Annotated in this window: 110 protein-coding genes and 1 pseudogene (2 of these 111 only partly in view); 56 read left to right on the top strand and 55 right to left on the bottom strand. The window is 63.6% G+C overall.

Going from position 1 to position 112,259, the window contains the following annotated elements; all coding sequences use genetic code 11:
- The 7 genes from ACTG4K_RS04350 to fliR all read left to right on the top strand — a co-directional run.
- Positions 1-31, top strand: the final stretch of a protein-coding gene (locus ACTG4K_RS04350; protein ID WP_439112967.1) for a flagellar basal body-associated FliL family protein. It extends 545 nt beyond the left edge of the window; the window shows 31 of its 576 coding nt (coding positions 546-576); its start codon lies off the left edge, out of view; it ends in the stop codon at positions 29-31.
- Positions 32-48: 17 nt separating this feature from the next.
- Positions 49-1,053 carry a flagellar motor switch protein FliM gene (fliM, locus tag ACTG4K_RS04355; RefSeq protein ID WP_439112968.1) on the top strand — a complete coding sequence of 335 codons (1,005 nt, stop codon included), beginning with the start codon at positions 49-51 and terminating at the stop codon, positions 1,051-1,053.
- Positions 1,043-1,468 (top strand): flagellar motor switch protein FliN, encoded by a 426-nt coding sequence (gene fliN / locus ACTG4K_RS04360; protein ID WP_439112969.1) that lies wholly within the window; start codon positions 1,043-1,045, stop codon positions 1,466-1,468. The genes fliM and fliN overlap by 11 nt, the downstream gene beginning before the upstream one ends.
- Positions 1,469-1,623: 155 nt before the next feature.
- Positions 1,624-1,992, top strand: coding sequence for a flagellar biosynthetic protein FliO (locus ACTG4K_RS04365; RefSeq protein WP_439112970.1), 369 nt, complete (start codon positions 1,624-1,626; stop codon positions 1,990-1,992).
- Entirely contained in the window at positions 1,979-2,785 is an 807-nt protein-coding gene (fliP, locus tag ACTG4K_RS04370; RefSeq protein ID WP_439112971.1) for a flagellar type III secretion system pore protein FliP, read from the top strand. The genes ACTG4K_RS04365 and fliP overlap by 14 nt, the downstream gene beginning before the upstream one ends.
- An 87-nt stretch (positions 2,786-2,872) precedes the next feature.
- Positions 2,873-3,142 (top strand): flagellar biosynthesis protein FliQ, encoded by a 270-nt coding sequence (gene fliQ, locus ACTG4K_RS04375; protein WP_439112972.1) that lies wholly within the window; start codon positions 2,873-2,875, stop codon positions 3,140-3,142.
- A 109-nt stretch (positions 3,143-3,251) separates the two neighbouring features.
- Entirely contained in the window at positions 3,252-4,019 is a 768-nt protein-coding gene (fliR, locus tag ACTG4K_RS04380) for a flagellar biosynthetic protein FliR (RefSeq protein ID WP_439112973.1), read from the top strand.
- Between the two features lie 30 nt (positions 4,020-4,049).
- On the opposite strand, the gene ACTG4K_RS04385 is transcribed toward fliR, so the two are convergent.
- The 3 genes from ACTG4K_RS04385 to ACTG4K_RS04395 form a co-directional block, all read right to left on the bottom strand.
- Positions 4,050-4,439, bottom strand: a complete 390-nt coding sequence (locus tag ACTG4K_RS04385; protein WP_439112974.1) for a c-type cytochrome — start codon at positions 4,437-4,439, stop codon at positions 4,050-4,052.
- A gap of 512 nt (positions 4,440-4,951) precedes the next feature.
- Positions 4,952-5,581 (bottom strand): response regulator, encoded by a 630-nt coding sequence (locus ACTG4K_RS04390; protein WP_439112975.1) that lies wholly within the window; start codon positions 5,579-5,581, stop codon positions 4,952-4,954.
- Positions 5,559-6,707: an ATP-binding protein gene (locus ACTG4K_RS04395; RefSeq protein ID WP_439112976.1), complete on the bottom strand. Its 1,149-nt coding sequence runs from the start codon at positions 6,705-6,707 to the stop codon at positions 5,559-5,561. Before ACTG4K_RS04395 ends, ACTG4K_RS04390 begins: the two co-directional genes overlap by 23 nt.
- Before the next feature lie 167 nt (positions 6,708-6,874).
- Between ACTG4K_RS04395 and ACTG4K_RS04400 the strand changes: the two genes are divergently transcribed.
- The 8 genes from ACTG4K_RS04400 to ACTG4K_RS04435 all read left to right on the top strand — a co-directional run bounded on the left by ACTG4K_RS04400 (position 6,875) and on the right by ACTG4K_RS04435 (position 15,572).
- On the top strand, positions 6,875-7,318 hold the full coding sequence (locus tag ACTG4K_RS04400; RefSeq protein ID WP_439113140.1) for a hypothetical protein: 444 nt from the start codon (positions 6,875-6,877) through the stop codon (positions 7,316-7,318).
- A 66-nt stretch (positions 7,319-7,384) separates the two neighbouring features.
- Entirely contained in the window at positions 7,385-7,747 is a 363-nt protein-coding gene (locus ACTG4K_RS04405; protein WP_439112977.1) for a response regulator, read from the top strand.
- A 41-nt stretch (positions 7,748-7,788) separates the two neighbouring features.
- Complete coding sequence (locus ACTG4K_RS04410) at positions 7,789-9,966, top strand: chemotaxis protein CheA (protein WP_439112978.1); 2,178 nt, start codon at positions 7,789-7,791, stop codon at positions 9,964-9,966.
- 50 nt (positions 9,967-10,016) lie between these two features.
- Entirely contained in the window at positions 10,017-10,904 is an 888-nt protein-coding gene (locus ACTG4K_RS04415; RefSeq protein WP_439112979.1) for a CheR family methyltransferase, read from the top strand.
- On the top strand, positions 10,891-11,607 hold the full coding sequence (cheD, locus tag ACTG4K_RS04420; RefSeq protein ID WP_439112980.1) for a chemoreceptor glutamine deamidase CheD: 717 nt from the start codon (positions 10,891-10,893) through the stop codon (positions 11,605-11,607). The genes ACTG4K_RS04415 and cheD overlap by 14 nt, the downstream gene beginning before the upstream one ends.
- Positions 11,608-11,637: 30 nt before the next feature.
- Entirely contained in the window at positions 11,638-12,729 is a 1,092-nt protein-coding gene (locus ACTG4K_RS04425) for a protein-glutamate methylesterase/protein-glutamine glutaminase (protein WP_439112981.1), read from the top strand.
- A 54-nt stretch (positions 12,730-12,783) separates the two neighbouring features.
- Positions 12,784-13,290 carry a hypothetical protein gene (locus ACTG4K_RS04430; RefSeq protein ID WP_439112982.1) on the top strand — a complete coding sequence of 169 codons (507 nt, stop codon included), beginning with the start codon at positions 12,784-12,786 and terminating at the stop codon, positions 13,288-13,290.
- Positions 13,290-15,572 (top strand): ATP-binding protein, encoded by a 2,283-nt coding sequence (locus ACTG4K_RS04435; protein WP_439112983.1) that lies wholly within the window; start codon positions 13,290-13,292, stop codon positions 15,570-15,572. Before ACTG4K_RS04430 ends, ACTG4K_RS04435 begins: the two co-directional genes overlap by 1 nt.
- Before the next feature lie 193 nt (positions 15,573-15,765).
- On the opposite strand, the gene ACTG4K_RS04440 is transcribed toward ACTG4K_RS04435, so the two are convergent.
- The 9 genes from ACTG4K_RS04440 to ACTG4K_RS04480 form a co-directional block, all read right to left on the bottom strand.
- Positions 15,766-16,500: a hypothetical protein gene (locus tag ACTG4K_RS04440; protein ID WP_439112984.1), complete on the bottom strand. Its 735-nt coding sequence runs from the start codon at positions 16,498-16,500 to the stop codon at positions 15,766-15,768.
- 114 nt (positions 16,501-16,614) lie between these two features.
- Positions 16,615-17,154: a VOC family protein gene (locus ACTG4K_RS04445; protein ID WP_439112985.1), complete on the bottom strand. Its 540-nt coding sequence runs from the start codon at positions 17,152-17,154 to the stop codon at positions 16,615-16,617.
- Between the two features lie 46 nt (positions 17,155-17,200).
- Complete coding sequence (locus tag ACTG4K_RS04450) at positions 17,201-17,425, bottom strand: DUF2783 domain-containing protein (protein WP_439112986.1); 225 nt, start codon at positions 17,423-17,425, stop codon at positions 17,201-17,203.
- Between the two features lie 20 nt (positions 17,426-17,445).
- The gene (locus ACTG4K_RS04455; protein WP_439112987.1) at positions 17,446-19,152 is read right to left on the bottom strand and encodes an FAD-dependent oxidoreductase; all 1,707 of its coding nucleotides are present in this window, start codon (positions 19,150-19,152) and stop codon (positions 17,446-17,448) included.
- A 240-nt stretch (positions 19,153-19,392) separates the two neighbouring features.
- The gene (locus ACTG4K_RS04460) at positions 19,393-19,902 is read right to left on the bottom strand and encodes a universal stress protein (RefSeq protein WP_439112988.1); all 510 of its coding nucleotides are present in this window, start codon (positions 19,900-19,902) and stop codon (positions 19,393-19,395) included.
- Positions 19,903-19,923: 21 nt separating this feature from the next.
- Positions 19,924-20,229, bottom strand: a complete 306-nt coding sequence (locus tag ACTG4K_RS04465) for a hypothetical protein (RefSeq protein WP_439112989.1) — start codon at positions 20,227-20,229, stop codon at positions 19,924-19,926.
- Positions 20,226-22,490, bottom strand: a complete 2,265-nt coding sequence (locus ACTG4K_RS04470) for a PAS domain S-box protein (protein ID WP_439112990.1) — start codon at positions 22,488-22,490, stop codon at positions 20,226-20,228. The genes ACTG4K_RS04465 and ACTG4K_RS04470 overlap by 4 nt, the downstream gene beginning before the upstream one ends.
- Positions 22,487-23,428 carry an ABC transporter substrate-binding protein gene (locus ACTG4K_RS04475; RefSeq protein WP_439112991.1) on the bottom strand — a complete coding sequence of 314 codons (942 nt, stop codon included), beginning with the start codon at positions 23,426-23,428 and terminating at the stop codon, positions 22,487-22,489. Before ACTG4K_RS04475 ends, ACTG4K_RS04470 begins: the two co-directional genes overlap by 4 nt.
- A 294-nt stretch (positions 23,429-23,722) precedes the next feature.
- Positions 23,723-24,397, bottom strand: coding sequence for a cupin domain-containing protein (locus tag ACTG4K_RS04480; protein ID WP_439112992.1), 675 nt, complete (start codon positions 24,395-24,397; stop codon positions 23,723-23,725).
- A gap of 210 nt (positions 24,398-24,607) precedes the next feature.
- On the opposite strand from ACTG4K_RS04480, the gene ACTG4K_RS04485 reads away from it, so the two are divergent.
- The 4 genes from ACTG4K_RS04485 to ACTG4K_RS04500 all read left to right on the top strand — a co-directional run bounded on the left by ACTG4K_RS04485 (position 24,608) and on the right by ACTG4K_RS04500 (position 28,451).
- Positions 24,608-25,357 (top strand): S1 family peptidase, encoded by a 750-nt coding sequence (locus ACTG4K_RS04485; RefSeq protein WP_439113141.1) that lies wholly within the window; start codon positions 24,608-24,610, stop codon positions 25,355-25,357.
- A 173-nt stretch (positions 25,358-25,530) separates the two neighbouring features.
- A complete protein-coding gene (locus tag ACTG4K_RS04490) occupies positions 25,531-25,923 on the top strand; it encodes a response regulator (protein ID WP_439112993.1) in 393 nt (130 codons plus the stop codon).
- Between the two features lie 7 nt (positions 25,924-25,930).
- Positions 25,931-26,827 carry a transporter substrate-binding domain-containing protein gene (locus ACTG4K_RS04495; RefSeq protein ID WP_439112994.1) on the top strand — a complete coding sequence of 299 codons (897 nt, stop codon included), beginning with the start codon at positions 25,931-25,933 and terminating at the stop codon, positions 26,825-26,827.
- Positions 26,820-28,451, top strand: coding sequence for an ATP-binding protein (locus ACTG4K_RS04500; protein WP_439112995.1), 1,632 nt, complete (start codon positions 26,820-26,822; stop codon positions 28,449-28,451). The genes ACTG4K_RS04495 and ACTG4K_RS04500 overlap by 8 nt, the downstream gene beginning before the upstream one ends.
- 28 nt (positions 28,452-28,479) lie before the next feature.
- Here ACTG4K_RS04500 and ACTG4K_RS04505 read toward each other — a convergent pair whose 3' ends face one another.
- Positions 28,480-29,607: a 3'-5' exonuclease gene (locus tag ACTG4K_RS04505; protein WP_439112996.1), complete on the bottom strand. Its 1,128-nt coding sequence runs from the start codon at positions 29,605-29,607 to the stop codon at positions 28,480-28,482.
- A 237-nt stretch (positions 29,608-29,844) separates the two neighbouring features.
- Here ACTG4K_RS04505 and serA point away from each other — a divergent pair, with 237 nt between their 5' ends.
- The 3 genes from serA to selD all read left to right on the top strand — a co-directional run bounded on the left by serA (position 29,845) and on the right by selD (position 33,938).
- Positions 29,845-31,107: a phosphoglycerate dehydrogenase gene (gene serA / locus ACTG4K_RS04510; protein ID WP_439112997.1), complete on the top strand. Its 1,263-nt coding sequence runs from the start codon at positions 29,845-29,847 to the stop codon at positions 31,105-31,107.
- Between the two features lie 93 nt (positions 31,108-31,200).
- Positions 31,201-31,506 (top strand): hypothetical protein, encoded by a 306-nt coding sequence (locus ACTG4K_RS04515; protein WP_439112998.1) that lies wholly within the window; start codon positions 31,201-31,203, stop codon positions 31,504-31,506.
- Between the two features lie 155 nt (positions 31,507-31,661).
- The gene (gene selD, locus ACTG4K_RS04520) at positions 31,662-33,938 is read left to right on the top strand and encodes a selenide, water dikinase SelD (protein WP_439112999.1); all 2,277 of its coding nucleotides are present in this window, start codon (positions 31,662-31,664) and stop codon (positions 33,936-33,938) included.
- 657 nt (positions 33,939-34,595) lie between these two features.
- On the opposite strand, the gene ACTG4K_RS04525 is transcribed toward selD, so the two are convergent.
- Complete coding sequence (locus tag ACTG4K_RS04525; RefSeq protein ID WP_439113000.1) at positions 34,596-35,222, bottom strand: class I SAM-dependent methyltransferase; 627 nt, start codon at positions 35,220-35,222, stop codon at positions 34,596-34,598.
- Between the two features lie 382 nt (positions 35,223-35,604).
- A complete protein-coding gene (gene glmS / locus ACTG4K_RS04530) occupies positions 35,605-37,467 on the bottom strand; it encodes a glutamine--fructose-6-phosphate transaminase (isomerizing) (RefSeq protein WP_439113001.1) in 1,863 nt (620 codons plus the stop codon).
- A 135-nt stretch (positions 37,468-37,602) separates the two neighbouring features.
- Here glmS and ACTG4K_RS04535 point away from each other — a divergent pair, with 135 nt between their 5' ends.
- Both ACTG4K_RS04535 and ACTG4K_RS04540 read left to right on the top strand, forming a co-directional pair.
- Entirely contained in the window at positions 37,603-38,124 is a 522-nt protein-coding gene (locus ACTG4K_RS04535) for an Lrp/AsnC family transcriptional regulator (RefSeq protein ID WP_439113002.1), read from the top strand.
- Between the two features lie 106 nt (positions 38,125-38,230).
- Positions 38,231-38,956, top strand: a complete 726-nt coding sequence (locus ACTG4K_RS04540) for a DUF2726 domain-containing protein (protein ID WP_439113003.1) — start codon at positions 38,231-38,233, stop codon at positions 38,954-38,956.
- A 16-nt stretch (positions 38,957-38,972) separates the two neighbouring features.
- On the opposite strand, the gene glmU is transcribed toward ACTG4K_RS04540, so the two are convergent.
- The gene (glmU, locus tag ACTG4K_RS04545; RefSeq protein WP_439113004.1) at positions 38,973-40,370 is read right to left on the bottom strand and encodes a bifunctional UDP-N-acetylglucosamine diphosphorylase/glucosamine-1-phosphate N-acetyltransferase GlmU; all 1,398 of its coding nucleotides are present in this window, start codon (positions 40,368-40,370) and stop codon (positions 38,973-38,975) included.
- On the opposite strand from glmU, the gene ACTG4K_RS04550 reads away from it, so the two are divergent.
- The 6 genes from ACTG4K_RS04550 (at position 40,369) to ACTG4K_RS04575 (ending at position 45,317) form a co-directional block, all read left to right on the top strand.
- The gene (locus ACTG4K_RS04550) at positions 40,369-41,367 is read left to right on the top strand and encodes a DUF6279 family lipoprotein (protein ID WP_439113005.1); all 999 of its coding nucleotides are present in this window, start codon (positions 40,369-40,371) and stop codon (positions 41,365-41,367) included. The genes glmU and ACTG4K_RS04550 overlap by 2 nt on opposite strands.
- 178 nt (positions 41,368-41,545) lie before the next feature.
- Positions 41,546-42,298, top strand: a complete 753-nt coding sequence (locus ACTG4K_RS04555) for a GntR family transcriptional regulator (RefSeq protein WP_439113142.1) — start codon at positions 41,546-41,548, stop codon at positions 42,296-42,298.
- Positions 42,295-43,086 carry a transporter substrate-binding domain-containing protein gene (locus ACTG4K_RS04560; RefSeq protein WP_439113006.1) on the top strand — a complete coding sequence of 264 codons (792 nt, stop codon included), beginning with the start codon at positions 42,295-42,297 and terminating at the stop codon, positions 43,084-43,086. The genes ACTG4K_RS04555 and ACTG4K_RS04560 overlap by 4 nt, the downstream gene beginning before the upstream one ends.
- 177 nt (positions 43,087-43,263) lie before the next feature.
- The gene (locus ACTG4K_RS04565) at positions 43,264-43,935 is read left to right on the top strand and encodes an amino acid ABC transporter permease (protein ID WP_439113007.1); all 672 of its coding nucleotides are present in this window, start codon (positions 43,264-43,266) and stop codon (positions 43,933-43,935) included.
- Positions 43,928-44,578, top strand: coding sequence for an amino acid ABC transporter permease (locus ACTG4K_RS04570; RefSeq protein WP_439113008.1), 651 nt, complete (start codon positions 43,928-43,930; stop codon positions 44,576-44,578). The genes ACTG4K_RS04565 and ACTG4K_RS04570 overlap by 8 nt, the downstream gene beginning before the upstream one ends.
- Positions 44,565-45,317 (top strand): amino acid ABC transporter ATP-binding protein, encoded by a 753-nt coding sequence (locus ACTG4K_RS04575; protein ID WP_439113009.1) that lies wholly within the window; start codon positions 44,565-44,567, stop codon positions 45,315-45,317. The genes ACTG4K_RS04570 and ACTG4K_RS04575 overlap by 14 nt, the downstream gene beginning before the upstream one ends.
- A 143-nt stretch (positions 45,318-45,460) precedes the next feature.
- Here the strand turns inward: ACTG4K_RS04575 and ACTG4K_RS04580 are convergent, their stop codons facing one another.
- The 4 genes from ACTG4K_RS04580 to ACTG4K_RS04595 form a co-directional block, all read right to left on the bottom strand.
- Positions 45,461-46,726, bottom strand: a complete 1,266-nt coding sequence (locus ACTG4K_RS04580) for an anion transporter (RefSeq protein ID WP_439113010.1) — start codon at positions 46,724-46,726, stop codon at positions 45,461-45,463.
- Positions 46,727-46,820: 94 nt separating this feature from the next.
- Positions 46,821-47,810, bottom strand: coding sequence for an MBL fold metallo-hydrolase (locus ACTG4K_RS04585; RefSeq protein WP_439113011.1), 990 nt, complete (start codon positions 47,808-47,810; stop codon positions 46,821-46,823).
- Between the two features lie 102 nt (positions 47,811-47,912).
- Positions 47,913-48,512, bottom strand: coding sequence for a TetR/AcrR family transcriptional regulator (locus ACTG4K_RS04590; RefSeq protein WP_439113012.1), 600 nt, complete (start codon positions 48,510-48,512; stop codon positions 47,913-47,915).
- A gap of 162 nt (positions 48,513-48,674) precedes the next feature.
- Positions 48,675-49,151: a DUF2917 domain-containing protein gene (locus ACTG4K_RS04595; RefSeq protein WP_439113013.1), complete on the bottom strand. Its 477-nt coding sequence runs from the start codon at positions 49,149-49,151 to the stop codon at positions 48,675-48,677.
- A 116-nt stretch (positions 49,152-49,267) separates the two neighbouring features.
- Between ACTG4K_RS04595 and ACTG4K_RS04600 the strand changes: the two genes are divergently transcribed.
- Positions 49,268-50,299, top strand: a complete 1,032-nt coding sequence (locus ACTG4K_RS04600) for a LysR substrate-binding domain-containing protein (RefSeq protein ID WP_439113014.1) — start codon at positions 49,268-49,270, stop codon at positions 50,297-50,299.
- An 80-nt stretch (positions 50,300-50,379) separates the two neighbouring features.
- Complete coding sequence (locus tag ACTG4K_RS04605; RefSeq protein WP_439113015.1) at positions 50,380-51,297, top strand: DMT family transporter; 918 nt, start codon at positions 50,380-50,382, stop codon at positions 51,295-51,297.
- Positions 51,298-51,552: 255 nt separating this feature from the next.
- Here the strand turns inward: ACTG4K_RS04605 and ACTG4K_RS04610 are convergent, their stop codons facing one another.
- Positions 51,553-52,206 (bottom strand): 5-formyltetrahydrofolate cyclo-ligase, encoded by a 654-nt coding sequence (locus ACTG4K_RS04610; protein ID WP_439113016.1) that lies wholly within the window; start codon positions 52,204-52,206, stop codon positions 51,553-51,555.
- A 42-nt stretch (positions 52,207-52,248) separates the two neighbouring features.
- Between ACTG4K_RS04610 and ACTG4K_RS04615 the strand changes: the two genes are divergently transcribed.
- Complete coding sequence (locus ACTG4K_RS04615; RefSeq protein ID WP_439113017.1) at positions 52,249-54,222, top strand: transglycosylase SLT domain-containing protein; 1,974 nt, start codon at positions 52,249-52,251, stop codon at positions 54,220-54,222.
- Positions 54,223-54,280: 58 nt separating this feature from the next.
- On the top strand, positions 54,281-55,237 hold the full coding sequence (locus tag ACTG4K_RS04620; RefSeq protein WP_439113018.1) for a complex I NDUFA9 subunit family protein: 957 nt from the start codon (positions 54,281-54,283) through the stop codon (positions 55,235-55,237).
- Positions 55,238-55,322: 85 nt separating this feature from the next.
- Here the strand turns inward: ACTG4K_RS04620 and ACTG4K_RS04625 are convergent, their stop codons facing one another.
- A complete protein-coding gene (locus tag ACTG4K_RS04625; protein ID WP_439113019.1) occupies positions 55,323-56,621 on the bottom strand; it encodes an OmpP1/FadL family transporter in 1,299 nt (432 codons plus the stop codon).
- Positions 56,622-56,671: 50 nt separating this feature from the next.
- Complete coding sequence (locus ACTG4K_RS04630) at positions 56,672-57,247, bottom strand: DUF302 domain-containing protein (protein ID WP_439113020.1); 576 nt, start codon at positions 57,245-57,247, stop codon at positions 56,672-56,674.
- A gap of 221 nt (positions 57,248-57,468) precedes the next feature.
- On the opposite strand from ACTG4K_RS04630, the gene ACTG4K_RS04635 reads away from it, so the two are divergent.
- From ACTG4K_RS04635 to ACTG4K_RS04655, 5 genes and pseudogenes are all read left to right on the top strand, one after another.
- Complete coding sequence (locus ACTG4K_RS04635; RefSeq protein WP_439113021.1) at positions 57,469-57,792, top strand: metal-sensitive transcriptional regulator; 324 nt, start codon at positions 57,469-57,471, stop codon at positions 57,790-57,792.
- A gap of 121 nt (positions 57,793-57,913) precedes the next feature.
- Positions 57,914-58,621 carry a glutathione S-transferase family protein gene (locus ACTG4K_RS04640; protein WP_439113022.1) on the top strand — a complete coding sequence of 236 codons (708 nt, stop codon included), beginning with the start codon at positions 57,914-57,916 and terminating at the stop codon, positions 58,619-58,621.
- A 34-nt stretch (positions 58,622-58,655) separates the two neighbouring features.
- A pseudogene (locus ACTG4K_RS04645) lies at positions 58,656-60,049 on the top strand (multifunctional CCA addition/repair protein).
- Positions 60,027-60,734, top strand: coding sequence for a response regulator (locus tag ACTG4K_RS04650; RefSeq protein ID WP_439113023.1), 708 nt, complete (start codon positions 60,027-60,029; stop codon positions 60,732-60,734). The pseudogene ACTG4K_RS04645 and the gene ACTG4K_RS04650 overlap by 23 nt, the downstream one beginning before the upstream one ends.
- A 4-nt stretch (positions 60,735-60,738) precedes the next feature.
- Entirely contained in the window at positions 60,739-62,103 is a 1,365-nt protein-coding gene (locus ACTG4K_RS04655) for a sensor histidine kinase (RefSeq protein ID WP_439113024.1), read from the top strand.
- Between the two features lie 36 nt (positions 62,104-62,139).
- Here ACTG4K_RS04655 and ACTG4K_RS04660 read toward each other — a convergent pair whose 3' ends face one another.
- From ACTG4K_RS04660 to ACTG4K_RS04685, 6 genes are all read right to left on the bottom strand, one after another.
- Positions 62,140-63,216, bottom strand: coding sequence for an ABC transporter ATP-binding protein (locus ACTG4K_RS04660; RefSeq protein WP_439113025.1), 1,077 nt, complete (start codon positions 63,214-63,216; stop codon positions 62,140-62,142).
- A gap of 10 nt (positions 63,217-63,226) precedes the next feature.
- Entirely contained in the window at positions 63,227-64,084 is an 858-nt protein-coding gene (locus ACTG4K_RS04665; protein ID WP_439113026.1) for a carbohydrate ABC transporter permease, read from the bottom strand.
- A complete protein-coding gene (locus ACTG4K_RS04670; protein ID WP_439113027.1) occupies positions 64,074-64,952 on the bottom strand; it encodes a carbohydrate ABC transporter permease in 879 nt (292 codons plus the stop codon). Before ACTG4K_RS04670 ends, ACTG4K_RS04665 begins: the two co-directional genes overlap by 11 nt.
- Before the next feature lie 76 nt (positions 64,953-65,028).
- On the bottom strand, positions 65,029-66,336 hold the full coding sequence (locus ACTG4K_RS04675; protein WP_439113028.1) for an ABC transporter substrate-binding protein: 1,308 nt from the start codon (positions 66,334-66,336) through the stop codon (positions 65,029-65,031).
- A 128-nt stretch (positions 66,337-66,464) separates the two neighbouring features.
- Positions 66,465-67,439: a glucokinase gene (glk, locus tag ACTG4K_RS04680; RefSeq protein ID WP_439113029.1), complete on the bottom strand. Its 975-nt coding sequence runs from the start codon at positions 67,437-67,439 to the stop codon at positions 66,465-66,467.
- Positions 67,440-67,684: 245 nt separating this feature from the next.
- On the bottom strand, positions 67,685-70,486 hold the full coding sequence (locus ACTG4K_RS04685; RefSeq protein ID WP_439113030.1) for a hypothetical protein: 2,802 nt from the start codon (positions 70,484-70,486) through the stop codon (positions 67,685-67,687).
- 37 nt (positions 70,487-70,523) lie between these two features.
- Between ACTG4K_RS04685 and ACTG4K_RS04690 the strand changes: the two genes are divergently transcribed.
- On the top strand, positions 70,524-70,859 hold the full coding sequence (locus ACTG4K_RS04690) for a hypothetical protein (RefSeq protein ID WP_439113031.1): 336 nt from the start codon (positions 70,524-70,526) through the stop codon (positions 70,857-70,859).
- Positions 70,860-71,328: 469 nt separating this feature from the next.
- Here ACTG4K_RS04690 and ACTG4K_RS04695 read toward each other — a convergent pair whose 3' ends face one another.
- Both ACTG4K_RS04695 and ACTG4K_RS04700 read right to left on the bottom strand, forming a co-directional pair.
- Complete coding sequence (locus ACTG4K_RS04695; RefSeq protein WP_439113032.1) at positions 71,329-72,252, bottom strand: glycoside hydrolase family 16 protein; 924 nt, start codon at positions 72,250-72,252, stop codon at positions 71,329-71,331.
- An 11-nt stretch (positions 72,253-72,263) separates the two neighbouring features.
- The gene (locus ACTG4K_RS04700) at positions 72,264-74,537 is read right to left on the bottom strand and encodes a glycosyl hydrolase (RefSeq protein WP_439113033.1); all 2,274 of its coding nucleotides are present in this window, start codon (positions 74,535-74,537) and stop codon (positions 72,264-72,266) included.
- A gap of 451 nt (positions 74,538-74,988) precedes the next feature.
- On the opposite strand from ACTG4K_RS04700, the gene ACTG4K_RS04705 reads away from it, so the two are divergent.
- Positions 74,989-76,125, top strand: a complete 1,137-nt coding sequence (locus ACTG4K_RS04705) for a hypothetical protein (RefSeq protein ID WP_439113034.1) — start codon at positions 74,989-74,991, stop codon at positions 76,123-76,125.
- A 48-nt stretch (positions 76,126-76,173) separates the two neighbouring features.
- A complete protein-coding gene (locus tag ACTG4K_RS04710) occupies positions 76,174-77,919 on the top strand; it encodes a glycosyl hydrolase family 17 protein (protein WP_439113035.1) in 1,746 nt (581 codons plus the stop codon).
- Positions 77,920-78,433: 514 nt separating this feature from the next.
- Here ACTG4K_RS04710 and ACTG4K_RS04715 read toward each other — a convergent pair.
- From ACTG4K_RS04715 to ACTG4K_RS04755, 9 genes are all read right to left on the bottom strand, one after another.
- The gene (locus ACTG4K_RS04715; protein ID WP_439113036.1) at positions 78,434-79,489 is read right to left on the bottom strand and encodes an ABC transporter ATP-binding protein; all 1,056 of its coding nucleotides are present in this window, start codon (positions 79,487-79,489) and stop codon (positions 78,434-78,436) included.
- A gap of 1 nt (position 79,490) precedes the next feature.
- Complete coding sequence (locus ACTG4K_RS04720) at positions 79,491-80,900, bottom strand: GH1 family beta-glucosidase (protein WP_439113037.1); 1,410 nt, start codon at positions 80,898-80,900, stop codon at positions 79,491-79,493.
- A gap of 58 nt (positions 80,901-80,958) precedes the next feature.
- Positions 80,959-81,783: a carbohydrate ABC transporter permease gene (locus tag ACTG4K_RS04725; RefSeq protein ID WP_439113038.1), complete on the bottom strand. Its 825-nt coding sequence runs from the start codon at positions 81,781-81,783 to the stop codon at positions 80,959-80,961.
- A 9-nt stretch (positions 81,784-81,792) separates the two neighbouring features.
- On the bottom strand, positions 81,793-82,728 hold the full coding sequence (locus ACTG4K_RS04730) for a carbohydrate ABC transporter permease (RefSeq protein WP_439113039.1): 936 nt from the start codon (positions 82,726-82,728) through the stop codon (positions 81,793-81,795).
- Between the two features lie 47 nt (positions 82,729-82,775).
- A complete protein-coding gene (locus tag ACTG4K_RS04735) occupies positions 82,776-84,047 on the bottom strand; it encodes an ABC transporter substrate-binding protein (RefSeq protein ID WP_439113040.1) in 1,272 nt (423 codons plus the stop codon).
- Between the two features lie 203 nt (positions 84,048-84,250).
- The gene (locus ACTG4K_RS04740) at positions 84,251-85,306 is read right to left on the bottom strand and encodes a LacI family DNA-binding transcriptional regulator (RefSeq protein ID WP_439113041.1); all 1,056 of its coding nucleotides are present in this window, start codon (positions 85,304-85,306) and stop codon (positions 84,251-84,253) included.
- Positions 85,307-85,478: 172 nt separating this feature from the next.
- Positions 85,479-85,922 (bottom strand): thioredoxin TrxC, encoded by a 444-nt coding sequence (gene trxC, locus ACTG4K_RS04745; protein WP_439113042.1) that lies wholly within the window; start codon positions 85,920-85,922, stop codon positions 85,479-85,481.
- 92 nt (positions 85,923-86,014) lie between these two features.
- The gene (locus tag ACTG4K_RS04750; RefSeq protein ID WP_439113043.1) at positions 86,015-86,209 is read right to left on the bottom strand and encodes a DUF2905 domain-containing protein; all 195 of its coding nucleotides are present in this window, start codon (positions 86,207-86,209) and stop codon (positions 86,015-86,017) included.
- 64 nt (positions 86,210-86,273) lie between these two features.
- Positions 86,274-87,398, bottom strand: a complete 1,125-nt coding sequence (locus ACTG4K_RS04755) for a class I SAM-dependent methyltransferase (RefSeq protein ID WP_439113044.1) — start codon at positions 87,396-87,398, stop codon at positions 86,274-86,276.
- Positions 87,399-87,430: 32 nt separating this feature from the next.
- On the opposite strand from ACTG4K_RS04755, the gene ACTG4K_RS04760 reads away from it, so the two are divergent.
- Genes ACTG4K_RS04760 through ACTG4K_RS04775 form a run of 4 tightly spaced genes read left to right on the top strand, consistent with a single transcriptional unit; the run spans position 87,431 to position 90,416 of the window.
- A complete protein-coding gene (locus ACTG4K_RS04760) occupies positions 87,431-88,243 on the top strand; it encodes an SDR family oxidoreductase (RefSeq protein WP_439113045.1) in 813 nt (270 codons plus the stop codon).
- A gap of 34 nt (positions 88,244-88,277) precedes the next feature.
- Positions 88,278-88,661 carry a dihydroneopterin aldolase gene (locus tag ACTG4K_RS04765; RefSeq protein ID WP_439113046.1) on the top strand — a complete coding sequence of 128 codons (384 nt, stop codon included), beginning with the start codon at positions 88,278-88,280 and terminating at the stop codon, positions 88,659-88,661.
- A 5-nt stretch (positions 88,662-88,666) separates the two neighbouring features.
- Entirely contained in the window at positions 88,667-89,680 is a 1,014-nt protein-coding gene (gene ttcA / locus ACTG4K_RS04770) for a tRNA 2-thiocytidine(32) synthetase TtcA (protein ID WP_439113047.1), read from the top strand.
- Between the two features lie 43 nt (positions 89,681-89,723).
- A complete protein-coding gene (locus tag ACTG4K_RS04775) occupies positions 89,724-90,416 on the top strand; it encodes a DUF4136 domain-containing protein (RefSeq protein ID WP_439113048.1) in 693 nt (230 codons plus the stop codon).
- A gap of 22 nt (positions 90,417-90,438) precedes the next feature.
- Here ACTG4K_RS04775 and ACTG4K_RS04780 read toward each other — a convergent pair whose 3' ends face one another.
- Positions 90,439-92,817, bottom strand: coding sequence for a PAS domain-containing protein (locus ACTG4K_RS04780; protein WP_439113049.1), 2,379 nt, complete (start codon positions 92,815-92,817; stop codon positions 90,439-90,441).
- Between the two features lie 146 nt (positions 92,818-92,963).
- Between ACTG4K_RS04780 and ACTG4K_RS04785 the strand changes: the two genes are divergently transcribed.
- Positions 92,964-93,602, top strand: a complete 639-nt coding sequence (locus tag ACTG4K_RS04785; RefSeq protein WP_439113050.1) for a histidine phosphatase family protein — start codon at positions 92,964-92,966, stop codon at positions 93,600-93,602.
- A gap of 33 nt (positions 93,603-93,635) precedes the next feature.
- Here the strand turns inward: ACTG4K_RS04785 and ruvB are convergent, their stop codons facing one another.
- The gene (ruvB, locus tag ACTG4K_RS04790) at positions 93,636-94,688 is read right to left on the bottom strand and encodes a Holliday junction branch migration DNA helicase RuvB (protein WP_439113051.1); all 1,053 of its coding nucleotides are present in this window, start codon (positions 94,686-94,688) and stop codon (positions 93,636-93,638) included.
- Between the two features lie 18 nt (positions 94,689-94,706).
- Positions 94,707-95,285, bottom strand: a complete 579-nt coding sequence (gene ruvA / locus ACTG4K_RS04795; RefSeq protein ID WP_439113052.1) for a Holliday junction branch migration protein RuvA — start codon at positions 95,283-95,285, stop codon at positions 94,707-94,709.
- A gap of 153 nt (positions 95,286-95,438) precedes the next feature.
- On the opposite strand from ruvA, the gene ACTG4K_RS04800 reads away from it, so the two are divergent.
- Positions 95,439-96,377 carry a PhoH family protein gene (locus ACTG4K_RS04800; RefSeq protein ID WP_439113053.1) on the top strand — a complete coding sequence of 313 codons (939 nt, stop codon included), beginning with the start codon at positions 95,439-95,441 and terminating at the stop codon, positions 96,375-96,377.
- A gap of 13 nt (positions 96,378-96,390) precedes the next feature.
- Positions 96,391-96,846: an rRNA maturation RNase YbeY gene (gene ybeY, locus ACTG4K_RS04805; protein ID WP_439113054.1), complete on the top strand. Its 456-nt coding sequence runs from the start codon at positions 96,391-96,393 to the stop codon at positions 96,844-96,846.
- Positions 96,847-96,856: 10 nt separating this feature from the next.
- Here ybeY and dtd read toward each other — a convergent pair whose 3' ends face one another.
- The 3 genes from dtd to tyrS all read right to left on the bottom strand — a co-directional run bounded on the left by dtd (position 96,857) and on the right by tyrS (position 99,481).
- Entirely contained in the window at positions 96,857-97,297 is a 441-nt protein-coding gene (gene dtd / locus ACTG4K_RS04810; RefSeq protein ID WP_439113055.1) for a D-aminoacyl-tRNA deacylase, read from the bottom strand.
- Positions 97,294-98,223, bottom strand: coding sequence for a cation diffusion facilitator family transporter (locus tag ACTG4K_RS04815; protein ID WP_439113056.1), 930 nt, complete (start codon positions 98,221-98,223; stop codon positions 97,294-97,296). The genes dtd and ACTG4K_RS04815 overlap by 4 nt, the downstream gene beginning before the upstream one ends.
- Positions 98,224-98,302: 79 nt before the next feature.
- Complete coding sequence (gene tyrS / locus ACTG4K_RS04820; RefSeq protein ID WP_439113143.1) at positions 98,303-99,481, bottom strand: tyrosine--tRNA ligase; 1,179 nt, start codon at positions 99,479-99,481, stop codon at positions 98,303-98,305.
- Between the two features lie 283 nt (positions 99,482-99,764).
- Here tyrS and ACTG4K_RS04825 point away from each other — a divergent pair, with 283 nt between their 5' ends.
- Positions 99,765-101,114, top strand: coding sequence for a peptidoglycan DD-metalloendopeptidase family protein (locus ACTG4K_RS04825; RefSeq protein WP_439113057.1), 1,350 nt, complete (start codon positions 99,765-99,767; stop codon positions 101,112-101,114).
- 80 nt (positions 101,115-101,194) lie between these two features.
- Here the strand turns inward: ACTG4K_RS04825 and erpA are convergent, their stop codons facing one another.
- The 5 genes from erpA to rplM form a co-directional block, all read right to left on the bottom strand.
- Positions 101,195-101,560, bottom strand: coding sequence for an iron-sulfur cluster insertion protein ErpA (gene erpA / locus ACTG4K_RS04830; RefSeq protein WP_304840170.1), 366 nt, complete (start codon positions 101,558-101,560; stop codon positions 101,195-101,197).
- 115 nt (positions 101,561-101,675) lie between these two features.
- On the bottom strand, positions 101,676-102,074 hold the full coding sequence (locus ACTG4K_RS04835) for a bactofilin family protein (RefSeq protein ID WP_439113058.1): 399 nt from the start codon (positions 102,072-102,074) through the stop codon (positions 101,676-101,678).
- A 24-nt stretch (positions 102,075-102,098) separates the two neighbouring features.
- Positions 102,099-102,806: a DUF6776 family protein gene (locus ACTG4K_RS04840; RefSeq protein WP_439113059.1), complete on the bottom strand. Its 708-nt coding sequence runs from the start codon at positions 102,804-102,806 to the stop codon at positions 102,099-102,101.
- A 104-nt stretch (positions 102,807-102,910) separates the two neighbouring features.
- Positions 102,911-103,303, bottom strand: a complete 393-nt coding sequence (rpsI, locus tag ACTG4K_RS04845) for a 30S ribosomal protein S9 (RefSeq protein ID WP_304832514.1) — start codon at positions 103,301-103,303, stop codon at positions 102,911-102,913.
- A 12-nt stretch (positions 103,304-103,315) separates the two neighbouring features.
- A complete protein-coding gene (gene rplM / locus ACTG4K_RS04850; protein WP_056267763.1) occupies positions 103,316-103,747 on the bottom strand; it encodes a 50S ribosomal protein L13 in 432 nt (143 codons plus the stop codon).
- Between the two features lie 230 nt (positions 103,748-103,977).
- Here rplM and ACTG4K_RS04855 point away from each other — a divergent pair, with 230 nt between their 5' ends.
- The 6 genes from ACTG4K_RS04855 to ACTG4K_RS04880 all read left to right on the top strand — a co-directional run bounded on the left by ACTG4K_RS04855 (position 103,978) and on the right by ACTG4K_RS04880 (position 108,954).
- Positions 103,978-104,895 carry a 23S rRNA (adenine(2030)-N(6))-methyltransferase RlmJ gene (locus ACTG4K_RS04855; protein WP_439113060.1) on the top strand — a complete coding sequence of 306 codons (918 nt, stop codon included), beginning with the start codon at positions 103,978-103,980 and terminating at the stop codon, positions 104,893-104,895.
- Between the two features lie 120 nt (positions 104,896-105,015).
- Entirely contained in the window at positions 105,016-106,047 is a 1,032-nt protein-coding gene (gene paaA / locus ACTG4K_RS04860) for a 1,2-phenylacetyl-CoA epoxidase subunit PaaA (RefSeq protein ID WP_439113061.1), read from the top strand.
- Positions 106,044-106,346: a 1,2-phenylacetyl-CoA epoxidase subunit PaaB gene (gene paaB, locus ACTG4K_RS04865; protein WP_304840182.1), complete on the top strand. Its 303-nt coding sequence runs from the start codon at positions 106,044-106,046 to the stop codon at positions 106,344-106,346. The genes paaA and paaB overlap by 4 nt, the downstream gene beginning before the upstream one ends.
- Complete coding sequence (paaC, locus tag ACTG4K_RS04870; RefSeq protein WP_439113062.1) at positions 106,346-107,194, top strand: 1,2-phenylacetyl-CoA epoxidase subunit PaaC; 849 nt, start codon at positions 106,346-106,348, stop codon at positions 107,192-107,194. Before paaB ends, paaC begins: the two co-directional genes overlap by 1 nt.
- A gap of 5 nt (positions 107,195-107,199) precedes the next feature.
- Positions 107,200-107,718, top strand: a complete 519-nt coding sequence (gene paaD, locus ACTG4K_RS04875; RefSeq protein ID WP_439113063.1) for a 1,2-phenylacetyl-CoA epoxidase subunit PaaD — start codon at positions 107,200-107,202, stop codon at positions 107,716-107,718.
- A 132-nt stretch (positions 107,719-107,850) separates the two neighbouring features.
- Positions 107,851-108,954, top strand: a complete 1,104-nt coding sequence (locus ACTG4K_RS04880; RefSeq protein WP_439113064.1) for a 2Fe-2S iron-sulfur cluster-binding protein — start codon at positions 107,851-107,853, stop codon at positions 108,952-108,954.
- 67 nt (positions 108,955-109,021) lie between these two features.
- Here the strand turns inward: ACTG4K_RS04880 and ACTG4K_RS04885 are convergent, their stop codons facing one another.
- The 4 genes in view from ACTG4K_RS04885 to ACTG4K_RS04900 are tightly spaced (at most 45 nt apart) and all read right to left on the bottom strand, a layout consistent with a single transcriptional unit that may run on beyond the window.
- A complete protein-coding gene (locus ACTG4K_RS04885; protein ID WP_439113065.1) occupies positions 109,022-110,299 on the bottom strand; it encodes an O-acetylhomoserine aminocarboxypropyltransferase/cysteine synthase family protein in 1,278 nt (425 codons plus the stop codon).
- A 37-nt stretch (positions 110,300-110,336) separates the two neighbouring features.
- Entirely contained in the window at positions 110,337-110,957 is a 621-nt protein-coding gene (locus tag ACTG4K_RS04890) for a septal ring lytic transglycosylase RlpA family protein (RefSeq protein WP_439113066.1), read from the bottom strand.
- 38 nt (positions 110,958-110,995) lie between these two features.
- Positions 110,996-111,826, bottom strand: a complete 831-nt coding sequence (gene metF / locus ACTG4K_RS04895; protein ID WP_439113067.1) for a methylenetetrahydrofolate reductase [NAD(P)H] — start codon at positions 111,824-111,826, stop codon at positions 110,996-110,998.
- A gap of 45 nt (positions 111,827-111,871) precedes the next feature.
- On the bottom strand, positions 111,872-112,259 hold the 3' portion of the coding sequence (locus ACTG4K_RS04900; protein ID WP_439113068.1) for a TlyA family RNA methyltransferase. 374 nt of this gene lie beyond the right edge of the window; 388 of the gene's 762 nt are visible here — the last part of the coding sequence; its start codon lies off the right edge, out of view; its stop codon occupies positions 111,872-111,874.

Here is a 112,259-nt window from a genome sequence, read left to right on the forward strand (position 1 = left end):
GGTGTTGTTCTCCAGTTTCATCGTGCAATAAACCGACAGACCCACACCATGGCCGACTCGTTTCTGTCCCAGGAAGAAGTAGATGCATTGCTCGAAGGCGTCACCGGCGAGAGCCAGAAGTCGGAGCAGAAAGCCGCACCCACCGGCGGTGTGCGCGACTACAACCTGTCCAGCCAGGAACGCATCGTGCGCGGGCGCATGCCCACGATGGAAATCGTCAACGAGCGGTTTTCGCGCAACCTGCGGCTGGGCCTGTTCAACTTCATCCGCCGCAGCCCCGAGATTTCGGTAGGCGCGGTGCAGGTGCAGAAATACAGCGCTTTTCTGCGCGAGCTGGTGGTGCCCACCAACTTCAACATCATGGCGGTGCGCCCCCTGCGCGGCAACGGGCTGGTGGTGTGCGAGCCATCCCTGCTGTTTGGCGTGATCGACAGCCTGTTTGGTGGCAACGGCAAGTTTCACACCCGCATTGAAGGGCGTGACTTTTCACCAACCGAGCACCGCGTGATCACGCGGCTGGTGGAGGTGGTGTCAGAAGAATACAAAAAAGCCTGGCGAGGCCTGTACCCGCTCGAACTGGCCTACCAGCGCTCAGAGATGCAACCCCAGTTTGCAACCATCGCCACCCCCAGCGAAATCGTGGTGTCCACCAGCTTCACGCTGGAAATCGGAGACATCACCGGCTCGCTGCATATTTGCATTCCGTATGCAACGCTGGAACCCATCCGCGATGTGCTGTATTCCAGCGTGCAGGGCGATGCCATGGAGGTGGATCGGCGCTGGGTCAAGCTGCTCAGCCACGAGATTCAGGCGGCCGAAGTCACCTTGGTCGCGGAACTCGCCCAGACCGACGCCACCATCGAGCAACTGCTGGCCATGCAGATCGGCGACTTCATTGAACTGGATCGCCACACCGTGATCAGCGCCCACGTGGATGGCGTCCCGATGTTCGAGTGCCAGTACGGCACACACAAGGGCAAATATGCACTGCGCGTCGAGCGCAGCCTGCGGGGAACCGACATGAACTGGCTGGGAGATACCTATGTCAACTGAAACCAACGACAACACGAACAACGCCATCGCCGACGACTGGGCCCAAGCCCTGGAAGAACAGTCCAGCGCAACGGGAGGTGCCGCCGGCGGCGAAAGCGCGCCAGCGTTCGACGGCGACGCCAAACCCGTGGCGACCAACATCAACCCGCTGCAAGACATCCAGATGGTGCTGGACATTCCGGTGCAGCTGTCGGTGGAACTGGGCCGCACCAAGGTGCCCATCAAATACATCTTGCAACTCGCCCAGGGCTCGGTGGTGGAGCTGGACGCGCTCGCCGGTGAGCCCATGGACGTGCTGATCAACGGCTACCTGATTGCGCAGGGCGAGGTGGTGGTGGTGAATGAAAAGTTCGGCATCCGCCTGACCGACATCGTGACGCCTTCGGAGCGGATGCGCCGGGTGTCCAAAAGCTAACCCTGTATTCGGAACACTCCCCGCGTCGCCTTCGGCGCCCCCCCTCCAGGGGGGCGACACCTGAGGCCCGGCAAAGCCGGTTCCTCGGGGTCTCTGGGTTGAAGACATCTCGCGCCAACTGGTCCATTTTTTCGTCTCCTAACCTTCTTTCTTCCATGTTGCAAAGCGCGCTTCCTGCTCTGGGTCTGCTGCTCGTGATGGTGCTCGTGGCGTTTGCGCTGCAGCGCTGGAGGCGGCACCTGCCGGGCGTTGCCTTGCGGGCCGGGCCGGTGCTGAAGGTGATGGGCTCGGTGTCGCTGGGGCCGCAGCAGCGGCTGGTGACGGTGCAGGTGGGCGAAGGCGCTGAGGCGCTGTGCCTGGTGCTGGGCGTAGCACCCGGCAGCGTGAACACGCTGCACAGCATGCCGCTGCCCGCCGCGCCGCAACTTGCCGATGAACCCGGCAGCGCCGCTGCTTACCCCTTTGCCGCCCGACTGGCGCAGCTCATGACCCCCAACGCCAAAGGCCCCCATGCGCCGCAGTGAACTTGGTTGGCGCAACGGCGCCGTGTTGGCCTTGCTGACCCTGCTGGCCGGAGCCGCGCTGGCGCAGGCCACGCCGCCTCTGCCACTCACGGCGCCCACGCCGGTGCTGCCCGCGGTGGGGGCGTCCTTGCCGCTGATCATTGCTCAGGGTGCCGGTGGCAGCGCCTATTCGGTGCCAATCCAGACGCTGCTTTTTTTCACCGCGCTGTCGTTTCTGCCGGCGGTGCTGCTGCTCATGACGGGCTTCACCCGCATCGTCATCGTGCTGTCGCTACTGCGCCAGGCGCTGGGCACGCAGTCGGCCCCGCCCAACCAGGTGGTGGTGGGTCTGGCGCTGTTTCTCACCCTGTTTGTGATGGGGCCCACGCTCGACAAGGTGTACGAGGAGGCCTACGCCCCCTACACCGCCAACCAGATCGGCTTTGAGCAGGCACTGGAACGCGGCGAAGCGCCCATGCGGGCCTTCATGCTCAAGCAAACGCGCCAGTCCGACTTTGAGCTGTTTGCCAAACTGGCCAAACTGCCCGCCGACGTGTCCGCCGAAAACGCACCGTTTCGCGTCATCGTGCCAGCCTTCGTCACCAGCGAGCTCAAAACGGCGTTCCAGATCGGCTTCATGATCTTCATCCCGTTTCTGGTGATCGACATGGTGGTGGCCAGCGTGCTGATGTCGCTGGGCATGATGATGCTGTCGCCCGTGTTGGTCGCGCTGCCGTTCAAGCTCATGCTGTTTGTGCTGGCCGACGGCTGGAACCTGCTGCTGGGTTCCCTGGCCGCCTCGTTCGCCACATGACACCCCCTTGCGTCACACCGCCGTTTGCGCTGAGCCGGATCGTTTTCCGTTTGTCAACCGCTACTGACTTACTCAAGGACCGCTGACATGGACCCGCAAGCCGCACTGACGATGGCGCAAAACGCGCTCTTTCTGCTGCTCATGATCGCCGCCCCGGTGCTGGCTACGGTGCTGGGTGTGGGCCTGATCGTGAGCCTGTTTCAGGCCATCACCCAGATCCAGGAAGCCACGCTGTCGTTTGTCCCCAAGCTCATTGCCGCGATTGCGGTGTTTGCGATCGCCGGGCCGTGGATGATGACCACGATGGTGGACTTCATCCGCACCACGATTTTGTCGATTCCAAACTATGCCATTTGACCCCGCCTACACCGCCACGCGGCTTCCCACCAATGGGACAGCAAGGGCCGTTCGGCAAAGCCGGCCCGGCGCTGCCCTGGGCTGAACGCCACCGCTGGCCACCGTTCCCATGCCCACCTTCAGCGAAGCGGACATCATGGCGCTCGTGTCGCCGGTGTTCTGGCCATTTCTGCGCATCCTGGCGGTGTTCTCCAGTGCGCCCATTTTCTCGGCCCGCTCGGTGCCCATGCGCACGCGGGTGGCGCTGGCGATGCTGGTGGCCGTCTGTGCCCAAGCTGGCCTGCCCGAGCAGCCGGTGGTGGCGCTCACCGACCCCAACGCGTTCTCTGTGGTGCTGCAACAGGTGGTGGTGGGCATTGCCATTGGGCTGGCGGTGCGCATTGTGTTTGCGTCGGTGGAGCTGGCAGGCGAGGTCATCGGCCTGCAAATGGGTCTGAACTTTGCGGGCTTCTTTGACCCGTCCACCAACTCGCAATCCAGCACCGTGGGCCGTTTTTTTGGCAACACCACCATGCTGCTTTTCGTGGTGATGGGCGGGCACCTCATGCTGCTGCAGGCCGTGGTGGCCAGCTTCGAGACCTTTCCCATTGGCGCCAGCGCTTTTGAGTCGATCAACCGCATGCGCCTGCACGAGCTGGGCGCGGTGGTGTTTCGCTATGGGCTGTGGATCGCGCTGCCCATGATCGGCATGCTGCTGTTCATCAACATCGTGCTGGGTTTCATCTCGCGCATTGCGCCGCAGATGAACGCCTTTGCCATCGGCTTTCCGCTCACGCTCTCCGTCGGCTTGCTGGGTATTGCCTTCACCCTGCCCATGCTGGACGCGCCGGTGTTGGCGCTCATGAAGCTGGCCACCGAGATTTTCATGGGCAGCTGAGCGCGGCCGCTGCGCGGCCTGGATGCGTCTTCAGGGCTGGGGGCGCCCCGGGCCCTGCGAACCCTGGGCGCGGGCTGAAAGGTAGGCGTACAGATCGATGATGTGGGCGCTCACCTGGGGCTCGCCCTGCCAGGCGGGCATGGTGCGTGCGGCGTCTTTGCGCTGCACTATGGTTTGCACCTGCGCGGGTCGGGGCTGGTCGGGCGGCATGTTCCAGTCGTAGCGCGTGAGCACCAGGTCCACAAAACGGCTCGGGCCCATTTCGCGCACGCGGGGCAGCAGGTCGGGTCCGCTTGGTCCGCCACCGCCCGCCGGGCCGTGGCATTGTATGCAGCGGTCCTGAAACACGCGCCACCCGGCGTACACCGAGCCGGGCGGTTGGGCCAGCTCAGCCACTTCGCGGGCGGGCTGGGTGTTCAACAGCTCCACGCTGCAACCCGCTAGGCCCAGCGCCACGGCACACACAGCCAAGAACCTGCGCGGCAGAAGCGCTTCGGCTGCAACGGATGGAGAAAAGTCCCACTTCGCCCCTGTTTTTCCGGCCGTGGCAACGGCCACCGTCCTCAAAAGCTGGGCCACCTTGGGCTTTTTTCCCACCCGTTTCACTCCCATGCCTTCTGCCGCGCAGGCGCCTAGACCCGATGCGCGGCGACAGGCCTTCATCACGGTGTTGAACGGGCGCATGGGCATCACCTTTCTGCGGCCTCTGGGCGCAACTGCCATGGCCTGCAAGACGATTGTGGCGCCACGGCTGCGCAAGCAAACCGCACGGGCGCCAACAAAATGGCCCCAGATTGACCGAACGCAGCAGATGGTGAAGCCGGTTGCCGCTGAGCGCTCGGCCATGCCGTGCGGCATGTACGCGGCTTCACCAGGGCGAGAAAAGCGCGCACCTCGGTTTCAGCAACCTGCAACCTGGCACCCGGGCCACGCTACACCAGGCTGTTTCGAATCGCGTACACCGTCAGCTCGGCGTTGTTGGCCAGGTGCAGCTTTTCCAGCACGCGCGCGCGGTACACGCTCACCGTCTTCGGGCTGAGCATGAGCTCATCAGCGATTTCAGACAGTTTTTTGCCCGACGCAATTTTTTGCAGCGTTTGCAGCTCGCGCTCGGAGAGACTGGCGTGCAGTTCCTGATCTTCCGGCGCATGGAGGTTGTCCACCAGCATCTGAGCCACATCGGCCGTCACATATTTGCGGCCCTGCTGCACGGTGCGAATGGCCGTCACCAGCTCGGCGGGCTCACCCGCCTTGTTCAGGTAGCCGCGCGCACCGGCCCGAAGACAGCGTATGGCGTACTGGTCTTCCGGGTACATCGAGACCACCAGCGTTCTCACCGGCGAGCCCTCCTCGCGCAGCGCAGCCAGCACCTCCAGGCCACCCCGGCCGGGCATATTCAGGTCGAGCACGAGCACGTCGCACGCCACCTTGCGCAATTGCTCGCGCAGCTCGGGATAGTTGCCCGCTTCGCTCACCACCTTGATGTCGACCGCCTCCGTGATGGTGTCGCGTATGCCGCGTCTCACCATCGCATGGTCGTCACACAAAATCACCTTGATCATCCAAGTCCTCCTTGCCCAGCGCTGCATGGTCCAGCTCAACCGATGCCCGCAGCGGCACCGACAAAATCACCGAAGTGCCGCGAGGCGATGAACTGACGTCCAGCCAGCCCCCCACCTTGGCGGCGCGTTCTTTCAGCCCCAACAAGCCGAACGACTTGGCCTTGCGCAAGGCCTCGCTGCTGAGGCCCTGGCCGTTGTCGTTGACTTCCAGCGTCAACACGCCCTCACGGTCGCTCAGGTCGATGTCGACCGCGCTGGCATTGGCGTGCTTGGCCACATTGGTGAGCGCTTCTTGCGCCGTGCGGTACGCCACCAGCTGCACCTCGTGGGGCACTGCAATGGTTTCCGAAGACCAGCGCACCAGCACGCGCGTACCGCTGCGGCGCTCAAAACCCGAGGCCAGCCACTGCACGGCGGCCACCAGGCCTTGGTCCAGGATGGGCGGGCGCAGGTTCATCATGATGCGCTGGCTCGCGCCCAGCGCGTGCTGCAGCATTTCCATGGCGGTGGCCACATGCCCGCGCAGGGCTTCGCCCTCCGCATGGCGGCCCACCCAGGCCAAATCGAGCTTCACGGCGGCCAGCGCGCCGCCAATGTCGTCGTGAATCTCGCGGGCAATGTTGGCGCGTTCTTGCTCAATGCTCACCTGCAGGTGCTCGGCCAGCTCGGCCATGCGTTTGCGGGAACCGGCCAGCTCGGCGTCGGAACGGGCCTTGGCCTTGCGGGTTTCGCTCACCTCCATGGCGCGCCGAATCACATGCGCCAGCCGGTGCATGCTGTCTTTGAGCAAGTAATCGCTCACGCCCCGATGCATCGCGTCCACCGCAGCCGTTTCGCCAATGGCGCCCGAAAGAATCACAAAGGGCAGATCGGGGCGCACCTCCAGAGCCACTTCCCAGGCGTCCATGCCGGTGAAACCGGGCAGGTGGTAGTCGGCCAGCACGACGCCGAAGCGGTCAGACAGCAGCTCACTGCGGAACTCTTCAAGCGTGTCCACCAGCGTGAGCTCGCAGGCCATCTGGCTACGCTGCAGGGCAAACTTCACCAGCGCGTGGTCGACCCGGGAGTCCTCCAGATGCAGGATGCGTACCCCAGGGTTTTTGTCGGTCTCAGGGATTCCGCTCATGGTGTGATGAATTTGGCACGAAACCCGCCGCGCGGCGGGCCCGCTGGACAAGGCAGCGAAATGGCGTTGAATTTGGACTGTTATCTGCCGATACAGCGGTACACAGTCCGTGAAAATTGTACTGCCCACCCAAACATGACCTGCCCAGCACCGCCCACCTGCTCACCCTGGACCCCAAGATGATGCCGCAGAACAACCCATCCGTTTCGCTGCCCTTGAACCTGGTGGCCGACCTGCAGGACTCCTTGCTCATGGCCATGACCGACCTGGAACGCCTCGAAGGCCTTCTGGACCATGCCACAGGCAACCTGCTGGAGCGCTTCAGCACGGCCAACCATGCCCTGGGCAACCTGGCCGGCAAAGACAACGAAGACCTGATCAGCATCCGCCACAGCCTGCACCAGGCGGTGACCGAACTGCAGTTTCACGACATGGCCACCCAGCTCATCGTGCACACCAGCAAGGTGCTGCAGGGTTGTTCCTGGCGGCTGGCCGAAGAGGTCATGGAGCCCGAAGAAGACGAAATTCCGCTCGGTGTGGACCCCATGCCCGACCGGCCAAGCCCGGTGACCCAGAGCGAAATGGACGCTGGCTCCATTGAGCTCTTTTGAGCTGAGCGCGAACGGCTCAAGCTGACCCCTTTTTTGTCGATATCTGTTGGAAACACGGAGTACCCCATGCAATCGATTCTTGCCGTAGACGACTCGGCCTCCATGCGCAAAATGGTGTCTTTCACCCTCACTGGCGCGGGCTTTCACGTGGTGGAGGCGGTGGACGGCCAGGATGCCTATGAAAAAGCCCAGACCCACGCCATTGACCTGGTGCTGACCGACCAGAACATGCCGCGCCTGGACGGCCTGGGCCTCACCCGCAAACTGCGCGAGAACCCCAAGTTCAAGACCACGCCCATCCTGATCCTCACCACCGAGTCGAGCGACCAGATGAAGCAGGCGGGCCGCAGCGCGGGCGCCACCGGTTGGCTGGTCAAACCGTTTGATCCGGGTCGCCTGATTGAAGTCATCCAGAAAGTCATCCGCTGACCGTGCGGCACTGAGCGAGCACCACAGCCAAGGAGTCCCCCATGGGTGAAACGATGAATGACAGCGCGTCTGCCAGCGGCCATTTTGACCTGACGCAGTTCTACCAAATCTTCTTTGAAGAGGCGGGCGAGAACCTGGAGCAGATGGAGCAGATGCTGCTCGCACTCGACCTGGAGCAGGCCGACGACGAAGAGCTCAACGCCATCTTCCGCTGCGCGCACTCCATCAAAGGCGGTGCTGCCACGTTTGGCTTTGCCGACGTGGCCGAGCTGACGCACCAGATGGAGTCGCTGCTGGACAAGCTGCGCCGCCATGAATTGCAGCCCACCTCGGCCATGGTGGACGTGTTGCTGGAATCGTCCGACGCCCTCAAGCTGTTGCTGGCACAACACCAGGGCAAGAGCGTGGAATCCCCGGCCACGGCCGACCTGGTGTGCCGCATCAGCGCACTGGCCCTGGGCGAAGACGCGCCAGCTCCGGTGGTAGCCACCGCAGCTGCGGCCGTTGCCAGCGCCCCAGTAGCCGCCAGCGCCACCGCGTTTGCTTTTGCGCCAGCACGCACCAGCAACACCACGCGCACGCTCGAAATCCACATCGGCCCCATGGACCAACCGGCACAGGCCGACGGCATTGCCGAGCTGTTTCGCGACATTCCCGGCCTGGGCGAACTGGACATACTGACCTGTGACGAGGTCAACAAACGGGTTTTCCGCGTCAAGACCACGTCCAGCGACACCGACCTGATGGACCTGTTCACCTTCCATGTGAACAAAGACATCATCCGCATCAACGACCTGGATGCCGCCGCACAAGCGCAAGCCTCGGCACAGCCCGCCGCAGCGCCGGCGGCGCCCGCCGCCAGCAAGGCGCAGGAGGGCACCGACTTCGGCTTTTTCGACGACGCACCAGGCCTGCCCGCGCCAGCCGCGCAGGCCAACGCCGATGCACCCCAGGCAGCCAAAGCACCGGCACACAGCGCGCCTGTGCTGGCCGAGCCCGTGGCCGCGCCACGCCCGGCCCCGCGCGCTGAGGCACGCAACAACGCACCCGCCGCCGACAACAGCACCCTGCGCGTGTCGGTGAGCAAAGTGGACCAGCTCATCAACCTGGTGGGCGAACTCGTCATCACCCAGGCCATGCTGGCCCAGAAAAGCCGCGAACTCGACACCGCCGCCAACCAGCCGCTGCTGGCCGGCCTGGCCGACCTGGACCGCAACACCCGCGACCTGCAGGAAGCTGTGATGTCGATCCGCATGATCCCGATGTCGGTGGTGTTCAACCGCTTCCCGCGCATGCTGCGCGACCTGGCCAGCAAGCTGGGCAAAAAGGTGGAGCTGATTACCCACGGAGAAGCCACCGAGCTGGACAAAGGCCTGATCGAGAAGATCACCGACCCACTCACCCACCTGATCCGCAACAGCTGCGACCACGGCATTGAACTGCCCGCCGACCGCCAGGCCAAGGGCAAGACCGAGCACGGCACCATCACCTTGTCGGCCACCCACCAGGGTGGCTCAATCCTGATCGAAGTGCGCGACGACGGCAAAGGCCTGTCGCGCGAGAAGCTGCTCAGCAAAGCGCGCGAGAAGGGCATTGACGCACCCGACTCGATGACCGACGGGGAAGTCTGGAGCCTGATCTTTGCGCCCGGCTTCTCCACCGCCGACGAGGTAACCGACGTGTCGGGCCGCGGCGTGGGTATGGACGTGGTGAAGAAGAACATCACCTCGCTGGGCGGCACGGTGGAAATCGACTCGGCCCAAGGCTACGGCATGCGCGTCTCGGTGCGCTTGCCCCTGACGCTGGCCATCATGGACGGCATGACTGTGCGGGTGAGCGACGAGGTGTACATCTTGCCGCTGTCCAGCGTGATCGAGTCGTTCCAGATCAAGCCCGGCGACATCAACACCGTGGCCCAGGGCAGCCAGCTGGTGAAGGTGCGCGAGGAATACATGCCGGTGATTGAACTGGAACGCGTGTTCCAGGTGCCGCGCTTTGAATACAACCCGAGCAGCCCGATCTTGGTGGTGGTGGAAGCCGAAGGCTCCCGCATGGCCCTGATGGTGGACGAGCTGCTGGGCCAACAGCAGGTGGTGATCAAGAACCTCGAATCCAACTACCGCAAGGTGCCCAATATTTCAGGTGCCACGATTCTGGGTGATGGCAAGGTGGCGCTGATTTTGGACACCTCGGGCCTCGTCAGGCGCTCGCGACACTGACCCGGCCGCCGCGCGACAGCGCACCATCCCCTACCGCCCAGGACGCTCCGATGCTGCTTCAAAACCGCACCACGCCACGCACCGCCAGTGCTGCCCAAGCTTTCGCTTCCGACGCGGAAGAAGGCCCGCTGGCCCAAGGCCGCGAGTTTGTCTGGACCGACGGCGACTTCACCCGCATCAAGGCGCTGATTTACAAAAAGGCGGGCATCAGCCTGCACGACGGCAAACACGCCATGGTGTACAGCCGCGTGTCGCGCCGGCTGCGCGACACCGGGCACGAGAGCTTCAAGACCTACCTGGACGCGCTGGAGCAGCACGACGGGCCCGAGTGGCAGGAGTTCATCAACGCCCTGACCACCAACCTGACGGCGTTCTTCCGCGAACAGCACCACTTCACGATTCTGGACGAGCTGCTGCGCAGCCAGCGCACGCAGGCCTGGCGCATCTGGTGCTCGGCCGCCTCTACCGGTGAAGAGCCCTATTCCATTGCCATGACCGCGACCGAAGCCCTGGGCACCAGTGGCTCGTTCCATCTGGTCAACAGCGACATCGACACCAAGGTGCTGGCCACCGCTGCGCGCGGTGTTTACAAGAGCGACGGCGTGAAGGGCCTGAGCACCGAGCGGCTGCAGCGCTTCTTTATGCGGGGCAAGGGCGACAACGCCGGCCTCATGCGCGTGAAGCCCGAGCTGCAAAAGCACATGGAATTTTTGAGCGTCAACCTGATTCACGAGCTGCCGTTTCGGGAGCCCTTTGACGTGGTTTTTTGCCGCAACGTGATGATTTACTTTGACGCCATGACCCAGCGCCAGGTGCTGGAGCGCATCCACCGCGTGATGAAGCCCGGCGGCATGCTGTTCGTAGGCCACGCTGAAAACTTCAGCGACGCGCGCAACCTGTTTGTGCTGCGAGGAAAGACCGTGTATGAACGCATTTGAAGCCAGTTCCATGCCGTCACGGCCAGGCACAGCGCCGGCACCGCTGGCAGCTCGCGCGGGCACCACGTATCGCCCCACGGGCAGTGCAGGCCCCAGCCTCGAAGCGCTCAAGGCACGGGCCCGCAAGCCCGGTGAAGCCTCTTTTTTCTACCACGACCACAACTTCAAGCACGACGCTGTGAAGGTGTTGCCGGGCGAGTATTTCGTGACCGGTGACGACATGCTGATCATGACGGTGCTGGGCTCGTGCATCGCGGCCTGCATCTGGGACCCCAAGGTGCGCGTGGGCGGGATGAACCATTTCATGCTACCCGAAGGCGGTGCCGACACCTCGGGCCGCTACGGCTCGTACGCCATGGAATTGCTCATCAACGAAATGATGAAGCTCGGTGCGCGGCGCGAGTCCATGCAGGCCAAGGTGTTTGGTGGTGGCCAGGTGATGCACACCTTCACCACCATGAACGTGGGCGAGCGCAACACCCAGTTCGTGCTGGACTACCTGCAAACCGAGCGCATCGCCATCGTCTCCAAAGACGTGCTCGACATCCACCCGCGCAAGGTGTGCTACTTCCCGTCTACCGGCAAGGCCATGGTGAAGCGGCTGGCGCATTCGCACCCAGAAACGCTCGAAACACAGGAACGCCGTGGTAGCGCTGCCGTGGTGGCCAAGAGCACCGCGGGCGGCTCGGTGGATTTGTTCTAAACGACGCAATAAGAAGACAAGGAGAGGACCATGGCAAAAATCCGTGTGGTCGTGGTGGACGATTCAGCCCTGGTGCGCAGCCTGCTCACCGAGATCATCAACCGCCAGCCCGACATGAGCTGCGTGGGTGCCGCCAGCGACCCGCTGGTGGCGCGAGAAATGATCCGCGAACTCAACCCGGACGTGCTAACCCTCGACGTGGAAATGCCCCGCATGGACGGGCTGGAATTTTTGTCGCGCCTGATGCGGCTGCGCCCGATGCCGGTGGTGATGGTGTCCACGCTGACCGAGCAAGGCGCAGAGATCACGCTGCGTGCGCTCGAAATGGGCGCTGTGGACTTCGTGGCCAAACCACGCATTGGCATCAGCAGCGGCCTGGCCGAACTCTCGGGCGACATCGTGGACAAGATCCGCGTGGCCGCCAGCGCGCACGTGCGCCGCCAGGCCAGCGCCCTGAGCACCCCCGAAAGCCGCGCACCGCAAAGCGCACCGGACACGCCGCGCGCCCCGCTGCCGCGCCTGTCCACCGAAAAAATCATCTGCATCGGCGCCTCCACCGGGGGGACCGAAGCCATTCGCGAGGTGCTCATGCCCATGCCGGCCGATGCACCGGCGATCGTGATCACGCAGCACATGCCGCCGGGCTTCACCACCAGCTTTGCAGCGCGCCTCAACACGCTGTGCCGCATCCGGGTGGAAGAAGCCCGCGACGGCCAGCGCATCTTGCCCGGCCACGCCTACATTGCCCCGGGTGGCCACCACCTGCGCATTGACCGCAGTGGCTCCAACTACGTGGCGGTGGTGGAAGACACCGAGCCGGTGAACCGCCACCGGCCTTCGGTGGAGGTGCTGTTCCGTTCCGCCGCCCGCGTGCTGGGGCCCAATGCGCTGGGCGTCATGCTCACCGGCATGGGTGCCGACGGCGCCCAGGCCATGCGCGAAATGAAAGATGCGGGCAGCTACAACTATGTGCAGGACGAAGCCAGCTGCGTGGTGTTTGGCATGCCACGCATGGCCATCCAGTGCGGCGCAGCGCATGAAATTTTGCCGCTGAACCAGATTGCAAGCGCGCTGCTGAACAAGCTGGCGGCCAGTCCGTCCAGTGTGCGCCACCGCATCTGAAGCCCAAGAGCAACCCGTCGATTTCTCTCCAACCTTTTACGCAAAGCATTCACCATGACCACACGCCGCACCCTGAACACCGCCCTGCTCCTGGCTGGCCTGGGCTTGTCCGCGCCCGCACTGGCGCTGGACGCGCCCACCACCCGACCCATCCTGACCGTGTCCGGCAAGGTCGCCGCAAAAAATGCAGGCGACACCGCCCGTTTTGACATGAAGATGATCGAAGCCCTGCCACAACACAGCTTCACCACCAGCACGCCATGGTTTGACAAGCCGGTGAAATTCACTGGCCCCTTGCTGTCCGATGTGCTGGCCGCCGTGAAAGCCAGCGGCACCACGATCGGCGCGGTCGCCATCAACGACTACAAGATCAACATCCCCATGACCGATGTCAACAAGTACAAGGTCATCGTGGCCCGCCTGCTGGACGACAAGCCCATGCCTGTGCGCGAAAAGGGTCCCCTGTTTGTGGTGTTCCCTTTTGACAGCGCCGCCGAGCTGCGCACATCCACCTACTACGAGCGCTCGATCTGGCAGCTCAAAGCACTGGACGTTCAGTGATGTTTCAAATGCCGAATCTGGCCATATGGCAAGCCAAGCAATGGACGATGGCCATTGCCAGCCTGCTGCTGGTCACGCTGACGCCGTTGGCCTGGATCCAGTGGCAACAATTCAAGATGCTGGACGATGTGTCGACCAACCAGGTCGACTCGATCATGTGGCAGGCCTACCAGCTGGAGCGTGAGCTCAGCGTGCTGGACACCTTGCTGCACGAGGCTTCGATCAACCCTGGCGGGGTGGACCCTTACGCGCTCACCGAGCGCTACGAGGTGTTTCTGAGCCGCATCGACTTGCTGACGAAAATTCCCCGCCGCGACCTGATTGAAGGCACGCCTGAATACGCGCGGGCCATTGCGTCCATCAACGCGTTTGTGGCCCAGGCCGACCCCATATTCGCCGACCCAGAAGCCTTTGGGCAGGACCCGGTGAAGCTGGTCACACTGGACGCCGCCGTGGACATGCTGCTGCCGCAGGCGGCCGAGCTGACCCGTGAGGCCAACCGCGCCGTGGCGCGCTTTGTGGATGAGCGCAACGACCAGCTGCGGCAACAAAGCATGCTGGTGATCACGCTGGCTGGCGTGCAAAGCGTGGTGATGCTGATTTTCGTGGTGGCCCTGGTGCGCCACATTCGGCGCCAACAGCAGCAATACAGCCGGCTGCAAAAGCTCAGCCGCGAGCTGTCTGACGCCCGCGACCAGGCCGAAGCCGCCAACCATGGCAAGAGCGTTTTCCTGGCCAACATGAGCCACGAAATCAGAACCCCTTTCCAGGGCTTGCTGGGCATGCTCAACCTGCTCGACGAGCCCAACCTGTCGAGCCAGCAGCGCGACTACCTGCAAACCGCGCGCGACTCGGCGCTGCACCTGCTCGGCGTGCTCAACGACATTCTCGATGTGTCCACCATGGAGTCGGGCACGCTGAAACTCTCTGAAGCCCCGATCAACCTGCGCGGCGTGGTGCAAGAAGTGGAAGACCTGATGCAGGTGGCTGCGAGCGACAAAGGACTGGAACTGCATGTGTACGCCGCCAGCGACCTGCCCGAATGGGTGATGGCCGACGCCACACGGGTGCGCCAGATCATGTTCAACCTGATCAACAACGCCATCAAGTTCACCCCAGAGGGCAGCGTGATCGCCGAGATGTCCCGCCCGGCCAACGGCCAGTCGGGGGTGGTGCTGACCGTGCGCGACACCGGCGTGGGCATGGACCGCCAGACGGTGGACAACCTGTTCACCCGCTTCTTCCAGGCCGACAACTCCCTGCGCCGGCGCATTGGTGGCACCGGCCTGGGGCTGGAGATTTCGCGCAACCTCGCCCGCATGATGGGTGGCGACATCCATGTCAGCAGCCAGCCCGGGGTGGGTTCGGTGTTCACTGTCACGCTCAACCTGCCCGAGACGGCTGCGCCCGCACAGGAAACCTTTGCACACGCTTCGCACGGCAGTGGGCGGCGACTGAAGGTACTGGTGGCCGAAGACCACCCGATCAACCTGAAGTACATGAACATCTTGCTGGAAAAGATGGGCCACGATGCGGTGTTTTGCGAGAACGGTGAAGAGGCGCTGCAGCTGCTGGCCCGGCAACCGTTTGACGTGGTTTTGCTGGATTACCACATGCCCGTGCTCGATGGCCTGGCCACCACGGAAGCGATTCGCCAGCTGAACAACCCCTCGGCCGACATCAAGGTGATTCTGGTCACGGCCGACGTGGTGAACGACACCCGCAAGCGTGCACTGGAAGTGGGCGTGAACGAATTTGCCAGCAAACCCCTGCAGGCCAACGACCTGCAACGGGCCCTGCAGCGCTGTGGTTTGCTGGACGAGCCCGACGCCGTGGCCACCACCGGCCATGGCGCGCTTCGGCCCTCCAGCCCGTTTCCACTGTCGGCCTACGAAATGCCCGTGCGTCTGCCCGAGTTCGGCCAGAGCACGGCGCAGGTGATCGACACCGAGGCGTACGCCGAGATTCTGTCGATGATGCCCAAGGAGACCATGGACGAGATGCTCAGCACCTTGTTCGATCCACCCGAAGGCACCTTGCAGGTGCTCATACAGGCGCTTGAAACCGGGGACCGCAGCAAGATTGGCTACAACGCGCACAAACTCAAGGGCACGGCCATGTTGCTGGGCTTCAGAGCCATTTTCAAAACGTCGGCAGAGATTGAGCACCTGGCCATGAAGACCGAAAACAGCTTTTCACCCGACTTGGTTCCCCAGCTCTTGCGCGACCTGGAGCTGACCCAAAAGGCTTTGCAACAGTACGACATGCAACATGCGGCCTGAAGGTGGTGGGCCTACGCCCATCGCTTGGCAGCCCCTTCGCCGTCAGCAAAACCAAAAAAAAGGCGCCCGCAGGCGCCTTTTGTTTTTTGTTTTTTGTTTTTTGTTTTTTGTTGGCCCCTGGAAGCCACTAAGCCAAGCCCGCGCGGCCCATCGTTCGTGCGTGCTTCCTGCCCTGTGCAGCGCGGCCCGAGCTTTACACCCGCTCGCTCACCAGGCTGCCCGCCTCCAGCGGTGCCAGGCTGCTGTTGCCGTTTTCGTCGTAGGCCACCACCTCTTGCAAGGGGCGGGGGTCCACATCGGCCAGCAGTGCCTCGGCCTGGGCGCTGCCCTCGGGCATCACGGGCCAGGGCAAGGTTTCCCGGGGCGCCTGCGCAGCGCGCTCGGTCTCGCGCTCGGGCGCGGCCATCTTGCGCGGCGCCTGCATGGCCGACAACACGCCAAGACTGGGCGAGGTGTCGCTTTGGTTGCCCGGCAGGTCCGCATCCAGGGCCGCCGTGCGGCCCAGCACGTGGTCTACCACCGCCGCGCTGGCCTGCCACACGTTGGTCAACACGGCTTGCAGCTGCAACTTTTTGGACTGTTCTTCGGCTTTCTGGGCCTGCTCCGCTGGCTCGGCCTGTTGCTTCGCGGCGGCCTGTTCCGTTTTCACACTGGCTTCGCTGAGCGCTGGCGCTGCGCTTTGGGCAGCCTCGCGCGGCAAAAGGGGCGCCGCCTCGGGGCTGACACTGACCTCAACACCGGCGCTGCGCCCACCCTCGCGGCGTTGCGCCTGGGCCGAAGCGCCCTCGCGTCCGCCGCCCAGACTGGCCTGCCCCTCCTGCCGGCCTTCTTGCGCGGGTTTCACCGCCGTCACGGCCGACACAGCGGGCACGGCAGGTGACACCGGCTGTGGCCAGGACACGGTGTGGTTGGTTGAAATGTTGATCATGGGGTAGCCCTTTCAGCACACCCGGGGGGAAGACAATCCCGGTGTTCTTGCAAGATATTTCGGCTGGCCAGACCGAAACTTGAGGCCCGCACGCACGGGCCACCCTACCGTCTGTCAGCTCGCGGTGAACTCGCGCTCGTGCATCCAGGCTGCGTGTTTGGGCGCGCGCTTGGTTTGGCTCCACTCTTCCAGCATGTCCCACTTCACGTCGTCGAGCTTTTGCATCATCTCGGGCGTAGCGGTATTGGCGGCCAGCTCCAGGCGGTGGCCGTTGGGGTCAAAGAAGTAAATGGATTTGAAGATGGTGTGGTCGGTGATGCCCACCACAGAAACACCGGCCGCCTCCAGGCGCAACTTGGCGGCTTCGAGCTCGGCCACGGTGTCCACTTCGAGGGCAATGTGCTGCACCCACTCGGGCGTGTTGAGGTCTCGGCCCATTTCGGGTGCATTGGGCAGTTCAAAAAAAGCCAGAATATTGCCGCCACCCGCGTCCATGAACAGGTGCATGTAGGGATCGGGCGCGTGGGTGGACGGCACCTGGTCTTCGGCAATGGCGAGTACGAAGTTCATGCCCAGGTGCTTCTGATACCACAGCACGGTTTCTTTGGCGTCTTTGCAGCGGTACGCCACATGGTGGATCTTGCGGATGTTCATGGTGGTCTCCTTCGGTTGGGTGGGTTCTGCAGCCAGACTGGTGGGCTCAGGCAGCTTCTCGGGCAATGGCCAGGGTTTGTTTCAGCACGGCGATGTCGCCCACCTGGTTGGCCAGCAACAAGATGAGCTTGGCGTTGAGCAGTTGGCTCTGCTCGTCGCTCAGGTCGCGGTGCGCGTCGATCAAGGCTTCGTAGAAATCGTCGCCGGGTGTGAAGTCGCGAAAGTAGCGCTGACCGGGTTCGGCGAGGTTGGGCTGGAGTTGCAAGGGCATGGGGTTCTCCGGTGGGGGGTTCAGGCGGCTGCGGTTGGGGCCGCGCTGGTGACGGGCTGGGCCGCCGGGACTTGGGCGGTGGCGCGGGCCAGCGCAGCGCGCACGGCAGCCACGTCAAAGCGGCGCCAGCGAGCGGCCACGTGCTGGTCGGGGCGCACCAGGTAGCAGGTGCCGGGGCGGGCGTCGAGCCGCTGGGCCAGCAGGCCGTCGCGATCATGCAGCACAGACATGTCGGACGCACCACCCGCATGGGCCGTGATCACCACCACCTGCACGGGAATGGCTGCCTCGGCCAGGGCCGCCGCCTGCGCCTGCACGGTGGGGTCGAGCTGGTCGGCACTGTCCGCAAAGGCCAGCAGCACAAACCGGTTGCCCAGCTGGTCAAGCAGCCAGCCACCCTGGCCAGCCACGCGCACCGGGGCGTCGTCCAGCGGGGCGCCGGGCACCATATCGCCAGCAAAGCTGCCGTCGTCGGGCGTGTTCAGGGCGGAATGCACCAGAAAGGCTGGCACGCTCAGGCGACCCGAGTTCACCAGCTTGCGGGCAAAGGGCTGGCTGCGGGCCAGCTCCAGCGCCGCGTTGCGAAACAGCCTGCTGACCGCGCTCTTGGGCGTGATGAAGTCGGTGGAGCGGGTCGAGTTGCGGATGTTTTCGTCCGCTGCGTACACCCGGTCGGTGTCGTAGGTGTCCAGCAGCGCCTCGGGCGCCTGGCCTTTGATGACCAGGGCCAGTTTCCAGAGCAGGTCGTCGGTGTCTTGCAAGCCCGAGTTGGCGCCGCGTGCGCCAAACGGCGAAACCTGGTGCGCCGCGTCGCCCGCAAACAGCAGGTGGCCATGGCGAAACTTCGTCATGCGCCGGCACTGGAAGGTGTAGATGCTGGCCCATTCCAGCGTGCACTCGCGGTCGTCGCCCAGCATGGCTTTCACGCGCGGCATGATGTTTTCAGGCTTCTTTTCCTCTTCCGGGTCGGCGTCCCAGCCGAGCTGGAAGTCGATGCGCCAGACGTTGTCGCTCTGCTTGTGCAGCAGCACGCTCTGGTTGGGGTGGAACGGCGGGTCAAACCAGAACCAGCGCTCGGCCGGGTAGTCGGCCTTCATCACCACGTCGGCGATCAGGAAGCGGTCTTTGAACACATGGCCTTCAATATCCAGCCCCAACTGGCGGCGCACGTTGGAGCGGGCACCGTCGGCCACGATCAGCCAGTCGGCCTCGATCTCGAAATGCCCGTCGGGCGTCTCGATGCTGACGCGGGCACCGTCTTCGAGGGGTTCAACGCCCACCACCTTGTATTTCCACCGCAGGTCGGCACCCAGTTCGGTGGCGCGCTTCACCAGCGCTTCCTCCAGGTGGTATTGCTGCAGGTTGATCATGCCGGGGCGCTTGTGGCCCGCGTCGGGCACCAGGTTGAAGCGGTACACCTCTTCCTCGCGCAAAAACGTGCGGCCCACGCTCCAGCTCACACCCTTGTCCACCACCCCATCGCCCACACCCAGGCGGTCCAGAATTTCCAGCGTGCGCTTGGCGTAGCAAACCGCGCGCGACCCAAAAGACACGCTGTCGTCCTCGTCAAACAGCAACACCTCCAACCCCTGCAGGCGGGCGTCAATGGCCGCCGCCAGCCCCACCGGGCCGGCGCCAATGATCACCAGCGGTTTGCGCTGCGGCGCGTCTTGCATCAGGTCGTGCGGCGCCTGGTAGGGGAAGGTGGGGTAGGTGTAGGTGGCCATGCCTGCGGTGCTCCTGTGGGTGTCGCCCGCCGATGAACGTACCACGGCGGTGCGGGGCTTGAACTATAGCCAATAATTCACTATTGGTAAATACGTTTCTCTAAACGTAATATTTGACCCATCGATGGACGCCAAAAATCCCCCCATCGCAGCGCAAAAACCACCACCCCACAGCGCGCCAAACAACAAAGCCCACGGGCCGGGGCCGGTGGGCTTGGAGCGGTTGGGCGCAAGCAGGGTTCAGCGGCCTGCTTCGCCGCCTTCGCCGCCTTCGCCGCCCTCGCTGTCCTCATCGGCCTCTTCAATGGCTTCGGCGGCTTCCTGCGCTTTCACCACCGTGACCGGCACAGGTGAGCGCTGCAACAGCTCGTGCGACACCGAGCCCATGACCGAGGCGCGCAAACTGCCCATGCCACGGGCACTCAACATGATGGCGTCACAGCCATGGCGCTCTGAGATGTCGACCAACATCTGCGCCGCATCGCCGGTGGCCACTTCCTGGTCAACCGCCTGGCCTGCCGCTTCCAGCAGCGCCACGGCCGGCGCCATGAGGTCGCGCCCGGCACCTTCGTTCACCGCTTGCAGCACGTTGGGGTCGTGCGCCACCACCATTTCATACAGGGTGGCGGTGTCTTGCACGTTGGCCACCACAAAGCGGGCCTTGAGCCCGTTGTTCACCAGGGCCAGCGCATGGTCCACGGCCAGCAGGGCTTGTTCGGAACCGTCGGTAGGAATCAAAATTTTCAGCATGGTTTTTCCTTGTTGTCGTCGTCAAAAGGGGCGCTCGTTGAACACACACCCGTCAAGCTCAATGTGCTCAACGATCTCGATGAATTGGGTGAAGCTCACCGGTTTTTCAATGTCAGCGTTCACGCCCAGGTCGCAAGGGGCTTTGAGGTCGCGGTCTTCGCGCGACGACGTGCGCACCACCGGGATGCGGCTCGCCGGCCGCCGGTAGCGGGCCATTTCGATCTTGGTGGAAAACTTCTTTTTTCTGAACGCGCGCCCTGTCAGGTCAAGGTCCATTGGGTGGTCGTCAACCAACAGAATGGGCGGCGCAGAGGTGGCGGTGTTCATGCGGGAAACTCCAGATAAAACGTGGCGCCGGCGCCCGGTGCACTTTCGGCCCAGACACGGCCACCCATGCGCTGCGCCGCCTTGGAAACCAACGCAAGACCCACGCCGGTTCCCGGGTAGTCCTCGGCCCGGTGGAGCCGCTGAAAAATGCCAAAAATGCGGTCGTGGTATTGCATGTCAAACCCCACCCCATTGTCGCGCACCCACAGGGTCTGGTGGCCGTTTTCGGTGCGCGATCCCACCTCAAGGGTGGGTTGGGTGCTTTCGCTGCTGAACTTGATGGCGTTACCGATCAGGTTGCGCAGCGCCAGCGACAGGCCATCGCGGTCCACATCGAGCCTCATGGGCGCCAGCCGCCGCACCACGGTGGTGTGGTGGCGCTCCAGATCGGCTGAAAAGCCGTCCAGCAGACGCTCCACGAGGGGCACGAGGTCCACGTGCTCGTGGCCCATGGTGCGGCGCTCCAGGTGCGAATAGTCGAGCAAATCAGAGATCAACTGGCTCATCTGCTCAATACCGGCGCGAATGCGCTGGATGAACATGCGGCCATCGGCGTCCAGGCGCGGGGCGTAGGCTTCCTGCAGCAGCTGGCTGTAACCATCGATGCCCCGCAAGGGGGAGCGCAGGTCGTGCGACACGGTGTATGAAAACGCCTCCAGTTCGCGGTTGGCCTCGCTGAGCTGGCGGGTGCGCTCGTTCACCCGCTGCTCCAGACGGTCCTTGTGGTCACGCAGAGCGGCTTCGGTCTGTACGCGCTCGGTGATGTCTTGCACCGTGGTGAAAAGGTGCTTGAGCGAACCGTCGGCCTGGTAGACCGGACGCACATGTATTTCTGCGTGCACGATCTGGCCGTCCGCGCGCACAAACCGCTTTTCCATCTGGTAGCTGGAGCGCTCGCCCGCCAACAACGCCTGGAACAAAGCCAAGTTGGCCTGCAGGTCGGGCTCGGGCGTCATTTCGGTCCAGGTTTTTTGCAACAGCTGCTCGCGCGGGTAGCCCAGGATGTCGCACAAACGGTCGTTCACCTGCAGCCAGCTCTTGCTGCTGGGGGACGAAATGGCCATGCCAATAAACGGCATTTCATAAAACATGCGCAGCAAATCGGCCTGCTCTTTGGTCGCCTCCTGGGCCTGCTTTTGTGCCGTGATGTCGACCAAAACGCCCCCAATACTGGTGACCATACCCTGGGCGTTGCGTGTGAGGGTGGTGCGGTCGTCCAGCCAGACCCAGCGCCCGTCGGCGCAGCGAAACCGGTAGGTCTGCTGGTACTCGTCCGGGCCATGCGCAATATAGTGGGCCACCTCGTCGTGGATGCGGCGCGCGTCATCGGGGTGGATGCGCTGGCTGTAGTCCCATGCACCGCTGAGCACGTCCGACTTGGCGTAGCCCCACTGCGCCACCGCGTCGTTCACAAACACCACCGGCCAGCCGGGTGCGTTGCGCCATTCGATCACGACCGCCGGGGAGCGGTTCACCAGCGTATGGAGGTGGCGAATCTCGGCCTGGTCCGACTGCAATTTTTCGGCCATGCGGTCGATCTCAAGACCAATCTGCGCCAATTCATCGCGGCCTTGCAGCCCGCTGCGGGCGGCCAGCTGACCCCGGCCAATGTCTTCCAGGGTGTGGCTCAGCTGGCGCGCCCGGCGAAACCACAGCAGGTGCAGCAGGGTCGCCAGCACGGTGGCCACAGCGAGCACGACCAACCCATTGCGCAGCACTTCTTGCCGCGCCACGGCCACTTGCTGCGCCATGGGCAAGGCCATGTCCACGCTGGTAACGAGCCAGCGGCCGTCCTGAATGGGGGTGAACGCAGCGAGCCTGGGCGCGTTCGGCAAGGTGTCCACGGTGATGCGCAAGGCCGGTTGGGCCTGTGCCTGACGCAGCAGGCCGTGGAGCCTGGTGGCCCAGGGGCTCGACAGCTCGTCGAGCCGGCGCCCGGTGTCCAGCCGCGAAAGCGAGGCCTGCACCCGCCCCTCGGGTGTGATCAGCAAGGCGTGGTCCAGGCCCCGGTGCAGGCCCAACCCGCCCACCAGTCGACGCACCAGCAACGCGTTGCCAGCACCGGTCTGCACATCCAGCCGGGCTTGCTCCACGCTCAGGCGCTCACGCAAAAAGCGGGCTTCCTGCTCGACGACCCGCTCTCGCGCACCACCAACCTGCACGCCGTAGTTCACCGCCGAGCCACACAGCGTCAGCAACACCAGCAGCAAGGGCACCAGCCAGCGCCCAGGCATGAAGCCCAGCATGGACACGGCACTCACGGCGCCACCCCGGCAAGCCCGGCGCGGGCAGCAGGCGCGGTGTCAATCAAGTCTGCCCAGCGCACGGGGTTTTTCAACAGACCGAGCTCCACCAAGCTGGCCGCCAGGCGCCCACCGTGGCGCTTTATGGGCGCCGGGCTGCCGCTGAGAAAAGCCAGGGACTCTGCCGCCGCCAGGTAATGCAGGCCCGATTGGGTGAGCAGGTACTGCTCCACCGTGAGCTCGGTGCCCGGTGCCAGCACAACGGCCGCCGCCGCCGGATCGGTCAGGTAAGCGGTCAGTCCAGCGTTCCAGGCACCCAGCAAGGCATCCACATCGGCGGGCCGGTGGGTGAGCACATCGCCGCGCACCACCAGCACGTCCACAATTTCGCCGGGCATTTGCCGGCTGTCAAACAGCCGCGCAAAGCCAGCGTTGCGCATCTGGGTCGCCAGCGGCTCGTAGGTCACGACCGCCGCCACGCGCTCGGCCTGCAGGGCGGCGAGGTGCTGCGAGGCTTCAAGCGGCACCGTGGTCACGTCGGCCAGGGACAGGCCGCCAGATTCCAGCATGCGGCTCAACATGAGCCGCCCCAACGTGGAGGGCTCCAAGGCGATGCGCTGGCCGCGCCAACGGTCGGCGGCCCCGGGCAGGTCCAGCCCCATCACCACGTCGGCGCCGGCCGACTCGTCCAGCACAGCAATGATTTTCACGTCCAGGCCATCGTCGGCGAGTTGCAGCGCCTGGTCCAGGGTGATCGCCAAGGCATCCAGCAAGCCATTGCGGAAATGCCGAAAACTCTCGGCATGGGTCGACAGCTCGACCACCTTGACCCGGGCCGGATCCAACAGACCACGTTCGCGGGCCAGCACCAGCGGGTCGTAACCCACCCAAGGGTTCAAGCCCACCGTGAGTGGCGCCAGCGGTGGCTGGCCACAGCCCACGAGCAGCGCGAGCAAGGGTGCCGCCGCCAGCCAGCACAGCCCAAGGCAACGCTGAAAACACCCCGCGCGGCGCGCGCACACCGCGCCAGGGCGGTGTGGTGCGCGACACATCTTCACCGTCGCCCAAGCGGTCATCATTTTCTACCCCCAATTTATGAGGGGCATTCTGGCAGAACCACGCAGCAACTCGCCTTGATGGCGCCCAACGCCGCCTCTAAAAAGCAGCCGGTGCCTTCATGTCAGGGAAGTTGTTACCCCAAGCACACCCAAACTGCGGCATGCCAGGTGTCGCTGCGGCCCAGCGGGCGCTCAGGGTTGCAGGAACGACGCGCCCAGATGGCCCACCTTCACATAGATGAGCGCGCCCTGTGGGCCGGTGAAAGGGGCGTGCTCGCTCCAGCGGGGGCTGCGCAGCCAGGTGTGGGTGGGGTAGTCGCCCCACTCGTCGCTGAACACGCCGTCGAGCACCAAAATTTCCTCTCCACCAGGGTGGCGGTGCGGCTGAAAGCGCGTGTGGGGCGCCCAGCGCACCAGGGCGGTGCTCACGCCGTCGTGTTCGTGCAGGGGCATGACGGACAAGCCCGGCACCAGGCCGGGCCGCCAGGGCTGGCTGCGGGTATCCAGGCGCAGCGGGGTGGTGTCGGTGGCGGCAAACTGCCACAGCTTGACGAACAACACGCAGCCTTCATGGGAATACGGCGCGTGTGCGCTGCCCGGCGGGTTGCGCAAGTAGGTACCGGCGGGGTGGTCACCGCTGTCGTCTGAAAAAACACCCTCCAGCACCAGAATTTCTTCACCGCCACCGTGCCGGTGCGCCTCAAACCGCGAGCCAGGCGCATAGCGCACCACACTGGTGGCCCGCGCCACCTCGTCGCCCACCCGGTCCAGCAGGCGGCGGTCTACCCCCGGCAGGGGTGAGGGTTGCCATGGCACTTGGTCGGCATGGATCACGGTGCGCTGGGTGAAATCGGCGTTCAGGTTCATGGGGCGCTGCCAAGGTTCTGTGAGGACCGCCATTCGACCACAGGCCCGATACCCGAGGGCACACGAGCCCAAAGGGTTTGCCTGCGGGCTTCAGCAGCAGCAGGCCCACCCTGGCATGAAAGCTGCGACACTGGCCCCGTGAAACCCCAAAACCAGACCGCTGCAGCCCCTGCAGCACCCGTTCCCCAGCAACGGCCCGGCACCACCCCGGTGGACCCGTTGTTTCTGGCGGCGCCCCGTGTCTCCACCTACCTGGGCTCCCTGGCGCTCACCAACGCCAGTGGCTTTTTCTTTGAGCGCGACGAGCGGCTTTATTTGGTCACCAGCCGCCACGTGGTGATTGACGAAGGGTCGCAGCACCTGCCCGACCGACTGGAGATTGAACTGCACCTGGACGCCGCCAACCTCACCCGCTCCACCGGCTTTTCCATGCTGCTGTACGCGCAGGGCCGGTCGGTGTGGCGCCAGGGCCGCGACGGGGGCAGCGAAATTGACGTGGCGGTGCTGGAGCTGGACCGCAGCCAACTGCCGGCCGGCGCCATCATCCGCGCGTTCACACCGGCCCACCTGCAAACCACGTTTGACGCCGTACCGGTGGACGCTTCGCTGCTGGTGGTGGGCTTCCCGCTGGGCTTTCACGATGCGCTGCACCACCTGCCCGTGGTGCGCCACGCGGTGATTGCGTCGCCCTACGGCATCCGCTTTCAGGGTCAGGGCTATTTTTTGACCGACGCCCGCACCCACCGAGGCACCAGTGGCGCTGCCGTGGTGATGCGCGACGTGGCACCCAGCGCGGCCACAGCCGCCCTGCCATGGAAGCTGCTGGGCGTGCACTCTTCGCGCATGGACATGGGCAACCGCGACCTGGTGCTGGACGAATCGCTCGGGCTCAACTGCGCCTGGTACGCCGACATTCTGATGACCCTGACCAACCCGAGCGCCGCACCCAAAGCGGCCTGAAGCCCGCACCCCTTGGCGCGGCCCAAGCGGGCATTTAACGGGTTGTGACGTGCCACGTCTCGCTGGCAAACGCAAGCGACAAATGGTTAAATAGCCGTTAATGATGCGTTCGCGCGACCCGACTGTCGGGTACCGCACACCCGCGACGCTGCACCCCTGACGGAGATTGACTTATGGCCCACCGCGTCATGCTCATCGACGACAACGAAAGCGACCTGCTGTTCACGCGCCTGATGCTGGAGCGTTGTGACCAGGCCTACGAGGTGGTGGAGTACGAGTCGGCCCAGGACGCCTTGAAATACCTGCAAAGCGACCCCGCGCACGGCATTGCGGTGATCTTGCTCGACATCAACATGCCCGGCATGAACGGCTTTGACTTTCTGGAAGCCTACGAAAAGCTGGCTGCGGCCAACCAGGCCGAAGCCGTGGTGGTGATGCTCACGTCGTCACCCGACCCGCGTGACCGCGCGCGCGCCGAGGCTTTTGGCTCGGTCCGGGGCTACGTGACCAAGCCCATCGACAAGGCCACCGCCAGCGGCTTGGTGGCCCTCTTCGGCCGGCACTGAGCCCGCCATGCGCGTGGCCCTGGCCATTCAAAAGGCATTCAGAAAGGCGGCACTCGGCTGGTGCCTGCTGAGCAGCGCCGTTGGGGCTGCTCAGCCCGAAGCGCCCGCCCTGCGGCTGGCGGTCGAGCGCGACTACCCGCCCTTTGTGTTTGTGGACGCAGACGGCCAGCCCAAGGGCCTGTCGATCGACATGCTTCGCCTGGTGCAAGAAGCCGCTGGCCTGCGCATCCACGAGCAGCCAGCGGCCCCTTTGCAAGCCCTGTTGTCCGACCTGCGCCAGGGCCGAGCCGACATCGTGACCTCGCTGCGGCCCACACCGGAGCGCGCCGTTTTTCTCGAATTCACGCGGTCCTATGTGCAGGTCCCCGCCATTCTGGTGGTGCGCACCGAACACGCCCACCAGCCCACCGCCGATGCACTGAAGGCGCTGCAAGGGCGCCCCGTGGCGGTGGGCCACGGTTATGCCGTGGAGGCGGCCATGCGCAAGGCCCACCCCAGGGTGGACTGGCAGGCGGTGAGCGACGACACCCAAGCCCTGCGCGGCGTGGCCGATGGACGCTTTGAAGCCGCCGTGGCCGACGCGGCCAGCGTGGCCCACATCGTGCAAGCACAGGGGCTCACAGGCGTGCGCGGTGCAGGCCGCGTGGGTTTTGACTACGAGCTCAGCTTTGGCATTCGCCATGGGCAACCCGGCTTGCGCGAGCGCCTGGACGCGGCCATCTTGGCCATTCCGCGCCTGCAACGGCAAGCCGTACTCGACCGCTGGCTGCTCCCGCTGAACGCCGACGACTTGGGACAGGCCCAGACCTGGCCGGCCCTGCTGGGTGCCAGTTTGCTCGGTGGCGGTTTGCTGTTGCTGGGCTGGAAAGCCTGGCGCGCACCCCAGAAGCGGCCGCATGTCTGAGCAGCAAGCCGCAGCGCAACCGCGCCCTGGGGGCGCCGGCACGGCCCGGCGCACCCGGGCGCCGTGGCCATGGGCGCTGGCGCTCGGGCTGTGCTACACGCTCGCGGCGCTGGTGTCGCTGTACCTGTCGGGTCAACCCGGCAGCATGGCCGCCATCTGGTACGCCAACGCGCTGGCCATGGCCTGGGTCGCTTTCAGCCCATGGCGCCAGGCACCGCTGCTGCTGCTGGCCATGGCCACAGGCAATGCCCTGGCCAACGTGCTGCTGGGCATCGACCCGTTGCAAGCCCTGCTGTGTGTGCCGGCCAACGCCACCGAAGTGCTGCTGGGCGGCTGGCTGTTGCGCCGCGCCGGGCTCACCCAGACGGGCATTGCCACACCCGGGCGCCTGCTGGCGCTGCTGGCTTGCGGCGGCCTGCTGCCCCAGCTGGTGGGCGCCACCCTGGGCGCACTGCTGCTGGCGACTTCGGGCATGGGTGTGCTGGGCGACATCTGGCTCACCTGGTTCGCGGGTTCGGTGATTGGCTCGGTGTCCATGCTGCCGCTGGCCTTTGTGTTGGTGGGGGCCTGGGCCCACGGGCCGTCGCCGCAGCTGCTGCAAGGCCGGCTGCTGCCGCTGGCCATGGTGTCGGTGGGTGTCACCGTGCTCAGCGCGGCCTACCTCACATCGCCTTTCGTGTACGCCATGATGCCCTTGCTGATGGCGGCCATGCTGCTGCCGCTGACTGGCGCGCTGCTGGTCACACTCGCAGTGTCCATCACCATCGCCAGCATGCAGGCGCTGGGTATTCTGGTGCCACCGCCGGTGACCCACCATTGGCAGCAAGGATTCTTTTACCTGGCCTTTGCTGCGGCCCTGGTGCCCGCGCAGGTGCTGGCTGCCGCTCTGGCCGAACTGCGCGCCAGCCACGCCCAGCTGGAGCAAACAACCACTGAACTGAAACACGCCAACGAAGGGCTGGAGCAGTTCGTTCGCATGGCCTCGCACGACCTGCGCGAGCCGCTCAACACCGTGGTGCAGTTTGCCGGACTGCTGGCTTCGGACCTCGGCGACACACTGCCCCCCAGCGGCCAACGCTACCTGAAGCTGGTGCACCAGGCGGGCACGCGCATGCGCACCCTGCTCGACGACGTGCTGCGCTTTGCCCGGCTCAAGATGGGCGAAACCGAAACGCCGTTGCCGGTGTCGCTCGACCAGACCGTGAACGAACTGCGCGACGCTTTGGCGGCCCGGCTGCAGGCCACACAGGCCGAACTCACCATTGGCCCCCTGCCGGTGGTGCTGGGCCATGCCAGCCTGTTGTCGCTGCTGTTTCAAAACCTGATCGCCAACGCGCTGAAATTCATGCCACCCGACCGCGCGCCCCGCATTGACGTTACGGCGCAGGCCGCCGGTGGCTTTGTCTGCGTGACCGTGGCCGACAACGGCATCGGCATTGACGCCCAGGACATCGGCAAACTGTTCCAGCCCTTTCACCGCCTGCACCTGCGCCGGGAATACGAGGGCAACGGGCTTGGCCTGTCACTCTGCCAGCAAATTGCCCAGGCCCACGGCGGCGGCATCAGCGTCAGCTCGGTACCCGGTGAGGGTTCGCGTTTTGTGGTGAAACTGCCGCTGGCTTGAAGGCAGCCAAGCTCCGTCCATGTTGCGGCTATACCGCCCGCTCAGACTGCACCCCCGGACGGCTGGAATAGCGCACGCGGCTGTCCAGAGCTTCCAGTTCCAGGCGGGCGCTGCGCCGGCCATAGACCTCGCCCTTGAGCCACACCAGTTCGGCTTCCAGCGATTCGGGGGTTGCCAGCGTGCGGGCCCACACACGGGCTTCGGCGTCCCAGCGGTAGCCTCTTTCTTTGAGCAGGTCTTTCGACTCAAACGGTGAGCCGGTCGCGCGCAGCTTGAAGCTGGGCGCTGTTGCCGCGGCCAGCAACAGCGCCAGCCCTGTGCCACCGCTGCTGCCCACGGGCCGGGTCAGCACCTGCAGCAAGGCGTGGCAGTCCACCTGGGCGCGGTGGGCGTCGTAAAACCAGCCATGGTCCTGGGCCAGCGCGCTGAGCTTGGAAGAGCCTGCGCCGGTGGCCTTCCAGTCGATGTCGGCAAACGAGCAGGCCCAGGCCTTGTCGGCAAATCCGGGAAAGCGGGCCTCCACAAAAGGCCGGTCAAAACCCGCGTTGTGCGCGATCACCAGGTCGGCCCGGGCCACCATGGCCGCCACCTGCGCATCGTCCAGGCGCTGGTCTTTCACCATGCCGTCGCTGATGCCGGTGACCTGCTGCGCCACCTCAGGAATGGGCATGCCCGGGTCCTCAAACCCTTCAAATACCTCGACCGGCCCAAACGGCAAACCGGTTGCAGTGTCTACCTGCACCAACAGCATGGCCAACTCAATGATCTTGTCGCTGCGGTGCTGCAAACCGGTGGTTTCGGTGTCGAGCACCAGCACACGCTGCACGCCCGCTGCGCCGTCAGCGCCCGCCGGGGCCCCAGGGCGCGGGCCGAAATCCATCAACGGCACCAGCCGGCGCAGCACGCGGAAATCGGGGTGCTGCTCCAGCGCTCGCGCCAGGGCTTCAAAGTCAACCGCCGACTCACACGGGTCTTCAGGCTGGTTCACGCCCTCGGGGCGCTGTGCTTCAGAGCCGAACTCGGGCGCTGCGGGTGCGGGTGCTGCCGGCGCCTCTGGCGACTCAGCGACGGCGGGCACGGCCACCGGCGGGGCCTCGGGTGCGGCCTCGACGGCGGGCACCGGTGGGGCGTCGAAATTAAAACTGGCCTGGGTCATTCGACGGATGCTTTCTTGGCGATGGGGCGCGGCGGGTGCCGCTGAAACGCGGGCACAAGGCCGCAGGGATTCTACGTAGGTGCGCGGGCGAATTTCGGGAGCTCACGCGGTTTTTGCGCACTGAAAAGCGAACACGGCTTGCCTGCCCGCGCCGCAACCTGTTGCACCCCGCCCAGCGACATGGGCAAGCCCTGGCGCAGCACATCCACCACCAAAATCCGACTATATTTGTCAACTATGAACCACAGCCTGTTGCCCACCACGCCACCCACCCCCAAAACGTCGACCGACAAGCAGAAAATCCGCTTCCTGCTCCTGGAAGGCATTCACCCCTCCGCCGTGGCGGTGCTGCGCGCGGCGGGCTACAGCCAGATCGAGAGCCTGCCCGGCGCGCTGCCCGACGACGAGCTCAAGGCCAAGATCGCCGACGCGCATTTTGTGGGCATCCGCTCGCGCACCCAGCTCACCGCCGAGGTGCTGAGCCACGCCCAGCGCCTCGCCGCCGTGGGTTGCTTTTGCATCGGCACCAACCAGGTGGACCTGGCCGCCGCGCGCGAACGCGGCGTGGCGGTGTTCAACGCGCCGTTTTCCAACACCCGCTCGGTGGCCGAGCTGGTGCTGGCCGAAGCCATTGTGTTGATGCGCGGCATACCCGAAAAGAACGCGGTGGCGCACCGGGGCGGCTGGCTCAAATCGGCCAGCGATTCCTATGAAATCCGCGGCAAGACGCTGGGCATCGTGGGCTATGGCGCCATCGGCACGCAGCTCTCGGTGCTGGCCGAAGCGCTGGGCATGCAGGTGGTGTTTTTTGACACCGCCACCAAGCTGCCGCTGGGCAACGCCAGGCCGCTCAGCAGCCTGGACGAGCTCATGGCCACGGCCGACGTGGTGAGCCTGCATGTGCCCGAAACACCGGCCACGCAGTGGATGATTGGCGCGGCCCAGATCGCGCGCATGAAGCCCAGCGCCGTGCTCATCAACGCGTCGCGCGGCACCGTGGTGGTCGTGGACGCGCTGGCCAGCGCACTGAAACGCAACGCATTGCTCGGCGCCGCCATCGACGTGTTTCCCGTAGAACCGCACAGCAACCAAGACACGTTCGAATCGCCGTTGCGCGGCCTGGACAACGTGATCCTCACGCCGCACATCGGCGGCTCCACGCTGGAGGCGCAAGAAAACATCGGCATCGAGGTGGCGGAAAAGCTGGTGAAATACAGCGACAACGGCACCACGACTTCGGCCGTCAACTTCCCCGAAGTGGCCTTGCCCGCCCACCCCGGCAAACACCGCCTGCTGCACATCCACCGCAACGTGCCGGGGGTACTGTCCAGCATCAACCGCATTTTTTCCGACCACGGTATCAACATCTCGGCCCAATACCTGCAGACGCGCGAGGACGTGGGCTATGTGGTGATGGACATTGACGCCGCCCATTCCGAGCGGGCCTTGACCGAGCTGGCGCGCGTGCCCGGCACCCTGCGCAGCCGCGTGCTGTTTTGACAGCACACGGGCGAACCCGGTTGGCATCGACACCAAACGATTCCACAATGACCCAGGTGCGCACCCCGTGCGCTCTCTCAGCAGGAGACCGTCATGCTCCCGTCATTGCCCCCCACTGCCACGGCGCAGCCCGACAGCAGCACACCGCCCAGCGACGAGCCCGCCCTGACCAACGCCGAACTGGTGCAGTTGCGCGTGCGTGTGATCGCGCTGGAAAACATGGTGATTGCGCTGCTGGCCAACGCACCGCCCAGCCAGCAGGCGCTGGCGCGTGAAATGGCCGACTACATCTCGCCCCGGCCGGGCTACACGCCCCACGCGGTCACCATGCACGCGGCAGACCAGATGCGCAGCCTGGTGGACCGGGCCGACCGGTTCCAGCCCACACAACTCAGCTGAGCGCGGCACGCCACCTCGCGGGCGGCCCGAGGCGCCGGTGTGCGGCATGTGCACCGCGCGCGCCCTGCGCGCCCAGCGGGCGTGAAATCGCCTCAAGCGCCAGTGTGCAGCGGCCCGCCTCTATGATCGAAGGGAACAGCCTCACACGGATTCCCATGCAAGTTTCAGAACAACCCGTCCTGCGCGACTTGGTGCTCGTCGGCGGCGGTCACAGCCACGTCGTGGTCCTGCGCATGCTGGCCATGCAGCCCGAGCCGGGCCTGCGCATCACCCTCATTTGCACCGACGTAGACACGCCCTATTCCGGCATGCTGCCGGGCTACATCTCGGGCCACTACAGCTTTGACGACGTCCACATTGACCTGGGCCGCCTGGCTTCTTTTGCCAAGGCGCGCTTCATCCGCGGTGAAGTCACCGGCCTGGACCGAACCAACCAGCGCGTGCTGCTTCGGGACCGACCTTCGGTGCCCTACGACCTGCTGTCCATCAACACCGGCTCCACCCCGAACGTGCGCCAGGTGGCAGGCGCACAAGCCCACAGCGTGCCGGTGAAGCCCATTGCCCAGTTCAACCAGCGCTGGCTCGGTCTGCTGGCACGTGTGCAGGCGCTGCAGGCACCGCTCACGGTGACGGTGGTGGGCGGCGGCGCGGGTGGGGTCGAGCTGGTGCTGTCCATGCAATACCGGCTGCGCCAAGAGCTGCAGGCGCTGGGCCGCAGCCCCGAGCTGCTGCACTTTGTGTTGCTCACGGCGGGCGACACGATCTTGCCCACCCACAACCCCGGCGTTCGCGCGCGTTTTGCCCGCGTGTTGCAAGCGCGCGGCGTGGCAGTGCACACCCACGCCGAGGTGATGCAAGTCACCCCTGGGTGCCTGCTCACACAAGACGGCCGGCGGTTTGACACCGACGAGACGCTGTGGGTGACGCAGGCCGGCGGCCCCGCCTGGCTGCAAAGCACCGGGCTGGCGCTGGACGCGCAAGGCTTCATCCAGGTCAACGACCGGCTGCAAACGCTGAACGACCCCAAGATTTTTGCCGCTGGCGACGTGGCTTCGTTCACCACGCGCCCGCTGGAAAAAGCCGGGGTGTTTGCGGTGCGCATGGGCCCACCTTTGGCAAAAAACCTGCGGCTGAGCCTGCGCGGCCAACCGCTGGTGACCTACAAACCCCAGCGCAGTTGGCTGGCGCTCATTTCCACCGGCGACCAATTTGCCGTGGCTTCGCGCGGCCGCCTGGGTTTTGCGGGCGCCTGGGTGTGGCGCTGGAAGGACAGTATCGACCGCCGTTTCATGCGCAAGTTCACCGAGCTGCCCGCCATGGCACCCAGCAGCGCCAACACAGCGCCGGCCAGCCTTGCGCTGAGCGCCGAAGAGTCGAAACAAGCCATTTCGGCCATTGCCATGCGCTGCGGTGGCTGCGGCGCCAAGGTGGGCGCCAGCATCTTGACCCGCGCGCTGGGCAGCCTGCAGCCGGTGGCGCGCGACGACGTGCTGATTGGCTTGCACGCGCCAGACGACGCTGCCGTGGTACGCGTGCCCCCGGGCAAAGCGGTGGTGCACACGGTGGACTTCTTCCGCAGCTTCATCGACGATCCCTACCTGTTTGGCAAAGTGGCGGCCAACCACGCGCTGGGCGACATTTTTGCCATGGGCGCTGAAGCACAAAGCGCCACAGCCATTGCCACCGTGCCACCGGGCCTGGAAGCCAAGGTGGAAGACCTGCTGCTGCAAATGATGACCGGCGCGGTGGAAGTGCTCAACGCCGCCGGCTGCAGCCTGGTAGGCGGGCACACCGGCGAAGGCCGCGAGCTGGCCCTAGGCTTCGCGGTCAACGGCCTGATTGACGAGCAGATGGGCGGCGTCATGCGCAAAGGTGGCATGCGGCCCGGCGACGTGCTGCTGCTGACCAAACCCATCGGCACCGGCACGCTGTTTGCGGCCCACGCGCAGCACGCCGCCAAAGGCCGCTGGATCGACGCGGCCTTGCAGTCCATGGTGGTGTCCAACCAGGCCGGTGCCCAGGTGCTGCGTGCCCATGGCGCCACCGCCTGCACCGACCTCACCGGCTTTGGTCTGCTCGGGCACCTGGTGGAAATGACCCGCCCCTCGGGCGTGGACGCCGAACTGCACTTGAGCGCCCTGCCCCTGCTCGATGGCGCCGTGGCGTGCGTTGAGGCCGGCATCGTCAGCTCGCTGCAACCGGCCAACGTGCGCCTGCGCCGCGCCTTGCGCAACGCCGAAGCCTTTGTGCAAGACCCGCGCTACCCGCTGCTGTTTGACCCCCAAACCGCCGGCGGCCTGCTGGCCACCGTGCCCGCCGACCAGGCCACCGCCTGCGTGCAGGCCCTGCAGGCGGCGGGCTACCCGCACACGGCCATCATCGGGCGCATCTGCGCGGCTTCGGACGCGCTGGAGCCAGTGGTGCTGGTCTGAAGCAAACGCTCAAGTCGTTGCCGTCAGTGCCCGCTGTGTCTGGCCCACGCGCAGCGTGCGCTACGGTGGAGCGGTTGGTGGACCGCCATTGCGACGAACCGGTTCGGTGGCTGGCCTCGCCGCCTGCTCTGCATGCCCTGCGCGAAACGCTGCGTGCTTGCCAGCATGACGAAGTGGCCACGGCACGCGGGCCAGGCGCACCCATTCACGACCTTCAAGCGCTCAAGGCGTTCGTTTTTGCAGGCATTCTGCTGTGGTTTTTTGGCGCAACAAAACCCGCAGGCGCCCTCGGCCATCCATTGCGGGCGCACCGATGTGGCCACAGCCATGCACGACCAGCCCCGCCCCCATGTTGGGCCCGGAGCAGCTCGACCTCGGCTTGAAAGCTGCGGAAACCTTTTGCCCCAACAGGCCCCACCACAGAGGCTTGCTCCACCGAGGCGGACTGCGCCAAATTCCTCGGCCCGTCACGCCCTTCCCTTGCGCACTCGCCATGCGGTCACTCGGAACCGCCCGTTCGCCGGCAAACTGCGGCAGCGGTCTTTGGTCATGCACCGCATCGCAAAACCGGTATCGACGCTCATGACCATCGCGAGCGGACACCGACCAAGCATCTGGCCGGAGACACGGTCAACCGCATGCAGCCATGCCCAGCGCTCAGCGCTTGCGCCAGACGCTCGCCAGCCAAGGCTGTTGCTCGATAGGCAGACCTGCCGGGCGGTAAAAGTGCTCCAACTCATCGAAGCCGGCGGCCGTCACCAAGGCGCACCAGCTGGGCCAGTCGTGAAACACGCCGTAACGCCCACCGTTCCAGCCCTCCTGGCCATCGCCACGCGGATTGGAGCTGAACAGCACACCGCCCGGCTTCAAGCAGGCCTGCAGTTGTCGCAATACCTGCGGCAACACCTGGCTGGGCACATGGAACAGCACGGCGTTGGCAAACACACCGTCGTAGCGCTGCGCCGGCAGATCAAGGTGCAAGAAGCTTTGCTCCAACACATCGCAGCCGCTGTGGGTGCGCGCCAGCGCCGCCGCGCTGGGCGCGCCCTCCAAACCCACAGCTCGATGACCCAGCGCCTTGAAAGTATGAAGATCGCGCCCGGGCCCGCAGCCGAAATCCAGCAGGTCAAGGGGCGGCGGCCCTTGTATGTGCTTCAGCAACGCCGCGATGTTCTGGCTCACGTCGTGGTCGCGCGTGCCCTCCCAGTAGCTCAGGGCATGCTGTTCGTAGTGCGCCAGGTTGCGTGCGGCAATGTGTTGCAGGTCTTCGGAACTCAGTGGCATGCCGCATCATTTCACACAGCGCCATACCGATCTGGAACACCGGATACCTTCAATGCGCCAAGCGAGGAACTCGACGAGCTTGGCGATCAAGGTGAGCAAGTCCAATTTGTGACGGCTAACTTCTCTCTCTCGCTGTGGCCAGTTGCGCGAGCAAGCCGATCACGAGTCTACTCAGGCATGCCCATTTGATTCAGAAGTACCTCTCGACAGCTGCAATGGGAACAACGGCTTTACGACCCAGTGCCGAATACACGCCTCGGGTCGACAAACGACACCGAAGTCACCACGGAATTCAGCGAATACGCCCACAGATTGCTCAGCATGCGGTGCCGGGTCTCAGGCGCTTTGCCTTGGGAAAAATCGCGCCGTACTGTCGCCCAAACTACTCCACCGTCACGCTCTTGGCCAAATTCCTCGGTTTGTCCACGTCCGTCCCCTTGGCCAGCGCGGTGTGGTACGCCAACAGCTGCAGCGGCACCACGTGCAAGATGGGGGACAGCGCGCCGTAGTGTTCGGGCATGCGGATGACGTGAATGCCTTCGGCACTCTGGATGCGGGTGTCGGCGTCGGCCAGCACGTAGAGCACCCCGCCGCGCGCGCGCACTTCTTGCATGTTGCTTTTCAGCTTTTCCAGCAGCGCGTCGTTGGGCGCCACGGTGACCACGGGCATGGCGCTGGTTACCAGGGCCAGTGGGCCGTGTTTCAGCTCACCGGCCGGGTAGGCCTCGGCGTGGATGTAGCTGATTTCTTTGAGCTTCAAGGCGCCTTCCAGCGCAATGGGGTAGTGCAGGCCACGGCCCAAAAACAGGGCGTTGTCCATGCGGGCGAAGTCTTCGGCCCAGCTGATCACTTGGGGCTCCAGTGCCAGCACGGCTTGCAGCGCCACAGGCAGGTGGCGCATGGCCTTGAGGTGGTGGGCCTCTTGCTCTTCGCTCAGGTGCCCGCGCGACTGCGCCAGCGCGAGTGTGAGCAGGAACAGGCCGGCCAGCTGGGTGGTGAAAGCCTTGGTGGACGCCACACCAATTTCAACCCCGGCGCGGGTGATGTAGGCCAGCGCGCACTCGCGCACCATGGCGCTGGTGGCCACGTTACAAATGGTGAGCGTGTGCTTCATACCCAGGCTTTGGGCGTGGCGCAGGGCGGCCAGGGTGTCGGCGGTTTCGCCGCTTTGCGTGATGGTGACCACGAGCGTGCGCGGGTTGGGCACGCTGGTGCGGTAGCGGTATTCGCTGGCCACTTCGACCTGGGTGGGGATTTTGGCGATGTCTTCGAGCCAGTATTTGGCCGCGCAGCCGCTGTAGTAGCTGGTGCCACAGGCGAGGATGAGCACGTTGTCGATGCGCTTGAACACGCTGTAGGCGCCATCGCCAAACAGCTCGGGCGTGATGCCTTCAATACCTGCGAGCGTGTCGCCAATGGCGCGCGGCTGCTCAAAAATTTCCTTTTGCATGTAGTGGCGGTAAGGGCCCAGCTCGGCCGCGCCGCTGTGGGCGTGCACGGTTTTCACGGGGCGCTGGCTGGCGTCAAAGGCGCGTCCCTGGCCATCGGTGACCCAAAATCGGCCCAGTTGCAGGTCCACCAGGTCGCCCTCTTCCAGGTAGACGATCTGGTCGGTCACGCCGGCCAGGGCCATGGCGTCGCTGGCGAGAAAGTGCTCTGCTGCGTCTTCGCCCACGCCCAGCACCAAGGGTGAACCTGCCCGCGCGCCCACCACGCGGTGCGGCTCGTCTTTGTGAAACACGGCCAGCGCATAGGCTCCGTGCAGCTGCGCCACGGCCGCTTGCAGGGCGGTGAAGACGTCGCCTTCGTAGAGCGAGTCAATCAGGTGGGCGATGACTTCGGTGTCGGTCTGGCTTTCAAACACGTAGCCCTTGGCTTGCAGGGCGGCGCGCAGCTCGTCGTGGTTTTCAATGATGCCGTTGTGCACCAGCGCCACCCGACCGGCCGAGCCGTCGGCCGACGTGTTGGTCGGGCCGTGGCTGAAATGCGGGTGGGCGTTGTGCACCACCGGCGCGCCGTGGGTGGCCCAGCGGGTGTGGGCAATGCCGGTGCCGCTGGCAATGTGGTCGGCTTGCACCTGCTGCATCAGCTCGGCCACGCGGGCGGTGCTGCGGGCGCGGCGCAGGCCTGCGCTGTGCACGGCCACGCCGCACGAGTCGTAGCCACGGTATTCCAGCCGCTGCAAACCTTGAACCAGCACGGGCACGATGTCACGCCCTGAAACCCCTGCCACGATGCCGCACATACCAAGCTCCTTGTATTGAATGGGCCCGATGCTAAACAAGAGTGAAAGAAATTAATCTTCAAAATCGTTAAAGAAAATAGCGATTTTCTTTATGGGCATAAATTCGATTTTATTTATTTCATTGAAAATACATTTATGGAAGAAATCAACATAGACGATGCCGACTTGCGGCTGCTGGACCTGCTGCAAACCGACGCGGCCCGCAGCAACCAGGCGCTGGCCGAGCTGGCCCACCTGTCGCCGCCCACCAGCCTGCGCCGCGTCAAGCGGCTGCGCAGCCTGGGTCTGATTGAGCGCGAGGTGGCTTTGCTCAGCCCCGACCGGCTGGCCCCGCTGCTGGGCCACGGCCTCACGGCGCTGGTTGAAGTGACGCTGGAACGCCAGGGCGCCGAACACCAGGAAGCGTTTGAAGCCCGCGTGGTGCCAGACCCGGCGGTGCAGCAGTGTTACCGCGTGAGCCCCGGGCCCGACTTCATGCTCGTGGTGCACACCGCCGACATGCCGGCCTACCTGGCGCTGGCACAGCGGCTGTTCACCAGCAACGCCAACGTGCGCAATGTGAAGGCATTTTTCAGCCTCAAGCGGGCCAAGTTTGACCCGCGCCTGCCGCTGGGCCACGCGCCCGGCGCCGCAAACACGGGCCGCCCAGCCCCTTGAACCGCGAACGCCAGCCACGCAACCAAGTCATCGAAAACGCCCCAACAACGCAACAGCGCTTCTAGAATGCGAAGGCATTAAAAATACAAACGATTAAGGGGGTTTTATGTTGCCTTTGTGGATTGCGTTCACCGTGGCCCTGGCGCTGGTGGCCTTGGGTGTGTGGTCCTGGCGCTGGAACGCGCGGCGCTCGTCCGGCCGCGACGACCGCTACACGCCGGAGCCCATACTCACCGCAGAGCAGGTGCAGATGCTGGACTACCTGCAAGACACCTTCCCTGGGCAGGTGGTGCTGCCCAACGTGGGGCTGAAAGCCATGCTGTCGGTGCGCCGCGCCAAAGACCGCCAGCGTGCTGAAGAGCGACTGCGCAAGCAGCAGGTGGACTTTGTGGTGTGCGGCGAAGACGGTCGCCCCGCATTTGCTTTTGACGTGGAGCAATACCACCTGAGCAACGCCAAGGCCAAGGCGCACCAGGTGAAGATGAAAAACCGCATCTTGAAGACCGCCGGTGTGCGCTTTGTTTTTCTGAAAAACGGCCTGCACCGCATGCCTGCACCTGCGGAATTTCGCAAGCAACTCAACCTGGCCGCCCTGCCCCAGCCCAAGGCCAAAGCGTCGGCCCGCGAAAGTGCGCTGCAGCAGCTGGAAACCCAGTTTTCAGAGTACGACCAGCTCTACCCCACCACCGGCTACCGGGACTCCGAAGTGTTGGGCCTGAGCGGACTGATGGAACTGCAACGCACCGACCGCCGCAGGGGCCACACCGAGACCCAACGCCACCCGTCCAACAGCCGCTCTGACGGCGACTCGCTGGACGTGCGCGGCGGCTGAAAAAAGCCCGAAAAAATCAGGGTTTTTTCTTCACCGGGCGCGGCCAGTCGGCCACGCTGATCTGCTTGCCCCGCGCCACCGAAAGCGCACCGGGCGGCGTGCTCTTGGTGATGGTGGAACCACCACCCACCGTACCGCCGGCGCCAATCGTCACAGGCGCCACCAACACGCAGTTGCTGCCCACGTGCACGTCGGCTTCGATCACCGTGCGGTGCTTGTTCGCGCCGTCGTAGTTGGCGGTGATGCTGCCCGCGCCGTAGTTCACGCGCTCGCCCACATCGGCGTCGCCCAGGTAGGCCAGGTGGTTGGCTTTGGCGCCTGCAGCCAGGGTGCTGTTTTTCACTTCCACAAAATTGCCAATGTGCACCTCGGGCCCCAGCTTGGCGCCAGGGCGCAGGCGGGCAAACGGACCAATCAGCGCCCCTGGGCCCACACGCACGCCCAGCTTCTCGCCGTCAATGTGGGTAAACGGATGGATCACCGCACCCGCTTCAATCTCGGCATTGGCGATCACGCAGTGGGCCCCAATGCGCACGCCGTCGCCCAGCACCACGCGGCCCTCAAACACGCAGTTCACGTCAATGTCTACGTCTTGCCCGCACAGCAGTTCGCCGCGCACGTCCAGCCGCGCCGGGTCGGCCAGGCGGGTGCCTTGCTCCATCAGGCCTTCAGCCACGCGGCGCTGGTAGGCCCGTTCCAGCTCGGCCAGCTGCAGCGGGCTGTTCACGCCCGCCACCTGCACCGCGTCGGCAATGCGGTGCGCTTGCACGCTCAGGCCGTCGGTCACGGCAAACTTCACCACGTCGGTCAGGTAGTACTCGCTCTGCGCGTTCTGGTTGTCCAGCCGGGCCAGCCAGCCCTTCAGCAGCCGGGTGGGCACGGCCATGATGCCGCTGTAAATCTCGGTGATGGTGCGCTGGGCGTCGCTGGCGTCCTTGTGCTCCACGATGGCCTGCACCGAAGCATCGGCCGCTCGCACGATGCGGCCATAGCCCGTGGGGTTGGGCATGTCCAGCGTCAGCAGCGCCAGGCGCTCGCCGGCGCACAGGTCCAGCAGCGCTTGCAGGGTTTCGGGTTGGGTCAGCGGCACGTCGCCCGACAGCACCAGCGTTACGCCATCGTCGGGCAGCGCGGGAGCTGCCTGCTGAACCGCGTGGCCGGTGCCCAGCTGCGGTTCCTGGCGCACGTATTTGAGCTCGGTGCCGCCAGCGGGCGCTTGCAGGCTGGCTTCCACCCGCTCGGCCCCGTGGCCGGTGATCACCACCACCGAGCGGGCCGATAGCCGCGCTGCCGTGTCGATCACGTGCTGGGCCAATGCACGCCCGCCCAATCGGTGCAACACTTTGGGCCGCAGGCTTTTCATGCGCGTGCCTTTGCCCGCCGCCATCACCACCACATCCACCGGGAACGACATGAACACCTCTGCTGAGCCCCAAAAGAGCCCTTGGTTGATTGATCCAAAGATTATCGCCCGCCGCGTTTTGCTGGCCCTGGCGCTGGCGGCCACGCTGGTTGCGCTGGGCGCCTGCAGCACCGCGCGCCTGGCCTACAACCAGGCACCCAACCTGCTCTATTGGTGGCTCGACGGTTATGTGGACTTCACCAGCGCGCAGTCGCCCCAGGCCCGGCAAGACATTGACGCCTTCCTGGCCTGGCACCGCAGCACCGAACTGCCCACCTACGCCCGCCAGCTGCAGCAGTGGCAAGCAATGGCCACACAAGACATGACCCCGGCGCAGGCCTGCGCGCAATTTGAAGCCGTGCGCGCCGCCGTGCAGCGCGCCAGCGAACGCAGCCTGGAGCCGCTCACCCGCCTGGCCCAACAGCTCAGCCCCGAGCAACAGGCCCACCTGCAACGCCACCAGAGCAAGAGCAACGAGTCGTTTGAAAAAGATTTTTTGCGCGGCAGCCCCGAGCAGCGCCTGGGCCAGCGGCTGGACAAAGCCGTTAGCCGCAGCGAAATGCTCTACGGCCGCCTGAGCCCCGACCAGCGCGAGCTGCTGCAAAGCAGCCTGCAGCAGTCGCCCTGGGACGCGCAAAAAACCCAGCAAGAGCGGCTGCGCCGCCAGAGCGATCTGCTGCAGACCCTTCAAACCGTGCAAGCCCTGAAAAACGGCAACGGCAACGGCAACGGCAACGGCAATGGCAACGGCAATGGCAATGGCAATGGCAATGGCAATGGCAACGGGGCGGTGAATGCCGCAGCACTCAACGCCACCCGCAGCTACCTGGCTCGCGTGCTTCAGTCACCCACGCCCGGCTACAGCGCTTACAGCCAAACCCAGGTGCAACACGGCTGCGCCCAGTTTGCCGCGCTGCACAACACCACCACCCCCGAACAGCGCGCCAACGCCGTGCGCGTGCTCAAGGGCTACGAAGACGATTTGCGGGCGCTGGTGGCGCAACGCTGAGGCCACGCGCCAAACTGGGGCAGGGGCCAACCCCACCCGCGAAAACCGCACCACAGCGGACCTTGGGGTCGGGTTCTTGATCTGATCACCGCACAAGCCCGGTGCATCCATCTTGCATACAAGACTGGTATGGCCATGGCACGGAATTCGCATGGAAGAAGCCCACAAAGGTTTTTTCATGGTCAGCTCCACCGACATCGCCCAACGCATCATCGAAGCCATCCTGGCGCAGCGCCTGGCCCCCGGCACCCGACTGGGCGAGCAGAGCCTGTCGATGCTGTTCGACTGCAGCCGCACCCTGGTGCGCGAGGCACTGGTGCGCCTGGCCACACGCGGCATCGTCACCGTCAGCTCGCGCCGCGGCTGGTACGTGGTGCAGCCTTCGCACGACGAAGCGCGTGAGGCCTTCGAGGCGCGGCGCGTCATCGAAACCGGCCTCATCCGCCGCACCGGACCGGTGGACAAGGCTGCGGTCAAACGCCTGAAGCAACACCTCAAGCAGGAGCAAGACGCGCTCAAAGGCGATGACGTGGGCCAGCGCAGCTACCTGCTGGGCGACTTCCACGTTTGTCTGGCCGAATGCCTGGGCAACCAGTTGCTGGCCGACACGCTGCGCGACTACACCGCGCGCACCACGCTGATCGCCATGCTCTACCAAAGCACGCACGACGCGGTGCAGTCCTGCCAGGACCACGTGGCCATCGTCGAAGCGCTGGCGCGCGACGACGTGGCCGAGGCCGAGCGCCTGATGGAAGAACACATTGGCCAGGTGCAGGCCGCCCTGCGCCTGGCCCCGGCCAACGACCCGCTGGCCAACCTGCGCGAAGCGCTGGCACCCATCTCCCCCGCACCGCGCGCGCCCAAGGGCCGCGCGGGCGCCCATGCCCCCTCCCCACCCACCCCTGAAACCTACCTAGGAAACTTGATATGAAAACCACCAAACGCCTGTTTCTCGCCACCGTTGCCGTGGGCGCGCTCGCCAGCTTGGGCGCCGCCCACGCCCAGACCGCACTCGACGATGTGATGAAGGCCAAGACCATCAAGATCGCCATCCCGACCGACTTTCCGCCCTACGGCTTCGTCGGCACCGACCTCGCGCCCCAGGGCCTGGACGTTGACACCGCCAGGCTCATCGCCACCAAGCTGGGTGTGAAGGTCGAGCTGGTGCCCGTGACGAGTGCCAACCGCATCCCCTACCTGCAGACGCGCAAGGCCGACCTCGTCATCTCGACCCTGGGCAAGAACCCCGAGCGTTCGGCTGTGATCGATTTCACCGTCGCCTATTCGCCCTTCTTCCAAGCGGTGTTCGCGTCGAAATCGCTCGCGGTCTCCAGCTTCGCGGATCTCGCCGGCAAATCCATCGGCGTGACCCGTGGTGCCATCGAAGACCAGGAGCTCACCAAGCTCGCCCCGGCCACCGCCGACGTGAAGCGTTTCGAAGACAACAACGCCACCGTCTCGGCCTTCGTCTCGGGCCAGACCCAGCTCATCGCCACCGGCGCTTCGGTGGCCGGCAACATGATGGCGCGCAACCCGCAACTGGGTGCCGAGTACAAGCTGCTGCTGAAAGACAGCCCCAACTTCATTGGCGTGGCCAAGGGCGAAGACGCGCTGCGCCTGAAGGTGAACGAGATCATCGTCATGGCCAAGAAATCGGGCGAGATCGACGCCCTGGCGAAGAAGTGGCTGGGCCGCCCGGCTGGCACGCTTCCCGAGTAATGAACCCCCTTGCGTCTCCATCCCTTCGGGGTGGAACCGGCGCTCTGCCGCTGCGCGGGTCGCTGCCCCAGGAACGGGGAAGGCCCCGGTCCTTCCCGGGTCCGGGGGCTGATTCGCCTTGGGGCGCCCCGCCAGCGAATCGACCTTCGCACCCCCTGACGCATTGAGAGCACACCCATGCGCATCGAATTCGACTTCATCGCCGTGCTGCTGCAGTGGCCGCTGCTCGCCAAGGGCGTGCTCTGGACGCTGGGCCTGACCGCCATCTCGGCCGTTATCGGCCTGCTGGTGGGCACGCTCTGCGCCTGGGCACGCAGCAGCGGGTCGCTGTGGCTGCGCTGGGTGGTGGGCACGTACGTGGAGCTGATCCGCAACACGCCCTTCATCGTGCAGCTGTTCTTCGTCTTCTTCGGGCTGCCGGCCGCGGGCGTGAAGCTCACGCCCGAGACCGCGTCGGTGATCGCCATGGTGATCAACCTCGGCGCCTACGCGGCGGAGATCATCCGCGCCGGCATTGAGGCCACGCCCAAGGGCCAGTTCGAAGCCGCAGCCAGTCTGGCGCTCTCCAAACTGCAAACCTTTCGCTATGTGGTGCTGCCACCAGCCTTGCAGAAGGTGTGGCCCGCGCTCACCAGCCAAATCATCATCGTGATGCTGGGCTCGGCGGTGTGCGGCCAGATCTCCACCGAGGAGCTGAGCTACGCGGCCAACCTCATTCAAAGCCGCAACTTCCGCGCCTTCGAGGCCTTCATCATCGCCACCGGCACCTACCTGCTGCTGTCCATCGGCGTGCGAGCGCTGCTCAACTGGGCTGGCCCGCGTTATCTATTTGGAGGCCGGCGTGGTTGATTTTTCTTTGTGGGACATCTTCCGCAACCTGCTGCTGGCCGCGCGTTGGACGGTGGGTCTGTCGCTCATCGCTTTCATCGGCGGTGGTCTGGTCGGTATGGCCCTGCTGGTGGCGCGCACCGCGCGCTGGCCTGGCGCAGGGCGCTTTGTGGCAGGTTACGTGCAGCTCTTCCAGGGCACGCCGCTGCTGATGCAGCTGTTCCTGGCCTATTTTGGCCTGGCGCTGTTCGGCGTCGACACCTCGGCCTGGGTGGCTGCGGCCGTGGCGCTCACGCTCTACACCAGTGCCTTCCTGGTCGAGATCTGGCGCGGCTGCGTGGCCGCCGTGCCAAAGGGCCAGTGGGAAGCGGCGCAAAGCCTGGCGCTGAGCTTTGGCGAACAGCTGCGTTATGTGGTGCTGCCGCAGGCCACCCGCATCGCGATCGCGCCCACCGTCGGCTTTCTGGTGCAAGTGATCAAGGGCACGGCGCTGGCTTCGGTGATCGGCTTCGTCGAGCTCACCAAGGCCGGCACCATGATCACCAACGCCACCTTCCAGCCCTTCCTGGTCTACAGCTGCGTGGCCCTTTTGTACTTTGCGCTGTGCTTCCCTGTGAGCCTGTATGCGCGTTCATTAGAAAGAAAACTCAATGTCCAGCGCTGACACCACCAAGCCCATCGTCGACATCCACCAGCTGCGCAAGTCCTACGGTAGCAACGAGGTGCTCAAGGGCATCGACCTGCAGGTCAAGCCGGGCGAGGTGATCGCCATCATCGGCAAGAGCGGCTCGGGCAAGAGCACGCTGCTGCGCTGCATCAACGGGCTGGAGGTGTTCCAGTCCGGCAGCCTGAGCGTGGACGGCCAGCCGCTGCTGCACGGCAACGCTGCGGCCATGCGCGAGCTGCGCCAGCACGTGGGCATGATCTTCCAGAACTTCAACCTGTTCCCGCACCTGAACGTGGGCCGCAACGTGATGCTCGCGCCCGGTCTGGTGAAGAAGACCGACAAGACCAGCGGCGAGCAGCGCGCGCGGCAGCTGCTGGACCGCGTGGGCCTGGGCGAAAAGTTTGACGCCTTCCCCGACCAGCTCTCCGGCGGCCAGCAGCAGCGCGTGGCGATCGCGCGGGCGCTGGCCATGGAGCCCAGCGTGCTGCTGTGCGACGAGATCACGTCCGCGCTCGACCCCGAACTCGTGGGCGAGGTGCTGCGCGTGGTGGAGTCGCTGGCCGTTGAGGGCATGACCCTGCTGATGGTGACCCATGAGATGAATTTCGCCCGCAAGGTGAGCGACCGCGTGATCTTCATGCACCAGGGCCGCGTGCACGAAATGGGCCCACCGGCGGAACTGTTTGCGTCGCCCAAGACACCCGAGCTGCAACAGTTCCTGGCGTCGATCCACTGACCCCCCGCGTCGCCTTCGGCGTCACCCCCAAGGGGGGGGGGCGGCACTGGCGGTCCGGTAAAGCCGGTTCTGCGGTGCCCTGCGCTGGGGTGGCTGCAACCGTTGCGGGTCACGCGCCGGGGAATGCACCCAGGGGCAATGCTTCAGCCAGCCCAGCGCATCCAGCCCCACACCACGGCCAGCGTCGCCAACGTCACCGGAACCCCGGTGCGCGCATGCTGTTTCCAGTCGATGGCAATGCCCTGCTTCGCGGCCAGATCGGCCACGATGAGGTTGGCGATGGAGCCCACCAGCAGCAGGTTGCCGGCAAAGGTGCTCACCAGCGCCAGCAGCACGCCGGCTGGCTGCGGATCGGCACCCAGGTGCGGCAGCAGCAACATGACCGCCGGCACGTTGGACACCAGGTTGGACAGCACCGTGCCCAGCAACAGCAGCGCGCCGGGGTCGGTGAGGTGCACGCCCTGTGCGGCCAGCCAGCCCACCGCATCGGCAGCCAGCCCGGTTTGCCCGAACGCGTGGTTGACCACAAACAGGCCGATGAACAACAGCAGCAACTGCCAGTCCACAAAACCCATGACATCAGCCGAATGGAAGCGGCGCGACAGCAGCAGCGTGGCGGCGCCCACCAGCGCGGCCACTTCGCGGTTCCAGTCGGTCAGCAGGAACACAGCCATCAGCGCGCCAGCCACGGCCAGGCCCTTGGCGGTCTGCCAGCGGTCAAAGGCCGGCGCTTCTTCGGCTTGCAAGCGCACACCCTGCGGCTGCCGCAGTTCGGGCGCGCCGGCACGGGCGCCCGGCCCAAACGCCAGCCAGGCCCACAGCACACCCAGACTGACCGCCACCGGCACCACCGCTGCGCGCAGGTAGCCGCCAAACGGCAACTGCAGCACCGACCCAATGAGCATGTTTTGCGGGTTGCCAATGAGTGTGGCGGCCGAACCGATGTTGGCCGCACACGCCAGCCCAATGAGAAACGGCACCGGGTTGAGCCCACGCTGCAGGCACAGGCGCGCCACCACCGGCGTCATGGCCAGGCAGATGATGTCGTTGGAAAACACGGCCGACAGCCCGCCCGCCACGCCAATCAGCGCCGCCAGCAGGCCCGATCGCGACAGCGCCAGGCCGCCCACGCGGCGCGTGACCTCGGTGTAGAAACCGCCCAGCCGCATTTGGGCCGAAACCACCATGAAAGCGAACAGCAGCACGATGGTGGGCAGGTCCACCGCGCGCGCGGCCTCTTCCAGCGGCATGCCGGTGAACGCGATCACCGCAATGGCGCCCAGCAGCGCCACACCCGAACGGTCGAGCTTCAGGCGCGGCAAGCCGCCCAGAAACATGCCCAGATAAACGGTGGCGAACACAGCGACGACGGCCCAGTCGGTGGCGGTGTGGTTGAGGGCGGCGGACATGGCTTGGGGATGCAAGAGAGGGACTGCATCGTAGCGCGCAGCCCAGCAAAAAGCCGCCCGAAGGCGGCCAGTGCGGGGCACAGCAGGCGCTGGCTCAGCTCTGCAGCGCTTTCCACATGTCCATGTCGCGCTCGGCGGTCCAGATGCGGGGGTTTTTGATACCGCTGGCTTCGTCAAAAGCGCGGCTCACGTCAAACGGCAGGCAGTGTTCGTAAATGAACACGTGGCCAAACACCGGGTCCATGCTCTTGCGGGTGTGGGCCATGGCGGCTTTGAGGTCCATGCCGGCGGCGGCGGCTTCTTTGCCGGCGGCAAACAGGGTCGTGACCCAGCGCTGGGTGTAGTCCAGCGCTTTGTTCACGTCGGCGTTGCCTTTCATGGCTTCGCCGCGGCCGGGCACGATGAACTCGGCCTTGAGCGCGCGCAGGGCTTCGAGCGTGGCGGGCCATTCGGCCAGTTGCGCGTCGCCGGTGTACACGCCAGCTTCGTATTCGACCAGGTCGCCGCTGAACAGCACTTTTTCTTCTTCCACCCAGGCGATGGTGTCGCCCCGGGTGTGGCCGTGGCCCGGGCTCCAGATTTGCACGTTCACACCGCCCAGGTCGATGGTGAGTTTGCCGGGCACTTCGCCCTTGGTGGCGTCGCCGCCGCCGATGACCATGGTGGGCCAGGTGAGGCCGGGCACCGAGTCGGCACCACGGAACAGGCGCGGGAAGCGCTCCATTTCGCTCTGCATATCTTGTGCGCCGCGCTCTTGGATGAGTTCGAGCGTGCCCTGGGTGGCAATGATTTCGGTGGCGCCTTCGGCCGCATAAGCGCTGGCACCCAGCACGCGCACGGCGTGGTAGTGGGTCAGCAACACGTATTTGATGGGCTTGTCGGAGACGGTGCGGATCTGCTTGATCAGGTCGCGCGCCATGGCCGGGGTGGCGGTGGCGTCGCTGACCATGATGAATTTGTCGCCAATGATGACGCCCGAGTTCGGGTCGCCTTCAGCGGTGTAGGCCCAGCAATGGGGGCTGAGCTGCTCGAAAGTGATCTTTTTGTCTTCCAGGTCGGCCTGGGATGCGAAAGCTTTGCTCATGGGAGGTCTCCAGTGTGGGCGGGCAACAAGTAGCCGTATTTTACCTAAACGAAACGAATTTCACATAAGTGAATTTTTAACCCACCCGCCGGGCCGCATTTTTCAGCCGGCAAAGCCGCGCTCAAGCACAGCCACCACTTCGTCGGCAAAGGCCGCGTAGCTCATGGGGCCATCGGGGCGCAGCCAGGTGAAGGTCCAGTTGATCATGCCAAACAGCATCATGGTGAGCGCGGTTTGGTTGGCCGGGGTGACGCGTTCGGGGTAAGCGCGCTTCAGAAAACGGGTGACGGCGGCGACCACGTCGCGCTGGCGGTTCAGGATGAGTTCGCGCTGGATATCGCCCAAGAACTTGGTGTCGGACACCAGCGACACATGGCGCGTGGCGGAGTGTTCGTATTCGTCCAAAAAGGCGCGCACCAGTTCGCTCAGCGCGTCGCGATCGTTCAGGTTTTTGCGCTGGGCACGCGCTTCGGCCTCGCCAATGAGCGCCAGCAGCCGCTGGGTGTAGCGGTCGAGCAGGTCAAACAGGATAGCTTCTTTGCTCTCGTAATAGTGGTAGAGCCGCGCCTTGCTGGTGCCGCAGGCGGTGGCAATGTCGTTCATGCTGGCGGCCGGAAAACTCTGGCGGGCAAAGCATTGCGAGGCGACGTCGAGAATCTCTTCGCGCTTGAGGTCGTGGGAGGCAGATTTGGGGCGGGCCATGGGTGGATTCTCCCACTGGGTGTGGTTCACCCCCGCTTGCTCGCTGCGGGGAGCCACGCCACCCCTCAAGGGGCAACGCCTGCGGCATGGCAAAGCCCGTTGCGCGGCGTTCTGGGTTCAAGGCCCTTCGCGCTGGGCCGACAGGCGGCCAGCTCGCCAGCGTCAAGAGCGCAAGGACTCCAGCGGTGAAAGTACGCGCCCGCGCCCGGGCACCAGGAATTCGCCATAGCCAAGCAAGCCGCGCAGCACGCGCACGGTGGCCAGGGCAACGTGTCCGAGCGCGGCGGCCAGCTCCCGCAGGGGCAAACCAACTTCCCGCTCGAAGCGGCCGGGGCGGGCCATCGCCGGTGCATCGGTCCAGTCGAAATGCACGGGTGCCGCGTCGCCCGGCGGCGCGATGGGCTCCAGCACCATGCGCGCACCGGCGGGCACGGTCAGCACATCGCCAGGGGCTAAAAAGCGGTCGCCAGCGCTCTGCGGTGTGGCGCCAGCCGGCTGGCCCAGCGTCACCCAGACGCGCCCGCAAAAGACGCGCAACACGGCACTCTGCCTGGAGCGCAGCGCCATGGCGTGGCCGGGGTGCAAGCGCCAGGTTCCGATGGCTGGGCGGCGGCTGGGGGCGACATGGGCGTGTGGCATGGGGACCTCCTGTGAATGCAGATTGGGGTGCATCTTCTCGCTGCACGGGCGCTGCGTCCAATGAAATGGCGCTAAGCTATTGATTCCATAAGCGCATCAATCAGCTCAACCCGACCATGCAGCTCACCACCAGCCACCCCCGCACCCGGCCCATTGCTGCCGGCCACCTGCGCGCCTTTGACGCGGTGGCCCGGCACCTGAACTTTCGCGCCGCAGGCGAAGAGCTTTCGCTCACGCAGAGCGCGGTGAGCCGGCAGATTCAGGCGCTGGAAGACGAGGTGGGTGCTGCGCTTTTCTTGCGCCACACGCGGGCGGTGGAGCTCACCAGCGCGGGCGCGCAGTTGCTGCGCGCCACGGGCCTGGCACTGGAACGCGTTGATGCGGCGGTGCGGCAGATTCGCCAGAGTGCGGGGCGCAAGAGCGTGGCCATCACCACCTGGGCGTCGTTTGCGTCCATGTGGCTGATTCCCCGGCTGGAAGCGTTTCAGCGCGAGCACCCGGACATTGACATCCGCATTGATGCGTCAGATGCCGCGGTGGACCTGGCCACCGCCGATGTGGACCTGGCCTTGCGCTACGTGGTTCCGCAAGCGGCACCGGTGGGGGCCATTCGCTTGTTTGGCGAGCAGCTCACGCCCGTAGCCAGCCCCTGGCTGCTGAAAGAACACCGCCTGGCCCAGGTGGAAGACCTGGCCAAGATGACGCTGATTGAAGCTGGCGACGCCCACCGCACCCGCCACCTGGAGTGGCTCACCTGGCAGCGCTGGCTGGACCAGTTTGGCCGCACCGCGCCACCGCGCCAAGCCGCACGCGGGGCCAAGGCCGTCGTGGCGCACAAGCTCACGCCGCAGCGCTGGCTGTACTTCAACTACGCGCACCAGATCGTGCAGGCCGCGCTCACTGGCCAGGGCGTGGCGCTGGCGCGCCTGCCGCTGGTGGCCGAAAGCCTGGCCAGCGGCGCGCTGGTGGAACCGCTGCCGCACACGCGCATGGACTCGCCGCTGGCCTACTGGCTGGTGGTGGCGCCGCGCAGCCACCAGCGCCCGGAGGTGAAGGCGTTTTGCGACTGGCTGCAGCAGCAAGCCGCCGCCACCCGCGAAGCCATTGGCGACGTGCCCGACCCCGACACGGTGGACCATCTGGATTGACGCGCGTTGGTGCTGTGTGCGGCCGATCGGTGGGGCACACTCAGCGGCCCACGCACCGGTCCTCGCTCGATTTCCAATCCATGCCCCAGCCCAACCACCACCCCAGCGGCAACCTGCGCAGCATCATCGCCATGTTGGTGGCGGTGGGCTTTTTCGCGGTGATGGACGCGGTGCTCAAGCTGCTGTCCACCCGCTACCCGGTGCTGCAGATTGCAGCGCTGCGCGGCGCCACCGCGCTGCCGCTGGTGCTGCTCTACGTAGCCTGGCGCGGCGCGTGGCACACGGTGTGGCGGGTGCGCTGGCCGCTGCACCTGCTGCGCGGCGCGCTGGGCATCACCATGCTGTCGCTGTTCACGCTGGGGGTGCGCGAGCTGCCGCTGTCGGCCACCTACACGCTGTTTTTCATTGCCCCGCTGCTGATTACTGTGCTGTCGGTGCCGGTGCTGAAGGAACGCGTACCAGCGGCCCACTGGTGGGCTATTGCGATCGGCTTTGTGGGGGTGCTGATTGCGCTGCGCCCGAACGGCGAAGACCTGCAAGCCGGCTTCGTGACCTCCGGCGGGCTGGCCGTGCTGGGGGCGGCGCTGTGCTACGCGGTGGCGGCGGTGGCGGGCCGGCTGGCCAGTCGCACCGACAGCAGCGAAAGCATGGTGCTCTGGATGATGGTGATGATGGCCGTGGGTGCGGGGGTTTTGGCCGCGCCCGGCTGGGTGGCCATTCAGCGCACAGACGCCGCGCTGCTGCTGGCGCTGGCCATCACCGGCTTTGGCGGCCAGCTGGCCATTACCGAAGCGTTTCGCCACGGTCAGGCATCGGCCGTAGCGCCCTTCGAATACAGCGCCCTGGCCTGGGGCGTGGGGCTGGACTGGCTGATCTGGCAAAGCCTGCCCGCGCCCCATACCTGGCTGGGCGCGGCCATCATTGTGGGCAGTGGCTTGTATCTGGTGCGGCGCGAAAAACGCATCACCGAAGTACATGCCAATGCGGAGCATCCCTGAAGGTGAGCGCGATCGCCAGCAACTTCGTCCTCCCGCCTGCAGGAGACAGTCGCAGCGGGGAGCGTGGCCCGTTTCACCGCCGGCCCGCCCCAAGGTGAAACAGCCCCCTCGGGGGGCAGCGAACCACACGCAGCGGAGAGCGTGGCCCGTTTCACCGCCGGCCCGCCCCAAGGTGAAAGAGCCCCCCCGGGGGGCAGCGCACCACTTGCGGCATCGGCTGTGGCCGACGCCGGGGCAGTGGGGAGCGTGGGGGCTCTACCTCTCAGGCCACATCACCCCGGTGTCGGCAAGAATCGCGTCCAGCGGCACATCGTGTATTTCAGGCTGCAGGCCGGGCAGGTAGGCGAAGTCGTAGCCCAGGCCCACGGTGAAGGGTTTGGGCTGCAGGCTGGCCAGGGTGCGGTCGTAAAAACCACCGCCATAACCCAGGCGGTAGCCGCCCGGCCCATAGCCCACGCAGGGCACAAAGATCAACGTGGGCGTCACCACTTCGGTGTCTTTGGGTTTGGGAATGCCGTAAGCATCTTCTTCCATGGGGCAGCCGGGGTACCAGGTATGGAAGGTGAGCGTTTTGTCCACCTTGTTGACCACCGGCAGCGCAATGCGGCGGTGCCGCTGGGCACCTTGGGCGTCTTCTTCCAGCCCAGCTTCTTGCCAGCGAAACAGCGCGGGCAGGGGGTCAAACTCACCTTTGATGGGCCAGTAGGCGCCAATGATGGCGTCGGGCCGCTCGATCAACCAGACCCGCATGACGCGCTGCAGCAGGTCGTTGCGCCAAGCGCGGTCGACCAGGTTTTGGCGCTTCTCCACCAAGGCTTTGCGCCAGGCCGCTTTTTGCGTCACCACCGCTGATCCGTCAGCCTGCTTCAAAGGGAGTTGGGGGGAACTTTGACCGTCTTTGTTGTCCATAATCAGCAGATGAAACTGGTAAGCCTGAAACAGGGAAAAATAATGAAGCGAGGTCTCGCAACCATTATGGCCGTGCTGGCGCTGCAAGAAATGGCTTGGGCGCAAACACCAGCTGATACGGCGCTACTGGACATGCGTGAAGCGTTTCGGCGCAACAACACCGGGCAGCTGGCCGCTTTGCTGCCCCGCGTGCGCGGCCACGCACTGGAACCGCTGGCCATTTATTGGGACATGAAGGCCCGGCTCGAAACCGCGCCAGCGACCGAGATACGCGCCGCCATGGACCGCATGGCCGGCAGCTACTGGGAAGACCGACTGCGCAACGACTGGCTGTTGCAACTGGGCAAGCAGCGCGACTGGGCCACGTTTGAAGCCGAGCTGCCCAAATTCCGTATGAACGACGACCGCCAGATACAGTGCTACGCGCTCATGCTGGACGCTGTGGCCGGGCGCACCCCCGCCAGCGAAGCCGCGCGCCAGGTGGCACCGCTGTGGCACGCCCAGCGCGACCTGGACGACGGCTGCGCCACCGCCGCCCGGGCGCTCTTGGACAGCGGCCACCTGAAACCCCTGGCGGTGTGGCAGCGCGCCCGCCTGGCCATGGACGCCAACAAACCCCGCGCGGTGGCGCAGGCGGTGGCCATGCTCGACCCGGACTGGGTGCCCATGATCGAGGCCCTGGCCAAAGACCCGGCGAAGTACCTGGACGAAAAGTTCACCGCGATCCGCCCGCGCACCAAAGAAATGGTGACGCTGGCCGCCATCCGCCTGGCCGCCAGCGACCCGACGGCAGCAGCCCTTGAACTGCAGCGCAAGCGCTGGGTGACGCAGCTCACGCAAGAAGAGCGTGGCTGGCTGTGGGGCGTGATTGGCCGGCGTTCGGCCCAAAAGCTGCAAGACGACGCACTGACCCATTTCGCCAACGGGCAAGACCGCTTTATGCACGACGACCACCTGGCCTGGAAAGCCCGCGCCGGGCTGCGCGCTGGCGCCTGGGGCCATGTGCGCGACGCCATTGGCGCCATGAGCGAAACACAGCGTGGCGAGCCGGTGTGGATTTACTGGCGCGCGCGCAGCCTGCAAGCCCTGAAAGAACCCGACGCCGCAGGCGCCCTGACGCAAGCCCGTGCGTTGTACGAATCGATCGCCTCTCCGCGCGGTTTTTACGAACAGCTGGCCATGGAAGAGCTGGGCCGGTCGATCACGGTACCCCCTGCACCGCCACCCCTGACAGCACAAGAAATGGCCGCTGCTGAAAACCACCCCGGTTTGCGCCGCGCCCTGGCCTCAATGCAGCTGGGCCTGCGCAGCGAAGGTGTGCGCGAGTGGCACTACGCGGTCGCGCTGCACGCACCCGGCGGCAAAGCCGAGCGCGAGCTGCTGGCCGCTGCGGCACTGGCCTGCCGCAACGAACTGTGGGACCGCTGCATCAACACCAGCAAGCGCACGCCCGACGCGCTGGACTACAGCCAGCGCTTTCCGATGCCCCACCAGAGCGCCGTCGTGCAACGGTCCAATGCCATTGGCCTGGACCCGGCTTATGTGTACGGGCTGATTCGGCAAGAAAGCCGCTTTGTGATGAACGCGCGTTCGCATGTGGGCGCATCTGGCCTCATGCAGGTGATGCCCGCCACCGCCAGCTGGACGGCGCGCAAGATCGGGCTGAGTGGCTTCAAGGCGGGGCAGATCAACGAGCTGGACACCAACATCCTGATCGGCACGGCCTACCTGAAATTTGCGCTGGACGACTTTGAAGGCTCTCTGCCCATGGCGGCTGCTGCCTACAACGCCGGACCTGGACGCCCCCGCGCCTGGCGCAACGGCCCCACGCTGCCCGGCGAGATCTGGGCTGAGAACATTCCGTTTGACGAAACACGCGACTACGTCAAGCGCGTGCTTGCCAACACCACCAACTACGCCGCGCTCATCACCGGGCAGCCCCAGTCACTGCGTGCACGCCTGGGCGTGGTGGGCCCGCGCGCCGACGCCGTGGCCATCAACCGCGACCTGCCCTAAGCAACGGAATGCAGCACCTGGCCGTTCTGATACCGACCCAACCGCAACCAAACCCTCTATGAAAAACATCCTCGTCCTCGGCGGCACCGGCTTTGTGGGCCGCCATGTGTGTGAAAAGCTCCACCGCATGGGCTGGCGCATCACCGTGCCCACGCGCCGCGCCATCAACGCCGCCGCCGTGCAGCACCTGCCCCGCGTAACCGTGCTGGAAGCCGATGTGCACGACGAAGCCCAGCTGACCCGCCTGCTGCCGGGGCACGACGCCGTGGTCAACCTCGTGGCCATCTTGCACGGCACTGAAGCCGCTTTTGAGCATGTGCATGTGCAGCTTCCCACCAAGCTCGCGCGCGCCTGCGCGGTCACCGGTGTACGCCGCGTGGTTCATGTGAGCGCACTCGGCGTGGGCCTGGACGGCCCTTCGCGCTACCAGCGCAGCAAAGCCCGGGGCGAAGCCGTTTTGCGCCAGGCCAGCCTGGACCTGACCGTGCTGCGCCCAAGCGTGATCTTTGGCGCTGGCGACCGCTTTCTGAACCTGTTTGCCCGACTGCAAGCGGTGTTTCCCGTGATGCCGCTGGCCGGAGCGGGTGCCCGTTTTCAACCCGTGTGGGTGGACGACGTGGCCAGCGCCGTGCTGGCCTGCCTGCAACACGGCAGCCAGGCCCAAAGCACCGTGGGCCAGACCTACGAATGCGCCGGGCCTGAGGTGTTGACGCTGGGCGAGCTGGTGCGCCTGGCCGGGCGCTTCGGCAGCACCGAGCGCCCCGTGTTGCCGCTGCCCATGGCCGTGGGCCGGCTGCAGGCGCTCATGATGGAACTGGCACCGGGTGAGCCACTCATGAGCCGGGACAACCTGGCCGCCATGTCGGTGGACAACGTGGCCAGCGGCCAGTGCCCCGGTCTGTCGGTGCTGGGCATTGCGCCTGCGCGTGTGGCAGCCATTGCACCCAGCTACCTGGGCGACCGCGGTGGCCGCAGCGCCTTGCTGCAAGCCCGTCAGGGCGCTGGCCGACGCTGACCGAGCGCCACCGTTCAGACGAAAAAAGGCCACCCAGTCTTTTGGACCGGGTGGCCGAATGAGACCCCGTCTCAGATGAAGACAATCAAAATTTCATGCCCCACTGAATGCCTATCGAGTTCTGGCGCATGCTGACCGTTTCTTGCACCAATGGGCTTTCAGGGGGAAGCAGGCCGTTGAACAACGACGCTCCCGTGACAGACACGCGAGGTGCGTGCATGAAGTGCCAACTGAGCTCAGACGTTGGGCTCATGGCGTAAGTGCCCCCAAACGTGATGTGCGTTTTCATGACACCTGGCGCCAAAATGTTGGGCGTGATGTTTGCGCTGGTGACCGGATTAGTACCCTTGTTCACACCAAAGCGCAACGTCGTCTTTGGGTTCATCTGCCACTGCACACCCAGCTTGACCACATTGACATCTTTCCAGCCAAATCCACCTCCGTCAGGGGCTCCCATATTGAACCCTGCAGGATTGCCGATGGAGGGCACCTTGCTGTAGTTGATGCGGTTGTAATCGAGTGCAATGTGCACCGACGAAGTGGCCTGAAAAGCAACGCCTACACCGTAGTTTTCTGGAATATCAAACTTCCCATCGTCCGCAAACAGCCCTGCGTAATCGTTGAAACGACCCATGCTGATTTTGGGTGAATAAGAAGCCCCAATGGACATTTGGTCCGAAAGCTTGCCCATGTACCCCAGGCGAATACCAATCCCAGTGCTGCTGTCGTAACCGTTGTTGGTTAGGTTGGCCGGATCGGTTGATGCTCCTGGCAACATTTGAAAAGCCTGCAGGCCAGAGGCCTTGAACTGCTGGTAAACGAGCAGTGGGCTCAACCCGAATGCATGTCCATCGCTGAACTTGTAAGCCACAGTAGGTGCAATGGTCAGTTGCATCAGATCGACACCCAGAGTCCCCATTCCGCACAACGCATTGGAAGTCGGAGATGCTCCGGCCAGCAGCTCGGAACAATCGGTCGTGCCGCCGGGGTAGGTGGTGTTCATACCGCCATTGCCATAAACCGCAATGCCCAAACCAAGCTTATTGGACAACGCCACGTTGTAACCAAACTCGGGAACCAAAAATGTTTTTTTGTCGCTCGCAGCCGAGGTGATCTGCATGCCAGCAAAACTGCGACTCATCTCACGGTCGGGCGCGAACAATTCAAGACCAGCCTCCATGCGGTTGCCTGCGAAAGCGGCCTGAGCGGGGTTATTGGCACCAGCAAAAGCATCCTGTGCCAAGGCAATGCCAGCCCCACCCATGCCTTTGGCCTTGATGCCAAAGCCGTGGGGAAAATAGCCATTGGTGGCATGCGCCGGCAACCAGGCGGTGCCCAGTGCCAGCAGTGCCGCAGCGCGCAGCGCGTGAAGGGGGAATGTCATGAAGTGTCTCCTCGGGTGGATGGTTTTTTATATTGGGAAATCGGTGTTTTTCAGAACTCGCCCTTGGAGCCGCGCTCCATCATTTCCCAGATGGTGTTGCGCACGGCCATGGCCTCTTCTTTCAGGGGAGATGGGAGCTTGCGGCCCATCTTCACCATCATGTCCATGTTGAGGGTGTAGAGCCACAGGCCGTCTTCCTTCTCCACCATGCTGATGCGGCAGGGCAGGTAGGCCGCCATGTGGGGGCTGAAGTCCACCATCTTGCGAGCGGTGTCGGGGCTGCAAAACGAGTACACCGTGAGCAGCTTTTCTTTCTTGCCCGAGCGCGCTTCCAGCTCTTTGGACAGCGGCAGCGTGCCCACATCGCGCATGTTGCGCTCCACCGCCACGCCTTTCAAAATTTGCTCAACCTCGGCGGCACTGATGCCGTCTTTCACCTTGCGCTCCCAGGTGGTCGCGATGGCAATGTCACCACCGCCCTCCACCCAGCGGTCCCACATGCGCGAGGCTTCTGCGCCCGCGCCGTCTTCGAGTTTGCTGATGGTGGCCAGGCTGCCGCAACCGGTGGTCACGAGCAGGGTGGCCGTCAGGGCCAGGCCGATGGAGATGCGCTTGAAGATAGGCATGAAACGGGTCCTCTTTGTCCGTGGGTGATGAAGCTGCGGTTTGACTTTCGTCAAACGTTGCAACCCGTAACTTATCGAACCACCTCTGCTTCGTCATTGGTGACTACCCTAGGGGGTAGGGTACGCACCTAAACCAAAGTCACTATTAGGGAATGCATGAAAGCGCGCGGGGCCGTTTCTTTGGCAAACTCGGGGACAGCCCCTCATTTACAGGACACACCATGGCAGCCATTCCAGCAAAAACCGCGTCCAGTGCCACCGAGCCCTCTGCGGCGTCGGCCTACCGGTCGGAACACCAGCGCGACGTGATCAATCGCCTCAAGCGCATTGAAGGTCAGGTGCGCGGCCTGATTGACATGGTGGAAAGCGGTCGGCCGTGCGAAGACGTGGCGCAGCAAATGTCAGCCGCTCGCAAGGCCATGGACAAGGCCTTTTACCGGATGATGGCCTGCTCGGTGATGGAAGCGGTGTCGGGCTCTGAATCGGAAGTGGACACGTTTCGGGAAGTTGAGCGCTCAACGCGCATTCTGGAAAAGTACGCTTGATGCTTGGCCCAGGGCACTGACCCCGGCCCTGGCGCCACGAACCCGCATCAATTTGCGGGTTTTTTTGCATCAATGCAGCGCCCAGCAGGCCTTAGCATGCAAGTTCTGACAAGGAAACCACATGGCGCTGCAACTCTACATTGGCAACAAAAACTATTCGTCCTGGTCCATGCGGCCTTGGGTGCTGCTGACGCAGGCGGGCATTGCATTTGAAGAAGTCATGGTGCGCTTCGACTCGTTCGATGCCAGCTCCACCTTCAAACGCCAGATGCGGGGCATCAACCCGGTGGGCAAGGTGCCGGTCTTGGTGGACGATGGCTTTGCCGTGTGGGACACGTTGGCCATTGCCGAGTACCTGGCCGAGCGCTTTCCTGAAAAGGCCCTTTGGCCCGCCAACCGACACGCCCGGGCACGCGCCCGCAGCGTGTGCGCCGAAATGCACAGCGGCTTTGGGGCACTGCGCAGCCACTGCCCCATGAACATTGAAGCCAGCCTGCCCGACGTGGGCCGCCTGATCTGGCGCGACCAGGCCGGCGTGCGCGCCGACGTGGCGCGCTTGTGCGGCCTGTGGGGCGAGCTGCTGGCGGCCCAGCCTGCGCACATGCCCGACGGCAGCGGCCCGCTGCTGTTTGGCAGCTTCAGCATTGCCGACGCCTACTTTGCACCCGTGTGCATGCGCCTGAAAACCTACGGCCTGCCGCTGCCCGCTGACATGGCGGCCTATGTGGACCGGGTGGCGGCTCTGCCCGGTGTGCAAGCCTGGGTGCAAGGCGCCTTGGCCGAGCACGATTTTCTGGACTTTGAAGAGCCTTACCGGCTGGGACGCTGAAACCGCGCACGGCCTCGGGCATAAACTTGGCAGCATGAAGATTTACCTGGTGGGCGGCGCGGTGCGCGACGCCCTGATGCAGCAAGACGCCACCGCCACCCCACCCGCCCACTTTGACCGCGACTGGGTGGTGGTGGACGCCACCCCCAAGGCCATGCAGGCGCAGGGCTACCTGCCGGTGGGGCGCGATTTTCCGGTGTTTCTGCACCCGAAAACGCGCGAAGAATATGCGCTGGCCCGCACCGAACGCAAAACCGCCCCGGGCTACCACGGCTTCGCCTTCCACGCCGAACCCGGCGTGACGCTGGAAGACGACCTGGCCCGGCGCGACCTGACCATCAACGCCATGGCGGTGAGTGAGGCGGAGGCCGACGACCCGGCCAATGCGTATGTGATCGACCCTTACGGCGGACGGCGCGACCTGCAAGCCCGCCTGTTGCGCCATGTGACCACGTCGTTTGCCGAAGACCCGGTACGCATTTTGCGGCTGGCACGGTTTGCTGCCCGCTTTCCCGACTTTTCGGTGGCCCCGGAAACGCTGGACCTGATGCGCCACATGGTGGAGCACGGCGAGGTGGACCATCTGGTGCCCGAACGGGTGTGGCAAGAGCTTTCGCGCGGGCTGATGGAACAGCGCCCGAGCCGCATGTTTGAGGTGCTGCGTGCCTGCGGGGCGCTGGTGCGCCTGCTGCCTGAAGTGGACCGGCTCTGGGGCGTGCCACAGCGCGCCGACTACCACCCGGAAGTGGACACCGGCGTGCACCTGATGATGGTGCTGGACATGAGCGCCCGCCTGGCCGCCCCGCTGCCGGTGCGCTTTGCCTGCCTGGGCCACGACCTGGGCAAAGGCACCACGCCAGCCGACGTGCTGCCGCGCCACATTGGCCACGAAGAGCGCAGCGCCAAGCTGCTGCGCGGCCTGTGTGAGCGCTGGCGCGTGCCGCGCGAGAGCCGCGAGCTGGCCGATGTGGTGGCGCGCGAACACGGCAACATCCACCGCAGCACCGAGTTTGGCGCAGCCGCGCTGCTGCGTCTGCTGGAACGCTGCGACGCGCTGCGCCGGCCCGAGCGGTTTGACGAGGTGCTGCTGGCCTGCGAATGCGATGCCCGCGGGCGCCTGGGCCATGAAGAGAAGTTTTACCCGCAACGCCCCCGTCTGCGACAAGCGCTGGACGCCGCCTTGTCGGTCGACACCGGCGCATTGGCAGCCAGTGTGTTGCAGCGCGCAGCGGACACGCCAAGCACAACCGCCCCATCGGCAGACGCGACCGCGGTGGGGCTGCGCATTGCAGGCGCCATCCACGAAGCACGGGCCCGGGCCATGGCCCACGCGCTGGGGCTGGCGCACGACCAGCCCACCGAACCCGCGTCAGCGCCGGTGCAAAAGCCCGCATAATTTGGCCGCATGGCCCACCTCCTGATTGTTGAAGACGACGAACTGCTGCGCGACGGACTGAGCGCCCAGCTGATGCAAGCGGGGCACCGCATCGACACCGCCGCCGATGGCGAACAGGCGCTGCACTTGCTGCAATCGGTGTCGTTCGATGGCATGGTGCTGGACCTTGGCCTGCCGAAGATCGACGGGCTGACCGTGCTGCGCACCTTGCGCCAGCGCTTGCCGGCTCTGCCAGTGCTGATACTCACCGCGCGCGATGGTGTGGAAGATCGGGTGGCCGGCCTCAACGCAGGAGCCGACGATTACCTGACCAAACCTTTCAACCGCGAAGAACTGCAAGCGCGCCTGCAATCCATGTTGCGCCGCGCCAGCCTGCCGGCTTTTGGTGGCGCAAGCGCTGCTGCGGTGCAGGGCGCCGGCGTGGGGCAGCTGCGGCTGGACCCGCAGCTGCCGCGCGCCTGGCTGGGCGAAGAAGCCATTGACCTGACACAGCGCGAATGGGCCTTGCTCGACCTGCTGGTGCGCCACAGCGGCCAGGTGGTGAGCCGCGAAGACGTGCTGGGTGCCTGGCAGTCCGACCCTGGCGAGCCGGGCACCGTGGCGTCCAACGCGCTGGAGGTGTATGTGCACCGCCTGCGCCGAAAATTGGCGGGCTCCACGTTCAACATACGCAACGTGCGCGGCTTGGGCTACATGCTGGAAACGGCAGCGGGCTGACCGGGTGTCTGCGCCCGCCCTGCTCTCGCTGCGCCGCCAGCTGCTGCTGTGGTTGCTGCTGCCCCAGCTCGTGCTGTGGGCCGGCGGCGGCTTGCTGACCTACCGCATCGCCCTGTCTTACGCTGAAAAGGGCATCGACCAGTCGCTCACCCAGTCGGTGCGGGCGCTGGCGCGTCAGGTCAAGCCGGTGGGTTCGGGTTTGCTGATCGACTTTCCACGCGCCGCGCAAGACGTGCTGGAACAAGACCCAGACGACCGCATCAGCTACATGGTGTCGTCGCCCCCTGGCCAGTTTTTGCTGGGCAATCAGCGCCTGCCCCAGCCCACCGAAGCGCCTGGCTGGCCGGGCGAGCCGCTGCTTTACGGCGGCCTGCTGGACGGCAAACCGCTGCGCATTGTGGCCATGGACGTGCAATACGGCGAAGGCGCGACGCCACAGACCCTGCGCGTGCAGGTGGGCAAGGGCACGGCGGTGCAACAGCGCATTGCCCGCGAGCTGGTGGCCGACATGCTGGCCCCGCTGCTGGCGCTGGGCGTGCTGCTGAGCCTGCTGGTGTATGGCGGCATCCGCCGCGGCCTGGCCCCCTTGACCCGCCTCACGGCCCAGCTGGAACACCGCTCGGTGAACGCGCTGTCGCCGATTGGCATGACGCAGGCACCCAGCGAAGTGCATGCGCTGGTGCAGGCGGTGAACGGTCTGCTGGACGAGGTGGCACGCAGCGTGAACCAGGAAAAGCGCTTCATCAACGACGCCGCGCACCAGCTGCGCACGCCACTGGCCGGGCTGATCAGCCAGGTGGAACTGGCACAGCGCGAAACCACCGACCCCGCCCTGTCGCAGCGACTGGCGAAAGTGCTCACTGGCGCGCAGCGCAGCGCCCACCTGGTGCACCAGCTGCTGACCCTGGCCCGCACCGAAACGCGCGCCCGCAGCGAGCCGCTGGACCTGCCGGTGCTGGCGCGCGAAGTGGCCCGCGAATGGACGCCGCGCGCACTCGCTGCCGGCATGGACCTGGGCTACGAGGGTGCCGAACACCTGACGATGAACGGCGACACCCTGCAACTGCGCGAAGCCATGGCCAACCTGATTGACAACGCGCTGCGCTACACCCCGCGCGGCAGCACCATCACCTTGCGGGTGCAGGCTCTGCCCAGCGGCGCCCTGCTGGCGGTGGAAGACAACGGCCCCGGCCTCAACGATGAGGACATGGCGCACGTGTTTCAGCGGTTCTGGCGCGCCAGCGAACAGCCTGGCGGCTGCGGGCTGGGTCTGGCCATCGTGCAGGAAATTGCCCGCCGCCACGGCGGTGAGGCACGGGTGGAACGGTTGCAGCCGCAAGGCTTGCGGGTTGAACTGCGGCTGGCCTAGGAGCCTGCCGCCTTGGCTGGGCGGTTTGCAGGCTGGTCAGCCCAGCCGCACCCCTGACTGGGTGTCAAACCAGCTCGCGTGTGCCATCTGAATGTCCAGCCCCACGCGGTCACCAGGGCTCACGCGCACCTGCGGTGCGGTGCGCACGGTCACGTCGCCCGCGGCGGTTTTCACCACCACATAGGTGTCGGCACCGGTGGGTTCCACCACGCTCACTTCGCCGCGCCAAGGGGCGGCGTCGTTGAAAACGATGTGCTCGGGGCGCAAACCCAGCAGGGCCTGGTTGCCCTGCATGGCTGGGCTGACCACGGGCAAGTCGGCGCCCTGAATGCCAAAACCGCCACCGTCGGCCGCCGCAATGGCTTTGCCGGTGATGAGGTTCATGGTGGGCGAACCAATGAAGGTGGCCACGTAGGTGTTGGCCGGGCGGTTGTAGATGTCGTCCGGCGTGCCCAGCTGCTGCAAGATGCCGTCTTTCATCACCGCGATGCGGCTGCCCAGCGTCATGGCCTCGATCTGATCGTGGGTCACGTACACGCTGGTGATGCCGCTGGCCTGGTGCAGGCGCTTGATTTCGGCGCGCATTTCCACACGCAGCTTCGCGTCCAGATTGGACAGTGGCTCGTCAAACAGAAACAGCTGCGGCTGTCGCGCGAGCGCCCGGCCCATGGCCACGCGCTGGCGCTGCCCGCCCGAGAGCTGACTGGGCCGGCGGTCCAGCAGGTGCTCAATTTGCAGCATGGCGGCCACTTCGTCGATGCGCTTTTTGCGCTCGGGTTTGGGCACTTTGCGCATCTCCAGCGCGAAGCCGATGTTGTCGGCCACGCTCATGGTGGGGTAGAGCGCGTAGCTTTGAAACACCATGGCAATGTCGCGCTGTGCGGGGGGCACGCCCACCACGTTGCGCCCGGCAATGTTGATGGCGCCTTCGGTCGGCTCTTCGAGCCCGGCAATGATGCTGAGCAGGGTGGACTTGCCGCAGCCGGAGGGGCCAACGAGGATGAGGAATTCGCCCGGCGCCACGGCGATGTCGATTTTTTTCAACACCTCCACCGCCTTGTCGCCCTTGCCGAAGCACTTGCGAACGCCTTGAATGTCGAGTGACGATGCCATGATGTTGTCCTTAACCTTTGACAGCGCCGGCGGTGAGGCCGCGCACAAAATACCGACCGGCCAGCACATAGACCGCCACCGTGGGCAGCGCCGCAATAAGGGCGGCAGCCATGTCCACGTTGTAGGCCTTGACGCTGCTGGTGGTGTTGGCCAGGTTGTTCAGGCCCACGGTGACGGGTTTGGAGTCGGCACCGCTGAAGGCCACGCCAAACAGAAAGTCGTTCCAGATCTGGGTGAACTGCCAGATGAGCGTGACCATGACGATGGGGGTGGACATGGGCACGATGATGCGCAGGAAGATTTGCCAGAAACCGGCTCCGTCGAGCCTGGCAGCGTTGAGCAATTCACCGGGCACGGCGGCGTAGTAGTTGCGAAAGAACAGGGTGGTGCTGGGCAGCCCCGCGAGACAGTGCACAAAGATCAGACCACCGATGGTGCTGGACAAACCCAGCCAGCCCAGCACCTGGCTCATAGGCAGCAGCACGACCTGAAACGGCATGAACACACCAAACAGCAACAGGCCAAAGAAGGTTTCGCTGCCGCGAAATTTCCACAGACTCAGCACATAACCGTTGAGCGCACCCCAGGTGGTCGAGATCAGCACAGCGGGTATGGCCATCCACACCGAGTTCCAGAAAAACGGCTGCAGGCCTTTGCACTCCACCCCGGTGCAGGCGCTGGACCAGGCCTGTCCCCAGGCCGAAAAATTCAGGCTGCCGGGCAGACTCAGCAGGTTGCCGTTGCGGATTTCATCCGCGTCTTTGAGGGACGTAACCACCATCACATACAGCGGCGCAAGGAAGAAGGCAGCACCCACCAGCAGCGTGGTCATGAGCGCCAGGCGCCCAAGGGAAAATCTAGCGGTCATGGGGCTTGCTCCGCAGTTCGCTGTAAAGGTAGGGCACAACAATCGCGGCCACGGTGGCCAACATGATGGTGGCGCTGGCCGCGCCCAGGCCAATCTGGCCGCGGGTAAAGCTCATGGCGAACATGAAGGTGGCGGGCACGTCGGTGGCGTAACCCGGGCCGCCCGATGTGAGCGCCATCACCAGGTCAAAGCTCTTGATGGCGAGGTGCGCCAGCACCATCAAGGTTGAAAAGAACACCGGCCGCAACGCGGGCAGCACAATGCGCAAGTAAATGCGGGGCAACGAGGCACCGTCAATTTGTGCGGCCTTGATGATGCTGTCGTCCACACCACGCAAGCCCGCCAAAAACAAGGCCATGGCAAAGCCTGCCGACTGCCAGACACCGGCAATCACCACGCAGTAAATCGCCATATCCGACTGGACCAGCCAGTCAAACGTAAAGCTCGTCCAGCCCATGTCCTGCATCATTTTTTGCAGGCCTTCGCTGGGGTTCAAAATCCATTTCCAGGCGGTGCCGGTCACCACGAACGACAAGGCCATGGGGTAGAGGTACACGGTGCGGATGAAGCCTTCGCCGCGCACTTTCTGGTCCAGCAGAACGGCCAGAAACACACCCAGCGCCATCGACACGCCGACGTACAGCACGCCGAAAATAGCGAGGTTTTTCAGGGCGACCCACCAGCGGTCCATTTCCCACAGACGCTCGTACTGGGCCAGGCCCACCAGTTCGTAGTTGGGCAACATGCGCGATGCCGTCACGGACAGCAGCCCGTTCCAGACCATGAAGCCGTAAATGAAGGCCAGGCCGAGTACGAAGGCAGGCGCCAGCACCAGCTTGGGCAGGAGGTTGTCGAGTGTTTTGGGCATGGGAGGTTCAGGCACGGACGCCCCCCGCTGGGGAGCGCCCGAGCCTGACTCGCTGATGGGGCTTCGGGAAGCCGCTTTAGTTGGTGGCGGCTTGTGCGATGCGCTTCTGCGCATCGGCCACGCTCAACTTGTCGTCGTTCCAGAACTGCGTGACCGCGTCCTGAATGGCGCCGGCTTTGGCCGGGTCCACCGCCATGCCGTGGGCAATGGAGGGCACCAGACCGCCCGACTTGGCGGTTTCCACGAAGTCCGTGGCGGAGAGCTTGGCGCAATCGTCAAACTTTTCCATGTTGTGGCCCAGACGCACGGGGATAGAACCCTTGTTCTGGTTGAACACTTCCTGGAACTCGGTGCTCAGGATCGCCGAGGCCAGATCGGCCTGGGCCTTTTGCGCGCCTTCGTCCTTCAGCTTGAACATGATGAACGAGTCCACGTTGAAGGTGTAAGCGTTGGCGGTGCCCGGTGCGGCGGCACACAGGAAACCCTCGCCGGGCTTCTGGCCTGCGGCGGTGAATTCGCCCTTGGCCCAGTCACCCATGAACTGGAAACCGGCCTTACCGCCGATCACCATGGCGGTGGTCATGTTCCAGTCGCGGCCGGTGGAGGCTGCGTCGGTGTAGCCCTTGAGCTTGCGGAAGGTGTTCAGCGCCTTGGTCATGGTCGGGCTGGCAATGGCCGCCGGGTCCAGCTTCACCAGGGCATCGTTGTAAAACGCGGCGCCACCCACGCCCAACACCACCGACTCAAACACGGTGAAGTCTTGCCAGTTCTGGCCACCGTGGGCCAGTGCCACGTTGCCCGACTTCTTGATCTTGTCGGCCGCCACAAAGAACTCGTCCCAGGTCTTGGGCATGCCAGACACACCGGCTGTCTTCAGCACTTCGGGGTTGGCCCACATCCAGTTCACGCGGTGCACGTTGACCGGGGCGGCCACGTAGCTGCCGTTGGCCTTCATCACGTCGGCCACCACTTTGGGCAGCAGTTCGTCCCACTTCTCGGCCTGCGCCACGCTGTCGATGCTGGCCAGCATGCCTTCGGTCGCCCATTCCTGAATGGCCGGGCCCTTGACCTGCGCAGCCGTGGGCGGGTTGCCCGACACAGCGCGGCTCTTGAGCACGGTCATGGCGTTGTCGCCACCGCCGCCCGCCACCGCAAAGTCTTTCCACTCGTGGCCCTTGGCTTCCAGCATGGCCTTGAGCTCGGCCGCCGACTTGGCTTCGCCGCCCGACGTCCAGTAGTGCAACACCTCGACCGCCGTTTTGGCGGGTGCCGGCGCAGCCGCTGGCGCGGGCGCCGGAGTGGCAGCAACGTCTTCTTTTTTGCCGCATGCGGTGGCCAACATGGCCGCCACCAAGGCAGCGCCGAGGGTGTAATTGAACTTCATGGCTGTCTCCGAGAGGGGCCTGCGGCCCGTTGTTGGTTGGCCCCACGCACAGCGCGTCGGGATCTTTAATTTTTCATTAATTAATGAAAACAACCATCAGGGAAAACCCGGGAATCCGTTACTAAATTTCAACCCAAGGCGCGGGCAGCCCCCATCAGGGCCGGCGACTGGGCCGACGTGATGACCCACACCGGCAGCTCACTCAGGTAACGCTGGAACCGGCCCTTGGTCTCAAAACGCTCGCGAAACGGCGAAGCGTCAAACCAGGTTCCCAGGCGCGGCACAATGCCGCCGCCCACATACACCCCGCCCCGCGCGCCCAGCGTGAGCGCCAGGTTGCCCGCCACCGAGCCCAGCATGGCGCAAAACAGGTTGAGCGCTTCCAGCGCCTGCGGGTGCCCGGCTTTCAGGGCGGCATCGCTCACGTCGGCGGCGCCGTGGATGGCACCCACGCTCACGCCATCGGCCTCGCACAACAGCAGGTAGGTGTCCAGCAGACCTTGGCCGCAGGTCACACGCTCGGCCGATGCATGGCCGTAGCGGCGAATCAGGCCGTCCATCACCAGCCGCTCGCGGGGGGTGGTGGCGGGCAGCGTCACGTGGCCACCCTCGCCTTCCAGTGGCACCCAGCCCCCAAAACCGTCGGGCAACAAACCCGAAACCCCCAGCCCGGTGCCCGCACCCACCAGCCCCATGGCTGCCTGCGGCTGCGCCACACCGCCGCCCACCTGCCGCAGCTCGTGCACCGGTAAATCAGGCAGCGCCAGCGCCAAGGCGGTGAAGTCATTCAGCAGGCGCAGTGTGTGAAAACCAAACTCGGACTTGACCGCTGCTTGCGAAAACGACCAATGGTGGTTGGTCATGCGGATCTGGTCACCCGTGATCGGGTTGGCAATGGCGATGGCCACTGCGTGGGGCGTGCCGCGCCCCAGCCCGCTCAGGTAGGTTTGTATGGCGTGTTGCAGCGTGGCATGTTCAGCGCAGGGCAACACCCGCACATCGGTGATCGGCGCACCCGCGCCGGCTTGCCAGGCAAAGCGGGCGTTGGTGCCGCCCACGTCGGCGAGCAGGCGGGGCAACGGGGTGGGGTTGGGCGTGTGCATGGTCGATAGCTGTTGGGTGAGCCGCGAGAATGTGCCGAAAGAGGCGTAACGGACGAAACATGATACCCGGCGTGTAACTCGATTACAACGCAAGGATTTTGGCGAGACCGGGTGTAGCGCATACGGAAAAAAGGGCCGAACGCTACCGCTCGGCCCTTTTATAGTCACCCTGGATCGGGTTTCAAACTTGATGCATTCGCATCACTGACCGACACAACCCATCGGCCGCTGTCGAGCGAACCTGTTCACTTCGTGAAGGCAATGGGACCCAGGTTCACGCCAGTTGCATAAATGGTCGCATCACCTGGCGCCGAGTTGGTGAAGTTGAAGCTGCTACCCGGCACATTGACGACGACACGGGCCAGTTTTGACAACACCGTATTGACCGCAGTTGCATTGGTGTCATCACCACAGACTCCGTTGACGGTCCAGCCAGCCAGCGACACGGTGTAGCTGGAACCCGCACCAATTTTCTGGTTGGCTAGCAAGTTCTTGGTGATCTCCGTGCCACCAGAACCCGTGGCGGTACAACCAGCCACCTTGGGGCCGGTGAGAATGATTTGTACCGTTGGGCTGAAGTTGCCGTTCTGGTACATCTCAGCAGGGCCCCAGAGCTTGAACTTGATGTTTCCATAGGTACTGACATCCACCGTTCCATTGTTGGGTGCGTTCACGTACAGACCCATGTAGGAATCGGCAAAAGTGGTCGCAGGCGCTCTCAAGATGAAGTAACGGAAGAAGCCTCCAACACCGCCAGGGTTGTCAATGTTGCCCGTGACCCAACCATTGCCGCCCGTCTCAACGATCTGGTTTGAAGCACCGCTCAGCAGAGCGTCCTGGAAGTAGCCGATGTTGCCGTTTTTCGCAATACCGTTGGTGGAAGCATTTTCCCAACCTGCATGGTTACCGTTGGCGTCCAGCTTGCCGATGTAGTCACCCGCAAACACGCCATCGCCTGTGAAGATGAACGCATGCTGGTCGTTGCTGACGGCCAGCGGCAGTTCCTGCGGCCCACCCGAACCCATCTCGGCGGTGGGGTCGCCACCGACCGGAGGAGTTGTGCCGCCGCCAGAACCACCACCCGATGCAGCGACCGTGATGTCGTCAAAGAAGTAATCCTTGGCAGTGTCCTGCGCACCGAGGTTAGGCAACATTACGAATCGGTTGTAGACCTTTGTGGCGTTGAGGCTGGAGAACGTGAAGGTAAGCGTCTGCCACCCCGCGACCACTGCTTCATTGGCTTTCACATCACCGGAGCCCGCGTTGTCGTCGTACTCAACCTTGGCAAACACGGGGATACCCGCCGTGGGCGAGTAGAACCGGGCGGACACCACCTGGGTGCCTGCATTGCTGGGCACTTGCGGAATACCAATCCAGCCGCCCGCCCAGGGCTCACCACCGTTGCGGGTGATCTTGAGCGTATTGCCCGTGGCGCCCGCTGGTCCGGCCGCAATGACCGCCACGGCACCACCGAACTCATTGATGGCGAGCGGTGTAGCTTCATCAAAAGTGGCCAGCACGTTACCAACAGCGACAGGTGGCGGAGGCGGTGGCGTTGCACCGGATACGGCGTACTTCAAATCGTCGAAGTAGAAGGTGGTGTCCGCGCTCAGCGTTGGCTGGGTGCCCGCAACTTCACTCCAGGCGGGGAACAGGGACGCCATGTCGTAGCTCACGCTGGCGTTGAAAGATCCGGCACTTGGGGTGGCAAAGTTGAAGGTCAGGGTTTCCCATTCGTTTTGCTTGGTGGTGCTCGCCTCAGCAAAAACAAAACCTGCGCCCAAAGCGTTTTCCAGTTTCAAGGAAACCTTGGTTCCCACTGGAGCGCCCGAGTAGGCCCGCAAGGTCACCTGCTTGCTGGTGCCCAGGCCGACTGTTGGAACTGTCAGGAGGGTTTTCGCGCCGTCGGTGGCTGTCGAGGTATACACCGTCGCTCCGGCCCACGGCTGGCTGCCCGGGCCCTTGACCATCTTAAGCAGCTTGTTGGTTGCTTCTGCTGGGTCTGTGATCACTTCTCCAACAACCAGCCCCTCGAACGGGTTCACGCCAGCATTGGCTTCACTGAAGCTGACACATTGTTCCGTGCTGGTAGCACAGCTGGTGCTGACAGGCGGTGGTGGTGGGGCCACTACAGGCGCGGCGGCGGCAAGGGTGATTTCGTCGATGTAATAGGTCTGCCCAGATGCCGTGACATCTTGGTCTGGCGTGATGGCAATGGTGCTGTAAGCCTTGCTCAGGTCAACACCCGTCATGTCCCAGCTCACGGTGGTCCAAGTATTGGCAGGCACGGGTGCGCTCGCCACCTCGGTGGCCACGGCCTGAGAATGTTCCACCTTGAACTTGATCACTGCATTCGCCCGGGTGGAATACACCCTCGCTGTGATGACTTTGCGATCAGCGGCAAACGGAATGGAAGGCAATCCAAAGTACACGCCACCCCATGGCTCTTGGCCAGCGGGCTTAAGGATCTTCAACGCACTCCCGCTTCCACCTGTGGGCCCCTCCACCACTTCGGGCAGTGCGCCACCGTAGGCGCCCATGTCAATAAAAACCGGATTGGCTTCATCGAATGAGAGCAAAACGGTGCCACTGGCAGGTGGCGGTGGTGGCGTCACAGTACCGCCGCCAGACACCTGTCCAGTCAGGTCAGATGCGAGATTGGCGGTCGTATCGCTTGGCGCAGCCTGAAGAGCCGTTTCGTTGTTGACCACAAAGGCTTGAATGGCCGAACTGCCCTGCTGGGCCGTTGTGGTGTCCGTGATGGCTTGGGCACCGTCGGCCGCCAGAATCTGGTTGGCCTGCACCGTAAGCGCACCGGCCATGACCTGAGCCAGACTGGCGGCGTTGACGTCAGCGTTGACCCACGTTGCAGCAGCCTGCACCACGGCAGACACCGTGTCCGAGTCCATGGCGTCGCCAGCTACAAGTACAAGGCTTGCATCACCGCGCAGCACGCTAGCCATGGCCGCAGCGGCTTGGCTGTACATCGCCGCCACATCGGTTGAGCCCGCCAGAGCCGCCAATGTTTCGGCGGTTTTCTGCAGCACCTGCTGAACCGCCAGTGTTTTTCGGAACAGGTCTGCGTTGTCCAACTCGCCGCCCACCTTGCGGGCCGGGTCCAGCATGGTCACGTTGGTACCCGCTGGCAAGCCCAAAGCGGCGTTGATCTGGTCCAGCGTCATGCCCTCAGCCATCAAGGTGGTGAGCGGGGTGACCATGGTTGAACCAGCCGGAGCCATGAGCTTGCCCACGAAGGGCAGCTGGGTATCGGTGTTGGTGCCACCCGTCACCACCAGGGTCGACGCGCAAGTGGCTGCAAATTTGAAAAAGCCAGTGGAATCGGTGGTGGTGATGGCCTCGCCGGCATCCGACGCACCATTCCCATTGGCATCACAAACCACGGTAGCGCCGCTGATGTAGTCATCAACCGCTAAGCCGCTGGAGCCGATCTCGGTGGGAGGCGCCGATGCGTCGCCACCGCCGCAGGCGCTGACCAGCAACGCGGTGGCCAGTGCGCAGGCGGTCAAGGGAATGTGTGAAACGAGTTGTCGCATGAGTTGTCTCCGAACAGTGGTGGAATTAAAACGTCTTCTTCAAGATACGTTTGAAAGCGCATCCATGAAAGCGCTTTCAGGAATTTTATGGATGCACACTGGTTTTGACAACAAACCGAGCTAGGGACTTTCCCTAGCTGGATAAAGAAATTTGACGGACCGCCCTTGTTCGAGCTCAGCCCGTTCACACGATCGATGAAAACCATCCGGCTTGGGCTCCGCAGGCTCGTACCCAGCCTTATGACAGTGCAGGTAACCGTGAAAAAAATGCGCCCGGTGTCTTCACAGCCGGGCGCAAAAACATGCAACCTTCTAATTTCCGAGGAAATGTGTGCTTACCGCTGGTACACCCGCACGTAGTCAATCTCCATGCTGGCTGGCAGCTGGTCGTCGCGCACCGTTCCACCCAGCACGCCACCCACGGCCACGTTCAAAAGCAAGTGCTGGGGCCGGAAGAACGGCCACTCGTTCACGTTCCCATTTTTGGGGTTGGCGTAGGTGAAGTAAAACGAGCCATTCACGCCAATGCGAATCCGGTCTTCGTCCCACTCCATCTGGTAGGTGTTGAAGTCGCTACAAGCCGTGGGCAGCGAAACGGTTTCGCCCTTGCTGCCACCGGCGTGAAAAGCCTGCGTGTGCACGGTACCGAGCACACGGGTTTTTTCACCTGCATCAAAGCCTTTTTGTTCCATGATGTCGATCTCGCCGTCCAGCGGCCACACGCCGGTGTCCGGTATGCCGTCACCCAGCGTCCAGATGGCGGGCCAGGTTCCCAGCGCACACGGCAGCTTGGCGCGCACCTCCCATCGCCCATAGGTCCAGCTGGCTTTGCCCTTGGTGTAAAGCCTGGCCGAGGTGTAGTTCTGGTTGCCATAGTCGGGCGCCGTGGTCAGCCGCTCGCGCTGTGCGGTGATGATGAGCTTGCCGTCTTCAACACGCGCATTTTCAGCGCGGTCTTTGCTGTAGTACTGCAGCTCGCCGTTGTACCAGCCGTCTTTGTTGCGGTGCGTGTCAAAGGCCCATTTGCTGCTGTCCACCGCGCCGTCGGTGTTGAACTCATCGTTCCACACGAGGCGCCATCCCTCGATGCTAGGAACCTCGGGTGGCTTGGGCACTGCAGGTGCGGGTAGTGCAGTCGGCTGGCCAACGGACACATTCGGTACCGTCACAGCAGCGTCCGCATTGGGTGCGTCATCGTCCTGCCCTCCGCCACACGCTGCAAGCAACATCACCCCGCCCACCCAAACGGCGTGCTTCATCCGTTTGTCGATCATTGCAAGCGGCCCAAGGTGCGCGGAGCCACGGCCAGCGTCTTTCCATCGCTGAACGTCACATTGATCGGCGAGGTGCCTGCGTTGTAGGCCAAATAGGTTTTGCGACCGTCGGTTTGCTTAAAGACGGCGTACAGCGGCGTATCGGCACGCACACTGAAATCCGGCAAGCCCATTTTCTGGAGGCTCAGCATGAAATGCAGCGCGTGCGTGCGGGTTTCGCCCACCTCCACCGAGCCCCATCGGTCCCAGCTGGCCAGGGCAGCTGTTGGATCGGCCAGGGCGCCGTATTTGGCAAACACGTCCTGCCAGATGTCGCGCGGTGGTGGGTTGGGTGGCAGCTTGCCGTAGGTTCTGTAGGTCTCCATTTCTGGAACCAGGGCATCAAGGTTGCGCTTCACATAGGCCGGTTCAAGGCCCAGGTAGGTGGACGCGGTGGTAATGGGCAGCAGGTTGATGCCCTTGATCTGGCGCGGCTCGTCCGTCCACCAGGTGTTGTGGGCGTACTTGCCGCCAAACAGCATGCTCACTTCCACGTTTTTGTACTCTGGGGCCAATACGAGCCCATGGATGTCAAACCAGTAGAAGTTGATGGCCTCGGTTTCGGCGGTGAACAGATAGACGCCCAGGTCCCGCAGCGCCTTGTTGCCGGTGACTTCACCCCACAAAATGAGGCCCACCCAAGCGTTGATGGCTTCTGATGAGGACTCCTGATTGTTGCCATGTTCGCCCAGACCAATACCGGATGCCCAGGAATGCCCTTCGTAGGGATCGAAGTTGCGCAGAAATGGGAAAGCCGAGCTGCCTCGCTCGGTGGTGGCGATGTCGGCCACCAACAGGTCGATCATGGCGCCCCACTGATCTTTAGCCGCCCAGGCAGGGTCGCGCAGCGCAATTTCGGCGGCCGTGCGGATCCAGTAGCCGTAGGTGAAATGGTGGTCATTGATTTGGGCCACCTGGAAGAACTCGTCCGGGTAGGCGGCCAATGCGCCCAGCTTTTTGTCCAGATGGAAATAGCCCTTGGCCTTGCCGCCTTCAAACCACTCTTCCATGCGCTTTTGCACCATGGCCAGCAATTGGTCCCGGCCCTCCATGTCGCCCTGTTGCTCGGCAATATCCATTAGCTTGATGTTGCGTTGAATGCCTTTGCCTTGCCAGTAAGGGCCCTGCCCGTTCTGCAGCATCATGCGGCGTGCAGTGCGTTTTTCGGCCTTCAGCAAGTCGTCCAGTTCGGCGTTGCGCGGGCTTTCGGTGACCGCTGGCCAGAACGGCACGAAGCTGCTGTAGCGGTTGGTCTTCTTGAAGCCGTTGGCAGGCAAGACATGGATCTTTCCGCGGATGGTGTCGAACGCCGGGCCCAGCTTGCCCTGAACCGAGGTGTTTTGGTGCCACTGGTGCGGATACAGCCCCAGCAGGGGCACTTGCTCCGTGCCCTCCATGGTGCGCGTGGTGGCCTGAAAGCTGGTTTCAACTTGGCTTGCGGCCTGGTCGTAGGCCCATGCAACGCGGGTATCGGTGATAAACGCGTAGGCGTGGCGGGTGAACAAATCCAGCGTGGCCGGTTGCGCGTCAGGCAATGCGGCGGCAGACAGATAACCCTTTCCCGCAGGAAGGCGCGCCAGCCACTCGGTAGGGGAAACAGCTTCCCAGACCACCCCTGTAGGGCCGAAAAGCGCGTAAGACTTGCCAGCTACCTGCAACGCCAGCACGCGCGGGTCGGCGGCAATGAAGCGGCTGCCTGGAGAGGGCAAACGCACCCGCATGTCCCCGCGGCTGAGTTGCATCGACACGAACGGGCTTCCGTGCGCCACGGTCATCACCATTTCGTCGGCGCCACGGGCCATGGAGATGTCGATCGACCAATCGCTTGCCTTGGCCAGTTTGGCCGGCCCTGCCTCGAACGCAGCGGGTGAGAACAACAGCGGGTTTTTGTGGGGGTAGTGCACCTCCACATCGCGCCTTACGGTGGGAACAATTTCTTTGCTTGGTAACGCCATCTCAAAGCCAGCAGCTGTCGCCTTGACCGACAAGGGGTGCGCAAAGATGGCCTCGGGGGTTGGGTTGAAGATGAGCGTCGAATACCACTGGTTGGTTTGTGCCGCGGTCTTCAACATGGCATCGGTGCGCATGGGCGCCGAAGGCATGGGTTTGTCGCTCCCCTTGGGCGCCAGGTGGTAGGTGGCAGCACCCAGCTTGACGGGCTGTGCCAAGGCCGGAGCAGAGCCTGTGCAAGCTACAAGCAGCGCCCAACGGCAAGCGTCCAAAAATTTCATATCAGCGTCCTTTTATCGGTTCATACAAGCGCCCAGAATGATAATGAAAGCGCTTTCATATTGCACGACAGGGGTTTCACCTAATGGTTAACCCTAGGCATCGGATACCCAGCCGACCCATCAGGGAAAACACGGGGAAAGTAACAGTTGACGAAAGCGAGGCTGTTTTCATACACTTGTGAAAGCGCTTTCATCTAATCCAAATTCTTGGTCAGGCCATCACATGTCACGCATCATTCCAACCCACACGGCTCACGTATCAATACCCAGACCCGCTCGTCCTTGCAGTCCACGTGTTCGCGTCAGTGCCATTGCGGCTGTCTCGCTTTTGTCGATGGCCACTGCGAGCCATGCCATCGAATTTGGGCCAGACGGCATGTTCAGCTTGAACGGTTTCGGCGAGGTCACTGTGACTCGGGCAAACAACCAGTGCCCATCGAGCGGTTGCCAGTTGAGCCCCGAAACAGATCGCCAGCGCGTCTGGGCTGACGCCGTTGTGCCTGGACTCCCTTTGTCGCGCAAAGACAGCGTGTTTAGCCAAACGCAGTTGTGGCTGGGTGCCAAATACGACTTGGGCAACGGCTTCAAGGCCAAGGGCACGTTGAGCCAAAACTGGCGCGACGGCAAGGAAGATTCCCCTGGCTTCTGGCGTGAAAAAAACATTGCAGTTAGCCACGAAGACTACGGTGTGCTGACCGTTGGGCACATGCTTTCGCGCACTTGGCAGTTTGCGGACTACCCCTATGGCACCAACATCGGCTTGTCGTACGCATGGGCTGGCACTGGCGCCGGATACCGCAATCTGACCAGCGCTGTGCGTTACACATCCCGGGTCTTTGACGTGGCTGAAGGCGACCTGGTGCTGGAAGCGACCTACGACAGCGGCAACTCGGACTTCAAGATCAACAAACCCCGCTTTCTGGAACTCTGGGCGCACTACGGCAAGGGAGACTTGTCGGTTGACGCCATGTACCAAGACACACGCAATGGCACACCGTCCGCCTTTGGTGCAGCGGTGTTCAATGGTCCGTTTTATGACGCGGCGGCCGATGGCAAACTGGGCAACTCTGGGCAAAGCGTGGCGCTGATTCAAGCCGTGTACCAGTACAGCCCAAAGATTGAACTCTCTGGCGCGGTTCGCCGCAACCGCTGGAGCGGGGCCTACGCGGTGGTCGCTCTGGACGGACCGCCTGTGCAGTTCAACTTTCCTTTCAACGTGGACTGGTTTGGCTCAATCAACGGCGTGAGCAACCCAGGCTACCCCGCACGTTCGACAGACATTTCCCTGGGCGCCCGCTACCGCATGGACAAATGGACGTTCGCCACTGGTATGGCTTACATGGGCAAGGCCAGCACCACAAACCCCAGCGAGCGCGGCCAGAGCAACAGCGCTCTGATCAACACGCTGCAGGCCACCTACGCGTATGGCAACGGGCTCGAATTTTCGGTGTTCGGCGGGATGATTCACTACCGCCTGAAGGGGCTCGCACCGCTGTCTATGCCGTCCAACGCCATGCTAAACGGCATCGATTCGCGTGTCACCAAGGCTGGCAACTGGTTCGGCATCGGTGCCAAGTACGCATTCTGACCACTGCCCAAGGGAATCCAACCCAACAAGTTCACAGGACTCAACACCATGTCAATTTCATTCAAACAACTCGCACGGGCCGCGGTGGCTGTGCTCACGGCGTCGCTCATTGCCGCCTGTGGCGGTGGCGGCGAAACCAGTGGAGGCGACGCATCCAAAGCCGTGTTCATCACCAACCCGCGTGCGCTGCCTGCTGAATACCTGGGCCGCCAGGCCGTGGCTTACAGCCCTTTTCGCAGTAACAACCGTGACACCGAAACCATCACGACGGCCATGGTGAAAGAAGACCTCGACCTCCTGGTACGAGGCAACTTTCGCCTGATCCGCCTGTTCGACAGCTCGGACAAGGTTGCCAAGCTGGTGCTGGACGTGATCGCTGACAACAACCTGGACATGAAGGTGCAGCTAGGCGCTTACGTGAACACCTTCAAAAACGTGGACAACCCCTACGTGAAGGAAGAGATCAAAACCGCCAACGGGATGGAACTGGCCCGTGCGGTGGCGTTGGCCACGAACCCGAAATACAAAGACACCATTTTGGCGGTGAGTGTGGGTAACGAGACCATGGTGAACTGGTCCATCGTGCCCATTGACCCCGCTGACATGGCGGCGTACATCAAGTACGTGCGCGACCGTGTGACACAACCAGTCACCACCGACGACAACTTCCTGTTTTATTCCAACCCGATTCCCAAGGTCATCACCGACCAGATCGACTTTGCGGCCATTCACGCCTACCCCAACATCGACACGGAATATCCAGACAGCGACTTTTATTGGGACTGGAAGCAGCTGAACGTGCCTGAAGGACCTGCACGGGCCAAAGCCATGATGGATGCCAGCATCGTCGAGCTGAAAGAGCAGTACCAGTCCACCCGCGTTGCGCTGGACAGCATGGGCCTTGACCAGATGCCCATCGTGTTCGGCGAAACCGGATGGAAAGCTCGCATCACGGGCGATCAGCGTTTTCGTGCCCACCCGGTGAACCAGAAGATGTATTTCCAACGCTTGGAAGAGTGGCGCCAGCAGAGCCGTTTGAGCGGTGCCGGCCCAGCCAACATCTTTTATTTCGAAGCCTTTGACGAACCCTGGAAACAGGGTGACGACGGCTGGGGTCTTTTTAACGTGAACCGCAAAGCTCGCTATGTTGTGCAAAACCTGTACCCACAGAGCATTTGGGAAAGCACCACGTTGACCGACAACGACGCGGTGTACTTCCTTCCTCCAGCTATCAATACCCCGTTTGCCGACAACCAATTCACGCTGTTCTCCGACGCCGTTGGAGCCGTGCTGGCCTCGGGTTTGCGTGTAGATGCATTCGATGGCAACAGCGTCAATGCGCCCACCGTCAATTCGGCGCAGGCACCTGAAGGCAGCAGCGTCATTCAACTGACACCCACACCCAAGAACTACGGGTGGGGCCTGATCTGGGGACCGCAGACAGAGGGGACGACCCAAAACCTTTCTGCCTTCGCCGGAGGTAGCCTCAACCTGTGGGTCAAGGGCGCCTACCCTGGCAAGATTGAGGTGGGTCTGTCAACCCTGACTACAGAAGGGGAGTCGCAAGAGGTGTACCTGCAGATCGGCAACGGAGACTACGGTTACTGCACCACAGACGCGTGGTGCCGGGTCACGATTCCCATGCAAGCATTCAAGACAAAAAACCCCAAGATCGACTTCCAGTTGGTGGTAAGCCCTTTCATCATCGCGGATCGCTATGAATTTACGGGCAAAGCACTGAACTCGAATATCACCACGCCGCTAAGTCTGGACGGGGTGTACTGGACACGCTGAGTTATGCCATTGATAGCGTCCCGCCCCTTGGGTGGGGCGCTTTTTTTTCGCCTTTCATGTTGCTGGCTCGCAAAGCAGAACCGATCTTCGCTGGGTCAACGACCCAGCACTGGCGCCGCGGTGTGCGATAGCCTGATCTACGCAAGCTTGGCAAATCGAATGCGTTTCGCCACCCCGAAGGCGGGCGCGCTCACCTCGCAGCACATGAGCAAGAAACTGCGTGATCGAAGAAGCCGTTCGCTCAGCGGAGCGCCAGGTGCTCAAAAAGCCTTTGGGGAAGTGGGCAATACGAACATACCCACATTCGTTGTGAGGTGCTTGGCCACTGTTCCATCGGCCTTTCGGCCCACCATCGCGCGTGCACATCCAACGCGCCACGCCTGAGTGCAGACATCAAAGAGCCGACAGCGACGGCCTTGAGCTTGGTGAATGCGATTGGAACGACCAGGGGCAGTTGACCTCGACCAAATAGCCACCTCCATGGGAGCTAACCTGCGTTTCGCGAAAGCTCGTCTTAGCGAACGGCGCGCCCTGCAGCGTCGAACGCCATCACCCAGTTGGCGTCCGGGGAAAGACCCACGGTTGTTCCGGCTGTGTAATGACTGCTGTCTGCGCCTACTTTGGCGTGGAGCAGGTCCGCCACACCGTCCACCCGCAGATGCAAGATGGAAGAATCGCCCAGGTGTTCGGCCAGCGCCACGGTTGCGGGCGTACCTTGTCCGGGCGCGAGCACGTGCAAATGCTCAGGCCTCACGCCAAGGCGCACAACGCTCGGCATGGCATCCTGCTTGAGCGCAGCCCACAACGCTTGGTGGGCTTGAGTGGACGCCGATGTGGGCATGTCCACCAGGTTGATGCGGGGAGCGCCCAGAAAGGTTGCTACGAATTCATTGGCGGGGCGGTTGTACAAGTCCATGGGCGCACCCAGCTGTTCAACGATGCCTTTGTTGAACACAGCGATGCGGTCCCCCATGGTCATGGCCTCCACCTGGTCGTGGGTGACATAGATCATGGTGCTGCCCAACTCTTTGTGCAGACGCGACAACTCAATGCGCATGTTGACCCGCAACGCAGCGTCCAGGTTCGACAACGGTTCGTCAAAAAGGAACACCTTGGGCTTGCGAACAATAGCGCGGCCAATGGCGACGCGCTGGCGCTGGCCGCCCGACAGGTCTTTGGGGAAGCGCCCCAGCAGCTCGGTGATCCGCAAGATACCGGCGGTGCGGGCCACCTGATCGTCACGCTCAGCCCGTTTCACGCCCGACATCTTGAGCGAGAAGCCCATGTTTTCCGCGACGGTCATGTGGGGATACAGCGCGTAGCTCTGGAACACCATGGCGGCACCGCGGTCGGCAGGGCGCAGATCGTTTGCCCGCACACCATCGATCATGAGATCACCGCCGGTGATGCTCTCCAGTCCAGCGATCATGCGCAGCGTGGTGGATTTCCCGCAACCGGACGGCCCCACAAAGACCATAAACTCACCATCCTGCACCTCCAGGTCAATCCCCCGTATGACCTCAACGGCGTCGTAACTTTTGCGTAGACCGCGCAGTGTTACTTGACCCATTTCAGGCTCCTGTCAACACGGTGGCAGGCTCGTTGGCCCAAGCAATCTGGTCTGCCTTGGCGGGTGTTTTTCGCTCGGCTTTGTGTTTGCGCAGGAATTCGCGGTACCACAGCGCACTGTCTTTGAGCGTTCGAACCTGGGTGTGGTAGTCAACGTGAACGATGCCAAACCGTTTTTCGTAGCCAGAAGCCCATTCAAAGTTGTCCATCAGACTCCACACCATGTAGCCCTCCATCCGCACGCCCTGGTTCATGGCGTCCACCATAGCTGCTATGTGGCGAGCGATGTAATCGGTTCGGCGCACATCGTGCACGCGCCCATCTTCGAAGCGGTCTTTGAAGGCACCACCGTTCTCGGTAATGTAGAGCGGTGGCAGTTCATAGTCGCGGTTCATACGCACCAACAGCTCGGTCAAACCCTCGGGGTAAACCTCCCAACCCATGTCGGTGAGCTCCAGTCCACTGCTCTTAGAGTCCCAGGCGCCCTGCGCGCTGACAACGCCGCGGGTGTAGTAATTCACACCCAAGAAATCGATGGGCTCTGCAATGGCATGCATGTCGCCGGCAGCAATGGCGGGCGCGTCTTTGCCAAGATACTCCATCACATCGGCCGGGTAGGCTGCTTTGAACAAAGGGTCCATGTACCAGCGCAATAAACACCCGTCTTCAATCCTGGTCTTGTCAATATCGGCCTGCGCAGCACTGGCAGGCTGCATAGGAGACAAGTTAAGAACAATGCCCAGTTTGCTGCTCACGCCATCGGCTCTGAGCGCCTGTACTGCAAGCCCATGGCTCAGCAACAAATGGTGCGAGACCTGCATGGCGGTCCCTCGGTCCTTTATCCCTGGGGCAAAAATGCCCGATTCGTGACCTAACATAGCCATGACCCAGGGTTCGTTGTGGGTGGTAATAGAAGCAACCCGGTCACCGAGGCGTTTTGCCATTCCGCGAGCGTATTCCACGAAACGGTGAACTGTGTCACGGTGTGCCCAACCGCCTTGCTGCTGCAACTCGTCGGGCAGGTCCCAGTGGTTGAGCGTGAGGTAAGGCTGGATACCTCGAACCAACAACCCGTCTACCAGTTTTTCGTAAAAATCGAGTCCATGCTGGTTCCATTTGCCAGCACCACCGGGCCGAACCCGAGGCCAAGAAACCGAGAACCGATAGGCGTCCACACCTAAGTCGGCAATCAGGTCAAGGTCCTGCTCCCACATCCGGTAATGCTGACAAGCGTCATCTCCATTAGAACCATCAGCGATTACCCCAGGCAACCGGCAAAAAGTATCCCAGATGGAGGGACCCTTTCCGTCTTCTGCGGCTGCGCCTTCGATCTGGAAGGCACTTGTGGCGACACCCCAGACGAAATTGTCCGGAAATTTTTTGATATTTTTCAGCGGGTTAACTGGCGTCATGTGTCACTCGGAAATGGTCAGAATTGTGGTGCAACAGCTTCGCGCCGATGCGTCTGGTTTACTTGACGGCCCCAGCGGTTAGCCCCGAAATGAGCTGCCGCGAGGAAATCATGAAGAGAACGATGAGCGGGATAGTGGCGATGGCCGAACCCGCCATCAGGGCACCCCATTCGGTGTTCACCGGACTCTGGAGACTGCGCAAAGCCAGCGGCAAGGTGTACATCTCGGGCGAGCGCATCACGATCAGCGGACCGATGAAATTGTTCCAAGAAGCGATGAAGGTGATGAGCCCCAGTGTGCCCATGGCTGGCTTGAGCAGCGGCACCACAATGCGCGCGTAAATTCCCAACTCGCTACAGCCGTCCATGCGCGCAGCCTCAATCAGATCGCGTGGAATGGAGGTGCTGACAAACTGGCGCATCAGAAAAATACCAAATGCACTTGCTGCGCCTGGAAGGTAGAGCGCGCGCGGCTGATCTATCCAGCCCAGCAGGTCCATGATCATGAAGGTCGGGATCATGTTCATGAACGATGGCAACAGCATGGTGGCCATCACGAGCGCAAACAAGGCGTTCTTCCAAGGAAAGTTGAACAAAGCAAAGGCATATCCCGCCATCGAACAAAACAACAGTGTGAGCGCAGTCGATGCCAGTGCGACGTACAAACTCCAGCCCAAGTTGCGCCAGAACGGAATTCGATCAGTCAGAATTTGGAGGTTGTTGAAAAAGTCGTCACCAAAAAACATGGGCGGCGGCAGGCTGAAGATTTCAGTGCGTGAGTGCGTGGCAAACACGAACATGAAATAGAACGGTGCCAACATGATGAGCGCACCGACGCCCACAACACAGTAGGCTGCCCACGGCGCCAAATGATCTGTTTTCATGGGTTGCCTTTACGCTGCGTTACCACGGGGGCGAAAGGCTCTGTTGGTTAACCAGGTGAGCACAACCACCACCACAAACAGCATCCATGACATGGCGCTCGCTGCACCGAAGTCGTTGAAGTCAAATGCCATGCCGTACAGGTACATCGCACTCGTCATACCCGCCTGGTCGGAACCCCCGCGGCCTCCAGTCAGAATGAACGGCTCCTCGAACAGTTGCAGGCCACCGATTACGCTCAGCGTGACGCCGAAATAGATCATGGGGCGCAAGCTGGGCAGCGTGATGAACCAAAACTGCTGAAAGCGCCCTGCACCGTCCATGGTGGCGGCTTCGTACAGGTCTTTCGGAATGGTCTGCAAGGCCGCTAGGTAAAGCACCACGTTGAAGCCCACATAGCGCCAAAAGACGATCATGGCCACCGCAGGCTTGATGTTCTCAGGCTGCCCCATCCAGTCGATGTTCTGTGCCGGCACCAACCAGCCCAAGCCTGGCACCTGCCCCATGGCCTGCAAGCCCACATTGATCAGGCCATAGTCCGTGGACAACAGCGAACTGAACATGATGGCAATGGCGACCGTGGAGGTGATGTAGGGCAGAAAATAGGCACCCACCACGCCATTGCGCAAGCGCTTGAAGGAGGTGTGAATGAAGTACGCGAGCGGTATGGCCACCAGGTGCTGAGGCACACCAGACGCCAGTGCCAACCAGCCGGTGTTTTTCAATGACTTCCAGAACCACTCGTCTTCAAAAGCGAAGACGAAGTTCTCAAGTCCGACGAACTCCATGCCCTGCAAACCGTTCGTAGGTTCCCACACCTGGAAGGCTAGGTAGAGTGAAAACAGCAGAGGGAACAAACCAAAGATCGCAAACAACACCAGAAATGGACTGATGAACACATAGGGCGCCAGTTGCGGGGAGAGTCGTGGCAAGCGCAGCAATTTCATGCTCCATTTGTTCCGGTTGATTTGGGTGGCCTCACCGTCGCTCGGCCTCAGCGGGTGGCACGCCGTTGCAGCAGGCGGTTCGCATCAGCAAGTGCGGTTTTGATGTCCTTGCCCTGGTCCAGCACCTTGTCCAGTTCGGTGTTGATGACCTCCTCTGCGTAGGCGTCTTGTTTGTGAACGGCAACCGCCGTGATGCGGCTGGCAGCCGAGCGCCAGAGCAATCGGGCCTTTTGCCCACCCAGAAATTCAATGGGCTGCTCGAAGAAGGGGTCCGCGTGCGTTTCCAGCAGCGCAGGGAAGGCGTCTTGCGACTTGAATGCCGCCAGCTGCAGCTCACGGGTCTGGGTAAGCAGCTTAATGAGCTCCCATGCCATCGGCTTGTTTGCGGCTGTAGCACCTTTGGGAATAGCCAGAAACGCTCCGCCATAGGCCACCGAAGCACCCTCGGGCAAATCACTGGCGCGCCATTTTCCTTTGGTGTCGGGTGCCAACCAATTGTTCATGTGGCCAGCCAACCAGGCACCCGTCAACTGGGTGCTCAGCGCGCCTCGCTTAAAGCCCTCTGACCACTCGTTGGACCAAGCGTTGACCTTGGCGTCCAGCTTTTGCATGCGCACTTGCTGCGCCAACTGGAACGCCCGCTCAAATCTGGGCGACTGCACCAGTACGCGGTTGCTCTTGTCAAAATACAAGCCTTCGCCAGGTCGGATACCGGTACGGATCAGGATGTCCTTGATGTCGCGGGCGTGGGCCAACAGGTAAGAGCCGGTAGCCGTCTTGATCTTGACCCCGCTGCTCACATAGCTGTCCCATGAGCGGGTCAGATCCTCCGGTTTGACGCCTGCTTTTTCCAGAATGTCGCTGCGATAGAGCAAGGTGCCCGGACCGATGTCCGAGGGAGCGGCCACCACATCACCTCGGGCGTTGGTTGCCTGGTCATAGGCATAAGCCACAAACCGCGACTTGCCAGTCTGAATGTTGTAAGGGGCTGCAGCCAGATTTTCCAGGCCATTGCCCTGCGCAAACCGCCCCACATATCCCACTTCCAGCGCCATCACGTCGGGCAGATAGGACGACGTAGAAAGCGCCGTGGTCATCGCCGTGTGGTGATCACTGAACTGGCGACTGACGACCTTGATGTCCACATTGGGATATTTTTTCTTCCAAGCAGGAATGGCTGCCCGAACGATGTCGTCCACTGCCGGGAATGCCGCCACGGTGAGCACCTGCTGCGCATGTGCTGCCCCAACCGTGAGCGCCATGATGCCCAAGCAAGTGACCGAAGCGATAAGCACACGCACCGGTTTGAAAATTTTCATCTTTATCTCCAGTTTGTTGGACTGCCCAACATGGCCATCGTGCGATTCAGAGAGTCGGCTGAGTTTGGATATCAGCACCCAATGAAAGCGCTTTCAAATTATTATAGAGCGCTCCAGTACTCAAACAACCAAGGGAAATCCCGGAGACGGTGGGGCCGTTCAGGTCCTACGGCGGTAGCACCGCGGGCACCGGGCGGTGCCTTTCAACGGTTCAACCGCCGGCAGGATTCGCGGGGGATCAAGCGAGGCGCAGGCACCTGCAGCTGCGGCTTGATGCCGGCCAGCAAATTCAACATGGCTTCTGCCGCCAATTGACCCATTTCGTAAGCGGGCTGATGCACCGTGGTGAGTGGCGGAAACGCATACAGCGAATTAGGCAGATCGTCAAAACCGACCAATGAAACGTCTTCGGGTACGCGCAGGCCCTGACGAAGCAATCCATGGGCTGCACCTACCGCCATCTGGTCGTTGGCAGCAAAGATAGCGGTGAAACGCTGCTGGGTCGCCATCAGCCGCAGCACGGCCTGCAAGCCACTGTCTTCGTTGTATTCACCTTGCACCACCAGCGAGGGCTGGAATGCGATGCCTGCCTGCTCAAGCGCCAGCTTATAACCAGCCAGTCGCTGCACAGCATCCGGGTGCTGAGGGTCACCAGAGATAAATGCAATCTGGGTGTGGCCCTGGTCGATCAGATGCCAGGTGGCTAGGCGGGCACCCTCCAAATTGTCGAAATTCAACGAAAAAAGGTCTGCGGCCTTCAGATTTCGGCCTGTCACCACCACCGGCACCTTCTTGGCACAGGCTTTGAGCGCGGCATCTGTCAGGCGCCCCGTCAGGACGATGATGCCGTCCACCCGACGCGACAACAAAATGTCAATACAACGTGCTTCGGCAGGTGCTTGCCAGTTGCCGCTGACAAACAAGGGACTGTATCCTGCCGGGTCAAGCGTGTCTTCAATGCCTCGCAAAGCGGGTCCGTAAAAAGGACTGTCCATAGACTGGGTGATCACCCCAACGCTGAAGGTTCTCCCGCCGGCAAGGCCTCTCGCCATCGGATTGGGTACAAATCCTAGTTTGGCAACAGCGTCCTCGACCGACTTTTTCTTGGCCTCGCTCACCACTGCGGTGCCATTAAGAATGCGCGACACCGTACTGGGCGACACACCGGCTTCTTTGGCAACCATCTCGATGGTCATCGGCCCTTGGTTTTTGCTCGGGGCAGGTTTAGATACACCGCTGACCGTGGTTTTGTTTTTCATGGCTTCCCGCATATTGAACCTTCCTCGCTCTTCTGCATGGCAGTGTAAGCCCAGGAAACAACAAAAAGAGGCCAGAAACCGGGAGAAGACACCGCAGTGACAGCGATTTCACCCACCACAACGCGGGTGCTGGAAAGGGCCCAATCCGCCACAGCGCTGGGTGAGCGGTGTGTCAGCCGAGGCGCTGCGAACGCGCCCAGCGCACGATGTCGGTCGCGCCCATGGCGCCGGCCTGGCGCGCCACCTCGCGCCCGCCCACAAACAGCGCCAGCGTGGGAATGCTGCGAATGTTCAGACGCGCGCCCAGGTTTTGCTCGGCCTCGGTGTCCACCTTGACCAGCCGCATCTGCGGCTCCAGTTGCTGGGCCGCTTGCTCAAACGCGGGGGCCATCATGCGGCAGGGGCCGCACCAAGGCGCCCAGAAATCCACCAGCACCGGCACTTGCGAGCGCGAAATGTGTTTGTCAAACGCGGCCTCATTCAGCGCCACCGGATGGCCGGTGAACAAGGGCAGGTGGCATTTGCCACAGTCGGGCGCCTGGCCCAGGCTGGCGCTGCCCACGCGGTTGGTGGTGTGGCAGTGGGGGCAAACGATGTGCAGGGATTCGGTCGGCATAACGGCTCCGTGGTGGGGTATGCCTCATCAGTTGGCGGTGGGCGTTGAAAAATCAAGACACCCCGGCGGATATGCAGCCTCGGTGAGCGGCCTCAAACGAACTGCGCGATCAGGCTGGCGCCCCAGCTCAGCAGCAGGGTGGTGGTGAAGGGCAGGAACCAGTCGCGCCCCAGAAACCGGAAGCGGACATCGCCCGGCAACTTGCCCAACCCCAGCTTCTGCAGAAACGGCGTGAACCAGCTGATGAGCAGCAGGGCCAGAAAAATGACGATCATCCAGCGGATCATGGGCGGCCTGTCAAAAAACGGACATCAGCGGGAGGCGCAACGCAGGCGCCATCAGAAAAAGTGTTCACAGCCGGTGCGTGCGGTCACCGTGGGCAAAGCCCAGCAGCTCCCAGCCCGTGGCGCTGGCGGCAGGCGCCAGCGCCAGCACCTTGAACAACTCGCCCATTTCGTGTTCGTTCACCAGCTTTTGCAGCATGGCGTTGTCGCGCACGCTGGCGGTGCGAGCCAGGTCGAGCAACCCGCAGTTGAACAAAAACCGGGCCTGGCTGGTGTAGCCCAGCACCTGCATGCCCGCCTCCTGCGCGGCCAGCGCCACGCCGGTGAAGTTCACATGGGCGGTGATGTCTTTGAGGCCCAGGTCGGTCAGTGGCTGGTGGTCGGTGCGGTGGCCACGGTGACAGATCAGCGTGCCCATGTGGCGCTGGGGGTGGTAATACTCGGCCTCGGGGAAGCCGTAGTCGAGCAAGAACGCCGCCCCGCGCTGCAAACGGTCGGCCAGGGTTTTGATGAACGCCTCGGCCTGGGGATGTATTTCGGTCAGGTAATCGTGCATGCCATCCACCTCAAAGGGTGGGCGCAGCTCGGTGGGGCGGTCGGCCCAGGCCAGCTTGCCAGCGGCGTCCAGCGCCACGCCGCGTTCAAACCAGGCACCACCCGACCGCGCCAGCAGCTGCACCGGCATGGCATCCAGCACCTCGTTGCCCAGCACCACGCCTTCAAAGCGCTCAGGCAAGGCGTCAGCCCACCGCACCACACCCGCATGGGCTGCCAAGGTGGCCTGCTGGCGCTCGCGCAGGCTACCCGACAGGTCAACAATGGTGTAGCGCCGGGGCGCCGGGCCTTGGGCGGCCAGCGCGTCCAGCACCTGCAAGGCCAACGCGCCGGTGCCCGCGCCAAATTCCCACACCTCATCGGTATCGGTGGCGCTCAAGGCCTGCGCCACCTGGGCCGCCAGCGTCTGGCCAAACAGGGAGGTAAGTTCGGGCGCGGTCACGAAATCGCTGCCCTGCCCGTCCACACCCGCCGGCATCTGGCCAAATTTGGGTGTCTGGTTGGCGTAGTAGCCCAGACCGGGCTCGTACAGCGCCATGGCCATGAAACGGTCAAACGGCAACCAGCCGCCGGCATGGCCAATGGCGGCCTGCGCCCGCTGCAGCAGGGCGCTCGTTAAACTAGAAGGTTCTGTCATCAAGGGGGTGCTCACCCTCAGATTGTCGCCCAATGTCCCTGGTCTCTCCCTCTACCGCAACCGCCGCGCCTGCGCACCGCACCGTGCTTGTGACCGGCGCGGGCAAACGCCTGGGCCGTGAAATTGCCCTGAAACTGGCCAGCGCAGGATGGAACGTGGCGGTGCACCACCGCCATTCGGCGGCCGACGCCCAGCAAACCGCCGCCAGCTGCGACGCGCTGACCGGCCGTGCGGGCAGCGCCCACCCGTTCTACGCGGACCTGGCCGACGAGGCCAGCGTGCGCGCCCTGTTGCCGGCGGTGGCTGCGCATTTTGGTGCGGTGGCTGCGGTGGTCAACAGCGCTTCCACCTTTGAGCACGACAGCGCCGACAGCTTTGGCTATGCCGCCATGGAAACGCACCTGCGGGCCAACACCGGTGCCGCCGTGCTGCTGGCACAGGCGCTGCACGCCCATTGTGTCGCCCGGGATGGTGGCGGCCAGGGCGACGCCGCCGTGGTCAACCTGCTGGACCAGAAGCTCTGGAACATGAACCCCGACTTTTTCAGCTACACGCTGTCCAAGGCGGCGCTCGAAGCCGCCAACACCATGCTGGCCCTGGCGCTGGCGCCGCGCGTGCGCGTGGTGGGCGTGGCCCCGGGCCTCACGCTCACCAGCCACATGCTCAGCGACGACAAGTTCCAGGCACTGCACCGCCAGTCGCCCTTGGGGCGCTCGTCCACCCCAGAAGACGTGGCGGCCACGGTGGCGTTTGCGCTGGACAACCGATCCATCACCGGCACCACCTTGCTGGTAGACGGTGGCCAGCACCTGATGCGCTTTGAACGCGACTTTTCGCTGATGTAACCCGCCCTGCGGCAACAAACCCGTTTCGCCCGACATGAACACACCCCTCGCGCCGCAAACCGGCACCCAAATACTCGCCCTCACCGGCTTGCGTTTCGACGCCAACCTGGGCATCCTGGAACACGAAAAAACCAGCCCGCAGCCGATCCAGGTGGACGCCGAGCTGAACCAGGGCACGCAGCCGCTGCTGCCGCACGACGACGACATCAGCCATGTGCTGGACTACCGCAAGGTGCGCCAGCTGATCATTGACGAATGCACCGCCGAACACGTGAACCTGCTGGAAAGCCTGATTGGCAAGCTGACCCGCCGGCTGATGCAGATGCCAGGCGTGATTGGCGTGCGGGTGAAAATTGCCAAACTCGAAATTTTTGACGACTGTGAAGTCGCGATTCGCATGGAAAGCGGGCAATGGTGAGCACGATGGAAACCACAACAAACGCCCTAGGCTGGATCGACCCCAGCCTGGATGACGCCAGCCCCAACGAAGCACCAGCCACGGAATACGGAGCCGCTGGCAAGCAGCAGCGCGAAAACCACAAGCTGGAGAAGCGCCTGTGCCGTGAGGTGGGCCGCGCCATCGTGGACTACAACATGATTGAAGAGGGAGACCGCGTCATGGTCTGTCTCTCGGGTGGCAAGGACAGCTACGGCATGCTCGACATCTTGCAAAAGCTGCAGGCCCGAGCACCCATCCACTTCGAGCTGATCGTGGTCAACCTGGACCAGAAGCAACCCGGCTTCCCCGAACACATCCTGCCCGCCTACCTGACGAAACTGGGGGTGAAGTTCCACATTGAGAACCAGGACACGTATTCGATCGTCAAGCGCGTCATACCCGAGGGCAAAACGCTGTGCAGCCTGTGCAGCCGGCTGCGCCGGGGCATTTTGTACCGGGTAGCCGGCGAGCTGGGCGCCACCAAAATTGCCCTGGGCCACCACCGCGACGACATCTTGCAAACGCTGTTGCTCAACATGTTTTTTGGCGCCAAGCTGAAGTCCATGCCGCCCAAACTGGTGAGCGACGACGGCCAGCACGTGGTGATTCGCCCCATGGCCTATGTGGCCGAAAAAGACCTGAGCCGCTGGGCCGAACTGCGCGAATTCCCCATCATTCCGTGCACGCTGTGTGGCAGTCAGGAGAACCTGCAGCGCAAGCAGGTGGGCAACATGCTCAAGGAATGGGAAAAGAAGTTTCCAGGCCGCATTGAAAACATGTTTTCAGCCCTGCAAAACGTGGTGCCCAGCCACCTGCTGGACAACAAGCTACACCCTTTCACCACCATCAAGGCCACTGGCGTGGCCAGTGAAGACGGCGACAAGGCGTTTGACGAAGAGCCCTTGCCCGCTCCAAAATTTGATACCGAGGCCTTGCCCACCAAAGCCGGGAACGGTTCCCGGGAAAAAGCCGTCATACCCATCGCCACAGCGCACTGACCCTTCTGCCGGGGCACGCGCCAAACCACCCGCCGGAGGCCCCATGACGAAACACGCGCTGCACCCACAAGGGCACACCGCCAACCCACTTCGCACCCTGAAAGCGACGCTGGCCGCGCTGGCCCTGACGCTGCTGAGCGGTTGTGCAAGCGTGTACCTGGTGGACAACCAGGTACAAAGCTTTGCGCGCTGGGCCGACACCCCAGCCACAGCGCCTGCGGCCGTGCCCAAGGCCCCGCAAACCTACCGCTTTGAACGCTTGCCCTCGCAAGGCGCCGGGCCGGGCGCAGCCGGGCAGGAGGCGCTGGAAAACCTGGCGCGCGTGGCGCTCGCCAAAGTGGGCTGGTCGCTGCACGATGCGCCCACGGTCGCCCCGTGGACGGTGCAGGTGAGCGCCGGCACCTTGCGGCTGCCGCGAGCGCCTTGGGAAGACCCGTGGGACGGCTATTGGGGCGGTTTCGGCTTCCCGGGTCGCGACTACGCGGTCACGGCCAGCGGGCACATCGTCTGGTCGCCCGTGTTCATGCGCATGGACATGCCGTACTACAAACGCGAGGTGGCGCTGGTGGTGCGCCACGCGGCCAGTGCACGGGTGGTGTACGAGTCGCGCGCGGCCCACGAGGGCCGCTGGAACAGCACTCCCGAGCTGTGGGGCGCCATGCTCGACGCGGCCCTGCGCGACTTCCCCACGCCACCGGACGGGGCGCGGCAGGTCAACATTGAAGTGCCGCGCTGAAGCCGGGCCGGCGCTGCCGCCTTCAGTGCGGTGCGTCGGTGGTGCGCTCCAGCAGTTCGCGAATGGCATCGCCCAACGCGTCCATGCTGTCTTGTTTGCCCATCACCTCGGTCACGCCCGCCGCTGCGGCAGCCGCCAGCAGCGGGTCGTTCACATGGCCTGAAACGATGGCCACGCGCAGGCTGGGGCGCCACTGCGCCAGGGCGACAGCCACGTCCACGCCGGACATGCCGGGCATGTTCTGGTCGGTCACCACCAGGTCCACCGTTTCTTGCGGGTGCGCACGCAGCCAGTCCAGGGCGTCCTCACCCGAGCCAAAGGTGCTGGCGCGGTAGCCCTGCTTGCGCAGCAGGCGTCCCACCAGAAACGCCATGGCCTCGTAATCGTCGATGTAGACGATGTGTTGGCCTGGCGCCGCGCTGGTTTCGGACGGCACGCTCGCCGGTGCCGCCACCGGAGCCAACGCCTGCTCGGTGCCAGCCAGTGGCAGGTACACGTCAAAGCGCGCGCCCTCACCGGAGCGGCTGTCCAGCGCGATGGTGCCGCGGTGTGTTTTGACAATGCCGTGCACCACCGCCAGCCCCAACCCGGTGCCAGCCCCTGGCGGCTTGGTGGTGAAAAACGGCTCAAAAATCCGGCGCTGGATGTCCGGGTCCATGCCCGGCCCATTGTCGGCCACGCTCAAACAGGCGTAAGCGCCGCTGGGCAGATCGTCGCCCAGCAGCAAGGCCTGGGCGGCGTCCAGTCTCACCTCGCGCAGCGCCACGGTCACATCGCCCGAACGGCCCTCCATGGCCTGCCAGGCGTTGGTGCAAAGGTTCATCAGCACCTGCTGCATTTGGGTGGCATCGGCCAACACCGGCAGCGTGGCCGAAGGCAACCGGGCGACCAGTTTGATGCCCGCCGGCAGCAGCGAGCGCATGAGGCCCAGCGCTTCTTCCACCAGGGGCGTCAGCGGCTGGCGCTGCATTTCCTGCGTCCGGCGGCGGCTGAAGGTCAGTATCTGCTGCACCAGTTGGCGCGCCCGAATGGCTGCACGGCTGATCTCGGCGAGACTTTCCTGGGCCGGATGGCGTTCGCCCACGTCTTCGCGGGCCAGCGTGAGGTTGCCCAAAATGGCGGCCAGGAGGTTGTTGAAGTCGTGCGCCACCCCGCCGGCCAGCGTGCCAATGGCCTCCATTTTTTGCGATTCGCGCAGCTGCGCTTCCAGCGCTCGCTGCTGGGCTTCGGCCTGCTTCAGTTCGGTGATGTCGGTGTGGGTGCCCACCATGCGCAGGGGTTGCCCCGCGTCGTCGCGGGCAATCACCATGCCGCGCGAGAGCACCCATTTCCAGGTGCCGTCCTTGCATTGCACCCGGTGTTCGTTGCGGTACACCGGTGCGGTGCCGTCAAAGTGCGCACGCCGATCGGCGGCCATCTTCTCCACATCGTCCGGGTGGGTGCGATCGTCAAGTTCAGCGGCCAGGTTGGCCAGGTCGTTGTCGCCAAAGCCAAACATGGCCTTGATGCTGGGGGACAGAAATTCCTCACCGGTTTTCAGGTTCCAGTCCCACAGGCCATCGCCTGCGCTCTCCAGCGCCAGGCGCCACAGGGCTTCGCTCTGGCGCAGCGCCAGTTCGGCCTGCTTGCGGTCGGTGATGTCCAGCAACACGCCCACGCGCAGATGGCCCTCGCAGTCAGAGGCTACAGCACACGACCGGCGAAACAGCCATTTGACCCGACCGTCCGGCAGCACGATACGGAACTCACCCACCAAATCCACCGGGCCCTGAGCAATCTGGCCCATTTCCCTGTCGAGTTGGCGCATGTCATCGGGGTGGCGGTAGCGGGTAATCAACAGCGCGTCCCGCATCAGATCTTCGGGCGAAAAACCGTAAATGTCCTGCACCCCCGGACTGACAAAACGGTACTGGCGCTGCCCATCGGGGGCCACATGCACCACAAACACCATGCCGGGTATTTGCGTCGTGATCAGGCGCAACTGCTCTTCGCTCTGGCGCAGCGCCTGCTGCGCGCGCACCGAATCGGTGATGTCTTCCACCGTACCCTCGTAATAACAGAGCTGCCCTTGGGCATCCCGCACCGTATGGGCGTTTTCGCTGACCCACAGGTGTTCGTCGCTGCCGTATCGAACCACCTCGGAAACGAAACCCCGCACAAAACCATCACGCGCCAGCAGGCTTTGAAACTCGGTGCGCCGACCGGGAATGGTGTACCAGTCGCTGCCGATGCGGTTGACGTTGGTCAGCATCTCGGCTTCAGACACATAGCCGTTGAGCTGTACCAGCGCGGGGTTGGCGCGCAGCATTTCGCCTTGGGCGGAGCTGCGGTATGCGCCGATCGGCAGGAAGTTGAACAAGGACGAGAAGTCCCCGGTCATGGCGGGATCGGGCTTGAACATCGGCCTATTTTGTCGCAAAGCCTTGAAACGCTGCGTGAAAAATGAGGGGGTTTCAACCCCCACCCATTCCGAAGCAGAACGAACATCCTGCACCGCCTGGCGCATGCCGGTACAGTGCGTTTTTGCATCCATTCAAGGACATCCCCTTGCAAGTCACCCGCATTCTGGCCGTGCGCCACGGCGAAACCGCCTGGAACCGCGACACCCGCATCCAGGGCCACACCGACATTGCGCTGAACGACCACGGCCGCTGGCAGGCGCAGCAACTGGCGCAAGCCCTGCGCGAGGAGCCCATTGCAGCCTTTTACGCCAGCGACCTGAGCCGTGCACACGAAACAGCACAGGCCGTGGCCACCTTGCACAAACGGCAGGTGAGCACCCACACCGGCCTGCGCGAGCGCTGCTTTGGCCGCTTTGAAGGCCACACCTGGAAGGACCTGGAAACCCGCTGGCCAGAAGACGCACTAGCCTGGCGCAAGCGCGAGCCCGACTTCGCGCCGCCCGGCGGTGAGTCGCTGGTGCAGCTGCAAGCCCGCGTGGTGACCGCCGTGACCGAGCTGGCCGCGCGCCACCCCGGTGAACAGGTGCTGATGGTGGCGCACGGCGGTGTGCTCGACATCTTGTACCGCGCGGCCACCCGCCTGGAACTGCAGGCGCCGCGCAGCTGGGAACTGACCAACACCGCCATCAACCGCCTGCTGTGGACCCCCGAGGGCTTGAGCCTGGTGGGCTGGGCCGACACCAACCACCTGCAAACGGGTGCGCTGGACGAGCGAGCGGCGTGAAACGGCTGAAAGCGCGCAGCCTGCGCGCCGGCTTCACTCGTTGAACAGCACGCCGTCGGTCTTGGGCGGCGCCACACCCAGGTGGCGGTAAGCCGCCAGCGTGGCGATGCGCCCGCGCGGCGTGCGCTGCAGGTAGCCCTGCTGAATCAAATAAGGCTCGATCACGTCTTCAATCGTGTCGCGTTCTTCGCCAATGCTGGCCGCTATGTTGTCCAGCCCCACCGGTCCACCGTCAAAGCGGTGAATCACGGCTTCCAGCAGTTTGCGGTCCATCAGGTCAAAGCCCTGCGGGTCCACGTCAAGCATGGCCAACGCGCGGTTGGCGATGTCCAGCGTGATGGTGCCGCTGCCCTTCACGTCGGCATAGTCGCGCACCCGGCGCAGCAGCCGGTTGGCAATGCGCGGTGTGCCCCGCGAACGCCTCGCCACCTCCATACCGCCGGCTTCGTCCATGGGCGCGTTCAACAGGCCGGCGCTGCGCTTGACGATGCGCGCAAGCTCTTCAGCGGTGTAAAACTCCAGCCGCGCCACGATACCAAAACGGTCGCGCAGCGGGTTGGTGAGCATGCCCGCGCGCGTGGTGGCGCCCACCAGCGTGAAGGGCTGCAGGTCGAGCTTGATGCTGCGCGCCGCCGGGCCTTCACCAATCATGATGTCGATCTGGTAGTCCTCCAGCGCGGGGTACAAGATCTCTTCCACCACCGGGCTGAGCCGGTGGATCTCGTCGATGAAGAGCACATCGTTGGGCTCCAGATTGGTCAGCAGCGCCGCTAGGTCTTTCGGCTTTTCCAGCACCGGCCCGCTGGTCTGGCGCAGGTTCACGCCCAGCTCTTGCGCAATGATGTGGCTGAGCGTGGTTTTCCCCAGCCCGGGCGGGCCGAACAGCAGCACATGGTCCAGCGCCTCGTTTCGCATCTTGGCCGCGCCAATGAAAATCTCGAGCTGCTCGCGCACCTTTTGCTGGCCCACGTAATCGTCCAGCAGTTTGGGGCGCAGCGCGCGCTCAATCGCCTCTTCCTTGGGCGAAGTGGACGAAGCCGACACCATGCGGGGCGCGGGGGCAAAGTCGTCGGTCTGGATGCTCATGTTTTCAATCTGGAATCGTCACTTGGCCAGCGCCTTCAGCGTCAGCTTGATACCGTCACTCACGCCGACCTCGGCCGGCAGCAGCTTGAGCGCAGCCGCTGCGTCCTTCTCGTTGTAGCCCAGCGCCATCAGAGCCTGCTGAATATCGCTCTGCACATCGCTCTGGGCCGGGCCCGCACCGGGCAGCGCCAGGTCGGCGCCGAGCTTGCCCTTGAGCTCCAGCAGCAGCCGTTCGGCGGTTTTTTTTCCAATGCCGGGCACCTTGACGATGCGCCCGCTGTCTTGCGCACTGATGGCCTGGGCCAGGTCGCCCACGCTCATGCCACTGAGCACGCTCAGTGCCGTGCGCGGTCCCACACCCGAAATCTTGATGAGCTGGCGAAACGCCTCGCGCTCCGGCACTGCGCCAAAGCCATACAAAATCTGGGCATCTTCGCGCACCACAAAGTGCGTTAACAGCGACACCTTTTCACCCAGGGCCGGCAGGTTGTAGAAGGTGCTCATGGGCACATCCACCTCGTAACCCACGCCATGGCAATCGATGAGAATTTGCGGTGGATTCTTTTCCAGCAGCGTGCCGGTCAACTTGCCTATCATTGGGGGATTCCTTGTTTCAGTCGTTGGCCGGGCCGCCCACCCACAGCGGAACCCCTTGCGGGGACTTGGCGCAGCCAGAGCGGGGACCCTTCACCTTGATGGATTATCGGTTTGATTCTCAGACACACCTTTTCCCCGCCCGACAACCTGCGCATGAGCCACCTCTGCGGCCCCATGGACAGCCACATCCGCAGCATCGAAGCGGCCCTGCAGGTCAAGGTGGCGCACCGCTTCGAACAGTTCCGCATCGAAGGCACCAAACCCAAAGCCACGCAGGCGCTGGAAACGCTGCAGGCCATGTACGAAATGGCCAAAAAGCCGATTCCAGCCGAACAGGTGCAGCTCATGCTCAGCGGCGACACCGCCCTGCCCTCCGGTGGCGACGATGCGCTGGCCATGCAGACACGGCGCGGCGAAGTGCGTGGACGTACGCCCAACCAGGCGCGCTACCTGGAAAACATGGCCACGCACGACATCACCTTCGGTATTGGCCCGGCTGGCACCGGCAAGACCTACCTGGCCGTGGCCTGCGCGGTGGACGCGCTGGAGCGCAGCGCGGTGCAGCGCATCGTGCTCACACGCCCGGCGGTGGAAGCGGGCGAAAAGCTCGGCTTTTTGCCCGGCGACCTGGGCCAGAAGGTGGACCCCTACCTGCGCCCGCTCTACGACGCGCTGCACGACCTGATGGGCTATGACAAGGTGCAAAAAGCGTTTGAGCGCCAGCAAATCGAAATTGCACCGCTGGCCTTTATGCGCGGTCGCACGCTGAACCACGCCTTCGTGATCCTGGACGAAGCGCAGAACACCACGCCTGAGCAGATGAAGATGTTTCTCACCCGCATCGGCTTTGGCAGCAAAGCGGTGGTGACCGGCGACGTGAGCCAGATCGACCTGCCGCGCACCCAGCTCAGCGGCCTGATCGACGCCGAACGCATCTTGAAGCGCGTGACCGGCATCGCTTTCAACCGCCTGACCAGTGCCGACGTGGTGCGCCACCCGCTGGTGGCGCGCATCGTGGACGCCTACGACGCGCGCAGCCCCGACACCGACGACACACCGCCCGTGAAACGCTTACGCCGCAAAACGCCCTGACATTCAACAGCCCATGCCACTGCACACACTCAGTCTCTCGCTTCAGTTCGGCGCGCTCACCGACGCAGCCACCCACCGCGCCGCCATGCCGCGCCACAAGGTCGCCCGCTGCATCCGCCATGCGCTGGAAACCGATGCAGAAATCACCGTGCGCATCGTCGACGCCGAAGAAGGCCAGGCCCTGAACCGCGATTACCGGGGCAAGGACTACGCCACCAACGTGCTCACCTTCGACTACGAAACCGACCCCATGGTGATGGCCGACCTGGTGTTGTGCGCCCCCGTGGTGGCCCGGGAAGCCGCCGAGCAGGGCAAAACCCTGGCCGACCACTACGTGCACCTGCTGGTACACGGCACCCTGCACGCCCAGGGCTGGGACCACGAAACCAGCGAAGCAGATGCAGAGGCCATGGAAGCGCGGGAAGTGGAGATACTGGCGGGCCTGGGGCTGCCCAACCCCTACGCCTGAACCCAGGCGCTCAAACCATGCGCAATGGAATGGTCACCGGCCCATCGTTGACCAGGTGCACCTGCATGTCGGCGCCAAAGCGCCCGGTTTGCACCAGCGGGTGCTGGACGCGCGCAGCTGCCACAAACTGGTTATAAAGTGCCTCACCCAGCGCGGGCGCGGCGGCCCCAGTGAAGCCTGGCCGGTTGCCACTTTTTGTATCGGCAGCCAGTGTGAACTGACTGACGATCAGCAAGCCACCGCCCACGTCTTGCACGCTGCGGTTCATCTTGCCCGCGTCATCGCCAAAAATGCGCAGCTTCAGCAGCTTGGTCAGCAGCTTGTGGCCCAACGCTTCGGTATCGTCGGTCTCGGCACACACCAGCACCAGCAGGCCAGCCCCAATCTGGCCCACCGTTTCACCCGCGATCACCACCCGGGCTTCGCTTACACGTTGCAGCAAGGCGATCAAATCAAGTCCCTTTCGTCGTCAAAGTGGGCTTCCACGTCGCTGGGCAGCAGCTGTATGGTGGCGCGCAAGCCGGGCACCGCACTCATCAGCGCCTGCTCCACACTGGCGCGCACGGCTGCGGCGCGCCCCAGCGACCAGGAAGCGGGCATGTGCATGTGCATGTCGAGAAACCGGCGCTGGCCGGCTTTGCGGGTGCTCAGGTGGTCAAACCGGATGATGGCCGCCTCGCCATCCTGGCTGGCAAAGCCCGCCAAGGTTGCCTGGATGGTCGCCATCACATCGGGCTCAACCGCTTCGTCCATGAGACCCTGCGACGAGCGCCACATCAGATGAACGCCTTCTTTCAAAATATTGGCGGCCACCGCCATGGCCACCACCGGGTCCAGCCAGAGCCACCCTGTGAAGTGCACCATGGCAATGCCGATGACCACGCCCGCCGACGTCCACACGTCGGTCACCAGGTGTTTGGCGTCGGCCTCCAGCGCGATGGAGCGGTGCTGCCGTGCGGCCCCAAACATCACCCAGGCTAGCAGCCCGTTGAGCACCGAGCTGGCTACCGACAGCGCCAAGCCCCAGCCCACCTGCTGGATCGGCTGCGGGTCGATCAAGCGGTGCGTGGCCGTCCAGATGATGCCCAGCGCCGCGACGATGATGAGGATGCCTTCGAAGCCGGACGAAAAATATTCCGCCTTGTGGTGTCCGTAAGGATGGTCTTCATCGGCCGGTCGCGCAGCAATCGTCACCATGACCAGGCCAAACACCGCGCTGGCCAGGTTCACCAGCGACTCCATGGCGTCGGACAGCAAGCCCACCGAGTCCGTAATGACCCAGGCCAGCGTCTTCAGCGTGATGGTGATCAAGGCGACCACCACGGACGCCATCAGCAAACGGCGCGGGGTCAAGAATCGGGATGCAAGCAAGGACATGGTTCGATTGTCCTTCACCGCAGTCGGCATCGACCGAGCAGAGGGCGCACCAGCGCAGGCGCTCGCGCCGGTAGCGCGGCTACCCCAGGGTGACCTTGGCAAACTTGCGCTTGCCCACCTGCACCACGTACACACCGGCGCCCAGCTTCAAGCCCTTGTCGCTGACCACACTGGAGTCGATACGCACACCGCCGCCATCAATCAGGCGGTTGCCTTCACCGTTGGACGCCACCAGCCCCGCCGCATTGAGCAACGCCGCCACACCCATGGGCGCACCGGACAACGTGACCTCGGGAATATCGTCCGGCACACCGCCCTTGCTGCGGTTGACGAAGTCCTGCTCGGCCGCGTTGGCGGCCACCGCGCTGTGAAAGCGCGTGGTGATTTCCTTGGCCAGCATCACCTTGGCGTCCTTGGGGTTGCGACCGCCCTCCACTTCATTTTTCAGCGCCTCAATCTGGGCCAGAGACTTGAACGACAACAGCGTGTACCAGCGCCACATCAGTGTGTCGCTGATGGAAAGCACCTTGGCAAACATACTGTTCGGCTCTTCGGTGATGCCGATATAGTTGTTCTTGGACTTCGACATCTTGTCGATGCCATCCAGTCCTTCAAGCAGCGGCATGGTCAAAATGCACTGCGGCTCCTGGCCATATTCCTGCTGCAGGTGGCGCCCCATCAGCAGGTTGAATTTCTGGTCGGTGCCCCCCAGCTCCAGGTCGCTCTTGAGCGCTACAGAGTCGTAGCCCTGCATGAGCGGGTACAAAAATTCGTGCACGCTGATCGGCGTGCCGGCCTTGAAGCGGTCGTGAAAGTCGTTGCGCTCCATCATGCGCGCCACGGTGTACTTGGCGGCCAGCTGAATCATGCCCATGGAGCCCAGTGGCAGGCTCCATTCACTGTTGTAGCGAATCTCGGTCTTGGCGGGGTCCAGCACCAGGCTGGCCTGTTTGTAATAGGTCTCGGCGTTGGCCTTGATCTGCTCACTGGTGAGCGGCGGGCGCGTGTTGTTGCGGCCAGAAGGGTCGCCGATCAAGCTGGTGAAGTCGCCGATCAGAAAAATCACCTGATGCCCCAGGTCTTGCAGCTGGCGCATCTTGTTGAGCACCACCGTGTGGCCGATGTGGATGTCCGGCGCGGTCGGGTCCAGCCCCAGCTTGATGCGCAGCGGCACACCGCTGGCCTCAGACTTCATAAGTTTTTTCGCCCAGTCGTCCTGGGGGATCAATTCCTCACAACCGCGCAGCGTCACGGCCATGGCCTCTCGCACGCCGTCTGTCAGTTCAAGCCCAGGCAGGGTATTTTTTTTAGAACTATCGAGATCTTTTTGGCTGGGATTCATACGGGATTTTTCGGATGCAATAGCACTTGATCTGGCTATACTTTTGAGGGTTGACAGTAGATTTTAGTGGCGCCGCTTTTGGCGGCGCTGCAAACTGTTTCATGGCTTTGCCTTTGCCAGCGGGAACCATCGTGCGTCCCACTGTCTCCACCATGCTTTTCGCAAACCGCGACAGCGGTCTGCCTGCCGGAACCGTATTTTGACCAATTCGCTACTCAACACGCTGGCCAGTCTCGTTCAAGCCACAAGCACAAGCATCGCAAAACACCCCCACCGCGTCATGGGTGCCATCGGCGTGCTGTTGCTTGGCACCGGCGTCACGGCCTTTGGCATTGCGCCCCTCGCGCCCGACGCGGCCAAACTGCCGGTCAGCCAAGTCATTGAATCGCTGGCCCTGGAGCCCCTGACCCTTGACACACTGACCGCCGCCGAGCCGCTCACGCTTTTTCGCAGCGAAACCGTTCGCCGCGACGATACCGCCCAAAGCCTGCTGCAGCGCGTGGGCGTTGCCGATGCAACCGCGCAGAACTTTCTGCGCACAGACCCCGTCGCCCGGCAGCTTTTTTCGGGCCGCGCAGGCAAGCTGGTCAGTGTTGAAACCACCGACCGTGGCGAGTTGCTCAAGCTGATCGCTCGCTGGCTGCCCGATGATGGTCGTCAATTCAACCGGCTGGTGATCGAAAAAGAGGGGCTGGGCCTCGGCTCGCGCCTTGAAACGGGAGATCTCACCGCCTCCGCCCGGCTGGCCAGCGGCACCATTCGCAGCTCGTTGTTTGCGGCCACCGATGCAGCCAACCTGCCGGACAGCGTGGCCATCCAGCTCGCTGAAATATTCGCCTCTGAAATCGATTTCCGGCGCGATCTGCGTCAGGGTGATCGTTTCAGCGTGGTCTACGAAACCCTGGAAGCCGACGGCGAAGCCATGCGGGCAGGCCAAGTGCTGAGCGCCGAATTCATCAACAACGGCCGTGAGCACGAAGCGGTCTGGTTTGACGGCGAGGGCAAGAAAGGCGCGTACTACGGTTTTGACGGCCAAAGCTCGCGCAAATCCTATTTGACGTCTCCGCTTGAGTTCTCGCGGGTCAGCAGCGGCTACGGCATGCGCTTTCACCCCATCTCGGGCCAACAAAAAGCCCACTTGGGCGTGGACTATGCAGCCCCCACCGGCACACCGGTGCGCACCATTGGCGACGGCATGGTGACCTTTGCCGGCTGGCAACGCGGCTACGGAAACACCATCCAGATCCAGCACAAAGACAACCAAACGACGCTGTACGCCCACCTTAGCCGCATTGATGTTACCCGTGGGCAGCGCGTGGACCAAGGTGACCGCGTGGGTGCGGTCGGCTCTACCGGTGCGTCCACCGGCCCGCACCTGCACTTTGAGTTCAGAACCAACAACGTGCCACAAGACCCACTGGAAATCGCACGGCAGAGCGAGAACATACCCATCAACCCGGCATTGCGCGCCCGCTTTGAGGCCGTGGCTCAGCTGCAACGTCTGCAGCTTGACGCTGCTGCCACCCTGCAGCAGGCCAGCGCGCAGTAAGCGGTCCGCCAGACGTCACACAAAAACGTCTGACGAAAAAAAGGGAGCCATGGGCTCCCTTTTTTTGTTTGACCCAAGGGTCAAACGCTGAAACTGGAACCGCAGCCGCAGGTGCTGTTGGCGTTGGGATTCTTGATGACGAACTGCGCGCCTTCCAAATCTTCCTTGTAATCAATTTCGGCGCCCACCAGATACTGGTAGCTCATGGCATCGATCAGCAGGGACACGCCGTTTTTGGACATGATGGTGTCGTCTTCGTTGATCACTTCGTCAAAAGTGAAACCGTACTGAAAGCCCGAACAGCCACCGCCCTGCACAAAAACGCGCAGCTTTAAATCCGGATTACCCTCTTCGGCCACCAGATCGGCCACTTTGGCTGCAGCGCTGTCCGTAAAGACCAGCGGGGCAGGCATTTCAGTCTGGATGTTCTCGGCCATTGCGCTCATGGATCACCTCGTGTCGTGGTTGTGGCGGACGTGACCGCCACATAAAAATGGTCACCGTGGATGACCGTCATCCACAGCAGCACTGAATGCTATAGCAAAACGGTCGGAATTGTGCTCAACCGTTATTTGCCGCCAGTTTCAGTATGGGTTTGTCTTCCAGGGCGCCGGACACGGGCTTGAGCTGACCAAAAATGGTGGCTCCCTGGTGCATTTCCAGCGCCTTGTACGATACATCACCTTCGATGCGCGCCTTGGGCTGCAGTTCGAGCAGTTCAAAAGCAAACACCGGGCCCCTCACCGAGCCGTTGATGATGACGTGGTCCGCGTGAATCTGTCCGGTCACACTGGCCGACTCGCTGACCACCAAAATGCTCGGCTGCTCTTCGCTGGCCCGAATGTCACCCACCACATCGCCGTCTACACGCAAACCGTCGTGAAACACAACATGGCCTTCAATGTGAGTGCCTTGGGCGATCAGGCTTTTGATGGGTGGTTGTTTTTTCTTGCCAAACATGGGGGTCTCCAGACGGGTAAAAATTTACAGCTTCACGGTTTGCACCGACTTGACGGCACCACCTTGCAGGATTTTGGCGGTCACGACTTTCACCACCGCCAAGGGCGGCACCGCGACGATACCCTCTTGCCGCAGGTAGCTTTTGATCAGCACCGCCTGTGGCGCTGCCGCCTGCGCCATGGACCAAGGCTTGCCCTCAAGCATCCCGGTGAACGTGATTTCAAGCGAGCCTTTGAATTCTGGCGCATTTTTGGATGCCTGGATCATCAGTGCCTGCCACTTGAGCTGCCCTTCCGACAAGCGTTCCACCTGCAAGCCACGAATGCTCAGCGCATCGCTGCCCGTACCGGGTATCAGGCGCTCGAAAAACCCGAGGTCGCTGCGCAACATCTGGTTGTCGATTTCCAGTTGGCGAATCTGCTGGGCCAGCTGCTCCTGCACCGCTTTTTCTGCGGTAAGCAGGCTCTCGGAGGTGTTGGACACCGACTGGGCTTTGCCCAAATCGCTGCGCAGCTGCTGCACCTCGGCGCGCAGTTGAACCAGCTCCTGTTTGGCGTTGCGGTCCAGGCCAGCAATGTCTTTGCCCACCTCAAAGGTCCAGAGCGCCAGCGCACCCGAAAACCCGAGCACCACCGCGCCGAGCAACCACCGAAACGGCCATGGCAAGGCACTGCGCACCGCCATGCGGGGCGCGCTCACGGTCAGCCGTCTTCGCAACAGACGCAAACGCATTCAGGCCACCTTTCAGTGTGGAAACCAACGCAACAAAACCCCAAAACGCAAAAACCGCCCCAAGACAAGCTTGAAGGCGGTTTTTGCTGCAGAAGCCTGGCGTATTAACGCTTGCTGAACTGCTTGGCGCGGCGCGCAGAGCGCAGACCGACCTTTTTACGTTCGACTTCGCGGGCATCGCGCGTCACGAAACCGGCTTGCGACAGGCTTGGCTTGAGCGTAGCGTCGTAGTCGATCAGGGCGCGGGTGATGCCGTGGCGCACAGCGCCGGCCTGGCCGGATTCGCCACCGCCGTGCACGTTCACCATCACGTCGAAGGTATCGGCGTGGTTGGTCAACAGCAGGGGTTGCTTGGCGATCATGATCGAGGTTTCGCGGCCGAAGTAGGACTGGATGTCCTTGCCGTTCACAACGATTTGGCCGGAGCCTTTTTTCAGAAACACGCGGGCGACGCTGGATTTGCGACGGCCGGTGCCATTGTTCCATTCACCAATCATCTCAAGGCTCCTTTACAGTTCCAGCACTTGCGGCTGTTGGGCGGTGTGCGGATGCTCTGCACCACCGTACACCTTGAGCTTCTTGATCATGGCGTAACCGAGCGGGCCTTTGGGCAGCATGCCCTTGACAGCCTTCTCGAGTGCGCGGCCAGGGTGTTTGGCTTGCATGTCGCGGAAGTTGGTGCCGTAGATACCGCCGGGGTAACCGGAGTGGCGGTAGTACACCTTGTCCAGGGCTTTGTTGCCCGTGACGCGGATCTTGGCTGCGTTGATGATGACGATGAAGTCACCGGTATCGACGTGAGGCGTGTAAATGGCCTTGTGTTTGCCGCGCAAACGGAGAGCAACTTCACTGGCTACTCGTCCGAGGACCTTGTCGGTCGCGTCAATCACAAACCACTCGTGCGTCACGTCAGCGGGTTTGGCGCTAAACGTTTTGGTCATGAGTTTCTCTATTCAAGAAGTGGTTTGGCGGCTCTTTTCCACGGTCGGTTTTTCTCTGCTGGAAAACTCTTAGGTGGGTTTGCTGGTGACCGGTTGCCCGTCCTTCAGTCTTCGCCGCGGAGCCATGCGATTCGCTGCGAAGCCTTCCATTGTACGAATAAATGTGTTCACACGGCAAGTTTCGTGCGATGCGCTTGTGGCGAACGTGGCCAAAGCGCTACCATCAGGCCATGTTCAGTTACAGACACGCCTTCCACGCAGGCAACCACGCCGATGTGCTCAAGCACACCATTTTGATTGCCACACTGCGCCATTTGATGCAGAAAGAGGCGGGGATCACGCTGATCGACACCCATGCCGGTGCCGGCTTGTACCGACTGGACGGCGACTACACCGAGACCGGCGGGGAAGCCAAAGACGGCGTGGTGAAGCTGTTTGCTGCGCTGCGCCCGGCGGGCAAGCCTGCGGCGGCCCCGGTGGCACCCGCGCTGGCGGAGTACATGGACCTGATCGCCAGCTTCAACCCGTCTGGAGCGCTGCGCGTGTACCCGGGCTCCCCCTTTGTGATGCACCACCTGCTTCGGGCCGAATCGCGCGATCGGCTCAAGCTGTTTGAACTGCACCCCACCGACAGCAAGGTGCTTGCGGCCAACATTGCCCAGCTCGAAGCGGGCCGACAAATTGCGGTGGCGCGCGAAGACGGCTTTGAAGGCATCAAGGCTTTTTTGCCGCCACCACCTTCGGCCACCGGCTCCAAGCGCGCCGCGCTGCTGATGGACCCGAGCTACGAGGTGAAAACCGACTACGGCCGCGTCAGCGCGTGCATACAGGAACAGCTCAAGCGCTTCCCCACGGGCACGTACATGGTGTGGTACCCGATCATTCCCCGACCCGAAGCGCACGACCTGCCGCGGCGCCTCAAGACGCTGGCCAACCAAAGCAAGCGGCCGTGGCTGAACGCCACGCTGGCCATCGGCCAGGACCCGACGCACGGCCCAGAAGACCGCCCCGGCTTGACTGCCAGCGGCATGTTCGTGATCAACCCGCCACACACCCTGAAAGCCGTGCTGCAGGCTGCCCTGCCGCAAATGCTCGCGGTGCTGGGCCGTGGCCGTGGCCAGGGCCAAACGGTGGATTCCGGCGGTTGAAGCGCCCGTGCCGCCCCCGGTAAAACCCTGATACTTTGCACAAGAATTAACCGACCGATCGGTCGGTTAATTGACTATACTGCGGCTTCACGCGCCCCGTCACGGCGCAGGAGCTGCCCCATGTACACACAATCTTTCAATGTGCCGGACGAAGCCGGTGAAGCCAAATCTGCTGGACTGAAAGCCGTGCCAGCCCCCTTGGGCCAGGCTGAAGCAGCGCTGCAAGCGCACTTTGACGCCGTGATCGACGCCGACGGCAAGATCGAGCCGCGCGACTGGATGCCCGAGGCCTACCGCAAGACGCTGGTGCGCCAGATCAGCCAGCACGCGCACAGCGAGATCGTGGGCATGCTGCCCGAAGGCAACTGGATTAGCCGCGCGCCCAGCCTGAAACGCAAAGCGATCCTGATTGCCAAGGTGCAGGACGAAGGTGGCCATGGCCTTTATCTCTACAGCGCAGCGGAAACCCTGGGCACCAGCCGCGACCAGATGCTGGAAGGCCTGCACAGCGGAAGAGCCAAGTACAGCTCCATCTTCAATTACCCGACGCTGAACTGGGCCGACGTGGGCGTGATCGGCTGGCTGGTGGACGGCGCGGCGATCATGAACCAGATTCCACTGTGCCGCTGCAGCTACGGCCCTTACGCCCGCGCCATGATCCGCGTCTGCAAGGAAGAGAGCTTCCACCAGCGCCAGGGCTACGAGGCCCTGCTGGTGATGATGCAAGGCACGGCCGAGCAAAAAGCCATGGTGCAAGACGCGGTGAACCGCATCTGGTGGAAGTGCCTGGCCATGTTTGGACCGCCTGACGGCGACAGCCCCAACAGCACGCAAGGTATGCGCTGGGGCATCAAGCGCATCAGCAACGACGACCTGCGCCAGAAGTTCGTGGACGCCACCGTGCCGCAGGCCGAGGTGCTGGGTGTGACCCTGCCCGACCCGGACCTGAAGTGGAACGAAGCGCGCGGCCACTGGGACTACGGCCAGATCGACTGGGACGAGTTCTGGGCCGTGGTGAACGGCAACGGACCTTGCAACAAAGAACGCCTGGCCACCCGCGTGAAAGCCCACGAGCAAGGCGCCTGGGTGCGCGAAGCCGCTATGGCCCACGCCGCCAAACAGCAAGCCCGCAACCTGAAGGAGGCCGCATGAGCACCCCTGCATCCGCTTTGAAAGAATGGCCCCTCTGGGAAGTGTTTGTGCGCAGCAAGCAAGGCCTGGAGCACAAACACTGCGGCAGCCTGCACGCCAGCGACGCACAGCACGCGCTGCAGATGGCGCGAGACGTGTACACCCGCCGCCAGGAAGGTGTGAGCATCTGGGTGCTGCCGTCCAACGCTATCACCGCCAGCGAGCCCGACAGCAAGGACAGCTTCTTCGACCCAGCGGCGGACAAGATCTACCGCCACCCAACGTTTTACGAGATCCCTGAAAAAGTGGGGCACATGTGATGGCTGCACACGCTCCTGTCGACTACTTGCTTCAACTGGCCGACAACGCGCTGGTGCTGGGCCAGCGCAACGCTGAATGGTGTGGCCACGGCCCCATCTTGGAAGAAGACTTGGCCTTGGCCAACAACAGCCTGGACCTGATTGGTCAGGCGCGCCTGCTGTACCAGCACGCGGCCAGCCTCATCAACGCCGACCCGGCCGAGGCCCAGCGCTTCGCGCACCTGCAGGGTGCACGCCAGAATGGCTTGATCACGGAGGACACGCTGGCCTACTTCCGGGACACCGCCGAGTTTCGCAACCACACACTGATGGAACTGCCGCACCACGGCCCGCTGGTGGGCTACGCGGTGAGCGAACGCGACTATGCGGTGACGATTGCACGCAACTTTCTCGTCAGCGCGCTCATGGCGCTGGTGTGGGACGCGCTGCAGGCCTCCGAAGATGCGCACCTGGCTGCGATCGCCACCAAGTCGCTCAAAGAGGTGCGCTACCACCTGCGCCACAGCAGCGACTGGCTGGTGCGCCTGGGCGATGGCACCGGCGAATCCAGCCACCGGGCACAAGCTGCGGTGGACCATCTGCTGCCCTACTGCGAAGCGTTTTGGCAGCCTTCGCCCGCCGAGCAGGCGGCTGTGGCCGATGGCAGCGGTGTGGACTTGCGCACGCTGCGTGAGCCGTGGAATGCACTGGTCAACGAGACGCTGCAGGAAGCCACGTTGAGCCGGCGCGACCAGCCGCACGCAGGCTACGTGGCACAGGGCCATGTGGGGGTGCATTCTGAGCACCTGGGCTTCTTGCTCGCCGAGATGCAGAGCCTGGCACGCGCACACCCTAGCGCGGTCTGGTGATACCCATGGGCGCAGCCACCGAAACTTCGTTGCAGGCCATTGCGCAGGCGCTGGCCCACCTGGCCGACCCGGAGATCCCCGTCGTTTCACTGACGGAGCTGGGCATCCTGCGCGAAGTGCGGGAAGGCGCGGACGGTACGCCCGAGGTGGTGATCACGCCCACTTACAGCGGTTGTCCGGCCATGGGTCAAATTGAGGACGACATCGTGGCAGCCTTGCGCGAAGCCGGCTTGGCGGCCCGCGTGATCACGCAACTCTCACCCGCCTGGACTACCGACTGGATGAGTGACGTGGCGCGCGAGAAGCTGCGCACGTATGGCATTGCGCCACCGCACTGCACGCAAGCCGCACCCACTGGTGTGCTGCGCTTCAGCCGCCAGGCCGTAACAGCCGAAGCCATTGCCTGCCCACAATGCGGCTCGCACAACACCACTGAAACATCGCCATTCGGGTCGACCGCCTGCAAAGCCTTGTACCGCTGCCTCGACTGCCTAGAACCCTTCGACTACTTCAAACCGATTTAGACAGATCCACCCCCCGCGCCGTGCTTTGCCCCCTCAAGGGGGCAACGTCTGCGGCCCGGCAAAGCCGGTTCCGCGACGTTCTGAGAGGATCATCGCACTCGCCATACTGCATCTGCCCTACGGAGTTCACCCATGACCGCACCCCGCTTCCACGATCTTCCCGTTGCCCGCGTCTGCCCCGAAGCGGCCGGTGCGGTGGCCATCACGCTGGCGGTGCCGCTGGCGCAGCGCGACGCCTTCAGCTTCCAGCCCGGCCAGTTCCTCACGGTGCGCGCCACCATTGGCGGCCAGGACGTGCGGCGCAGTTACTCCATCAGCAGCCCGCGCAGCCTGCTCACGCAGCAAGGTGAACTCACGCTGGGCATTCGCCCGGTCGAGGGCGGTGTGTTTTCCAACTGGGCGGCGGCCGAACTGAAGGCTGGCGACACGCTGCGCGTGATGCCGCCCGACGGCCGTTTCACCGTTCACAAACCGCGCGCCTTGCACCGCGTGGGCTTTGCAGCGGGTTCGGGTATCACGCCCATTTTGTCGATCATGGCCAGCACGCTGGAAGAATCAACCGACGCCAAATTCACCCTGGTCTACGGCAACCGGCGCATGGCCAGCGTGATGTTCAACGAAGCGCTGCAAGACCTGAAGGACCGCTACCCCGGTCGTCTCACGCTGATCCATGTCTTGTCGCGCCAGGCCCAAGAAGTGCCGCTTCTGGAAGGCCGTATCGACGGCGACAAGGTGCGCCAGATCATGGCCACCCTGCTCCCGGTGGGCAGCATGGACGAGGTGTTCATCTGTGGCCCCGAAGCGATGATTGAGGCTACCGAAAAAGCCCTGCTGGACGCGGGTGTGCGCCCCGATCGCGTGCACACCGAACGCTTCACCTCACCCACGCTGGAGGCCTTGCCTACCGAGCAGCGCCAAGCCGCCGTGCTGGGTCACCCGGCCGTTCGCACCGACGGCGAAGTGGCCCTGACCGTGGTGCTGGACGGCAAACCACACCAACTGCGCATGGGCAAAGACGAACGTGTGCTGGACGTGGCGCTCAACGCCGGGCTGGACCTGCCGTGGTCTTGCCGCGGCGGTGTGTGCTGCACCTGCCGGGCCAAAGTGATGGAAGGCGCCGTGCAGATGGACAAAAACTTCACCCTGGAACCCTGGGAAACCGACAAGGGCTTCGTGTTGAGTTGCCAGGCCCGGCCCACCACCGATACGCTGGTGGTGAGCTACGACGAGCGCTGAGCAGCCTTCGCTGACCCAACAAAAAACCCGCCTCGGCGGGTTTTTTGTTATCAGAACCATGAGCGCGTCAGACTTTTTCCAGGGCCTGTTCCAGATCGGCCATCAGGTCGTCGATGTGCTCGATGCCGACGGACAGGCGGACCATGTCGGGGCTCACGCCGGCTTTCTTCATCTCGTCGGGGTTGAGCTGGCGGTGCGTGGTGGTGGCCGGGTGGCAAGCCAGCGACTTGGCGTCGCCGATGTTGACCAGGCGCGTGAAGAGTTGCAGCGCGTCCTGGAAACGGGTGCCGGCGGCGATGGCGTCGCCAGACTTCAGGCCAAAGCTGATGATGCCGGAGGCCTTGCCGCCCATGTATTGCTGCACCAGCGCGTGGTCCTTGTGGCTGGGCAAACCGGCGTAGTTCACCCAGGCGACCTTGGGGTGGTTCTGCAGGTGCGTGGCGATCTTCACGGCGTTCTCGCAGATGCGGTCCATGCGCAGTGCCAGGGTTTCGATGCCTTGCAGGATCTGGAAGGCGTTCATGGGCGAGAGCGCCGCGCCCATGTTGCGCAGCGGCACCACACGGGCACGGCCGATGTAGGCGGCAGCGCCCAGCGCTTCGGTGTAAACCACGCCGTGGTAGCTCACGTCGGGTTCGTTCAGGCGCTTGAAGCGGGTCTTGTGTTCGGCCCAGGGGAACTTGCCGCTGTCCACGATGGCGCCGCCGATGGTGGTGCCGTGGCCGCCCAGGTACTTGGTCAGCGAGTGCACCACGATGTCGGCACCGTGTTCAAACGGGCGGCACAGGTAGGGGCTGGTCACGGTGTTGTCCACGATCAGCGGCACACCGGCGGCGTGGGCCACGGCGGCCAGTGCGCCAATGTCGGTCACGTTGCCCAGCGGGTTGCCGATGGACTCGCAGTAGATCGCCTTGGTGCGCTCGTCGATCAGCGCGGCGAACGCGGCCGGGTCACGTGGGTCGGCGAAACGCACCGTGATGCCCTGCTGCGGGAAGGTGTGGGCGAACAGGTTGTAGGTGCCGCCGTAGAGCGTGCTGGCCGACACGATGTTGTCGCCGCTCTCGGCGATGGTCTGGATCGCCGCCGTGATCGCCGCCATGCCCGAGGCCATGGCGAGCGCGCCGATGCCGCCTTCGAGCGCAGCCAGACGCGCTTCGAGCACGCCGTTGGTCGGGTTCATGATGCGGCTGTAAATGTTGCCGGCGACCTTGAGGTCGAACAGATCGGCGCCGTGCTGGGTGTCATCAAACGCGTAGGCCACGGTCTGATAAATGGGCACCGCCACCGCCTTGGTGGTGGGGTCGGGGGTGTAGCCGCCATGCACGGCGATGGTTTCGATCTTCATGGGTGTCTCCTGCGGGTAGGGATGTCAACGGGGCCGCTCATTCTCGCAGCAAGTGCACCTCGGTCACACCCCGGTCGCGCACGCCCAGCGCGACGGCCGCAGCGCGGCTCAGGTCGATGATGCGTTGGTGTTTGTATGGCCCACGGTCGTTGATGCGCACCACCACCTCTTTGCCAGTGTGCACGCTGCGCACGCGCACGCGGGTACCAAACGGCAGGGTTTTGTGGGCCGCTGTCAAGGCGTGCATGTCAAAGCGCTCGCCACTGGCCGTGCGCCGGCCGTGAAAGCGCGGGCCGTACCAAGACGCACGGCCTTTGGCAAACACGGCGCTGGGACTGCCACTGGCGGCTGCGCTAGGCGCAGCGGTTTCGGCCGCCGCTGCGACCTCGGGCTGCTCACCTGACACAGAGAGCGCAGAAGCTGCGTCCAATGGTTCCACAGCGGGCTTGGGGGCCCGGACTTGCGCAGATGACTTGCTGGGCGGGGCAACAGGTGCAGCGGCGCGGGACGCTGGCGCAAGCGCTCCCTCACCGGACGGTCTGGGCAATGGGCTGCTGCAAGCAGACAAACCGAGCGCCAGCGCCGCCAGAAATGGCCAGCAGGCTGCCAGCCAGGGCGGGTGCGCGGGTGCGCTTGCGGGTTCAAGTTGAAGGGGCATGGCGTTTCCTCTCTGATGTTTTTGGCCAGCCCGACAAGTTACCCCAGTTGAAGCCTTTTGATGATTTCCAGCGTGGTCGCGCTCTGGTTCATGGTGTAGAAGTGCAACGCGGGCACCCCCCCGTTGCGCAGTTGGTCACACAGATCGGTCACCACGTCCAGACCAAAGGCCTTGATGGACGCGGTGTCGTCGCCAAAGGCTTGAAGCCGCAATCGGATCCAGCGCGGGATTTCGGCGCCGCTGGCGTCCGAAAAGCGCATGAGCTGGGTGGAGCTGGTGATGGGCATGATGCCTGGCACCACCGGCACATCGGCGCCGAGCTTGTAGGCGTCGTCCACGAACCGGAAGTAGGCGTCGCTGTTGTAGAAATACTGGGTGATGGCCGAGTCGGCCCCGGCCCGTACCTTGGTGGCATAAGCCTGCAGGTCGGCGTCGGGTGACTTGGCCTGGGGGTGCACCTCGGGGTAGGCGGCCACTTCGATGTGGAAATCGCTGCCGGTCTCCGTCCGAATGAACGCCACCAGATCGCTGGCGTAGTGGAACTCACCACCGATGCCGTAGCCGCTGGGCAGGTCACCGCGCAAAGCCACCAGGCGTTTCACACCCATCGCTTTGAGGGTGGCCAGCTGTTCCAGCACGCTGGCTTTGGTGGCGCCGATGCAAGAGAAATGCGAAGCCGCCGCCACGCCTTCGGCATGAATGGCGCGCACGGTGTCAAACGTGCCTTGCTGGGTGGAGCCACCCGCGCCGTACGTGACGGAGCAAAACTCGGGTTTCACCGCGTAGAGCTGCTGTCGGACCAGGCGAAGCTTCTCGGCGCCTTCTGGCGTCTTGGGCGGAAAAAATTCAAAACTCAGGGGCAGGCCCATGTCAGGTCCTCCTTCGAAAAACGTTATGGTGTGCCGTTGGCTGCGTCAACCCGCCGCACGGGCCGACACAAAAAACTCGCGGTTGCCGTCACCGCCGGCGATCGGGCTTTCAAAATAGTCGAGCAGCTCCAGGGCATGGTCGCGGCAGGCTTGTTCCAGGCGCTCGCGCACCACGGCGTAGCTGGCGGGGTCTTTCACCAGGCCACCTTTGCCAATCTGGGCGGGCTGCAATTCAAACTGCGGTTTCACCAGCATCAGCAAGCGCCCGCCAGCTTTGAGCAAAGGCACGATGGCCGGCCACACCAGCGTCTGCGAAATGAACGACAGGTCGCCCACGATCAGGTCGAACCGTGCTTCGCCACCGCCTGCGGCGGCCAATGCCTCTGCGTCAAGTTCGCGGGCGTTGCATTTTTCAATGCACACCACGCGGGCA

This window comes from Hydrogenophaga sp. (genome assembly GCF_965657535.1).
Lineage (GTDB): Bacteria > Pseudomonadota > Gammaproteobacteria > Burkholderiales > Burkholderiaceae_C > Hydrogenophaga.

Bases quoted from the DNA above. Each gene is read 5' to 3' on its own strand.
- fliM (WP_439112968.1), top strand. From the start codon at position 49: ATGGCCGACTCGTTTCTGTCCCAGGAAGAAGTAGATGCATTGCTCGAA.
- fliN (WP_439112969.1), top strand. From the start codon at position 1,043: ATGTCAACTGAAACCAACGACAACACGAACAACGCCATCGCCGACGAC.
- ACTG4K_RS04365 (WP_439112970.1), top strand. From the start codon at position 1,624: ATGTTGCAAAGCGCGCTTCCTGCTCTGGGTCTGCTGCTCGTGATGGTG.
- fliP (WP_439112971.1), top strand. From the start codon at position 1,979: ATGCGCCGCAGTGAACTTGGTTGGCGCAACGGCGCCGTGTTGGCCTTG.
- fliQ (WP_439112972.1), top strand. From the start codon at position 2,873: ATGGACCCGCAAGCCGCACTGACGATGGCGCAAAACGCGCTCTTTCTG.
- fliR (WP_439112973.1), top strand. From the start codon at position 3,252: ATGCCCACCTTCAGCGAAGCGGACATCATGGCGCTCGTGTCGCCGGTG.
- ACTG4K_RS04390 (WP_439112975.1), bottom strand. From the start codon at position 5,581: ATGATCAAGGTGATTTTGTGTGACGACCATGCGATGGTGAGACGCGGC.
- ACTG4K_RS04395 (WP_439112976.1), bottom strand. From the start codon at position 6,707: ATGAGCGGAATCCCTGAGACCGACAAAAACCCTGGGGTACGCATCCTG.
- ACTG4K_RS04405 (WP_439112977.1), top strand. From the start codon at position 7,385: ATGCAATCGATTCTTGCCGTAGACGACTCGGCCTCCATGCGCAAAATG.
- ACTG4K_RS04410 (WP_439112978.1), top strand. From the start codon at position 7,789: ATGGGTGAAACGATGAATGACAGCGCGTCTGCCAGCGGCCATTTTGAC.
- ACTG4K_RS04415 (WP_439112979.1), top strand. From the start codon at position 10,017: ATGCTGCTTCAAAACCGCACCACGCCACGCACCGCCAGTGCTGCCCAA.
- cheD (WP_439112980.1), top strand. From the start codon at position 10,891: ATGAACGCATTTGAAGCCAGTTCCATGCCGTCACGGCCAGGCACAGCG.
- ACTG4K_RS04425 (WP_439112981.1), top strand. From the start codon at position 11,638: ATGGCAAAAATCCGTGTGGTCGTGGTGGACGATTCAGCCCTGGTGCGC.
- ACTG4K_RS04430 (WP_439112982.1), top strand. From the start codon at position 12,784: ATGACCACACGCCGCACCCTGAACACCGCCCTGCTCCTGGCTGGCCTG.
- ACTG4K_RS04435 (WP_439112983.1), top strand. From the start codon at position 13,290: ATGTTTCAAATGCCGAATCTGGCCATATGGCAAGCCAAGCAATGGACG.
- ACTG4K_RS04440 (WP_439112984.1), bottom strand. From the start codon at position 16,500: ATGATCAACATTTCAACCAACCACACCGTGTCCTGGCCACAGCCGGTG.
- ACTG4K_RS04445 (WP_439112985.1), bottom strand. From the start codon at position 17,154: ATGAACATCCGCAAGATCCACCATGTGGCGTACCGCTGCAAAGACGCC.
- ACTG4K_RS04450 (WP_439112986.1), bottom strand. From the start codon at position 17,425: ATGCCCTTGCAACTCCAGCCCAACCTCGCCGAACCCGGTCAGCGCTAC.
- ACTG4K_RS04455 (WP_439112987.1), bottom strand. From the start codon at position 19,152: ATGGCCACCTACACCTACCCCACCTTCCCCTACCAGGCGCCGCACGAC.
- ACTG4K_RS04460 (WP_439112988.1), bottom strand. From the start codon at position 19,902: ATGCTGAAAATTTTGATTCCTACCGACGGTTCCGAACAAGCCCTGCTG.
- ACTG4K_RS04465 (WP_439112989.1), bottom strand. From the start codon at position 20,229: ATGAACACCGCCACCTCTGCGCCGCCCATTCTGTTGGTTGACGACCAC.
- ACTG4K_RS04480 (WP_439112992.1), bottom strand. From the start codon at position 24,397: ATGAACCTGAACGCCGATTTCACCCAGCGCACCGTGATCCATGCCGAC.
- ACTG4K_RS04490 (WP_439112993.1), top strand. From the start codon at position 25,531: ATGGCCCACCGCGTCATGCTCATCGACGACAACGAAAGCGACCTGCTG.
- ACTG4K_RS04495 (WP_439112994.1), top strand. From the start codon at position 25,931: ATGCGCGTGGCCCTGGCCATTCAAAAGGCATTCAGAAAGGCGGCACTC.
- ACTG4K_RS04500 (WP_439112995.1), top strand. From the start codon at position 26,820: ATGTCTGAGCAGCAAGCCGCAGCGCAACCGCGCCCTGGGGGCGCCGGC.
- ACTG4K_RS04505 (WP_439112996.1), bottom strand. From the start codon at position 29,607: ATGACCCAGGCCAGTTTTAATTTCGACGCCCCACCGGTGCCCGCCGTC.
- serA (WP_439112997.1), top strand. From the start codon at position 29,845: ATGAACCACAGCCTGTTGCCCACCACGCCACCCACCCCCAAAACGTCG.
- ACTG4K_RS04515 (WP_439112998.1), top strand. From the start codon at position 31,201: ATGCTCCCGTCATTGCCCCCCACTGCCACGGCGCAGCCCGACAGCAGC.
- selD (WP_439112999.1), top strand. From the start codon at position 31,662: ATGCAAGTTTCAGAACAACCCGTCCTGCGCGACTTGGTGCTCGTCGGC.
- ACTG4K_RS04525 (WP_439113000.1), bottom strand. From the start codon at position 35,222: ATGCCACTGAGTTCCGAAGACCTGCAACACATTGCCGCACGCAACCTG.
- glmS (WP_439113001.1), bottom strand. From the start codon at position 37,467: ATGTGCGGCATCGTGGCAGGGGTTTCAGGGCGTGACATCGTGCCCGTG.
- ACTG4K_RS04535 (WP_439113002.1), top strand. From the start codon at position 37,603: ATGGAAGAAATCAACATAGACGATGCCGACTTGCGGCTGCTGGACCTG.
- ACTG4K_RS04540 (WP_439113003.1), top strand. From the start codon at position 38,231: ATGTTGCCTTTGTGGATTGCGTTCACCGTGGCCCTGGCGCTGGTGGCC.
- ACTG4K_RS04550 (WP_439113005.1), top strand. From the start codon at position 40,369: ATGAACACCTCTGCTGAGCCCCAAAAGAGCCCTTGGTTGATTGATCCA.
- glmU (WP_439113004.1), bottom strand. From the start codon at position 40,370: ATGTCGTTCCCGGTGGATGTGGTGGTGATGGCGGCGGGCAAAGGCACG.
- ACTG4K_RS04555 (WP_439113142.1), top strand. From the start codon at position 41,546: ATGGTCAGCTCCACCGACATCGCCCAACGCATCATCGAAGCCATCCTG.
- ACTG4K_RS04560 (WP_439113006.1), top strand. From the start codon at position 42,295: ATGAAAACCACCAAACGCCTGTTTCTCGCCACCGTTGCCGTGGGCGCG.
- ACTG4K_RS04565 (WP_439113007.1), top strand. From the start codon at position 43,264: ATGCGCATCGAATTCGACTTCATCGCCGTGCTGCTGCAGTGGCCGCTG.
- ACTG4K_RS04575 (WP_439113009.1), top strand. From the start codon at position 44,565: ATGTCCAGCGCTGACACCACCAAGCCCATCGTCGACATCCACCAGCTG.
- ACTG4K_RS04580 (WP_439113010.1), bottom strand. From the start codon at position 46,726: ATGTCCGCCGCCCTCAACCACACCGCCACCGACTGGGCCGTCGTCGCT.
- ACTG4K_RS04585 (WP_439113011.1), bottom strand. From the start codon at position 47,810: ATGAGCAAAGCTTTCGCATCCCAGGCCGACCTGGAAGACAAAAAGATC.
- ACTG4K_RS04590 (WP_439113012.1), bottom strand. From the start codon at position 48,512: ATGGCCCGCCCCAAATCTGCCTCCCACGACCTCAAGCGCGAAGAGATT.
- ACTG4K_RS04595 (WP_439113013.1), bottom strand. From the start codon at position 49,151: ATGCCACACGCCCATGTCGCCCCCAGCCGCCGCCCAGCCATCGGAACC.
- ACTG4K_RS04600 (WP_439113014.1), top strand. From the start codon at position 49,268: ATGCAGCTCACCACCAGCCACCCCCGCACCCGGCCCATTGCTGCCGGC.
- ACTG4K_RS04605 (WP_439113015.1), top strand. From the start codon at position 50,380: ATGCCCCAGCCCAACCACCACCCCAGCGGCAACCTGCGCAGCATCATC.
- ACTG4K_RS04610 (WP_439113016.1), bottom strand. From the start codon at position 52,206: ATGGACAACAAAGACGGTCAAAGTTCCCCCCAACTCCCTTTGAAGCAG.
- ACTG4K_RS04615 (WP_439113017.1), top strand. From the start codon at position 52,249: ATGAAGCGAGGTCTCGCAACCATTATGGCCGTGCTGGCGCTGCAAGAA.
- ACTG4K_RS04620 (WP_439113018.1), top strand. From the start codon at position 54,281: ATGAAAAACATCCTCGTCCTCGGCGGCACCGGCTTTGTGGGCCGCCAT.
- ACTG4K_RS04625 (WP_439113019.1), bottom strand. From the start codon at position 56,621: ATGACATTCCCCCTTCACGCGCTGCGCGCTGCGGCACTGCTGGCACTG.
- ACTG4K_RS04630 (WP_439113020.1), bottom strand. From the start codon at position 57,247: ATGCCTATCTTCAAGCGCATCTCCATCGGCCTGGCCCTGACGGCCACC.
- ACTG4K_RS04635 (WP_439113021.1), top strand. From the start codon at position 57,469: ATGGCAGCCATTCCAGCAAAAACCGCGTCCAGTGCCACCGAGCCCTCT.
- ACTG4K_RS04640 (WP_439113022.1), top strand. From the start codon at position 57,914: ATGGCGCTGCAACTCTACATTGGCAACAAAAACTATTCGTCCTGGTCC.
- ACTG4K_RS04650 (WP_439113023.1), top strand. From the start codon at position 60,027: ATGGCCCACCTCCTGATTGTTGAAGACGACGAACTGCTGCGCGACGGA.
- ACTG4K_RS04660 (WP_439113025.1), bottom strand. From the start codon at position 63,216: ATGGCATCGTCACTCGACATTCAAGGCGTTCGCAAGTGCTTCGGCAAG.
- ACTG4K_RS04665 (WP_439113026.1), bottom strand. From the start codon at position 64,084: ATGACCGCTAGATTTTCCCTTGGGCGCCTGGCGCTCATGACCACGCTG.
- ACTG4K_RS04670 (WP_439113027.1), bottom strand. From the start codon at position 64,952: ATGCCCAAAACACTCGACAACCTCCTGCCCAAGCTGGTGCTGGCGCCT.
- ACTG4K_RS04675 (WP_439113028.1), bottom strand. From the start codon at position 66,336: ATGAAGTTCAATTACACCCTCGGCGCTGCCTTGGTGGCGGCCATGTTG.
- glk (WP_439113029.1), bottom strand. From the start codon at position 67,439: ATGCACACGCCCAACCCCACCCCGTTGCCCCGCCTGCTCGCCGACGTG.
- ACTG4K_RS04695 (WP_439113032.1), bottom strand. From the start codon at position 72,252: ATGAAGCACGCCGTTTGGGTGGGCGGGGTGATGTTGCTTGCAGCGTGT.
- ACTG4K_RS04700 (WP_439113033.1), bottom strand. From the start codon at position 74,537: ATGAAATTTTTGGACGCTTGCCGTTGGGCGCTGCTTGTAGCTTGCACA.
- ACTG4K_RS04710 (WP_439113035.1), top strand. From the start codon at position 76,174: ATGTCAATTTCATTCAAACAACTCGCACGGGCCGCGGTGGCTGTGCTC.
- ACTG4K_RS04715 (WP_439113036.1), bottom strand. From the start codon at position 79,489: ATGGGTCAAGTAACACTGCGCGGTCTACGCAAAAGTTACGACGCCGTT.
- ACTG4K_RS04720 (WP_439113037.1), bottom strand. From the start codon at position 80,900: ATGACGCCAGTTAACCCGCTGAAAAATATCAAAAAATTTCCGGACAAT.
- ACTG4K_RS04725 (WP_439113038.1), bottom strand. From the start codon at position 81,783: ATGAAAACAGATCATTTGGCGCCGTGGGCAGCCTACTGTGTTGTGGGC.
- ACTG4K_RS04730 (WP_439113039.1), bottom strand. From the start codon at position 82,728: ATGAAATTGCTGCGCTTGCCACGACTCTCCCCGCAACTGGCGCCCTAT.
- ACTG4K_RS04735 (WP_439113040.1), bottom strand. From the start codon at position 84,047: ATGAAAATTTTCAAACCGGTGCGTGTGCTTATCGCTTCGGTCACTTGC.
- ACTG4K_RS04740 (WP_439113041.1), bottom strand. From the start codon at position 85,306: ATGAAAAACAAAACCACGGTCAGCGGTGTATCTAAACCTGCCCCGAGC.
- trxC (WP_439113042.1), bottom strand. From the start codon at position 85,922: ATGCCGACCGAATCCCTGCACATCGTTTGCCCCCACTGCCACACCACC.
- ACTG4K_RS04750 (WP_439113043.1), bottom strand. From the start codon at position 86,209: ATGATCCGCTGGATGATCGTCATTTTTCTGGCCCTGCTGCTCATCAGC.
- ACTG4K_RS04755 (WP_439113044.1), bottom strand. From the start codon at position 87,398: ATGACAGAACCTTCTAGTTTAACGAGCGCCCTGCTGCAGCGGGCGCAG.
- ACTG4K_RS04760 (WP_439113045.1), top strand. From the start codon at position 87,431: ATGTCCCTGGTCTCTCCCTCTACCGCAACCGCCGCGCCTGCGCACCGC.
- ACTG4K_RS04765 (WP_439113046.1), top strand. From the start codon at position 88,278: ATGAACACACCCCTCGCGCCGCAAACCGGCACCCAAATACTCGCCCTC.
- ttcA (WP_439113047.1), top strand. From the start codon at position 88,667: ATGGAAACCACAACAAACGCCCTAGGCTGGATCGACCCCAGCCTGGAT.
- ACTG4K_RS04775 (WP_439113048.1), top strand. From the start codon at position 89,724: ATGACGAAACACGCGCTGCACCCACAAGGGCACACCGCCAACCCACTT.
- ACTG4K_RS04780 (WP_439113049.1), bottom strand. From the start codon at position 92,817: ATGTTCAAGCCCGATCCCGCCATGACCGGGGACTTCTCGTCCTTGTTC.
- ruvB (WP_439113051.1), bottom strand. From the start codon at position 94,688: ATGAGCATCCAGACCGACGACTTTGCCCCCGCGCCCCGCATGGTGTCG.
- ruvA (WP_439113052.1), bottom strand. From the start codon at position 95,285: ATGATAGGCAAGTTGACCGGCACGCTGCTGGAAAAGAATCCACCGCAA.
- ACTG4K_RS04800 (WP_439113053.1), top strand. From the start codon at position 95,439: ATGAGCCACCTCTGCGGCCCCATGGACAGCCACATCCGCAGCATCGAA.
- ybeY (WP_439113054.1), top strand. From the start codon at position 96,391: ATGCCACTGCACACACTCAGTCTCTCGCTTCAGTTCGGCGCGCTCACC.
- ACTG4K_RS04815 (WP_439113056.1), bottom strand. From the start codon at position 98,223: ATGTCCTTGCTTGCATCCCGATTCTTGACCCCGCGCCGTTTGCTGATG.
- tyrS (WP_439113143.1), bottom strand. From the start codon at position 99,481: ATGGCCGTGACGCTGCGCGGTTGTGAGGAATTGATCCCCCAGGACGAC.
- erpA (WP_304840170.1), bottom strand. From the start codon at position 101,560: ATGAGCGCAATGGCCGAGAACATCCAGACTGAAATGCCTGCCCCGCTG.
- ACTG4K_RS04835 (WP_439113058.1), bottom strand. From the start codon at position 102,074: ATGTTTGGCAAGAAAAAACAACCACCCATCAAAAGCCTGATCGCCCAA.
- ACTG4K_RS04840 (WP_439113059.1), bottom strand. From the start codon at position 102,806: ATGCGTTTGCGTCTGTTGCGAAGACGGCTGACCGTGAGCGCGCCCCGC.
- rpsI (WP_304832514.1), bottom strand. From the start codon at position 103,303: ATGATTGGTGAATGGAACAATGGCACCGGCCGTCGCAAATCCAGCGTC.
- rplM (WP_056267763.1), bottom strand. From the start codon at position 103,747: ATGACCAAAACGTTTAGCGCCAAACCCGCTGACGTGACGCACGAGTGG.
- ACTG4K_RS04855 (WP_439113060.1), top strand. From the start codon at position 103,978: ATGTTCAGTTACAGACACGCCTTCCACGCAGGCAACCACGCCGATGTG.
- paaA (WP_439113061.1), top strand. From the start codon at position 105,016: ATGTACACACAATCTTTCAATGTGCCGGACGAAGCCGGTGAAGCCAAA.
- paaB (WP_304840182.1), top strand. From the start codon at position 106,044: ATGAGCACCCCTGCATCCGCTTTGAAAGAATGGCCCCTCTGGGAAGTG.
- paaC (WP_439113062.1), top strand. From the start codon at position 106,346: ATGGCTGCACACGCTCCTGTCGACTACTTGCTTCAACTGGCCGACAAC.
- paaD (WP_439113063.1), top strand. From the start codon at position 107,200: ATGGGCGCAGCCACCGAAACTTCGTTGCAGGCCATTGCGCAGGCGCTG.
- ACTG4K_RS04880 (WP_439113064.1), top strand. From the start codon at position 107,851: ATGACCGCACCCCGCTTCCACGATCTTCCCGTTGCCCGCGTCTGCCCC.
- ACTG4K_RS04885 (WP_439113065.1), bottom strand. From the start codon at position 110,299: ATGAAGATCGAAACCATCGCCGTGCATGGCGGCTACACCCCCGACCCC.
- ACTG4K_RS04890 (WP_439113066.1), bottom strand. From the start codon at position 110,957: ATGCCCCTTCAACTTGAACCCGCAAGCGCACCCGCGCACCCGCCCTGG.
- metF (WP_439113067.1), bottom strand. From the start codon at position 111,826: ATGGGCCTGCCCCTGAGTTTTGAATTTTTTCCGCCCAAGACGCCAGAA.